The 115343-nt window shown below is 70.6% G+C and carries 95 protein-coding genes, 3 pseudogenes, 2 CRISPR repeat arrays and 2 riboswitches (1 of these 102 only partly in view); of the genes and pseudogenes, 57 read left to right on the plus strand and 41 right to left on the minus strand.

Annotated features, from left to right (window positions below):
- Nucleotides 1-159 precede the first annotated feature (159 nt).
- The 4 genes from fxsA to ACIRD8_RS17885 all read right to left on the minus strand — a co-directional run bounded on the left by fxsA (nt 160) and on the right by ACIRD8_RS17885 (nt 4273).
- Nucleotides 160-753: an FxsA family membrane protein gene (fxsA, locus tag ACIRD8_RS17870; protein ID WP_403991943.1), complete on the minus strand. Its 594-nt coding sequence runs from the start codon at nt 751-753 to the stop codon at nt 160-162.
- Between the two features lie 69 nt (nt 754-822).
- The gene (locus ACIRD8_RS17875; RefSeq protein ID WP_403991946.1) at nt 823-1590 is read right to left on the minus strand and encodes a polyprenol monophosphomannose synthase; all 768 of its coding nucleotides are present in this window, start codon (nt 1588-1590) and stop codon (nt 823-825) included.
- A 534-nt stretch (nt 1591-2124) separates the two neighbouring features.
- Nucleotides 2125-3765: an amidohydrolase gene (locus ACIRD8_RS17880; RefSeq protein ID WP_403991949.1), complete on the minus strand. Its 1641-nt coding sequence runs from the start codon at nt 3763-3765 to the stop codon at nt 2125-2127.
- 67 nt (nt 3766-3832) lie between these two features.
- Nucleotides 3833-4273 (minus strand): Lrp/AsnC family transcriptional regulator, encoded by a 441-nt coding sequence (locus ACIRD8_RS17885; RefSeq protein WP_014157449.1) that lies wholly within the window; start codon nt 4271-4273, stop codon nt 3833-3835.
- 203 nt (nt 4274-4476) lie between these two features.
- On the opposite strand from ACIRD8_RS17885, the gene ACIRD8_RS17890 reads away from it, so the two are divergent.
- Entirely contained in the window at nt 4477-4896 is a 420-nt protein-coding gene (locus ACIRD8_RS17890) for a hypothetical protein (RefSeq protein WP_403991952.1), read from the plus strand.
- A gap of 403 nt (nt 4897-5299) precedes the next feature.
- Here the strand turns inward: ACIRD8_RS17890 and ACIRD8_RS17895 are convergent, their stop codons facing one another.
- Entirely contained in the window at nt 5300-6472 is a 1173-nt protein-coding gene (locus ACIRD8_RS17895; protein ID WP_403991955.1) for an acyl-CoA dehydrogenase family protein, read from the minus strand.
- A 351-nt stretch (nt 6473-6823) separates the two neighbouring features.
- On the opposite strand from ACIRD8_RS17895, the gene ACIRD8_RS17900 reads away from it, so the two are divergent.
- Entirely contained in the window at nt 6824-8098 is a 1275-nt protein-coding gene (locus ACIRD8_RS17900; protein WP_403991958.1) for a glycoside hydrolase family 18 protein, read from the plus strand.
- Between the two features lie 81 nt (nt 8099-8179).
- Here the strand turns inward: ACIRD8_RS17900 and ACIRD8_RS17905 are convergent, their stop codons facing one another.
- The 4 genes from ACIRD8_RS17905 to ACIRD8_RS17920 all read right to left on the minus strand — a co-directional run bounded on the left by ACIRD8_RS17905 (nt 8180) and on the right by ACIRD8_RS17920 (nt 11464).
- Nucleotides 8180-8323 (minus strand): SCO1431 family membrane protein, encoded by a 144-nt coding sequence (locus ACIRD8_RS17905; RefSeq protein WP_403991961.1) that lies wholly within the window; start codon nt 8321-8323, stop codon nt 8180-8182.
- 224 nt (nt 8324-8547) lie between these two features.
- Nucleotides 8548-9570, minus strand: a complete 1023-nt coding sequence (locus ACIRD8_RS17910; protein ID WP_403991964.1) for an ABC transporter substrate-binding protein — start codon at nt 9568-9570, stop codon at nt 8548-8550.
- Nucleotides 9571-9626: 56 nt separating this feature from the next.
- Nucleotides 9627-10400 carry an ABC transporter ATP-binding protein gene (locus tag ACIRD8_RS17915; protein WP_403991967.1) on the minus strand — a complete coding sequence of 258 codons (774 nt, stop codon included), beginning with the start codon at nt 10398-10400 and terminating at the stop codon, nt 9627-9629.
- Nucleotides 10400-11464: a FecCD family ABC transporter permease gene (locus tag ACIRD8_RS17920; RefSeq protein WP_403991970.1), complete on the minus strand. Its 1065-nt coding sequence runs from the start codon at nt 11462-11464 to the stop codon at nt 10400-10402. Before ACIRD8_RS17920 ends, ACIRD8_RS17915 begins: the two co-directional genes overlap by 1 nt.
- Before the next feature lie 119 nt (nt 11465-11583).
- Nucleotides 11584-11663: riboswitch (cobalamin riboswitch) on the minus strand.
- Nucleotides 11664-11851: 188 nt separating this feature from the next.
- Here ACIRD8_RS17920 and ACIRD8_RS17925 point away from each other — a divergent pair.
- The 5 genes from ACIRD8_RS17925 to ACIRD8_RS17945 all read left to right on the plus strand — a co-directional run bounded on the left by ACIRD8_RS17925 (nt 11852) and on the right by ACIRD8_RS17945 (nt 15860).
- A complete protein-coding gene (locus ACIRD8_RS17925; RefSeq protein ID WP_403991973.1) occupies nt 11852-12505 on the plus strand; it encodes a TetR/AcrR family transcriptional regulator in 654 nt (217 codons plus the stop codon).
- A gap of 39 nt (nt 12506-12544) precedes the next feature.
- On the plus strand, nt 12545-12745 hold the full coding sequence (locus tag ACIRD8_RS17930) for a ferredoxin (protein ID WP_403991976.1): 201 nt from the start codon (nt 12545-12547) through the stop codon (nt 12743-12745).
- Nucleotides 12742-13947, plus strand: a complete 1206-nt coding sequence (locus ACIRD8_RS17935) for an NAD(P)/FAD-dependent oxidoreductase (protein WP_403991978.1) — start codon at nt 12742-12744, stop codon at nt 13945-13947. The genes ACIRD8_RS17930 and ACIRD8_RS17935 overlap by 4 nt, the downstream gene beginning before the upstream one ends.
- 29 nt (nt 13948-13976) lie before the next feature.
- Nucleotides 13977-15215 (plus strand): cytochrome P450, encoded by a 1239-nt coding sequence (locus tag ACIRD8_RS17940; RefSeq protein ID WP_403991981.1) that lies wholly within the window; start codon nt 13977-13979, stop codon nt 15213-15215.
- 171 nt (nt 15216-15386) lie between these two features.
- Nucleotides 15387-15860: a molybdopterin-dependent oxidoreductase gene (locus ACIRD8_RS17945; RefSeq protein ID WP_403991984.1), complete on the plus strand. Its 474-nt coding sequence runs from the start codon at nt 15387-15389 to the stop codon at nt 15858-15860.
- Nucleotides 15861-15915: 55 nt separating this feature from the next.
- Here the strand turns inward: ACIRD8_RS17945 and ACIRD8_RS17950 are convergent, their stop codons facing one another.
- The 7 genes from ACIRD8_RS17950 to ACIRD8_RS17980 all read right to left on the minus strand — a co-directional run bounded on the left by ACIRD8_RS17950 (nt 15916) and on the right by ACIRD8_RS17980 (nt 25314).
- Nucleotides 15916-17166 (minus strand): ATP-grasp domain-containing protein, encoded by a 1251-nt coding sequence (locus ACIRD8_RS17950; protein WP_403991987.1) that lies wholly within the window; start codon nt 17164-17166, stop codon nt 15916-15918.
- Entirely contained in the window at nt 17163-17330 is a 168-nt protein-coding gene (locus tag ACIRD8_RS17955) for a hypothetical protein (RefSeq protein WP_403991990.1), read from the minus strand. Before ACIRD8_RS17955 ends, ACIRD8_RS17950 begins: the two co-directional genes overlap by 4 nt.
- A gap of 82 nt (nt 17331-17412) precedes the next feature.
- Nucleotides 17413-19269 carry a carbamoyltransferase gene (locus ACIRD8_RS17960; protein WP_403991993.1) on the minus strand — a complete coding sequence of 619 codons (1857 nt, stop codon included), beginning with the start codon at nt 19267-19269 and terminating at the stop codon, nt 17413-17415.
- Nucleotides 19270-19359: 90 nt separating this feature from the next.
- A complete protein-coding gene (locus tag ACIRD8_RS17965) occupies nt 19360-21600 on the minus strand; it encodes an iron-containing redox enzyme family protein (RefSeq protein WP_403991996.1) in 2241 nt (746 codons plus the stop codon).
- Nucleotides 21601-21745: 145 nt separating this feature from the next.
- Nucleotides 21746-22780 (minus strand): SGNH/GDSL hydrolase family protein, encoded by a 1035-nt coding sequence (locus tag ACIRD8_RS17970; RefSeq protein ID WP_403991999.1) that lies wholly within the window; start codon nt 22778-22780, stop codon nt 21746-21748.
- A 106-nt stretch (nt 22781-22886) separates the two neighbouring features.
- On the minus strand, nt 22887-24113 hold the full coding sequence (locus ACIRD8_RS17975; RefSeq protein ID WP_403992002.1) for an MFS transporter: 1227 nt from the start codon (nt 24111-24113) through the stop codon (nt 22887-22889).
- Between the two features lie 475 nt (nt 24114-24588).
- Nucleotides 24589-25314 carry a 4'-phosphopantetheinyl transferase family protein gene (locus ACIRD8_RS17980; RefSeq protein WP_403992005.1) on the minus strand — a complete coding sequence of 242 codons (726 nt, stop codon included), beginning with the start codon at nt 25312-25314 and terminating at the stop codon, nt 24589-24591.
- A gap of 287 nt (nt 25315-25601) precedes the next feature.
- Between ACIRD8_RS17980 and ACIRD8_RS17985 the strand changes: the two genes are divergently transcribed.
- The 10 genes from ACIRD8_RS17985 to lysA all read left to right on the plus strand — a co-directional run bounded on the left by ACIRD8_RS17985 (nt 25602) and on the right by lysA (nt 42515).
- Nucleotides 25602-26981 carry a hypothetical protein gene (locus tag ACIRD8_RS17985; protein WP_403992008.1) on the plus strand — a complete coding sequence of 460 codons (1380 nt, stop codon included), beginning with the start codon at nt 25602-25604 and terminating at the stop codon, nt 26979-26981.
- Between the two features lie 2 nt (nt 26982-26983).
- Nucleotides 26984-28327: an MFS transporter gene (locus tag ACIRD8_RS17990; protein ID WP_403992011.1), complete on the plus strand. Its 1344-nt coding sequence runs from the start codon at nt 26984-26986 to the stop codon at nt 28325-28327.
- A gap of 90 nt (nt 28328-28417) precedes the next feature.
- On the plus strand, nt 28418-31900 hold the full coding sequence (locus ACIRD8_RS17995) for an amino acid adenylation domain-containing protein (protein ID WP_403992014.1): 3483 nt from the start codon (nt 28418-28420) through the stop codon (nt 31898-31900).
- Between the two features lie 65 nt (nt 31901-31965).
- Nucleotides 31966-36210: an amino acid adenylation domain-containing protein gene (locus ACIRD8_RS18000; protein ID WP_403992017.1), complete on the plus strand. Its 4245-nt coding sequence runs from the start codon at nt 31966-31968 to the stop codon at nt 36208-36210.
- Entirely contained in the window at nt 36207-36614 is a 408-nt protein-coding gene (locus tag ACIRD8_RS18005; RefSeq protein ID WP_403992020.1) for a cupin domain-containing protein, read from the plus strand. Before ACIRD8_RS18000 ends, ACIRD8_RS18005 begins: the two co-directional genes overlap by 4 nt.
- Nucleotides 36615-36632: 18 nt before the next feature.
- The gene (locus tag ACIRD8_RS18010; protein WP_403992022.1) at nt 36633-37988 is read left to right on the plus strand and encodes a lysine N(6)-hydroxylase/L-ornithine N(5)-oxygenase family protein; all 1356 of its coding nucleotides are present in this window, start codon (nt 36633-36635) and stop codon (nt 37986-37988) included.
- The gene (locus ACIRD8_RS18015) at nt 37985-38371 is read left to right on the plus strand and encodes a cupin domain-containing protein (RefSeq protein ID WP_403992025.1); all 387 of its coding nucleotides are present in this window, start codon (nt 37985-37987) and stop codon (nt 38369-38371) included. The genes ACIRD8_RS18010 and ACIRD8_RS18015 overlap by 4 nt, the downstream gene beginning before the upstream one ends.
- The gene (locus tag ACIRD8_RS18020) at nt 38368-39888 is read left to right on the plus strand and encodes a class I tRNA ligase family protein (RefSeq protein ID WP_403992028.1); all 1521 of its coding nucleotides are present in this window, start codon (nt 38368-38370) and stop codon (nt 39886-39888) included. Before ACIRD8_RS18015 ends, ACIRD8_RS18020 begins: the two co-directional genes overlap by 4 nt.
- Nucleotides 39889-39939: 51 nt before the next feature.
- Nucleotides 39940-41214 (plus strand): acetyl-CoA carboxylase biotin carboxylase subunit family protein, encoded by a 1275-nt coding sequence (locus ACIRD8_RS18025; protein ID WP_403992031.1) that lies wholly within the window; start codon nt 39940-39942, stop codon nt 41212-41214.
- 2 nt (nt 41215-41216) lie between these two features.
- On the plus strand, nt 41217-42515 hold the full coding sequence (lysA, locus tag ACIRD8_RS18030; RefSeq protein WP_403992034.1) for a diaminopimelate decarboxylase: 1299 nt from the start codon (nt 41217-41219) through the stop codon (nt 42513-42515).
- A 79-nt stretch (nt 42516-42594) separates the two neighbouring features.
- Here the strand turns inward: lysA and hypB are convergent, their stop codons facing one another.
- Both hypB and ACIRD8_RS18040 read right to left on the minus strand, forming a co-directional pair.
- Complete coding sequence (gene hypB / locus ACIRD8_RS18035) at nt 42595-43323, minus strand: hydrogenase nickel incorporation protein HypB (RefSeq protein WP_403992807.1); 729 nt, start codon at nt 43321-43323, stop codon at nt 42595-42597.
- A gap of 54 nt (nt 43324-43377) precedes the next feature.
- A complete protein-coding gene (locus tag ACIRD8_RS18040; RefSeq protein WP_403992037.1) occupies nt 43378-43707 on the minus strand; it encodes a hydrogenase maturation nickel metallochaperone HypA in 330 nt (109 codons plus the stop codon).
- A gap of 262 nt (nt 43708-43969) precedes the next feature.
- On the opposite strand from ACIRD8_RS18040, the gene ACIRD8_RS18045 reads away from it, so the two are divergent.
- From ACIRD8_RS18045 to ACIRD8_RS18110, 14 genes are read left to right on the plus strand one after another with little or no spacing between them, the layout of a single operon-like run.
- Nucleotides 43970-45025, plus strand: a complete 1056-nt coding sequence (locus ACIRD8_RS18045) for a hydrogenase expression protein HypE (protein ID WP_403992040.1) — start codon at nt 43970-43972, stop codon at nt 45023-45025.
- A gap of 45 nt (nt 45026-45070) precedes the next feature.
- Nucleotides 45071-46864, plus strand: coding sequence for a nickel-dependent hydrogenase large subunit (locus ACIRD8_RS18050; protein ID WP_403992043.1), 1794 nt, complete (start codon nt 45071-45073; stop codon nt 46862-46864).
- Nucleotides 46864-47805: a NifU family protein gene (locus ACIRD8_RS18055; RefSeq protein ID WP_403992046.1), complete on the plus strand. Its 942-nt coding sequence runs from the start codon at nt 46864-46866 to the stop codon at nt 47803-47805. The genes ACIRD8_RS18050 and ACIRD8_RS18055 overlap by 1 nt, the downstream gene beginning before the upstream one ends.
- On the plus strand, nt 47802-48455 hold the full coding sequence (locus ACIRD8_RS18060; RefSeq protein WP_403992048.1) for a DUF5947 family protein: 654 nt from the start codon (nt 47802-47804) through the stop codon (nt 48453-48455). Before ACIRD8_RS18055 ends, ACIRD8_RS18060 begins: the two co-directional genes overlap by 4 nt.
- A complete protein-coding gene (locus ACIRD8_RS18065) occupies nt 48452-49093 on the plus strand; it encodes a DUF6084 family protein (protein ID WP_403992051.1) in 642 nt (213 codons plus the stop codon). The genes ACIRD8_RS18060 and ACIRD8_RS18065 overlap by 4 nt, the downstream gene beginning before the upstream one ends.
- Nucleotides 49090-50493: a hypothetical protein gene (locus tag ACIRD8_RS18070; protein WP_403992054.1), complete on the plus strand. Its 1404-nt coding sequence runs from the start codon at nt 49090-49092 to the stop codon at nt 50491-50493. The genes ACIRD8_RS18065 and ACIRD8_RS18070 overlap by 4 nt, the downstream gene beginning before the upstream one ends.
- The gene (locus ACIRD8_RS18075; protein WP_403992057.1) at nt 50490-50609 is read left to right on the plus strand and encodes a DUF6893 family small protein; all 120 of its coding nucleotides are present in this window, start codon (nt 50490-50492) and stop codon (nt 50607-50609) included. Before ACIRD8_RS18070 ends, ACIRD8_RS18075 begins: the two co-directional genes overlap by 4 nt.
- Before the next feature lie 35 nt (nt 50610-50644).
- The gene (locus ACIRD8_RS18080) at nt 50645-50857 is read left to right on the plus strand and encodes a hypothetical protein (protein ID WP_403992060.1); all 213 of its coding nucleotides are present in this window, start codon (nt 50645-50647) and stop codon (nt 50855-50857) included.
- 7 nt (nt 50858-50864) lie between these two features.
- On the plus strand, nt 50865-51395 hold the full coding sequence (locus tag ACIRD8_RS18085) for a hydrogenase maturation protease (RefSeq protein ID WP_403992063.1): 531 nt from the start codon (nt 50865-50867) through the stop codon (nt 51393-51395).
- A gap of 2 nt (nt 51396-51397) precedes the next feature.
- Nucleotides 51398-53950 (plus strand): carbamoyltransferase HypF, encoded by a 2553-nt coding sequence (gene hypF / locus ACIRD8_RS18090; protein ID WP_403992066.1) that lies wholly within the window; start codon nt 51398-51400, stop codon nt 53948-53950.
- A 44-nt stretch (nt 53951-53994) separates the two neighbouring features.
- Nucleotides 53995-54288 (plus strand): HypC/HybG/HupF family hydrogenase formation chaperone, encoded by a 294-nt coding sequence (locus ACIRD8_RS18095; protein WP_403992069.1) that lies wholly within the window; start codon nt 53995-53997, stop codon nt 54286-54288.
- On the plus strand, nt 54285-55388 hold the full coding sequence (gene hypD, locus ACIRD8_RS18100; RefSeq protein WP_403992072.1) for a hydrogenase formation protein HypD: 1104 nt from the start codon (nt 54285-54287) through the stop codon (nt 55386-55388). Before ACIRD8_RS18095 ends, hypD begins: the two co-directional genes overlap by 4 nt.
- A 32-nt stretch (nt 55389-55420) precedes the next feature.
- Nucleotides 55421-56521: a hydrogenase expression/formation protein HypE gene (gene hypE, locus ACIRD8_RS18105; RefSeq protein ID WP_403992810.1), complete on the plus strand. Its 1101-nt coding sequence runs from the start codon at nt 55421-55423 to the stop codon at nt 56519-56521.
- Entirely contained in the window at nt 56522-57277 is a 756-nt protein-coding gene (locus tag ACIRD8_RS18110) for a DUF6390 family protein (RefSeq protein ID WP_403992075.1), read from the plus strand. It abuts the gene before it with no gap.
- A gap of 87 nt (nt 57278-57364) precedes the next feature.
- Here ACIRD8_RS18110 and ACIRD8_RS18115 read toward each other — a convergent pair whose 3' ends face one another.
- Nucleotides 57365-58726: a peptidase C39 family protein gene (locus tag ACIRD8_RS18115; protein WP_403992078.1), complete on the minus strand. Its 1362-nt coding sequence runs from the start codon at nt 58724-58726 to the stop codon at nt 57365-57367.
- A gap of 173 nt (nt 58727-58899) precedes the next feature.
- Here ACIRD8_RS18115 and ACIRD8_RS18120 point away from each other — a divergent pair, with 173 nt between their 5' ends.
- Nucleotides 58900-59514, plus strand: coding sequence for a uridine kinase (locus ACIRD8_RS18120; RefSeq protein ID WP_403992081.1), 615 nt, complete (start codon nt 58900-58902; stop codon nt 59512-59514).
- A gap of 366 nt (nt 59515-59880) precedes the next feature.
- Nucleotides 59881-61791: an AAA family ATPase gene (locus ACIRD8_RS18125; RefSeq protein WP_403992084.1), complete on the plus strand. Its 1911-nt coding sequence runs from the start codon at nt 59881-59883 to the stop codon at nt 61789-61791.
- Between the two features lie 46 nt (nt 61792-61837).
- Here ACIRD8_RS18125 and ACIRD8_RS18130 read toward each other — a convergent pair whose 3' ends face one another.
- From ACIRD8_RS18130 to ACIRD8_RS18185, 12 genes are all read right to left on the minus strand, one after another.
- Nucleotides 61838-62923 carry a hemolysin family protein gene (locus tag ACIRD8_RS18130; RefSeq protein WP_403992087.1) on the minus strand — a complete coding sequence of 362 codons (1086 nt, stop codon included), beginning with the start codon at nt 62921-62923 and terminating at the stop codon, nt 61838-61840.
- Nucleotides 62920-64305: a hemolysin family protein gene (locus ACIRD8_RS18135; protein ID WP_403992090.1), complete on the minus strand. Its 1386-nt coding sequence runs from the start codon at nt 64303-64305 to the stop codon at nt 62920-62922. The genes ACIRD8_RS18130 and ACIRD8_RS18135 overlap by 4 nt, the downstream gene beginning before the upstream one ends.
- 187 nt (nt 64306-64492) lie before the next feature.
- A complete protein-coding gene (locus tag ACIRD8_RS18140) occupies nt 64493-64972 on the minus strand; it encodes a PH domain-containing protein (RefSeq protein WP_403992093.1) in 480 nt (159 codons plus the stop codon).
- Between the two features lie 41 nt (nt 64973-65013).
- Complete coding sequence (gene hisG, locus ACIRD8_RS18145) at nt 65014-65862, minus strand: ATP phosphoribosyltransferase (RefSeq protein ID WP_403992096.1); 849 nt, start codon at nt 65860-65862, stop codon at nt 65014-65016.
- A 52-nt stretch (nt 65863-65914) separates the two neighbouring features.
- The gene (locus tag ACIRD8_RS18150; protein ID WP_031097852.1) at nt 65915-66187 is read right to left on the minus strand and encodes a phosphoribosyl-ATP diphosphatase; all 273 of its coding nucleotides are present in this window, start codon (nt 66185-66187) and stop codon (nt 65915-65917) included.
- 35 nt (nt 66188-66222) lie between these two features.
- Nucleotides 66223-66708: a 6,7-dimethyl-8-ribityllumazine synthase gene (gene ribH / locus ACIRD8_RS18155; protein WP_099176924.1), complete on the minus strand. Its 486-nt coding sequence runs from the start codon at nt 66706-66708 to the stop codon at nt 66223-66225.
- A 31-nt stretch (nt 66709-66739) separates the two neighbouring features.
- A complete protein-coding gene (locus tag ACIRD8_RS18160; RefSeq protein WP_403992099.1) occupies nt 66740-68026 on the minus strand; it encodes a bifunctional 3,4-dihydroxy-2-butanone-4-phosphate synthase/GTP cyclohydrolase II in 1287 nt (428 codons plus the stop codon).
- Entirely contained in the window at nt 68023-68667 is a 645-nt protein-coding gene (locus tag ACIRD8_RS18165) for a nicotinamide riboside transporter PnuC (protein ID WP_403992102.1), read from the minus strand. The genes ACIRD8_RS18160 and ACIRD8_RS18165 overlap by 4 nt, the downstream gene beginning before the upstream one ends.
- Complete coding sequence (locus tag ACIRD8_RS18170) at nt 68664-69284, minus strand: riboflavin synthase (RefSeq protein ID WP_403992105.1); 621 nt, start codon at nt 69282-69284, stop codon at nt 68664-68666. The genes ACIRD8_RS18165 and ACIRD8_RS18170 overlap by 4 nt, the downstream gene beginning before the upstream one ends.
- Entirely contained in the window at nt 69285-70385 is a 1101-nt protein-coding gene (ribD, locus tag ACIRD8_RS18175) for a bifunctional diaminohydroxyphosphoribosylaminopyrimidine deaminase/5-amino-6-(5-phosphoribosylamino)uracil reductase RibD (protein ID WP_403992108.1), read from the minus strand. It abuts the gene before it with no gap.
- A 166-nt stretch (nt 70386-70551) separates the two neighbouring features.
- A riboswitch (FMN riboswitch) is annotated at nt 70552-70682 on the minus strand.
- Nucleotides 70683-70818: 136 nt separating this feature from the next.
- A complete protein-coding gene (locus ACIRD8_RS18180) occupies nt 70819-71073 on the minus strand; it encodes a DUF397 domain-containing protein (protein WP_403992111.1) in 255 nt (84 codons plus the stop codon).
- Entirely contained in the window at nt 71070-71936 is an 867-nt protein-coding gene (locus ACIRD8_RS18185) for a helix-turn-helix domain-containing protein (protein WP_403992114.1), read from the minus strand. Before ACIRD8_RS18185 ends, ACIRD8_RS18180 begins: the two co-directional genes overlap by 4 nt.
- Nucleotides 71937-72461: 525 nt before the next feature.
- On the opposite strand from ACIRD8_RS18185, the gene ACIRD8_RS18190 reads away from it, so the two are divergent.
- The 6 genes from ACIRD8_RS18190 to ACIRD8_RS18215 all read left to right on the plus strand — a co-directional run bounded on the left by ACIRD8_RS18190 (nt 72462) and on the right by ACIRD8_RS18215 (nt 80654).
- Nucleotides 72462-73442 carry a MarR family transcriptional regulator gene (locus tag ACIRD8_RS18190; RefSeq protein WP_403992117.1) on the plus strand — a complete coding sequence of 327 codons (981 nt, stop codon included), beginning with the start codon at nt 72462-72464 and terminating at the stop codon, nt 73440-73442.
- Nucleotides 73443-73544: 102 nt separating this feature from the next.
- Complete coding sequence (locus tag ACIRD8_RS18195) at nt 73545-74075, plus strand: ATP-binding protein (protein ID WP_403992119.1); 531 nt, start codon at nt 73545-73547, stop codon at nt 74073-74075.
- Nucleotides 74076-74086: 11 nt separating this feature from the next.
- Complete coding sequence (locus ACIRD8_RS18200) at nt 74087-74578, plus strand: SseB family protein (protein ID WP_403992813.1); 492 nt, start codon at nt 74087-74089, stop codon at nt 74576-74578.
- Nucleotides 74575-75222 (plus strand): hypothetical protein, encoded by a 648-nt coding sequence (locus ACIRD8_RS18205; protein ID WP_403992122.1) that lies wholly within the window; start codon nt 74575-74577, stop codon nt 75220-75222. Before ACIRD8_RS18200 ends, ACIRD8_RS18205 begins: the two co-directional genes overlap by 4 nt.
- On the plus strand, nt 75222-79811 hold the full coding sequence (locus ACIRD8_RS18210; protein ID WP_403992816.1) for a putative T7SS-secreted protein: 4590 nt from the start codon (nt 75222-75224) through the stop codon (nt 79809-79811). Before ACIRD8_RS18205 ends, ACIRD8_RS18210 begins: the two co-directional genes overlap by 1 nt.
- A gap of 384 nt (nt 79812-80195) precedes the next feature.
- Nucleotides 80196-80654, plus strand: a complete 459-nt coding sequence (locus ACIRD8_RS18215; RefSeq protein WP_403992124.1) for a hypothetical protein — start codon at nt 80196-80198, stop codon at nt 80652-80654.
- Nucleotides 80655-80710: 56 nt separating this feature from the next.
- Here ACIRD8_RS18215 and ACIRD8_RS18220 read toward each other — a convergent pair whose 3' ends face one another.
- Nucleotides 80711-81907: an ROK family transcriptional regulator gene (locus ACIRD8_RS18220; RefSeq protein WP_403992126.1), complete on the minus strand. Its 1197-nt coding sequence runs from the start codon at nt 81905-81907 to the stop codon at nt 80711-80713.
- Between the two features lie 141 nt (nt 81908-82048).
- On the opposite strand from ACIRD8_RS18220, the gene ACIRD8_RS18225 reads away from it, so the two are divergent.
- The 11 genes and pseudogenes from ACIRD8_RS18225 to cas2e all read left to right on the plus strand — a co-directional run bounded on the left by ACIRD8_RS18225 (nt 82049) and on the right by cas2e (nt 96316).
- Nucleotides 82049-83278: an MFS transporter gene (locus ACIRD8_RS18225; protein WP_403992129.1), complete on the plus strand. Its 1230-nt coding sequence runs from the start codon at nt 82049-82051 to the stop codon at nt 83276-83278.
- A gap of 150 nt (nt 83279-83428) precedes the next feature.
- On the plus strand, nt 83429-83590 hold the full coding sequence (locus ACIRD8_RS18230; protein ID WP_389674320.1) for a hypothetical protein: 162 nt from the start codon (nt 83429-83431) through the stop codon (nt 83588-83590).
- A gap of 181 nt (nt 83591-83771) precedes the next feature.
- Entirely contained in the window at nt 83772-85157 is a 1386-nt protein-coding gene (locus tag ACIRD8_RS18235) for a uracil-xanthine permease family protein (RefSeq protein ID WP_403992132.1), read from the plus strand.
- Between the two features lie 528 nt (nt 85158-85685).
- Nucleotides 85686-86690: a CRISPR direct-repeat array (repeat unit 29 nt; unit sequence CGGTTCACCTCCGCTCGCGCGGAGAGCAC).
- Between the two features lie 171 nt (nt 86691-86861).
- Complete coding sequence (locus ACIRD8_RS18240; protein ID WP_403992135.1) at nt 86862-89726, plus strand: CRISPR-associated endonuclease Cas3''; 2865 nt, start codon at nt 86862-86864, stop codon at nt 89724-89726.
- 160 nt (nt 89727-89886) lie between these two features.
- Nucleotides 89887-91497: a type I-E CRISPR-associated protein Cse1/CasA gene (casA, locus tag ACIRD8_RS18245; RefSeq protein ID WP_403992818.1), complete on the plus strand. Its 1611-nt coding sequence runs from the start codon at nt 89887-89889 to the stop codon at nt 91495-91497.
- Complete coding sequence (gene casB / locus ACIRD8_RS18250; protein ID WP_403992138.1) at nt 91494-92240, plus strand: type I-E CRISPR-associated protein Cse2/CasB; 747 nt, start codon at nt 91494-91496, stop codon at nt 92238-92240. The genes casA and casB overlap by 4 nt, the downstream gene beginning before the upstream one ends.
- A 54-nt stretch (nt 92241-92294) precedes the next feature.
- A pseudogene (gene cas7e / locus ACIRD8_RS18255) lies at nt 92295-93471 on the plus strand (type I-E CRISPR-associated protein Cas7/Cse4/CasC).
- The gene (gene cas5e / locus ACIRD8_RS18260; protein ID WP_403992141.1) at nt 93468-94331 is read left to right on the plus strand and encodes a type I-E CRISPR-associated protein Cas5/CasD; all 864 of its coding nucleotides are present in this window, start codon (nt 93468-93470) and stop codon (nt 94329-94331) included. The pseudogene cas7e and the gene cas5e overlap by 4 nt, the downstream one beginning before the upstream one ends.
- Nucleotides 94328-94990 carry a type I-E CRISPR-associated protein Cas6/Cse3/CasE gene (gene cas6e, locus ACIRD8_RS18265; protein ID WP_403992144.1) on the plus strand — a complete coding sequence of 221 codons (663 nt, stop codon included), beginning with the start codon at nt 94328-94330 and terminating at the stop codon, nt 94988-94990. The genes cas5e and cas6e overlap by 4 nt, the downstream gene beginning before the upstream one ends.
- A gap of 71 nt (nt 94991-95061) precedes the next feature.
- Nucleotides 95062-95979 (plus strand): type I-E CRISPR-associated endonuclease Cas1e, encoded by a 918-nt coding sequence (cas1e, locus tag ACIRD8_RS18270; RefSeq protein WP_403992821.1) that lies wholly within the window; start codon nt 95062-95064, stop codon nt 95977-95979.
- Between the two features lie 25 nt (nt 95980-96004).
- Complete coding sequence (cas2e, locus tag ACIRD8_RS18275) at nt 96005-96316, plus strand: type I-E CRISPR-associated endoribonuclease Cas2e (RefSeq protein WP_403992147.1); 312 nt, start codon at nt 96005-96007, stop codon at nt 96314-96316.
- Between the two features lie 19 nt (nt 96317-96335).
- A CRISPR array of direct repeats spans nt 96336-98129; the repeat unit is 25 nt; unit sequence GTGCTCTCCGCGCGAGCGGAGGTGA.
- A gap of 43 nt (nt 98130-98172) precedes the next feature.
- Here cas2e and ACIRD8_RS18280 read toward each other — a convergent pair.
- A pseudogene (locus ACIRD8_RS18280) lies at nt 98173-98565 on the minus strand (recombinase family protein); the annotation flags it as partial.
- A 28-nt stretch (nt 98566-98593) separates the two neighbouring features.
- Between ACIRD8_RS18280 and ACIRD8_RS18285 the strand changes: the two are divergent.
- Nucleotides 98594-99527 (plus strand): annotated as a pseudogene (locus tag ACIRD8_RS18285) (solute carrier family 23 protein).
- Between the two features lie 40 nt (nt 99528-99567).
- On the opposite strand, the gene ACIRD8_RS18290 reads toward ACIRD8_RS18285, so the two are convergent.
- Nucleotides 99568-100689, minus strand: a complete 1122-nt coding sequence (locus ACIRD8_RS18290) for a glycoside hydrolase family 6 protein (RefSeq protein ID WP_403992150.1) — start codon at nt 100687-100689, stop codon at nt 99568-99570.
- A 165-nt stretch (nt 100690-100854) separates the two neighbouring features.
- On the opposite strand from ACIRD8_RS18290, the gene ACIRD8_RS18295 reads away from it, so the two are divergent.
- The gene (locus ACIRD8_RS18295) at nt 100855-101565 is read left to right on the plus strand and encodes a DUF5995 family protein (RefSeq protein ID WP_403992153.1); all 711 of its coding nucleotides are present in this window, start codon (nt 100855-100857) and stop codon (nt 101563-101565) included.
- A 28-nt stretch (nt 101566-101593) separates the two neighbouring features.
- Here ACIRD8_RS18295 and ACIRD8_RS18300 read toward each other — a convergent pair whose 3' ends face one another.
- The 5 genes from ACIRD8_RS18300 to ACIRD8_RS18320 all read right to left on the minus strand — a co-directional run bounded on the left by ACIRD8_RS18300 (nt 101594) and on the right by ACIRD8_RS18320 (nt 108063).
- On the minus strand, nt 101594-103285 hold the full coding sequence (locus ACIRD8_RS18300) for a flavin monoamine oxidase family protein (RefSeq protein WP_403992155.1): 1692 nt from the start codon (nt 103283-103285) through the stop codon (nt 101594-101596).
- 46 nt (nt 103286-103331) lie between these two features.
- Nucleotides 103332-104129, minus strand: coding sequence for a carbon-nitrogen hydrolase family protein (locus ACIRD8_RS18305; RefSeq protein WP_403992158.1), 798 nt, complete (start codon nt 104127-104129; stop codon nt 103332-103334).
- A 241-nt stretch (nt 104130-104370) separates the two neighbouring features.
- Nucleotides 104371-104829 (minus strand): Lrp/AsnC family transcriptional regulator, encoded by a 459-nt coding sequence (locus tag ACIRD8_RS18310; RefSeq protein WP_403992161.1) that lies wholly within the window; start codon nt 104827-104829, stop codon nt 104371-104373.
- Nucleotides 104830-104940: 111 nt separating this feature from the next.
- A complete protein-coding gene (locus ACIRD8_RS18315) occupies nt 104941-106401 on the minus strand; it encodes an aldehyde dehydrogenase family protein (protein ID WP_403992164.1) in 1461 nt (486 codons plus the stop codon).
- Between the two features lie 195 nt (nt 106402-106596).
- The gene (locus ACIRD8_RS18320; RefSeq protein WP_403992167.1) at nt 106597-108063 is read right to left on the minus strand and encodes a GuaB1 family IMP dehydrogenase-related protein; all 1467 of its coding nucleotides are present in this window, start codon (nt 108061-108063) and stop codon (nt 106597-106599) included.
- A gap of 294 nt (nt 108064-108357) precedes the next feature.
- Here ACIRD8_RS18320 and ACIRD8_RS18325 point away from each other — a divergent pair, with 294 nt between their 5' ends.
- Nucleotides 108358-109410: a terpene cyclase gene (locus ACIRD8_RS18325; RefSeq protein WP_403992170.1), complete on the plus strand. Its 1053-nt coding sequence runs from the start codon at nt 108358-108360 to the stop codon at nt 109408-109410.
- Between the two features lie 51 nt (nt 109411-109461).
- Here the strand turns inward: ACIRD8_RS18325 and ACIRD8_RS18330 are convergent, their stop codons facing one another.
- Nucleotides 109462-110448: a sugar-binding domain-containing protein gene (locus ACIRD8_RS18330; RefSeq protein WP_358685682.1), complete on the minus strand. Its 987-nt coding sequence runs from the start codon at nt 110446-110448 to the stop codon at nt 109462-109464.
- 139 nt (nt 110449-110587) lie between these two features.
- Nucleotides 110588-111271 carry a ribulose-phosphate 3-epimerase gene (rpe, locus tag ACIRD8_RS18335; RefSeq protein ID WP_014157399.1) on the minus strand — a complete coding sequence of 228 codons (684 nt, stop codon included), beginning with the start codon at nt 111269-111271 and terminating at the stop codon, nt 110588-110590.
- 542 nt (nt 111272-111813) lie between these two features.
- Between rpe and ACIRD8_RS18340 the strand changes: the two genes are divergently transcribed.
- The 4 genes from ACIRD8_RS18340 to ACIRD8_RS18355 form a co-directional block, all read left to right on the plus strand.
- Nucleotides 111814-112695: an ABC transporter permease gene (locus ACIRD8_RS18340; protein WP_403992173.1), complete on the plus strand. Its 882-nt coding sequence runs from the start codon at nt 111814-111816 to the stop codon at nt 112693-112695.
- 59 nt (nt 112696-112754) lie between these two features.
- A complete protein-coding gene (locus ACIRD8_RS18345; protein ID WP_403992176.1) occupies nt 112755-113810 on the plus strand; it encodes an ABC transporter substrate-binding protein in 1056 nt (351 codons plus the stop codon).
- A complete protein-coding gene (locus ACIRD8_RS18350; RefSeq protein WP_403992179.1) occupies nt 113794-114642 on the plus strand; it encodes an ABC transporter ATP-binding protein in 849 nt (282 codons plus the stop codon). Before ACIRD8_RS18345 ends, ACIRD8_RS18350 begins: the two co-directional genes overlap by 17 nt.
- Nucleotides 114643-114706: 64 nt before the next feature.
- Nucleotides 114707-115343, plus strand: the 5' portion of a protein-coding gene (locus ACIRD8_RS18355; RefSeq protein ID WP_403992182.1) for a TauD/TfdA dioxygenase family protein. It continues 299 nt past the right edge of the window; the window shows 637 of its 936 coding nt (coding positions 1-637); its start codon is at nt 114707-114709; its stop codon lies beyond the right edge, outside the window.

Genomic DNA, 115343 nt, shown 5'->3' on the forward strand with positions numbered 1-115343 from the left:
CGCGGGCCCGCGCGGGGGGCGGCTCCCGCGCCCGCGCCCCCCCCCCCCCCCCCCGCCCGCGGCCCCCCCCCCCCCCCCCGGCCCCCCCCCCCGCGGCTCTTCGTCTTTTCGTCCGTGCTCGCGTCCGTTCAGCCCGCGGCTCTTCGCCCGTGCTCGCGTTCAGGGGGTCAAGGGCGGGCGGTCCTGGCCGTCGTCGGGGCGGGGCCGTGCGGTCGTGCCGTCCTCGCGGATGACCTCGCCCTGCACCACCCTGCCGTCCGGCCGGTGGATACGGGCCTGCTGGAAGGCGTCGGAGAGGCCTCCCGGGGTCGCCGCCCTCATCCGGCGCTCCAGGGAGCGTTCCGCGTAGCCTCCGAGCACGGAGCGGACCGGGGGCAGCAGGAGCAGGAGCCCCGCGGCGTCGGAGATCACTCCGGGGATCATCAGGAGCAGACCGCCCAGCATCAGGAAGCCGTTGCCCTTGCTGCCGGAAGGCGCCGCGGCAGGCGCGGCGGACGCGCCGGGCTGCCCCGGCATCTGCTGGAGGGTCTCGGTGAGGTTGCGGAAGGCCCGCCGGCCCGCCCGCTTGATCACCGCTCCACCGAGCACGGCGCCGGCGACCAGGATCAGCAGCACGGTGAAGCCGTTCGCCGCGTCGGCCACCACGGTCAGCAGCCAGATCTCCAGCACCAGCCAGGCGGCGACGCCCAGCGGCAGAAGGGTACGGGCGCGTGAGCGCCGTGGACGGTTCGGAGGCGGGGTGCCGGTCGTCATGCTCCCAGTGTGCCTGTACCGGAGTGCGAGCGGCGTAAGGGGGTGATCATGGGGCCGCCGCGGGGGCGGTCAGGGGGCCTTGCGGCCCAGCACCTTGTTGGCCCGGCCGGTGATGCCCCAGCCGGTGACCCGCCACAGGGCCTCGACGAGGATGTCGCGGCTCATCTTGGAGTCGCCGATCTCCCGCTCCATGAAGGTGATCGGCACCTCGACGACGTGATAGCCGGCCTCGACGGCCCGCCGGGCGAGGTCGACCTGGAAGCAGTAGCCCTGCGAGGCGACCTGGTCGAGGCCGAGGCCGTCCAGGGTCTCGGTGCGGAAGGCGCGGTAACCGCCGGTGACGTCCCGCACCGAGAGGCCCAGCAGCATCCGGGAGTAGAGGCTGCCGCCGCGCGAGATCATCTCGCGGTGCCTGGGCCAGTTGACCACCCGGCCGCCCGGGACCCAGCGCGAGCCGAGGACCAGGTCGGCGCCCTTCAGCGCGGTGAGGAGCCGGGGCAGTTCCTCGGGCTGGTGCGAGCCGTCCGCGTCCATCTCGACCAGGACGCCGTAGCCGTGCTCGGAGCCCCAGCGGAAGCCGGCCAGATAGGCGGCGCCGAGCCCCTCCTTGCCCTTGCGGTGCAGGACGTGCAACTGACTGTCCGCGGCCGCGAGCTCGTCGGCGACCTTGCCGGTGCCGTCGGGGCTGTTGTCGTCGGCGACGAGGACGTCCGCTTCCGGGACGGCGGCGCGCACCCGGGCGACGATCAGCTTGATGTTCTCGGCCTCGTTGTAGGTCGGAATGATCACCAAGACTCTGCCGAGCGGGCCGAACTGCCTCTGACCGCCGTCGTTCACTACTGCCCCTTAAAGTCCGTACGCAGGTGCACACCATATCCAGCACGACGCGGCCGGACTCCGACGCGGTCACGGGGCGGCGTGTGACGCACGGACAGAAGCGTGGAACTCCGGGCAGAAGGGCACCACTGCGGATCGGGGCCCGGTGTCCTTCGGGCCGACCTGGGACCCGCTGGCTGCGGGTCGACCGAGAGCCGTTGTCTACTGAACCTCCGGGCCCCACCCGGGTCACACCTGCCGTCCGGACGAAACCTTCCCTCGCCCCCGAGGCGCGGGCGCTGAACCTGGCTGTCAGTGGTGGTGCGCCGGTGCGGCACACCGCCCCATGACCCAGCGGCGTTCGACGACTGCGTGGAGGTTTGACCGGTCGGACGTCCAGTGGTGGACCCGGCCGAACCTACCGGCCCGTGGGCGCTCCCTGTCAACAGTCGTTCGACCTGCTGTTTCTCCCCAAAATGCCAGGTCAGCGCCGAGGACTCGCAGGTCGTGGCAGAGTCTCCGCGCCATCGATCGGCGGTACGGAATGTCCTGACGTCACTCGTTCGGCCGCACGTAGACAGTTTGTCCGAAGACCACCGTCCGCAGGCAGACGGGAAGCTCCGCGCCCGGAGTGAGATCGGGCAGGCCAGGGGTGCCGGAGCGGGGGTCGGTGGACCAGCGCGCCACCCGGTCGTCCGGGGCCTGGACCAGCAGGTCTCCGGTGCGCCAGACGGCGTAGTCGGCCGGGGCGCCCGGGACGAGCACACCGCCGTCGTCCCGTCCCACGGCACGCCAGCCGCCCCGGGTGTGGGCGGTGAAACCGGCCCGTACGGAGACCCGGTGATCCGGTGTGCGGTGATGGGCGGCGGCCCGCACGGTTCCCCAGGGGTCCAGGGGCGTGACCGGGCTGTCCGAGCCGAAGGCGAGGGGCACGCCCGCGCGCAGCAGGGCCGCGTACGGGTTGAGGGTCGCGGCGCGCTCCGGGCCCAGGCGCCGGGCGTACATGCCGTCCGGGCCGCCCCAGGCCGCGTCGAAGGCGGGCTGGACGGAGGCGGTCAGGCCGAGCTCCGCGAAGGCGGCGACGGTCTCGGGGGTGAGCATCTCGGCGTGTTCCACCCGGTGCCTGGCGGCCCGGATCCGGGCGAGCCCGAGGGTCTCGGCAGCGGCCCTGACGCCGGCGACCACGGCGGAGACCGCCGCGTCGCCGATGGCGTGGAAGCCGGCCTGGAGCCCCGCCTCGGTGCACGCCGTGACATGTGCGGCGATCTGCGCGGCGTCGAGCCGGGCCGTGCCGGTGTGCGGGGCGTCGGCGTACGGCTCGTGCAGGAGGGTGGTGTGCGATCCCAGGGAGCCGTCGACGAAGAGGTCACCGGCCGCGCCGACGGCACCGAGTTCACGGATCCGGCGGGCGCCCTTCTCGTCCTCGACGGGCTCGGCCCAGTATCCGAAGACCCGGGGCCCCGGCCGCTCGGAGGCGAGCTTCAGCAGCCCGGTGAAGTCCTCCTCGTCGGAGATCTCGGGGCCCGCGCACTCGTGTACGGTCCCGATCCCGAGCGAGGCGGCGTGCTCCAGGGCGGCGCGCTGGGCCCGCGCCCGCTGCGCCGGGGTGACGGCGCCGTGGGCGGCCGCCCGCACCGCGTGGTGGGCGTCGCCGGTCAGGGGGGCGTCGGGGTGGTAGCCGGCCAGCCCGGTGACGCCGGGGACCAGGTCGAGGAGCGCCGTGGTCACGACGGCGGAGTGGACGTCCACTCGGGGCAGATAGAGGGCCCGGCCCCCGGCCGCCTCGTCGAGTTCACCGCGCGACGGGGGCCGCTGCTCGGGCCAGCGGGCGGCATCCCATCCATGGCCGAGGATCACCCCGGCTCCCGCGTCGCTGTTCGCGAACGCACGCACGAGCCCGAGGGCTTCGGCGAGCGTGCGCGCGCCGGAGAGGTCCAGCCCCGTGAGGGCGAGCCCGGTCGATGTGGTGTGGACGTGGGAGTCGGTGAAGGCCGGGGTGACCAGGGCCCCTTCCAGGTCGACCACCTCGTCGACGCCGCTCGCGAAGGCGTCGGCAGCCCCTTCGGAGCCCACCCAGGCGACATGCCCGCGTTCGACGACCATCGCGGTGGCGAACGGGTCGGCGGGGCTGTGGACGTCTCCACCGCGCAGCAGCACGGTGCGGTGTTCGCTCTGGGGGGCGGCGCTCTCGGTCATGGGACCAGTCTCGCGCCTGCCGGAACCGGTTCCTCCCCCGCCCCCTCCACAACGCCGGGGGCGCCCCTCAGACGCGCGGCGGACGCGCCTCGTAGGGCGTGGAGAGGACGACGGTCGTACGGGTGGAGACTCCGGCCAGCGTACGGATGCGGGTGAGCAGGTGCTCCAGCTCCAGGGGGCTGGAGACCCGCACCTTGAGGATGTAGTTCTCGTCGCCCGCGACGCTGTGGCACGCCTCCAGTTCCGGCACTCCGGCGAGCCGCTCGGCGATGTCGTCGGGCGCGCTCGGATCGAAGGGTTTCACCGAGATGAACGCGGTGAGGGGCAGGCCGACGGCCTCGGGGTCGACGACCGCGGCGTAGCCCCGGATCACCCCCCGCTGCTCCAGCCGGCGGACACGCTGATGAACGGCCGAGGTGGACAGGCCGGTGGCCTTGCCCAGGTCGGTGTAGCTCATCCGCCCGTCCTTGACGAGCAACTCCACAATCTGACGGTCCAGCTCCTCCATGCGGATCAACCTATGGCCCCGGGTCCCTCCAGGCACAGTCGTGGGAGCCCTGGAAGGGCATGTTCGAGGGGCATGTGATGAATGCCACAGGTTTACGCATCGGTAGCCGACGACCTCGCGGTTACGGCCGACTTCCCACGGGAAGTGCTTGCTGTGGCCGAGGCCGTGGCGCCTGGCCGGCCCACCCGAGGGGGGAAAGACCCATGCAGAGCCTGAAGCTCACCGGACGTACCGAACCGGATCCCGATGAGGACGCCTCGTACGCCGCTCCGGACGAGGACGCCGTTCCCGACGCGTACGACACCTTCGAGATGTACCGGGTGATCTGCCCGGACTGCGCCCAGCCGATCGCCCTGCTGGCGGACGAGGACGTACTTCCCGAGCACGCGCTGTGCCCCACGCCGTGGAACCCGTTCGTCCTCACCGTCTGCCCCGGTACGAACCGTGACGCCTCCCGGGCGCGTCCGGCCGACGAGTCGCTCGAGGCCCAGGAGCAGGAGACCGCGCTGCTGTTGACGCTCCCTCAGGGGCTCGACTGGCGGATGCAGCCGTTCTCGCACGCCGGCGGCCCGGGCTCGCGCCCCCTGCGGTACGTGCCGCAGACGCGGCGTCACGCCGCCTGACGGCTCCGCACCTCCGCGCGCACCACGACGGCCGGGCCGGCGTGGTGCGATCGGTCCACCGGCCGGCCGGTGGCCGCGACACCCGAGGAACGGGCGCGCGAATCGGCCGGGCAGTGACCCGTGACCCCGTAGCGGCGTTGGCTCTGTATGACCACGCTGCATCCAACGGCCGGCCCCGTCCGCCGCCGTCTCGCCGCACCGACGTCCGGAGAATCGGTTCCGCAGCCCGGGCCGCCGTCCAGGGAGCCGTCGGCCCAGTCCGCGCCGCACACCACCGACCCGCCCATCTACCGGGCCATGCTGCGTCATTGGGAGGGCACGGGCCGGACCCTGCCGGGCCGTCATGACCAGGAGTGGAACCGGATCATGACGACACCCGTGTGGTCGGACCGGCCCGTCCGGGTCAGCGCGTCTCGGGACCCGCGAGATGACGGGCGATGACCATGCGCTGGATCTGATTGGTGCCCTCGACGATCTGGAGCACCTTGGCCTCGCGCATCAGCCGCTCGACCGGGAAGTCGAGGGTGTAGCCGTAGCCCCCGAGGACCTGGACCGCGTCAGTGGTCACCCGCATGGCCGCGTCGGTGCAGAACAGCTTCGCCATCGCCGCCTGCCGCGAGAACGGCAGGCCCGCGTCGCGGAGCCGTGCCGCCTCCAGGTAGAGCGCCCGGCCGGCCTCGATCCGGGTGGCCATGTCGGCGAGCATGAAGCGCAGCCCCTGGAAGTCCGCGACGGGCCGGCCGAACTGGCGCCGGTCGGTGGCGTACCGGACCGCCTCGTCCAGGGCCGCCTGGGCGACACCGACGGCGCAGGCGGCGATTCCCAGCCGCCCCGAGTCGAGCGCGGACAGGGCGATGGCGAAGCCCTGCCCCTCGTCGCCGATGCGGCGGTCGCCGGAGATCCGTACGCCGTCGAAGTACAGCTGGGCGGTGGGCGAGCCCTTCATGCCCATCTTCTTCTCGGGCAGGGCGGCGTCGAGGCCCTCGGCGTCGCCGGGCACGAGGAAGGCGGTGATCCCGCGGGGGCCGTCCTCCCCGGTGCGGGCCAGCACGGTGTAGAAGTCGGCGATGCCACCGTGCGTGATCCAGGCCTTGGTGCCCGTGATCACCCAGTCCTCACCGTCCCGCACGGCCTTGGTGCGGAGCGAGGCCGCGTCGGAGCCCGAGGCCGGCTCGGAGAGGCAGTAGGCGCCGAGCAGGCCGCCCGCGAGCATGTCGGGGAGGTGGGCGGCCTGTTGCGCCTCGGTGCCGTACCCGGCGAGCGCGTGGCAGGCCAGCGAGTGGACGCTGACGCCGAGGCCGACGGTGAGCCGGGCGGCCGCCAGCTCTTCGAGGACCTGGAGATAGACCTCGTACGGCTGGTCCCCACCGCCGTGCGCGGAGTCGTACGGAAGGCCGAGCAGGCCGGCTTCGGAGAGCAGCGTGAAGACCGGGCGCGGGAAGTAGCCCGCTTCCTCCTCCTCGGCCGCCCGGGGAGCGATCTCCTTCGACACGATGTCGCGTACGAGCTCGACGAGCTGCCGGGACTCCTCGGTGGGCAGACGGCGTTCCACCGGCTGCTGGGCACGGTCGGACATGACGGCGCTCTCCTCCCTGTCGGGCGTGACGACGGTCGCGCGCGGGGTGTGCGCTGCACCGTCGGGTGGTCCCGGGCGATGCCCGGAAATCTACGGCTCCCCAGCCGATCCTGCCTTCCCGGATCACGGGAGGTGCTGGCCAGCGGCTGTGGCGCGTCGAGTATGCCCGATCGGAGCGCACGCGTCACCGGGTAGCGGGAGCCGCGATCAGGGAAATTGGTCCGAACCATTGACCCAACTGGTCTAGTCCTTCTACGGTCTCCCCCAATGCCTTATCGCGTCCATGCCAATTCCGGGTGGACGGGGCAGGCACCCCCCACACTCCCAAGCCCTCCCCCACGAGGAGCCACAATGACCGGACTTCACCGTCCCCGCGCCCGTCTCCGGGCGCTCGCCGCCACCATCTGTACCGCCGCGCTCGGCGCCGCTCTGCTCGGCGTCGCCGGTACGTCGTCCGCGGGTGCCGCCCCGGCCGCCTCCGACGCCTCCGCACCGGCAGCCGCCCATGCCGCACCCACCGCGGCCGGCGGCAAGGTGGTCGGATACTTCACCAACTGGGGTGTCTACGACCGCAATTACCACGTCAAGAACATCGAGACGTCGGGCTCGGCCGACAAGCTCACGCACATCAACTACGCCTTCGGCAACGTCCAGGGCGGCAAGTGCACCATCGGCGACAGCTACGCCGACTACGAGAAGGCCTACACCGCCGACCAGTCGGTCGACGGCGTCGCGGACACCTGGGACCAGGAACTGCGCGGCAACTTCAACCAGTTGCGCAAGCTGAAGAAGCTCCACCCCGACCTGAAGGTCATCTGGTCCTTCGGCGGCTGGAGCTGGTCCGGCGGCTTCGGTGAGGCCGCGAAGAACCCGGCCGCCTTCGCCGATTCCTGCTACGACCTGGTCGAGGATCCGCGTTGGGCCGATGTCTTCGACGGCATCGACATCGACTGGGAGTACCCGAACGCCTGCGGGCTGACCTGCGACACCAGTGGCCGTGACGCGTACGGCGAGCTCCTGTCGGCGCTGCGGTCGAAGTTCGGCGGCGACAACCTGATCACCTCGGCGATCACCGCGGACGGGTCCGACGGCGGCAAGATCGACGCGGTGGACTACGCGGGTGCGGCGAAGTACCTGGACTGGTACAACCCGATGACGTACGACTTCTTCGGCGCGTTCGCGGCGCAGGGGCCGACGGCTCCGCACTCACCGCTGACCTCCTACCCGGGCATCCCGACGGAGGGCTTCAACAGCGACGCGGCGATCTCCAAGCTCAAGGGCCTGGGCATCCCAGCGGAGAAGCTCCTGCTGGGCATCGGCTTCTACGGCCGCGGCTGGACCGGTGTCACCCAGGAGGAGCCGGGCGGTACGGCGACCGGGGCGGCCCCGGGGACGTACGAGGCGGGCATCGAGGACTACAAGGTCCTGAAGAACAGCTGCCCGGCGACGAAGACGGTCGCGGGCACGGCGTACGCCCTCTGCGGCAGCAACTGGTGGAGCTACGACACCCCGGCCACCATCGCCACGAAGATGGACTACAAGAACGAGCAGGGCCTGGGAGGCACCTTCTTCTGGGAGCTCAGCGGCGACACGTCGGACGGTGAGCTGATCCGGGCCATCAACTAGCCCCGACGGGGTACACGACCCGCAGGGCGGGTCAGGGGTGGGGTGCCGGGCGGGCGCCCCACCCCACCCGTCGTCCGTGGGTCACATCAGTCCGGCCTGGGTGACGAACATGGCGAGGACGACGACGAGCGTCCACCCCAGGACGTGCTCCAGGACCTTCGGCCCGTCCTTGGGCCCTCCGGTGCGGGCGCGGGCGCGGCGGTTCTCGGCTGTGGTCGCGGTCATGGCATCTCGCTCGGTCGGTCGGCAGTGGTCGTCCCCCGTGACCCGACCACAGTGCCAGCGGAGGCGGGCGGGGCGGTAGAGACCCGGGTCACAGCGGACGGGCTGCCGGGAGCCGGACAGCCCGCCCCTCCCCCGCTGCCGCACGGGAGCAGCCGGACCGCGGCGGTCCGGAGTGTGGGGGACACCACATGCCACAGCCCGGCCCCGCCCCGGCCCCGCTCCGGTCAGGAGCGGAGCTTCCTCAGCTCCGCGGCGAGTGAGCTGATGGCCGCCGGGTTGCGCGGGCTCTCGACGAGGTCCACGTAGTCGAGGACGACGATCCGGTCGTTCTTTACGGCGGAGACGTTCGCGAGCGGCTTGTAGGACTTCAGGAACGCCCGCTTCCGCTCAGCGGTGGTGTCCCCGTAGTTGTTGATCACGATGACCTCGGGGTCGCGGGCGATGACGGTCTCCCAGCCCACCGTGGTCCAGCTGTCCTCCAGGTCCTTCATGATGTGGTCGCCGCCGGCCTTGGTGATGATGTCGTGGGGACCGGCGAAGGCACCGGAGGTCAGGGGCTTGTCCTGGCCGTCGTCGTAGAGGAAGACCCGCGGCCGGTCGGCGCCCTCCGGGGCCTTGGCCTGCGCCTCCGCCACCTGCTTCCGGAACGAGGCGATGAGCGTGTCGGCCCGGTCCTCGACGTCGAAGATCCGGCCGAGATTCCGCAGGTCCGTGTAGAGCGCGTCGAGCGGTGCCATCACCCCGCGGGCCTTGCCCTGTCCGTTGCGGCACGACTCGCTGAGCAGATACGAGTCGACGCCCACCCGGTCCAGCGCGGCAGGGGTGAAGTCCTCGCCCTCGCTGAAGCCGTAGTTCCAGCCCGCGAAGACGAGATCGGCGCCGGCGTCCAGGACGAGCTCCTTGTTGATCTGCTCCTTCGACAGCCACTTCGCCTTCCGGTAACCGTCCTTCCAGGGGACGGAGGTCAGGTCCCCCTTGTCGTCGGGCATCACGTATCCGGCCATGTGGTCCTCGAGCCCGAGCGAGAACATGATCTCGGTGATGCCGACATCGTTGGTGACCACGCGCTGCGGCGCCTTGTCGTACGTCTTCTTCTCGCCGCAGTTCTCGACGGTCACCGGGTAGTGGCCGTCGGCCGCCCGGGCGCCGGCCTCCTCGCCTCCCCCCGAGGTGACGTCCGCCCCGCAGCCGGCGAGGGCGAGGGAGGCGGCGAGGACGAGCGCGGCAGGGCGTACGAGGTCACGCATGGCGGTGGGAACTCCTTGGGACGAGGACGAGAACGGAGAGGGAAGGGGACGGGGAGTCACGCGGCGGGGAGGCGGTCGAAGAGCAGCTGGACCGCGCCGGACTCGGGGTGCGGCACGCGGTGCGCGCGTACACCGAAGACCTCGGCCAGCAGATCGGGCGTGAGGACGTCGTGGGGCGCGCCGGAGGCGACGATCCGCCCGCCGTCGATGACATGGAGGAGGTCGCAGTGGAGTGCGGCGAGGTTGAGGTCGTGCAGGGCGGTGAGCACGGTCAGCCCACTGCCGCGCACCAGCGCGAGGACCTCCAACTGCTGGGCGATGTCAAGGTGGTTGGTGGGTTCGTCCAGCACCAGGACCTGCGGCTGCTGGGCGAACGCGCGGGCGATGAGGACCCGCTGCTTCTCCCCGCCGGAGAGGGTGAGGAAGCCGCGGTCGGCCAGATGGCCCGCGCCGACGTCCTCCAGCGCGGCCTCGCAGATCCGGCGGTCCTCGTCGGTGGCACGGGCCACCGCGCCCTGGTGCGGCTGGCGGCCCATGGCCACGATCTCGGCGACGGTGAAGTCGAACTCCGCGACCACCTCCTGGGGAAGGGCCGCCAGCCTGCGCGCGCTCTCACGGGCCGTCATGGTCCGCAGGTCGTCGCCGTCGATCCGGACCGAGCCGGCCGAGGGACGAAGCGCGCGGTAGACGCACCGCAACAGGGTCGACTTTCCACTGCCGTTGGGCCCGACGAGGCCGACGAGCTGCCCGCTGCCCGCTCGCAGCGTGACGTCCTCGACCAGGCGCGCACCGGCGGTCTCGACGGTGAGTTGGTCGATTTCGACCTGCATCAGACGCCTCCGAAGGTGTAGGTGCGGCGGCGCATGAGCAGGACGAAGCACGGCACACCGATGGCGGCGGTCAGCACGCCCACCGGGAGTTCGGCGGGCGCGAGCACCACCCGCGACAGGATGTCCACCCAGATCAGCAGGACGGCACCGGCGAGGGGCGCGACGGCCAGCAGGCGGCGGTGGTCCGCGCCGACCAGCATCCGTGCGGCGTGCGGGACCATCAGGCCCACGAAGCCGATCGCCCCGCTGACCGCGACGACCGCCCCGGTGACGGCGGCGGAGACGAGGAAGAGCTCCTTGCGCAGGCGTCCGGCGTCCACCCCCAGCGCGGCGGCGGTCTCGTCGCCCATGGCAAGGGTGTTCAGGCGCCGTGCCGACCAGCCGAGGTGGGCGAGGCCGCCGAGCACGGCACCGGCGGCGATCGGCACGGATGACCAGTTGGCGCCGCCCAGGCTGCCGAGCAGCCACATCATCGCGGACCGTGCCGCCTCGCCCCGCTCGGCTGCGAACACCATGAAGGTGGTCACGGCCGAGAAGCCGTAGTACATCGCGGTGCCGGTCAGCACGAGCCGGAGCGGTGTCAGGCCCCGGGCGGTCCGGGCGATCGTGTACACCAGCACCATGGCGAGGAGCGCGGAGAGGAAGGCCGCCGTGGACAGCGCCCAGACGCCGAGCGCCCCGAAGGCCCCGAAGATGAGCACGGCGTTGGCGCCGACGGCCGCACCCGAGGAGATGCCGAGGACGAACGGGTCGGCGAGCGCGTTGCGCACCATGGCCTGCACGGCGACACCGACGGCCGACAGGCCGGCCCCGACGACCGCGGCGAGCACGGAGCGCGGGAAGCGGAGCTCCCAGACGATGGTGTACGAGGAGACCTCGTCCGGGGCGATGGTCCCACCGGTCAGCCCCGCCCACAGGTGGTGCAGCGCCTCACCCCATGTGAGCCCGGACGCCCCGATCCCCGCCCCGCAGGCGAGGGACACCGGGAGCGCGACGCACAGGCCGGTCACGAGGAGGGGCAGAGGGACGCGCTTGGGCGGTATTCGGTCGGGGGGCGTGGCCACAGGCGGACAACTTTCGCCTCGGGCCGTGCCTACGTCATCCAAGGAGCGGCTCGGGACGCCAGGCGCCGTTCGCAGCGCCTCTCGCAGTCCACGGCGATCAACAGGAGCTTCGCCACCGCGGGTGATCGGGCTTACGGAACCGTGTGCCGGGTTCCGCCTACCGTTGCGGGTCAGCGCCGGATTTCGACCGGACTTCCCCCACGAGGCGTCTGCAGCCTAGCGCGTGCTCCGGGGCTCCCCGTCAGGGGGAAGCTCCGACAGGCGCAGCGCATGTTTCCGGCCACCACGGGCCGCCCATGGCACTCGATTAAGTCAGTCGATTGACTTAAACGGAGGGAGCGATGTCTAGTTGCCCGGGAAGGCGTACCCAGGAAGGCAGTTGAGGACATGGCGAACAGAACCGAGCCTCGCACCGGCCGCGGGGCCGGCACACGCGAGGCCATCATGGCGGCGGCCGAGCGCCTCTACGCCGAGCACGGCCTGTCGAACGTCTCCAACCGGCAGATCGGCGAAGCGGCGGGCCAGGGCAACAACACCGCCGTCAGCTACCACTTCGGCAGCAGGGCGACGCTCGTACGGGCCATCATGAGCAGGCACGGCGCCGAGGTCGACGTGATCCGCACGCGGTACGTGGAGGCCGCGGGCGACAGCACCGACCTGCGGGACTGGGTGCGCTGCTTCATGCGCCCGGTGACCGAACACAACGCCGCGCTCGGCGTCCCGTCCTGGCACGCCCGTTTCGCCGTGCAGGTCATGACCGATCCCCTCATGCGGGTGCTGGTGGCGGACGAGTCCCTCACCCGCGACAGCCTGCGCCGCACGCTCCAGGGTCTGGGCCGTTGCCTGCACGGCATCGTTCCCCCCGAGGCCCGCAAGGCGCGTGCCGACATGGCCCGTCACTTGATCGTCCACACCTGCGCGGAGCGCGAGTACGCCCTGGCCGAGGACCCGGCCGGGGCCGGCCCGTCCTGGGAGCGCACCGCCGACGCGCTGGAGGACGCGCTGGTGGGACTGCTCGCCGCGCCCACCACCCGCCGCTGAAAGACCGCCCGGAACCGACCCATCCCGGAAGGGGACACCATGAAGATCACTGTGGACGAGGAGAAGTGCTGCGGTGCCGGCCAGTGCGTACTGATCGCGCCGGAGGTGTTCGACCAGCGTGACGAGGACGGCATCGTCGTCCTTCTCGACGCCGCGCCCCCGGCGGACCGGCACGAGGGGGTCCGTGAGTCCGCCGACCTCTGCCCCGCCGCCGCCATCCACCTCCACGAGGACGTGTGAGCACGCCGTCGGGGGTGCTCGTCGTCGGGGCGGGCGCCGCGGGCCTGGCCGTCGTGGAGGGCCTGCGCCGCAAGGGCTACCGCGGGCGGATCACGCTGCTCGGCGAGGAGGCCGGCGTACCGTACGACCGGCCGCCCCTGTCCAAGCAGGTGCTCGCCGGGACGTGGGAGGCCGAGCGCACACACCTCCGTAGGCGTGACGTACTCGACGCCCTGGACGCCGAGTTCCTCCTCGGCGAGCGTGCGTCGGCCCTCGACGCCGCCACCCGTACCGTGCGTACGGCGGGTGGGGCGGAGCTGAATGCGGATGCCGTCGTGGTGGCCACCGGACTGCGCGCTCGCCGGCTGCCGGGACTGTCCGGGCCGGCTGGTGTGCACGTGCTGCGGACCCTCGACGACGCCACGCGGCTGCGCGGGGAACTGCTGGAGGCCAGGAGGGTCGTGGTCGTCGGGGACGGGGTACTCGGCGCGGAGATCGCCGCCACGGCCCGGCTCATGGGCCCCGAGGTGACGCTCACCGGTCCGCAAGCCGCGCCGATGCGGGCGCAGTTGGGCCATGAGGCCGCCGGACTGCTCGCCGCGCTGCACACCGGGCACGGGGTGCGCCTGCGCCCGGGCACGCTGGTGGACGGACTGGAGACGGCCGACGGACGTGTCACCGGTGTCCGCCTGGCCGGCGGGGAGACCGTCCCCGCCGACCTCGTCGTCTCCGCGGTCGGCAGCACTCCCGCCACGGACTGGCTGGCCGGCAGCGGGCTGGACCTGGAGGACGGCGTGGTCTGCGACTCCCGGTGCCGCGCCGCCGACGGTGTCCATGCCGCCGGGGACGTGGCCCGCTTCCACCACGAGGCGCTCGGCCGGTCCCTGCGGCTGGAGAACCGCACGAGCGCCACCGAGCAGGCGACGCTGGTCGCGGCGAACATCCTGGGCGAGGACCGCCCCTACCTCCCGGTCCCCTACTTCTGGACCGACCAGCTCGGCGTGAAGATCCAGGTGTACGGGCTGCCCACGGCCACCGCCACGATGCACGTCGTCGAGGGCGACCCGGCACGGGGCCGGTTCGTCGCCCGGTACGACGACGAGGGCCGCCCCGTCGCCGTACTCGGCTGGAACATGCCCAAGCAGGCCCGCCTGCACCGACAGCACCTCCTCGACCGGTACGCCCCCGCGCCCCGGCCCGAATCCGCTGCCGCCCCGCGGTGACCGGAAGCCCCCCACCACCGGAGAAGCCCATGACCAGCACGCCCGCCACCCACCGAGCCGACACCCTCGGCATCCCCGACTTCCCTCCGCCGCGCTCCGCGGAATGCCCCTTCGCGCCCTCCCCCGGGATGCGGGCGCTGTCCGGGTACGGGCCGCTCACCCGGGTCCGCTCCTGGGGCGACAGCACCCCCTGGGCCGTCACCGGGCACGCCGAACAGAAGGCGCTGCTTTCCGACCCGCGCCTGAGCGTGGAATTCACGCGGCCGGGCTTCCCCAGCCCCGTGGACCCTTCGCACGCCCATGCCGGCAGCACCGACCTGAGCTTCGTCGGCATGGACGACCCTGAGCACGCCAGGCTGCGCCGCATGGTCAGCGGTGCCTTCACCATCAAGCGGGTCGAGGCGATGCGCCCCCGCGTCCAGGAGATGGCCGACGACTTCATCGACGCCATGCTCCGGGGCCCCGGCCGGGCCGACCTCGTCCAGGATCTCGCCCTGCCCATCCCCTCCCTGGTCATCTCCGAGATGCTCGGCGTCCCCTACGAGGACCACGGGTTCTTCCAGAGCAACAGCAAGATCATCGTGTCCGCCGTGGCCTCCCCGCAGGAACGTGGGACGGCCCACGGGAACCTGGCCGGTTACCTCGACGAGCTCGTCGGCCGCAAGCTCACCGAGCCCGGCGACGATCTGCTCTCCAGCCTCTGCGCACAGATCCGGAGCGGCGAACTCACGCGCCGTGAGGCCGCGACGATGGGCGTGCTCCTCCTCCTCGGCGGGCACGAGACCACCGCGAACATGATCAGCCTGGGCACGCTGCTGCTCCTGCAGCACCCGGAGCAACTCGCCCTGATCCGCGACACGGAGGACCCCGCCGTCGTCCGTACCGCCGTCGAGGAACTCCTGCGCTACCTCTCCATCGTCCACCTCGGCCGTCGCCGCACCGCCCTGGAGGACATCGAGATCGCCGGTCGTACCATCCGCGCCGGCGAAGGCGTCATCCTCCTCGGCGAACTCGCCAACCGCGACCCCGAGGTCTTCCCCGACCCCGACCGCCTCGACCTCACCCGCAACGCCCGTCACCACCAGGCCTTCGGGGCCGGCAGCCATCACTGCGTCGGCCAGCCCCTGGCCCGCATGGAGCTCCAGGTCATCTATCCCGCCCTCTTCCGCCGCATCCCCACCCTCCGCACCGTCGACGACCTCGACTCCATTCCCTTCAAGTACGACGCCGTCATCTACGGTCTGCACGCCCTGCCCGTCACCTGGTGACCACCCCGGCCGAAGGCGGGTGAGCCGCAGAAACCGGCAGAAGACCGGATTCTGGGCAACAGACGCAAGGTAAAGGCGGGATATCGCCTCGCAGTCACGATTCCTCCTGGGGGCGGCTGGGCATACCCTCTGACAGCCGCCCCGCGGGGGCCGTCCGACTGGGGGAATCCCGTGAACCGACCGAGCGCACACCCCCGTTCCGCTCCCGTCGCGCTGGCCGTCCTCGGAAACGTGGAGCGGCCGGCCACGCTGACCGTGGGCGATCTGCGGAACGGATGGGAGCAGCACCAGGCCGAGGTGGTCTTCGACTGCGCCACGAGCGGTCCGCAGCAACATCGTTTCGAGGGGCCGCTGTTGCGCGAGGTGATCCTCGACGCGCAGCCGCTGTTCGACGCCCGGCGGCGCAAGGACCGCTCCCGCTTCGTACTCGCGGTGTCCGGTGGGGACGGGCACCGCACCGTGCTGGCCTGGGCGGAGATCGACGCCGACTTCGGCGACGCCCCCGTCCTGCTGGCCACCCGGCTGGACGGCCGGGACCTGGACACGGCCGGAAGTCAGCTGGTGGTCCCCCTGGACCGGTGCGGTGCGCGCTACGTCAGCGCCATCACCCGTGTGTGGGTCGGCGAGTGGCCGGTGCCGGCGTAGACCGTGCCGCCGGGCACCGGCGCTCCGTACCCCCGCCGTCGTCAGTACCGGGCGCTCAGTAGCGCGGTGCGAGGTGCCCGAGTGCGGCCTCGGCGTCCGCGGCGGCCTCGGCCGGGGTCTCCGCGCAGGTCATGACGTGCCCGAGGCGCTGATGGCTGTCGGTGGGCCAGGTGGTCGTCCGGCCGGGCTCGGCCTTGAGACGGTGTGCGACGACCGTCGGGAACCGGTCCAGGACCGAGGGGTCGGGGACGTCACGCACCGTGCCGTCCCGGCCGGCGAGGAAGCGGATGGCGGCTCCCTTGCGGTGCGCGGGTTCGAGGTCGGGGCGCTCGCCGCTGTGCGCACGGAGGGACTGCTCCAGGAGCGGTATGCCCAGGGCGTGTTCCACCAGGTCGGGGATGAAGTCTCCACCGGTGCGGGCGTTGATCTCGATGAGGACGGGCCCACGCGCGGTCAGTTTGGCCTCCACATGGGCGGGGCCGAAGTCGAAGCCGATCGCCGCGAGGGCGGAGACCGCGAGCCGCGCGGCGTCCTCGGCCCGGCTCCCCAGCAGGGAGGGGAAGGTGTGGCCGAACTCCACGAAGTGCGGGGTGGGGCCGAGGAGCTTGTCGGTGACGCCCAGCACCCGGGTCTCCCCGTCGTACGTGAAGGTCTCCACGCTGACCTCGGGGCCGAACAGGCACTCCTCGAGCAGCGCGCCCGGGACGCGGGCCTGCCCCTTGGAGTTGACCGCACGGGAGGCGATCCCGGTCACCGCGTCCAGCGCCTCCTGGCGTGTGAGGCAGAGGACGACACCGATGCTGGCGGACTCGTCCGTGGGCTTGACGACACAGGGCAGCCCGGTGTCGGCGAGTGCGGCGTCGACCTCCCACTCGGTGCACACGAAGTGGAACCGAGGCGCGGGGACCCCGGCCTCGGCGCACCGCTGCCGGGTACGCAGCTTGTCGCGGGCGTCGCGGGCCGCGGCCGGGTCCAGGCCGGGCAGCCCAAGCCTGCGTGCGGCCTCGGTGGCCACGGGGACGAAGTACTCCATGACGGTCATGACGCCGGAGACCGGAAGGCGGTGGGCACGCAGCTGCTTCTCCACCGCGTCGGCGTCCTGGGTGTCGCAGAGGACGATGTCGTCGGCGAGTTCGCGTATCGCGGCGGCGGTCGCGGGGTCGGTCTCGTAGCGCTCGAACCCGCTCGCGAGGAAGAGCGGGCTCAGGCCGAGGCCGCGGGCGAGCCGGAGCGCCTGCACCCCGGTGCCGGTCATGTTGGACTCGACGAACGCGAGCACCTTCGGGGGACGTTCGGCCAGGGTCATCGTGTGGCGTCCTTCCGGCCCGTGACGGGGCTGTTGGAGGGGATCCAGTAGCTGGCGGCGCGGGGGTCGGGGCGCCGGGCCATCGGGTCCTTGACCAGGCGGGCGATCAGTCCGGCCGGGACGACCACCAGGAGGAACAGGAGCGAGAGGAAGGGGTGACGCATCTGCGGTCGGTCCTTTCGGGAGCGGCGGGCACGGCACGTACGGTCGCGCCCGCCGGGGAGGGTGACACCGGGGCGGGCCGGGTCAGTCCAGGGGGATGGCTTCGCGCCAGTCGTCCTCCTCCTCCCATGCGGGCTGGTCCTTCTTCTCCAGGACGAAGCGGCCGAGGGCCAGGACGTCGATGCCGGTGCGCATGAAGCAGGTCCAGGCGTCCTCGGGGGTGTGCACGATGGGCTCGCCCCGTACGTTGAAGGACGTGTTGACCAGGACCGGGCAGCCGGTCCGTTCCTTGAACGCGGTGAGCAGCCGGTGGTACGCGGGTGAGGCGCCGGCCTCGACGGTCTGCACCCGGGCCGAGTGGTCCACGTGGGTGACGGCCGGGATGGTGGAGCGCTGGACCTGCAGCAGGTCCAGACCCTGCGGACGCCCGCCCGCGTCGCCCTCGCCGGCCGGGGCGGGCTCGATCCGGCGGGACTGCGCCACGGAGGCGACGATCAGCATGTACGGGCTGTCCTGGTCGAGCTCGAACCAGTCCTTGGCGTCCTCGCGCAGCACCGAAGGGGCGAACGGCCGGAACGACTCGCGGAACTTGATCTTGAGGTTCATGGCCGACTGCATCGCGGGGTCTCGGGGGTCGCCCAGGATGGAACGGGCCCCCAGCGCACGGGGCCCGAACTCCATCCGCCCCTGGAACCAGCCGACCACAGCGCTCTCGGCGAGCCGTCCGGCCACGGTGGTGGCCAGCTCCTCGTCGGAACCGGCCTCGGTCCAGACGGCGCCCGCGCCTTCGAGGAACGTCCGGATCTCGTCATCGGTGAAGGACGGACCGAGCAGCGAGCCCGACATGGCGTCGCGGCCGGTGCCCGTGTGGGTGCGGGTCGCGCCGCGTTCCAGGGCGACGGCGATCGCACTGCCCAGGGCGCCGCCCGCGTCGCCGGCCGCGGGCTGCACCCACACCTCGTCGAAGATGCCCTCCTCGATGACCTTCCCGTTGGCGACGCAGTTCAGCGCCACCCCGCCGGCCAGGCAGAGCTTGTTCTCGCCGGTGCGCTCGCGAGCGGTACGGGCCAGGAGGAGCATCACCTCTTCGGTGACCGCCTGCACGGAGGCGGCGAGGTCGAACTCGCGCTCGGTGAGCGGGGATTCCGGAGTGCGACGAGGACCGCCGAAGAGCTTTTCAAAGGCCCGGCCGGTCATGACCTGGCCCGCCAGGTACTCGAAGTACCGCATGTCGAGGCGGAACGAGCCGTCGTCCTTGACGTCGATCAGGGTGGAGCGGATCAGGTCGGCGTAGCGGGGGGTGCCGTACGGGGCGAGGCCCATCAGCTTGTACTCACCGGAGTCGACCTTGAAGCCGCAGAAATAGGTGAAGGCCGAGTAGAGCAGGCCGAGCGAGTGCGGGAAGCGCAGTTCCTGGAGCGGTTCCAGGGCGTCCCCACGGCCGTGCCAGAGGGTGGTGGTGGCCCACTCCCCGACCCCGTCGACGCAGAGCACCGCCGCGGACTCGTACGGGCTGGGGAAGAAGGCCGAGGCCGCGTGTGACTCGTGGTGCCGGCGCGGGTGGATCTCCGGCACCCGGCCGAGCCCGAGGTCCGCCAGCTCTCGGCGGAGGGTCGTCGTGACGTCCCGCTTCCAGGTCAGCCACTGCGGCAGCGACTCCCGGAAGGAGGCGTGCCCTCGCGGGGCCGCACCGAGATAGGTGGCGAGAACGCGGCGGAACTTCAGGGCCGGGTCCTCGTAATAGGCGACCGCCGAGACGTCGTCCAGGGTGACACCCGCCTGTTCGAGGCAGGACCGGACGGAAAGGGAGGGGAAGCCGGGGTCGTGGCGCTTACGGCTGAATCGTTCCTCCTGCGCCGCGGCGACGGGGACCCCGTCGGCGACGAGTGCGGCTGAGCTGTCGTGATAGTAGGCCGAGAGGCCCAGCACCAGGTCCGACATGGTAAATCGGTTCCTCTCTGTCCTGCGGCGCCGCGGAACAGCGGAGCCGCTGTCCTGCGTACGCGCGGATACGGGCTTCGGTGAAGCGGGTCAGCGTGGCCTGTGGGTCATGCGGGCGCGGCGGTCGGCCAGCCAGGCGGGGAAGGAGCGGGGCGGGTTGAGCGAGCGGTACCCCTCGCGGATGCGCCGCCAGGCGTCGGCCCGGTGCGGGCCGTGGGAAGGCAGTGCGGACAGATGGCTGTCGATCGCGTCGGCCGCCCAGGCCGAGTGGCCGGTGGCCACGTTGTCGATGGTGTTGTGGATGTCCACGAACCGGGTGCTGAAGCCGTGCTTGCGCAGGCCCAGCCTGGCCCTGCGGTAGGTCCCGCCGACACCGGAGAGCTCCATGGCCAGGTTGAGGCCGAGGATCTCGGGTTCGAAGGTGACCGGGAACCGGCCGATGGAGAGCCAGTGCACGGGCAGTTCGAAGGAGCTGTCCTCGAAGCCGGACCAGCGGGCGAAGTCCTCCGTGCCGGTGGGCGGCAGCTCCACCCCCATGCCGGCCACCAGCTCCCGGTAGATCAGCGGGTGGTTGAGGGAGGTCTGTCCGTTGCCGAGCTCGTCCCAGTACGTCTCGAAGAGGGAGAAGCCGACCTGGGAGGAGGCCAGCCGGTAGTCGGTGAACCCCTGCAGCCAGCCCCCGTCGATCATGGTGAGCGGGGCGAGCTGGACCGTGGACTCGATCAGCTGCTCGCGGGTGGGCAGCCCGGGCTCCTCGGACTCCTGGCTCCGGGTGAACTCCGCCGCGTGGCGGTCGTGCTGAGCGCCCAGCCAGGGACGCAGCCCTTCGGCCGGCCACGCCCCCGGGAGCGGCAGCCCGCTCCGGTCGATCCGGTGCCGGGCCCGCCCGAGCCAGCCGTGGACGTAGGCCAGCGCCCACTCCCGCACGGCGGGGGTCTGCGCTCGCCGCTGCAGCAGGACGTACGCCTCACGCAGGTCGGCGGGCGGGCGGTCCCCCGCCGGGCCCACCGCCCCCTTCCCCGGCACCGGGAACCCGAGGCCGCCGGTCTCCGGACGGCCGGTCTCCGGACGGCCGGGGGTGTCGGTGGCCGTACGGGTGGGGGCCGGGGCGGAGCCGGGTCCTTCCGGCGCCTCCGCCGTGTCCGCCGCACGCTCCGGCAGTCCGGCGATCCACTGGCGCAGCACCGCCAGGTCGTGCTCGGCGAACACCCGGAACATCGCCCCGCGTTCGCCGACCAGGCCGGTGACCAGAGGACTCCGGTCCGGCCGCCCCGGGCGCACGAGACGGCTCGCCGCCAGCGCACCGAGCAACGGCATCGGGTCCGTACGGGCGTCCTCCAGCCAGTCGGCCAGTGAGCGCCCGGCCAGCTGGAAGGACTGGTGGTACACGGCTCCTTCCCGGGCGCGCAGCCGGATCACCTCGGCGGCCTGCCAGGCGGGGTCGGCCATGGCCCCGGCGGTCTGCCGGACCTCCTCGGACCAGGCACGCAGCCGGGCGTACGCCCAGCGGAAGCCCGCCCGTACCCGTCCGGCGGTCGCCTCTGCGCCCGCGCCGGCCCCGGCGAGCGCCGCCACGGCCGACTCCGCGCCGGACAGTCCGCCTGCCGGATCCAGTGCACGCTCCGCCCCGGGGTCCAACGCCGCCCAGTCGGCGGCCTGTTCCCCGGCCACGGCCCGCACCAGTGCGAGCGGTGGCAGCAGCCCCGCCTCGCGCAGGCACAGGTCCGCACCGAGCGTCTCCGCGCGGAAGTCCTCCGGCAGCCGCCCCATCAGCAGCAGCACCGAGGGCAGCGCGAAGGCGGAGTCCCCGATCCGCCGGTCCAGCGCGGTCCTGGCCGGCGGCTGGGCGTACTCGGCGGCGTCCTGGGCCCGGAGCAGCGCGGCGAAGGCGTCGCCCCGCGAGCGGTGCGGGCGGCCCACGCCGACGTCCGAGGCGTACAGGGAGAGCGCGGCGAGCGCGGCCGGCTCGTCCGCCGTGGCCATGCTGGTGGCACCCGCGAGCCATGCCCCGGACATCAGGGCGAGCGGCGCGCACTGCAGCAGCGTCCGGTCGGTGAGGCGCCGCAGGGTGCCGGGGTCGGGGGCTCCGCCGGCCAGCTCCGTGAAGCGGTCGCGTTCGGCGTCCGCCCAGGCGCGTACCTGCGCGCGCAGCGACTCCAGGGAATCCGGACCCGTCTCCGTCCCCGGAAGGCCTGTGGTTCCCGCGCGGAGATCTGTGACCGGCACGGTGTCGGCCACGGAGCACTCGGGGTCGCACGCCAGCGGGTAGAGCTCGCGGGCGCTGTGCCCGGGCGGCGGATTCGCCTGTGCGTGTGAGGTGTTCTCTCTCATGGGTGGCGTGTCGCCCATCAGAACATGGGGTAGATGGAGGCACTGTTGTCCGGCTTCTTCCGCCTGAGCCGCAGTGCTTCGAGGATCTTCCGGATGATGCGCATGTGTGTCCCCTTCGGGTGACGATTCGTGGGTGGCGGGCGGTTCAGTGCAGATCCAGCGCACCGGCCAGCAGGCCGGCGACGGTGTCGTGTCCTGAGTCGGTGAAGTGGATCCGGTCGACGAAGGCCCACTCGTCGGCGGCGAGCGCCTCGTCGAGCAGTGGATTGAGGTCGAGGAAGTCCACACCGATGCGGGCGCAGCCCTCACGGAGCATCGCCGCGTAGCGGCGTCCGGCCTCGATGGTGCAGATGTCCCCGTACGCCTGGCTGAAGTTGGCGAGCGTGTCGAGTTCGTCGAAGAGCAGCTGCTCCTGCGGTGCGGGGCGCTCCCGCACCCAGGGGGCGAGCGGCTGGAGCACATAGGTGAGTTTCACGCCGTTCCCGCCGGCCAGGAGGCGCCAGTTGTCGAGGTGGCGGACGGTCAGGTCGACGGCGTGGGCGAGTTGTTCGTCGAGTCCGGGAACGGTTCCGTCCCGGAGTTCGGGGGAAGGCGCCGGGGCGCGGCGGGAGAGCAGCCGGCGCCCCGCTCCGGCCCTCCGCTGCCGCTCCCGCGCCGCGTCGACCTGCTCGTAGTAGTCGTGCTCGTTGAAGAAGGCACCGTTGTCGCCCTGCATCCAGCGTGGCAGCCGGGACAGACCGAGGTTGTTGAAGCCGCTGAGCAGGACGATCTCGTCGACCTGGGGCAGGAGGTGGCGGTAGAGGGTGAAGAGCAGGAGTTCCTGTGTCGAATTGAAGCTGCGGCCGCCGAAATTGAGCCACGGGGTGGCCGGGGCGTGCTTGCTCCAGAGACGGGAGGCGAGGGTGTGGGCGTCGGCGGAGGCGCCGATGCCGAAGACGGTGGAGCTCCCGGCGATCAGCCTGACCGGTCCGTCGGCGGGCAGGTCCCCTGCCGAGGCACGCTGCCCGTCCGGGCCTTCGGCGTATCTGAAGCCCAGGTGGTCGGTGCTGACCGTGTCCGAGACATGGCCGGCGGCGTGGAAGTACATCAGGTACGGCAGCCAGCGGATCTCGCCGCGGTCGTCGAACTTCTCGGCGTACTGGAGCATCTGGGGAGTGAGCTGTTCTCGGTGGGAGAGCATGGGTGACTCCTTCGTCTCGGGGCACAGGGGTGCAGAGATGGCGGGGCTCGCGCACGGCATCGGCAGGGCCCCGGATCGGTGGCGTCCGGTGGAGGAGCGTGGGTGGTCAGGCGGGCTGCGGCTCGGCGTGGGCAGCGGGCCGGGTCCGGCCGGCCCACCGGACGACCGGACCGGCGGACGCCCCGGCGGCCAGGAACACCGCCCCCATCAGGCACCAGCCGGGCCAGCCCCAGCCGATGCAGAGCCAGGTCAGCAGAGCCGGGCCGAAGGACTCGGCGAATCCCATGCCCATTCCGAAGACGCCCAGGTACTGGCCGAGGGCGTGCGGCGGGGCGAGCGTGTTGGAGAGTTCGAAACCACCGGCTGCCTGTTGCAGTTCGCCCAGGCTGTGCACGATGACCGCGACGGCGAGCAGGGCGATGGCGGCGCTGCCCGAGGTCCCCGCCGTGGCGGCGACCGCCAGGCAGGACAGCATCAGGAACAGGCCGGCGGTCAGCATGGCACGCGCGGCTCGTGGCGGGCTGTCGATCCCGCGGCTGACCCGCACCTGGAAGAGGATGACCAGCACGGTGTTGAAGACCACGGCGGCGGAGACCGTCCACCGGGGGGCTTCGGTGGCGGTGACGATCCACAGCGGCAGGGCCACGGTCAGCACCCGGTACTGGATCGACAGCACTCCGTCGATGAGTGAGAGGACCACATAGGGGCGGTCACGCAGGGCGGCCCAGCGCGACGCACGTTCCGCCGGCAGCGGAGCGAGCCGCGGCAGCCGGAGGGCCACCAGCAGCGCCGCCGCGAAGCAGAGCCCGCAGACGACGACCAGGACCCGGTAGGCCTGTGCCGTGTCCTGGGCGGTGGCCCACCCCGCGACGGCCGCGCCGAGCGCGATTCCCGCGTTGGTCACCGAGCGGACGTAGGCCCGTAGCTCCTGCGGTTTTCCGGTGGCGATCCGGTTGATCACCGGGCCGCGCGCCACCAGGAGTGCCGCCTGTGCGGAGGTCGCCACGACCACGACGGCCAGCGAATCGGCGTAGCCCCGGCAGAGCAGAAAGGCGAACGCCGAGACAGAACTGGTCGCAAGACTGCACCAGAAGACCAGTCGCGGTCCGAACCGGTCAGCTGTCCGCCCCAGTGGCACCCCCGCGAGCACCGACACCAGGCCGGCCACGCTGAAGAGCACTCCGGTCTCCACCGCGGGCAGGGACACCGCACGGGTCAGGTAGAGCACACCTGCCGTGAGGAATATCCCCTTGCCGATCGAACTCAGCAGTGTGGTGCCTGCAAGCGTCCGCTCCGCCCCCGAAGAGGGAAGGAACTTTCCCGAAAAAAACATGGCTCCCCCCTCGAAACATCAGGCAGTGGATTACGTCCGGTCCCAGAGGTGGTGCATCGGTGCGCAGAATATGTCGACGCGGCCGCGTAGCACCTGCAATTCCATCGGTCGAAGGCTCCGCCGATACGAAGCTCGGCGCGACCCGACATGGAGGCGCGAATTCGGCGAGCCTCAAGTTAGCAAGACAAGAAATCCCGGTCCAGGGGGAACCAGCATGCGAGACGGTAACTCGGCGTACACGCGCAATACTTGACGGTTGATCACATCTGCCGCCAGATCGGACCAATGCAACGCGCGCTTCGCATACGACAGGAGGCGGAATGGATTCCTCCGTCGCCGCCGAAACACGGCCGCGAACAAGAGGGAAGCGGGAAAGCGGACAAAATGAACCGGAAGGATTCCGGCCACGGGCGGGACCGATTCCTTCGGGGGTCGCCCTTCGGGGACCTTCGAGGGGTGCCCCTCCCCAGGGGGGTCAGACCGCCACGGCGACAGCGGCGGCGTATCCGTCGTCCACGGCGACATCGCCGATCGTCCAGCCGGGCGGCCCCGCCACCACGTCCGGAGCCGCCCCCAGGTAGTCCAGGGAGGGCGAGCGCCCCAGGCCGGTGCCCAGCCCCTTCAGATAGGCCTCCTTGCGCGCCCAGGTCCGGGCGAACGCGGCCGGCCGGCCCGCGTCGTCACAAGTGCCCAACTCGGCCGCCTCCCGCGGGTGGAGGGACGGCCCGACCTCGTCGGCGACGTGGAGGGCGGGAACGGCCTCGATGTCCACGCCCACCCGGGTGGCGGCGAAGGCCAGCAGACAGAGCCCCCCGGTGTGGGAGAGGGAGAAGTGGAGGGGATTGCCCCGCACCACGGGGCGGCCGTGGAGCTGCCCGCACGAGAAGCAGGGTTCGCGCTCCAACGGGACGTCGCGGGGCGGGACTTCCAGGTAGGCGCCGAGCAGCATCCGCAGCCCCACATGGCCTGCCAGATAGGTGTCCCTGTCGTCGTCCCTCCGGAACTCCGCCGCCCGCCCTTGTTCGTCGGCGTCGAGCACGGAGGCGGCCGACCGGGCCGCGACGGCGCGGAAGCGGTCGGACCGTACGAGCCACAGCGAGGGCGGACCGCCCTGACCCGGCAGCGGCGGCAGCTCGCCCCGGAGGCCGTCCCCCAGCTCCATGGGCCGACGCGTCGCACTGGTCATCACCCGGGTCGTCACCCGCGCAGCATACAACCGCCCCCAAAATGCGGCCTGTTCAGGACAACCCATGACAAGCACACCGGTGTCCACTCAGTGATATTTCTCGGTTGAGTGCGACTGTCCTGCAAATATTCACGAGCGCTCCCACACATCGCGAATTTCCTCTGCTCCTGCCCCAGGTCGGCCCGGCACATGTTCCGAGGCTCAAGATCACCACCGCCATTGTGGCGATAGTGTTTCGTCCAGCGGCTGGGGGGACGCGAACCCTCCATCTGTGGTAATGCGTTCGGGGAGACGTGGGGGGCATGGAAAGCAGAAATATCGGTTCGCTCGGCCATTCACTGGACCTCTGGAGCGAACTCCCCCAATCCTTCAGGGACGGCGTCCTGAGCGGTTCCACCACCGCGGTGCGGCGCGTCCACAAAGGAATCAGTGGCTCCAAAGGGGCATGGCGCCCCCTGCGGCCGGCCTTTGTCGACCGGGCCCATTACGACGAACTGGGACGCGTTTCCGCGCGTCTGATGAAACTGATCCTCGATTCCTGCCGCCGTAGGGCCACCACCGCCGGCGAGCTCCAGGACGTCCTGGGAGTGAACGGGGCCGACACTCCGCTGCTGTCCCGTACGGAGCCCCTCGACGAACACCTGCTCGTCGCGGCGCGCCCCGATATCGTCTACCGGTCCGGGGTCCCGTGGTTCGTCGAATTCAATATCGACGGGGCGCTCGGCGGCACGCTCCAGGCGGATCTGCTCGCCTCGCGATTCCGTGACCTCTTTCGCCCGCTTCCCCGCGGGGACCGTATCGACGCACCGCCTTCCGCGGTGGATTCCCGTTTCGCCCGGATCCGTAGAACACTGGAGCTTCCCGAGGGGGCCCGCGTCGCCATTCCCGTGTTCCGCAAGGGCGCGGCACCGGGCCTCGAGGATCCCGACGCCTTTCTCGCCTGGCTGGCCCCGATGTGCGAGAGCGGCCGGCGGCACGGAATGAACACGGTCGCCTGCCTGATGGACCAGCTGGAGACCGGCGAGCACGACGTCCTGCTGCTCGACGGGGAGCGGGTGGACGCGGTGTTCCGGCTCTTCCTCAGCTTCGACCAGCCACCGGGCGAGGGCCTCGACGCCCTGATCCGTGCCGTGCGCGCCAGGCAGGTGCGCATGCACACTCCCGAGGCGACCTGGCTGCTCAGCGACAAGACCACGATGGCCTGGCTCTGGGAGGACAAGGAGTCGCTCCCGGAGGCCGACCAGCTGCTCATCGGACGCCATCTGCCCTGGACGGCTCTCTTCCCCGCTCCCGGCCCGGAGGGCGACGAGCTGCTGCGGCACGCCCTGGGCCACCGTGCGGAACTGGTCCTCAAGCCCGCCGGCGGATACGGCGGCGGGGGCGTGGTCCTCGGTCCCGACGTCTCCGACGAGGAGTGGCGGGACGCGCTGGAGCGCGCGGCGCGGGAGGGACGCCACATCCTTCAGCGCCATGTGACGCCCGACCGGCTCGCCCTGGACTTCTACGACCAGGAGACCGGCGCGGTCGAGCACGCGGAAGTGCCCTTCGTGCTGGGCCCGTTCATGTTCGGCGGCGCCCCCTCGGGGGTGCTGGTCAGGCACGGTGTCCCCGGCGGGGGCCCTGTCCTCAACGCGCACCACGGCGCCCTGATGAGCTCCGTCCTGCTCGTGGACCGATGTTGAGCGTGCTCCGGAGGGGACGTGACACCCCGGACAAGGAGCGGCTCGGCCGGCCGTTCAGGCTCTTCCAGTCCGCCGTGGTCTCCTCGGACCTCGCGGACGGCATCTACAAGATCGCGGTCCCGCTGCTGGCCCTCGGGATCAGCCGCTCCGCCCTCGCGGTGACGGTGGTGGGCCTCGCCGTCCGGCTGCCCTGGCTGATCGCCACCCTCCCGGCCGGGGTGATCGCGGACCGGTACGCACCGCGGACCGTGATGCGCTGGGCGTCCGCGGTCCGGCTGCCGCTGGTGGCCGTGATGTGTGCCCTGGCGGCGGCCGACCGGCTGTCCCTCTGGGCCCTCGTGGTCACGGCCTTCCTCATCGGCTGCGCGGGAAACGTCGTCGACGTGGCCGCCCAGTCCCAGCTGCCCCGGCTGGTCCCGGTCGGCCGGCTCCCCCGGGCCAACGCGTCCCTGCAGTCCACCCAGATGTTCCTGGCGCAGCTGATCGGCCCCGCTCTCGGCGGCTATGTGGCGGCGCTCGGATCGGGCGGCGGGCTCGCCGTCGTGGTGGCGCTGTACGTGATCACCGTCTGGGCGCTCGGGCTGCTGCCCGCGGCCGTCCTGGAGGCGAGCCACGAGCAGCCGGTGCCCGCCGCCGCCCCTGAGGGAAAGCGGCGTACGTCGCTCCGCTCGCTCGTCGGCGAACTCGGCGAAGGCCTCCGCTACTTCCGCGGCCGCAGGGACCTCGCACGGCTCGCCACCGCGGCCGCCGTCAACAACCTCTCGTACGCGATGTGCCTGACGATGCTGCCGCTGTGGGCCGTGGCACCCGGACGGCTCGGCCTCTCCGGGACCGGGTACGGGCTGCTGCTCACCTGCCTCGCGGTCGGCAGCATCCTTGCCGGGGCGGTGACCGGCCGCGTCCTGAAGAAGCTCGGGGACGGGCCGGTCATGCGCTTCGGGGCGCCGCTGCTCGGCGTCTGCTTCCTCTCCCTTGCCGTGCCCAGCGTGCCGGTCGTCGCTGTCGGGCTCTTCGCCTACGGGCTGGTGTCCATGGTCTGGAACGTGGCGGTGGTCTCCTACCGCCAGGCGACCATCCCGCTGCCCCTCTTCGGCCGGGTCAACGCCGCCTACCGGTGGCTGACCTGGGGCGTCATCCCGTTCGGCTCGCTGATCGGCGGGGTGCTCGCCTCGACCACCGGCACCGCCTGGGTCTTCCTGACAGCCGGCGCCCTGCCGCTGATCGCGGCGGCCCTGCTACCACCGCCCCGGCCTTCGGCCGTGGCCGCACGGACCGGCGAGTGCGCGGACGCACCCGCCGAGGCACCCACCGGCCGGTCCGGCGCGTCCCGCACGGCACAGAACTGATCCGTCTGCGTCACGCCGGCCGCCCGCCACGCAACTCCTGTCCTTCCCTTACCCGTTCCGCACCGACCATACGGAAAGTGGTGTCCACGCATGTCGTTCCTGCATGACCTGCTCACGGCGCAGGCCACGTCGGCCCCCACCGCCATCGCCGCCCTCTACGGGGACTCGTCGGCCTCCTACGCCCAGGTGGAGGCGGAGGCGGACCGGATCGCGGCTGCTCTCGTCGCCGAGGGCGTCCGTCCCGGCAGCCGTGTCGGTCTGCACATGTCCCGCTCCCAGGGCCTGCTCCCCGCCCTCTTCGGCGTGCTGCGCGCCGGTGGCGTCTGCGTCCCGGTCGACCCGGAGGACCCGGCCGAGCGCCGCTCCACCATCCTGGAGTACTCGGGTGCCGGACTCGTCCTCACCGAGCGTGCCCTGCTCGACGGACCCGCGCCCGACGGCGTCCGCCTGCTCGCCTTCGAGGACCTGCTCGACGGCGAGGCCTCCCCGCTCCCCGGAGCGGTCGAACTCGCCCCGGACGCACTGGCGTTCATCTTCTACACCTCCGGCTCCACCGGCACGCCCAAGGGTGTGATGCTCACCCACCGCGCCCTGCTCAGCGGCCAGCGGTGGCTCCAGCAGACCTTCCCGCTCCAGCCGGGCGACCGCCAGCTGCTGCGCACCACCCTGAGCATCACCAACCTGGTCCGCGAGGTCTTCTGGCCCGTGCTCTCGGGCGGCACCGTCGTCATCGTGCCGCCCGGCGACCACAAGGACCCCGACCGCCTGGTGGAGCTGATCAACAGCGGCTCCGTGACGACACTGATGGTCGTGCCGGCGCTGCTGTCCGGCATCCTGGAGAACCCGGCGTTCGCCGCCAACACGTCGCTGAAGTACGTCTTCTGCAGCAGTGACGTGATGCCCGGCGCACTGCCCGAGAGGTACTTCGCGGCCGGCCTCCCCGCCAGGCTGTTCAACGTCTACGGCCTGACCGAGGCCCTCTACAGCACGTACTGGGAGTGCCTGCCCGGCGCCGTGTACGACGGCTTCGTCCCGGTCGGCCACCCTGCCGAACTGACCCCCCAGGTGCTCGACGAGAGCCTCTCCCCGGTCGCGCCGGGCGGTACGGGCGAGCTGTGCCTGGCCGGCGTCGGCATCGCCGAGGGCTACGACCGGCTGCCCGAGCTCACCGCGGCGAAGTTCGCCGAGACCGCCCGGGGCCGGGTCTTCCGGACCGGCGACCTGGCGCGCCGGACCGAGGACGGCTGCCTCGAACTCCTCGGCCGGATGGACGACCAGGTCAAGATCGCCGGTTACCGGGTGGAGCTCGGCGAGGTCGAGGCCCGGCTCCTGGAGGTCCCCGGTGTCACCGGAGCCGTCGCCTCCGGTCTGCGCGGGGCCGGTGGACACCAGCGCCTGGTCGCCCACCTCACCTGTACGGACGAACCGCCGACCGCCGCCGCGATCCGCGCCCGGCTGGCCGACCGGCTGCCGTACTACATGGTCCCCGCGGCCTTCACGGTCATCGACGCGATCCCGCTGACCCACAACGGCAAGGTGGACCGCCGCTCCCTGCACGAGCTGCAGGGCGCCCACCTGGAGCTGGCCGAGGAGTACACGGCCGCGCGCAGTGAGCTCGAGAGCTACCTGTGCACGCTGTGGTCCGAGACCCTGGAGCTGCCGGCCGTCGGCATCCACGACAACTTCTTCGCACTGGGCGGGGACTCCATCCAGGGCTTCCTGATCAGCGCCAAGGCGAACCGCGAGGGCATCAGCCTCAGCGCCACCCAGGTCTTCGCGACCCCCACCGTCGCCGAGACGGCCGCCTTCATCGAGGAGCAGCGCCGGACGCGCCCCGCGCTGACCGGGGCCTTCGACCCGGAGGGCTTCACCCTCGCGGACGAGGACCTGGCCGCGGTGCGCGCCTCAGCCGCCGACCCGGACGGCATCGAGACGGTGTACCCGCTGACCGAGATGCAGAAGGGCATGCTCTTCCACTCGCTGCTCGACCCGGACTCCGGCGTGTACTTCGAGCAGTTCCTGTACGCCGTCGACGGCGAGGTCGACCTCGACGCCTACCACCAGGCCTGGCAGCAGGTCGTCGACCGGCACGAGATCCTGCGGGTCTGGATCGCCACCAAGGGCCTGTCCGAGCCGCTCCAGGCCGTGCAGAACACGGCCGAGCTGGGCTGGACGGTGCTGGACTGGTCCGGCCGTACGGACGCGGAGCAGGCCGAGCTCCTGGAGCAGTACCTCGACGAGGACCGACGCCGGGGGTTCGCGTACGACCGGGCGCCGCTGTTCCGGCTGACGCTGGTCCGGCTCGGCTCCACCTCGTACAAGCTGGTGATGAGCTACCACCACCTGATCCTCGACGCGTGGTCGCTCTTCGTCCTACTGCGCGACTCGCTGGAGATCTACCACTCGAAGCTGGAGGGGCGGCTTCCCGAGCTGCGGCCCACGCGCTCCTTCGGTGACTACGTGGCCTTCCTGGAGCAGGAGGACATCGCGGGCGCCCGCGGCTACTGGCTGGACCGGCTGGCCGGCTTCCGTCGTCCGACCGTGATCGGCCGGTCGGCCCAGCTCGGCCTCTCCGCCAGCTCGCAGGAGATGCACGCCGAGGCGCGCCTCGACCTCGGCGAGGAGCTGACCGAGCGGCTCCTCGCCTTCGGCCGCGCCAACCAGCTGACCCTCAACTCCCTGGTGCAGGGCGCCTGGGCCGTGGTCGTCGGCGGGTGCAGCGCCCAGGACGACGTCTGCTTCGGCATCACCATCACCCACCGTCCGGTGGCTCTGGCCGGTGTCGAGGACATCGTCGGCATCTTCATCAACAGCCTCCCGATGCGGGTGGGTCTGGAGCCGGAGCAGCCGATCGGCCGCTGGCTGCAGCGGATACAGCGCACCCAGGTCGCGGCGCGCTCGCACGACCACTACCCGCTGCCGCTGATCCAGCAGCGCACCGACCTGCCGAGCGGCCAGCCGCTCTTCGAGTCGCTGCTGATCTTCGAGAACTTCCCCCGGGGCACCGGCTGGTCCGGGCGCGGCGGTGTGCACGTGCGTCAGGAACGCTACGTGGGCTGGACGAACTACCCGTTCGCCATCGAGGCGATGCCCGAGGAGCAGCTGTTCTTCCAGGTCAAGTACGACCTGGCGTTCTTCGACGCGGAGTCGGTGGACCGCATCCTGGGAGCGTTCCGCGGGGTCCTGGAGTCGATCGCCGACGGCGGTACGGAGTCGGTGGGCAAGCTCGCGGAGCACATCGCGGCCAACCGGCCCGGGCCGGCGGCCGAGCCGCTGCCCGAGGGCGCGGCCGCGCGGGCGCTGTTCCCCGCGCGCGGCACCGCCGCGACGGCCGGGGCCGGCACGGCGCCGGGCAGCGAGGACGAGATCGCGCTGGCCCGGATCTGGGCCGAGGTGCTCCAGGTCGAGCAGGTCGACATCCACGCGCCGTTCCTGGCGCTCGGCGGCAGTTCGCTGGCGGCCATGCGGCTCGTGGCGCTCGCCCAGGCGGAGGGCTTCGACTTCGAGCTGAGCGAGCTCTTCACGGAGGACGGCACCGTCCACCGGCTCGCCGCGGACGGGGCCGAGGGGTAGCCGCACCGCGGCAGGCACGGGACCACAGGGGCGACGACGGACACAGGTCGGAAGGGGACGGCACGGTGGAGTACACACGGAGGGGCACGGAGGAGCGGGGCACGCTCGCGCTCCTTCGCGAACTGGCCGAACACGGCGTCATGGTGCGGTCCCGCCGTGGCCGGCTGTCCGTCGACGCCCCGCCGGGCACCCCGGCGGAGCTCCTTCGCCGTCTCACGGACGGCGAAGGGCCCGTGCTGGAGGCGATCGCCGCCCACCCCGGCCTTCCGGGCCCCCGTGTGCCCGTTGCGGACGCGGGGGCCAGGGAGGACACGGGGGCCGGGGAGGGCGCGGGGGCCGGGGAGGCTGCGGGGGCCGGGGAGGCTGCGGCTTCGCGCCCCTTCCCGGTGACCGACCTCCAGAGCGCCTACCAGGTCGGTGAGTCGGACTTCCCGCAGCTGGCCACCCCCGCCTACATCGCGCACGGCTTCGAGGTCGCCGACCTCGACGCCGGACGCTGGCGTACGGCGCTGCGCGCGGTCCTGGACCGGCACGAGATGCTGCGCTGCGCGGTCGACGGGGACGGGCTCCAGCGGGTCGTCCCGCTCGACGGCTCCTGGGGCCCGGCCCGGGTGGACTGGAGCCACCTGGACGCCGTGGAGGCCCGGGCGGCGTTCCACCGGGAGCGGGAGTCGGCAGCCGCGCTGCTGCCCGCCCTCACCGAGGGGCCCCAGCTGGGCTGCGCGGTCTACTCGGCCCGGGGCACGACGTTCGTACTGCTGTGCCTGCGGCTGTTCGTCCTCGACGCCCGTTCGATCGGACTGGTCTGCCGGGACCTGGCCGACGCCTACGAGGGCCGGGCGTTCGAGGACCCGCCCGTGCCGGCCGGCTGGTTCGCCCGGTACGTGGACTCCCTCGGCCGGCACCGGGACAGCCAGGCGTACCGCAACGCGGTCGCGCACTGGCAGCGGCGGTCGCCCGTCCTGCCCGGCCCGCCGGAGCTGCCGGCCCTCTCCCTCCCCGCCGAGGCCCGGTTCGCCCGGGTCCGGCACCGGCTGCCCGCGGCCACCTGGGAGCGGCTGCGCGAGCGGGCCCGCGGGGCGAACCTCTCCGCGAACAGCCTGCTCTGCGCCTCCTACGCCGAGGTGTTGCGCCGCTGGTCGGGCCAGGATGCCTTCTCCCTCACCGTTCTCGTCGCCACCCGCGGCATGCTGGCGGCGGACCCGCGGGGTGCCGATGCCGCGCCGGCCGCCTGCGTGGGCAACTTCGGCAGCACGCTGCTGCTGGAGTGCGACGGCACGGGCGGCTCCTTCACCGAGCGGGCCGCGACGCTCCAGCGGCGGCTGATGGCGGACCTTCCGCACGCCTGGCTGTCCGGGGTCGAGCTGGCACGCCGCGCCCGCCGTCACCGTCCCGGCGCCGCGGTGGGCAGCCCGTACGTTTTCGCCTCGGGCCTGGAGGACGCGACGGCCGGCGCGCTGCCCCCGCATCTGCGGGCCGGGGGCTGGGACCTGGTGTTCAAGTCGATGCACACCCCGCAGGTCCTCCTCGACCACCAGGTCTCGGAGGAGGACGGCGAGCTCGTCTGCACCTTCGACCATGTGGCCGAGGCGTTCCCCGAGGGCCTGGTCGAGGAGCTGGCGGCGGCCCACGCCGATCTGCTGCACCGGCTGGCACAGGAGGAAGGGCCCTGGTCGGCGCCGCACGTGCTCCCGCTGCCCGACGCCCTGTCGGCGGCCCGCAGGTCCGCCAACGGCACCGCGCGCGGGTTCTCCGGCGGCGGGGTCCTGGACGGGCTGCGCGAGGGAGCGTCCCGTACGCCGGAGCGGATCGCGTTCCACGGCGTGGACGGGGAGGTCACCTACCGGGAGGCGGCGGACCGGGTGACGCGCACGGCACGAGCGCTCACCGCGTCCGGGGCCGCTCCCGGTGAACTGATCGGCGTACTGGCACGCAAGAGCCCCGCCCAGTACCTCGCCGCCCTGTCGGTGACCGCCGCCGGAGGGGCCTATGTGCCGCTGGGTGTGGACTGGCCGCCGGCCCGCGTCGACGCGCTGCTCGGCCGGCACGGCATCGGCCGGGTCCTGGCCGACGCGGAGGGCACCCGGCTCCTCGCGGAGCTGGACCGGCCCCTCACCACGCTCGCCGTCGAGGCCCCCGGGCCGTCCGGTGAACCGGGGCCGCTGCCGGTGCCCGCGCCCGACGACCTGGCGTACGTCATCTTCACGTCGGGTTCGACCGGCGTCCCCAAGGGCGTCGCCATCCCGCACAGCGGTCTGCTCAACACCGTCCAGGACATGGTCGAACGCTTCGGCGTCGGACCTGAGGACCGGCTGCTGTCCCTCTCCGAGCTGCACTTCGACCTGTCGGCGTTCGACCTGTTCGGCGGGCTGTGCGCCGGTGGCACCGTCGTGGTCCCGCCCTGCGGTTCCCGCCCCGACCCCGATCTGTGGGCGGACTGGGTGCGGCGGAGCGGCGCCACGGTCTGGAACACCGTTCCGGCGCTGCTGGAGATGCTGCTCGACCACCTCGGGGAGCGCGCCGCCGATGTGCTCGGCGGGCTGCGGCTGGTGCTGCTCAGCGGCGACTGGATCCCGCTGGGCCTGCCCGACCGCGTCCGGCGGGCCGCCCCCAAGGCCGAGGTGGTCGCCCTGGGCGGGGCGACCGAGGCGTCGATCTGGTCCAACTACCACGTGGTGGACGGGATCGACCCGTCCTGGAAGTCCGTCCCGTACGGTCTGCCGCTCGCCAACCAGCGCTACCACGTCCTCGACGCGGCCTTCGCGGACGTGCCGCACTGGGTGCCCGGAGAGCTGTTCATCGCCGGCGACGGCCTCGCCACGGAGTACTACGGGCAGCCCGAGCTCACCGCGGCCCGCTTCCCCCGCCACCCCCGAACCGGCGAACGCCTGTACCGGACCGGCGACCACGCCCGCTACCGGCCGGACGGCACCCTGGAGTTCCTCGGCCGGGTGGACAGCCAGGTCAAGGTGCGCGGCTACCGGGTGGACCTCCTGGAGGTCGAGCAGCAGCTGGCGGCGCAGCCCGGCGTCCGGGCGGCGGCCTGCGTCGTCACCGGCACCGGGGCCGCGAGCCGCCTGATCGCCTTCCTCGTCGGTGCGGACGCCAGGGTCCTCGACCCGGCGGCGCTGCGGGCCGGGCTCGGCGCGGCCCTGCCCTCGTACGCGGTGCCCAGCGCCTTCCACACCGTCCCCGCACTGCCGTTGACGGCGAACGGCAAGCGGGACGCGCGGGCGCTGCTCGCCCTCGCCGAGGAGCAGACGGAGCGGGACGTGGACACCGGGGGGCCGGCCGGTCGTGCGCCGCGCACCGAGAGGGAGGCGGCACTCGCCCGGCTGTGGCAGGAGGTCTGCGGGACGGCCGTCCGCTCGGTCGACGACGACTTCTTCGCCGTCGGCGGCAGTTCGGTCTCCGCCGTGCGCCTCGTCCGCCGGATCGGGGAGGAGTTCGGCGTACGGCTGCCGCTGTCCAGTCTCTTCGAGGCGAGCACGATCGCCGGTCAGTGCGCGCTCCTCGACCAGCGCGTCGACGGGCTGCTCGTCCCGGTCAGGCCGGCGGGCGGGACGGCCGTGGTGCTCGTCCATCCGGTGGGCGGACACCTCCTCGGCTACCGTGCCGTGATCGACGCGCTGCCCGACTCGTACGCGGTGTACGGCCTGCAGGCACCACCCACGAACGAACTCCCGTCGAGCGTGAGCGAGTTGGCGGCCGAGTACGCGACCGCGCTCGCGGCCCTGGGCCGTCCCGTGCATCTGCTGGGCTGGTCGATGGGCGGCGTCCTCGCCGCGGAGACCGCACGCCGTACGGACCTCGTCCAGGCGCTCTCACTGACCCTGGTGGACAGCTTCGTGGCCGCCGGTGACGCCGTGGAGGACTTCGACGAATCCGCCGCCGCCGTCGGCTTCTTCACCGACCACCTCGGGCAGGGGGACGGCGCCGAGGTGGACATCACGGTGCCCGCCGGCCACCCGGACCCGTTCGGCCACCTCGCCGCCACCCATCTCCCGGACGAGGCACCGGAGACCCTGCGCGACCTCTACGGCCAGTACCGCGCCCTGTACCGGCTGCTGCTCGGCCACCGGCCGCGGCCGCTCCCGCAGGACTGCCCGCTCCTCGTCGTACCGGCCGAGCGGGAACGCCCGGACTCCTTCCGCGGTCTGACGCCGCTGCACCTGCACCCGGGCGGCCTCGTCCCGTCCGGCGCGGCCGTCCGGCCGCTGCCCGGGACGCACTACTCGGTGGTCCGGGGGACCGCCGCCCGGCTCCTCGCGGAACTCCTCCGCACCCAGATATCGAAGGGATCGGCATGACCAGCAGAACGATCAAGGACATCGTGGTCTTCGGCGAGTCCGAGCCGGAGAACGTACGGAACGTCAAGAAGGGCCCTGACCGCTGGATCTCCGGCGAGCTGGCCATCACCAACACCCTGCACTTCACCAGTGCCGACGGCGCCTTCACCTCGGGCATCTGGGAGAGCACCCCCGGCAAGTTCCGGGCGGTGTACGAGGAGGACGAGTTCTACCACATGCTCCACGGCCGGGTGATCATCGCCGACGAGGAGGGCAACGCCCGCACGTTCGTCCCCGGCGACACCATCGTCGTCCCCGCCGGATTCACCGGCACCTGGGAGGTCCTGGAGCAGACCAAGAAGTTCTACGCCCACTACCGGCCGGCCGACGGCGTCCGGACCGGCCCCGCCGTCCAGGCCGGCTGACCCGTGGAGGCAGACCCCATGACCAGTGCCTCCCCCGGGGGACACCCGCACCACCAGCTCCTGGGCATCGGCTTCGGCCCCTCGCACCTGTCCCTGAGCGCACTGCACGCGTCCGCCGGAGCGGCGGCCGCCGGGACCGGGCTGCACTTCCTGGAGTCCAGGGACACCTTCTCCTGGCACCCGGACATGCTGCTGCCCGGTGCCCGGATGCAGGTCGCCTTCCTGAAGGACTTGGTGACGCCCCGGGACCCGACCAGTCCGTACAGCTTCGTCAACTACCTGGTGTCCAAGGGCAGGCTGGAGCCATTCCTCAACCTCGGCACGCTCAACCCGACCCGCCGGGAGTACGTGGACTACTTCCGCTGGGCGGCCGGGCGGCTCGCCCCGTACGTCACCTACGGCGCCACCGCCGAGCGGATCCGCCCGGTGACCGGTCCCGACGGGGAGGTCACCCGGCTGGAGGTGGACCACCGCGGCCCGGACGGCGGCCGGCACACCGTCTCGGCCGGCCATGTCTCCCTGGCCCCCGGCGGTACACCGGTCGTCCCGCCCGGCGTCGACCCGCGCACTCTGGAGAACGGCACCGTCTTCCACAGCAGTTCCTTCCTCGGCCGTGTCCGGTCCTTCCACGACCGTGGCCGTGAACTCCCGTACCGCTTCCTGGTGGTGGGCGCCGGGCAGAGTGCCGCGGAGATCTTCCAGTACCTGGCGGGCGAGTTCCCGGCGGCCGAGGTGACCCTGGCGCACCGCGGTTTCGCCCTGATGCCGGCCAACAGCAGTGCGCTGGCCAACGCCATCTTCGACCCTGCGTCGGTCGATCTGTTCCACGGCGCCGATTCCGCGCGCCGCCGCGCCATCCTCACCGACCTCAAGGCCACCAACTACGCGGCCGTCGACGACGAGGACATCAGCGCCGTCGCCGAACTGCTCTACGACCAGCGGGTGCACGGCGGGGAGCGGCTCCGGCTCCACCGGTTCACCGAGCTGGCCGGGGCGGACGCCGAGGGCGACCTGGCCGCCGCCACCGTGCGCGACCTCCTCTCCGGCACGGCCCGCACCGAGCGGTACGACGCGGTCGTGCTGGCCACCGGTTACGACTTCCGGGAGGCGCGCGGCCTGCTGGCCGGTGTCGACCCGTATCTGCTCAAGGGCGCGGACGGCGAGCTGCTCGTCGACCGTGACTACGCGGTAAGGACCGCCGAGGGGTTCGCCCCGCGGATCTTCCTGCACGGCGCCGCCGAGCACACCCACGGCCTGACAAGTACGCTGCTCTCCCTTCTCGCCCACCGCGCCGGGGACATCCTCGACGCGGTGCTGGACACCCCGGCCCTTCCCACCCCTTCCGCCCCTCTTCTCGAAGGAGTCCACGCGTGAGCGGCATCCAGATCCAGCGACGGCGGGAAGCCGTCACCCAGGACGAGTACGGCTGCGCGTTCCGGCGCATCCTGCCCTGGCAGTCCAGCGGGCCCTCGGACACCGGCATGGGCGTCTGTACGGTCGCGCCCGGCGCGGCGACCACCCCGCACTCCCACGAGGACCACGAGCAGTTCTACGTGGTGCGCGGCAGCGGCCGGGTCGAGGTCGACGGGGAGCGTACGGACATCGCGGCCGGTGACGCCCTGGTGGTGGGCTCGTACCGGACGCACCACTTCGAGAACGGCTCGGACACCGAGGAGCTGGAGCTCGTGTCGGTCTGGTCCCTCGGGCCGCTCGGCGGGAAGCCCGAGACCGCCGGGTCCCCAGAGGAGAACCGATGACGACGACACCGCGCCGTTTCCTGGTCACCGCCACTCCCCCGACCACCAACGGCGACCTGCACGTGGGCCACCTCTCCGGCCCGTACCTGGGCGCCGACGTCTTCAGCCGCGCGCAGCGGATGCTGGGCCACACCGCGCTGTACGCGTCCGGGGGCGACGACCACCAGACGTACGTGGTCACCACGGCGCAGCGCCTGGGCCTCGACCCGGCCGAGCTCGCCGCCCGGTGCAACGACGAGATCACCGGGACGCTGGAGCTCGCCGACATCGCCATCGACGCGTTCACCCGCCCGGACGACGCCTACCGCGACGGGATACGGGAGTTCTTCGCCGGGCTGTACCGCGCGGGCAGGCTCGTGCCCCGCACCTGGACGTTCCCGTACTGCGCGGAGACCGGGCGCTACCTCCTGGAGGCGTTCGCCACCGGGTACTGCCCCGAGTGCCTGGTCGGCACCTGCGGCGCGATCTGCGAGAACTGCGGGCATCCCAACGACGCGGGCTCACTGCTCTTCGCCGGGAGCACCGGTGCCGGGAAGGACTCCGCCACGGAGCCGCGCCAGGTGGAGATCCTGGTCCTTCCGCTGGAGGAGTACCGCGAGCAGTTCACGGATTTCTACAGCAGACGGCGCGCGACGATGCGCCCGCACGTGCTGCGCTTCGTCGACGAGATGCTGTCCCGCCCGCTGCCCGACTTCCCGGTCAGCTACCCGGCGGAGTGGGGCATCCCGGTCGGGATCGACGGCTTCGAGGGCCAGGTGATCAACGTCTGGGCCGAGATGCTGCCGGGGCTGCGGCACATGGCGGAGGCCGCGAGGGCCAACAGCAGCCCGGAGACGCCCGCGGGTGTGTGGGACAGGGAATCGGGCTTCGAGCTCGTGCAGTTCCTCGGCTACGACAACACGTTCTACTTCTCGTTCGCCCATCTCGGGCTGGCCCTCGCGCACGGCGGACTGATCGAGCCGACGGCGATCGTGACCAACGAGTTCTACCACCTGGACGGGTCCAAGTTCTCCACCAGCCGGCGCCATCTGATCTGGGCCCGGGACCTGGTGGGCAAGTACGGTCCGGACAACGTGCGGTTCCACCTCGCGCTGGGCAACCCGGAGCACCAGCCGGCCGACTTCACCGAGGCCGGCTTCCTGGAGACCGTACGCGCCCGGCTGCACGAGCCGCTCCTGGAGGTCGCCACGGCGCTGGCCCCGCACACCGGACGGCCCGTCACCGTCCGGCCCGGGACCGAGGCGCTCCTGGACCGCTACCGGGACCGGATGCGGCGGGCGTACACGCTGGAGACGTTCTCGATGCGCCAGGCCGCGGAGACGACGGCGAACCTGCTCGCGCTGCTCGCCGCCAGGGCGGCCGAGGATCCCGGGCTCGCCGTCTCCGGCCTGCGTGTCCTCGCCTCCGAGGCCGCGCCGCTGGTGCCCGGCCTGGCGTCCGTGATCGAGGCCCGGTACGCCGATGCCGGTCCGGGCACCGTCCCGGTACTGTCCGGCCTCCTCCCCGTTCCCCTCTGAGCGGCCTCCCCGCCGCCCAGTCCCCCCCGCAACCGACCGCAAGGCAGAACCATGCACATCGCGTTCGTCGACTCGAACCCCGCCGCACTCGAAGCGATCCGGCTGGCCAAGGAGGCCGGCCACCGGGTCACCTACCTCCAGTCCGCCGAGCCCTTCTACCCGCCCACCGAGAGGAACCTGCGGATCGTCGGGTCCGTGGACCACCTGGTCGACGGCTTGGTGACCACCGACGCCGGGACCGTCACCCGGGTGCTCGCGGCCCGTCACGCCGTGGACCCCATCGACGTCGTCACCGGGCAACTGGAGCTGAGCGCCGAGGCCGTGGCGCTCGCCTGCCGGGAGCTCGGTCTGCGGGGCACGGCGACCGACGCCGTACTCACCGCCCGCCGCAAGGACCGGTGCCGGGCGGCCCTGGAGAAGGCGGGACTGGCCTCCGCGCGGTACGCCCTGGCCGGGACCGAGGAGGAGGTGCTGGCCGCGGCCGAGGAGATCGGCTACCCGGTGATCCTCAAGCCGCCGTCGGGCGCGGACAGTCTGCTCTCCTGCGTGGCCACGAACGCCGCCGAGGCGGCAGCCGGCTGCCGGGCCGTGCTGACCGGCCTGGACGCCGTGCCCGCGCAGTGGCACGAACAGTTCACCCGTGGCGTCCTCGTCGAGGAGTATCTGGTCGGCACCCTGGTCTCGGTCGAACTGGGCGCGAGGGACGGGGAGTTCTACCCGTTCGCGGTCTCCGGACGGTTCCGCTGGGCGGAGGACGAGGTGGTGGAGCTGGGTTCGTACATCCCCGCGCACCTCCCCGACGACGGGTCCGCCGCCTGCGTCGCGTACGCGATCGACGTCTGCCGGGCGATCGGCCTGGACCTGGGCGTGTTCCACATGGAGATCATGGTCACCGAGCGCGGACCGGTCCTGGTGGAGGTCAACCCACGGGTGATGGGCGGCGCGCTGCCCACCATCTACCGGCACGCCACCGGCACGGACATCTTCTCCGGCCTGCTGAGCATTCTGGAGCCGGGCGCCGAGGTGGCACTGCCCGGCGCGCTCGACGGCTGTGTCGGCGGGCGCAAGGTGATGGCCCGCGACGGCGGCACCCTCGCGGCCGGGGCGTCGCTGGAGTGGATCGCCGACGAACCCGGGGTCCTGGAGGTCGTCGGCTTCGACAGCTACGGCACGGGGCCGGGCGGGCAGGTCTCCGCGGGGCAGATCGTGGCCCGTTTCATGCTGCGCGGCCCGGACCATCCGTCCGTGGTACGGACGGCCGAGCGGATCCTGCGCCGTTTGGAAGAGGATCTCGGCGTTGCCCTGATGATCGGTGAGAAGGACTGACCATGACCTCCGTATCCTCCTCTTCCCCCGCCGCTCCGCCCCGTACGGGCGCGTTGCCCGGCCCCCTCGACGGGCCCCGGCTCGCGGGCGCGGTCGCGGAGCACGGCACCCCGCTGTGGGCGTACGACGCCGGGACGATCCGCGCGCAGATCGACCGGCTGCGCCGCTTCGACGTCATCCGCTTCGCCCAGAAGGCCTGCTCGAACGTGCACATCCTGCGCCTGATGCGCGAGGAGGGCGTACTGGTCGACGCCGTGTCGGAGGGTGAGATCGAGCGGGCGCTCGCGGCCGGCTACCGGGTCGAGGGAGCCGACGAGCCGATCGTCTTCACCGCGGACCTGCTGAACCGCTCCACACTGCGCCGGGTCGTCGAGCTGGGGATCCCGGTCAACGCCGGCTCCCCGCAGATGCTCGACCAGGTGGGTGCCGCTTCCCCCGGCCACCCGGTGTGGATCCGGGTCAACCCGGGCTTCGGGCACGGGCACAGCCGCAAGACCAACACCGGTGGGGAGCACAGCAAGCACGGCATCTGGCACGAGCACCTGGAGGAGAGCCTCGCGCTGGTCGACCGGCACGGGCTCGACCTCGTCGGCCTGCACATGCACATCGGCTCCGGGGTGGACTACAGCCATCTGGAGTCGGTCTGCGAGACCATGGTCAAGCAGGTCAGGATGGCCGGGCGTGACATCCGGGCCATCTCGGCCGGCGGGGGACTCTCCGTGCCGTACGCGCCGGGCGACCCGGAGATCGACACCGACCGCTACTTCGAGCTCTGGGACGCGGCCCGCCAGGAGCTCGTCTCCGAGCTCGGCCACCCGGTCCGTCTGGAGATCGAGCCCGGCCGCTTCCTGGTGGCGGGCTCGGGTGTGCTGGCCGCCGAGGTCCGCGCCCAGAAGCCCGTGGGCAGCAACTACTTCGTCCTGGTGGACGCCGGGTTCAACGACCTGATGCGGCCCGCGATGTACGGCAGCAACCACCGCGTCTCGATCCTGGGCGCCGACGGCACCCTCTGCGACCGGGACGCCCGCGACACGGTCCTGGCCGGTCCCCTCTGCGAGTCGGGGGACGTCTTCACCCAGGTCGAGGGCGGCGACGTGGAGCCGGTGCCGCTGCCCCGCACCGAGGTCGGCGACCTGGTCGTGTTCCACGACACCGGGGCGTACGGCGCGAGCATGTCGTCGAACTACAACTCCCGGCCGCTCATCCCCGAGGTCCTGGTGGACGGCGACGAGACCAGGCTGATCCGCCGCCGCCAGACGATCACGGAACTGCTGGCCCCGGAACTCGACCCCGCGCTCTGACGTGAGGGCTGGAGGCCGCCGCGGAAGCCGGTGGCCTCCAGCGGTCGTACGGTCGCGAGGGGGGGCACCGGGTGACCGGCTACCGCTGTTCCGTCAGCCAGTCGTACCACTGGGCCATGTTCTCCCCGGTGGTCGCGGAGACCGTCAGCACGCGCACGTCCGGATTCACCGAGCGCGCGTGCCGCGCGCACTGTTCGACGTCGAAGTCCACGTAGGGCAGCAGATCGGCCTTGTTGATCAGGATCAGGTCGGCGGCGGCGAACATGTACGGGTACTTGAGTGGCTTGTCCGTACCCTCGGTGACCGAGATGATCACCACCTTGGCGCGTTCCCCCAGGTCGAACAGGGCGGGGCACACCAGGTTGCCGACGTTCTCGACCATGAGCAGTGAGTCCTCGGCCGGGGACAGCGCAGTGAGGGCGTCCCGCATCATCTCCGCGTCCAGATGGCATCCCGCCCCGGTGTTCACCTGCACCACGGCGCAGCCCGTGCGCCTGATCCGGTCGGCGTCGAGCCCGGTCTCCTGATCCCCCTCGACGACGGCCACGGGCCGGCGGCCGTCGAGGTCGCCGATGGTGCGTTCGAGCAGGGTGGTCTTGCCGGCGCCCGGTGAGCTCATCATGTTCACGGCCACCACACCGCGGCCGGACATCCACGTCCGGTTGCGCTCCGCGAGGAGGTCGTTCTTGGCGAGCACCTTCTGCTCGATGGTGACGGTCTCGCCGGCGTCGTCCGACGGAGGAGTCCCGTGCGGATGGGTGTGCGGATGCGGATGGGTGTGAACGGGTGCATCGTCCGGCCGCAGCATCACGACCCTGGTCCCGCCGGACTCCCCGGAACAGCCGCAGGTACCACACATGGGTCAGCCCACTTTCATGGAAACGATCTGCAGTTCCTGTCCCGATGTGATCTCCACATCCGCGCTGCCGCAGGGACACAGCAGAATCAGGTCGGTCAGGGTGAACTCGATGGCACAGGTGCGGCAGCGGCCGGACCCGGGCGGCTGGTCGATCTCCAGCCGCGCCCCCGCGGCGACCGTTCCCTCGGCGACCAGGCCGAAGCAGAACTGCATCGAGTCGGGCACCACGGCGGTGAGCACGCCGACACGGACACGGACCGAGTGGACCGGACGCCCCGCGGCTCGTTCGCACACCGAGTCGACGACGCTCTGTGTGATTGCCAGCTCGTGCACCGGTGCCTCGTTCTCCCGCGGGTGCCTCCGACCGTAGGGCCACGGCAGGCGCGTAACGCCTTCCGACCGGACCGATGTCCCGGCCGGATCACCCGACCGGCTCATCGTGTGCGGCCGTTCGGCACCCGAATACCAGAGGCAGAGCGATGAATCATCCGTGTTGCCGGAGCACGTGATCCGAGGCCTGATGGTACCAATGTGCGCGAACCCATCTGTGGGGGCCGATGGCCGGTAGGCCGTCATCCCGAAAGGCGGCACCGCCATGCCGACGAAGGAAGCAGTAAAGGCCGAGGACACACTGATCCATGTTCTGTGGATCAACGCAGGACTCAGCTGTGACGGCGATTCCGTCTCTCTGACTGCTGCCACTCAGCCGAGCATCGAGGAGATCGCGCTCGGCGCACTGCCGGGCCTCCCCAAGGTCGCTGTCCATTGGCCTCTCATCGATTTCGAGTGCGGCCCGAACGGCGGTGCCGACGATTTCCTCGAATGGTTCTTCAAGGCCGATCGCGGGGAGCTGGAGCCGTTCGTCCTGGTAGTCGAGGGATCCATTCCGAACGAGCGGTTGCACGACGAGGGGTACTGGTGCGGGTTCGGCAACGATCCCGCCACCGGGCAGCCGATGACCACCAGCGAATGGCTCGACCGTCTGGCCCCGAAGGCCACGGCGATCGTCGCGGTGGGTACGTGTGCGACGTACGGCGGCATCCATGCCATGGCGGGCAACCCGACCGGTGCGATGGGCGTCCCCGACTACCTCGGCTGGGACTGGAAGTCCAAGGCCGGCATCCCGATCGTGTGCGTCCCCGGGTGCCCGATCCAGCCGGACAACCTGTCGGAGACGCTCACCTACCTGCTCTACATGGCCACCGAGCAGGCACCGATGATTCCGCTGGACGACGCGCTGCGGCCGACCTGGCTCTTCGGGTCGACGGTCCACGAGGGCTGTGACCGGGCCGGGTACTACGAGCAGGCCGACTTCGCGACGGAGTACGGCTCGCCGAAGTGCATCGTCAAGCTCGGCTGCTGGGGTCCCGCGGTCAAGTGCAACGTGCCCAAGCGCGGCTGGATGAACGGCATCGGCGGCTGCCCCAATGTCGGCGGCATCTGCATCGGCTGCACCATGCCGGGGTTCCCGGACAAGTTCATGCCGTTCATGGACGAGCCCCCCGGCGGAAAGCTCTCGACCAACACGGTCGGGCTGTACGGGTCGACGATGCGGCGCCTGCGTCACATCACCACCCACACCCTGGACCGCGAACCGAAATGGCGTAGGCCCGGCAAGGAACTCAAGACCGGCGCCACACGCACCTGGTAAGTGACCGCTGAACACCGCGACGGACAGAAAGATGAGGCGGCACACATGACCGCGACGCAGCACAAGGGCGCCGGAGGAGGCCGGGGCACGAACGACCTGGTCGAAATGGCGTGGGATCCCATTACCCGGATCGTCGGCAGCCTGGGCATCTACACGAAGATCGACTTCAAGCAGAAAGTGGTGGCCGAGTGTCATAGCACCAGCTCCATCTTCCGCGGCTATTCGGTCTTCATGAAGGGAAAGGATCCGCGGGACGCGCACTTCATCACGAGTCGCATCTGCGGAATCTGCGGTGACAACCACGCCACGTGTTCCTGCTACGCGCAGAACATGGCGTACGGGGTGAAGCCTCCGCACCTCGGCGAATGGATCGTGAATCTCGGCGAGGCCGCGGAGTACATGTTCGACCACAACATCTTCCAGGAGAACCTGGTCGGGGTCGACTACTGCGAGAAGATGGTCGCGGAGACCAACCCAGGGGTGCTGGAGCAGGCCAACCGCACCCCCTCCCCGCACGCCGAGGCACACGGCTACAGGACCATCGGCGACATCATGCGGTCGCTGAACCCGTTCACCGGCGAGTTCTACCGCGAGGCGCTCCAGGTCAGCCGGATGACCCGGGAGATGTTCTGCCTGATGGAGGGCCGGCACGTCCACCCCTCCACGCTCTATCCGGGCGGCGTCGGAACCGTGGCGACCATCCAGCTGATGACGGACTACATCACCAGGCTCCAGCGGTACGTCGAGTTCATGAAGAAGGTCGTGCCGATGCACGACGACCTCTTCGACTTCTTCTACGAAGCCCTGCCGGGATACGAGCAGGTCGGAAACCGGCGGATCCTGCTGGGCTGCTGGGGCTCCTTCCAGGACCCGGAGCACTGCAACTTCGAGTACAAGGACATGACGGACTGGGGACGGAAGATGTACGTCACCCCCGGTGTGGTCGTGGACGGGAAGCTGGTCACCACCGACCTGGTGAAGATCAACCTCGGCATCCGGATCCTGCTCGGTTCGTCGTACTACAACGACTGGGACGAGCAGGAGACGTTCGTCTCCCACGACCCGCTCGGCAACCCGGTCGACCGCCGCCACCCGTGGAACCAGCACACCAACCCGCAGCCGCAGAAGCGGGACCTGGACGACAAGTACAGCTGGGTGATGTCACCGAGGTGGTTCGACGGCAAGGACTACCTCGCCCTCGACACCGGCGGCGGGCCGCTGGCCCGGCTGTGGACCACCGCGCTGGCCGGGCTGGTCGACATCGGCTACATCCAGGCCACCGGCCACAGCGTCAGGATCAACCTCCCCAAGACCGCCCTCAAGGGGCCGGTGGAGCTGGAGTGGCACGTCCCGAAGTGGAGCAACACCATCGAGCGCAACCGCGCGCGCACCTACTTCCAGGCCTACGCGGCCGCCTGCGCACTGCACTTCGCGGAGAAGGCGCTCGTGGAGATCCGGTCCGGGAACACCAAGACCTGGGAGAAGTTCGAGGTCCCCGAGGAGGCTGTGGGCTGCGGGTTCACCGAGGCGGTGCGCGGTGTCCTCTCCCACCACATGGTGATCCGGGACGGCAAGATCGCCAACTACCACCCGTATCCGCCGACCCCGTGGAACGCGAGCCCCCGTGACACGTACGGCACCCCCGGTCCGTACGAGGACGCCGTGCAGGGCCAGCCGATCTTCGAGGAGAACGACCGGGAGAACTTCAAGGGCATCGACATCATGCGTACGGTGCGCAGCTTCGACCCCTGTCTGCCGTGCGGTGTGCACATGTATCTCGGCGAGGGCAAGAAGCTGGAACTCCTGCACTCCCCCACCCAGTCCGCGGGCAGTGAGTGATGGCGCAGGAGGAGCGGCCGGCCGCGCCCGACTGGCGGGCGACCGGTGAACGGATCGACACCCTGATCGCGGCCAGCGGCGCGGGCGGCGCGGTCGCCCGTGAGCGCAGCGAGGAACTGGTCCGGCTCGTCGTCGACTTCTACGGCGCGGGGCTCGAACGGCTGCTGGACCTGGTGCACGAGCAGGGGCGGCTGGACGACGACGTCCTGGCCGCGCTGGCCGGCGACGAGCTGGTGGCCAGCGTGCTGCTGGTGCACGGGCTGCATCCGTACGGCGTGGAGACCCGCGTCGAACAGGCGCTGGAGAGTGTGCGGCCGTATCTGGGGTCGCACGGCGGCGATGTGGAGCTGCTCGACGTCACCGGCGAGGGCACCGTCAGACTGCGGCTGCTGGGCAGCTGCGACGGCTGCCCGTCCTCCTCGGTCACGCTCAAGCTGGCCGTGCAGGGCGCGGTGGAGGCGGCGGCGCCGGAGATCACCTCGATCGAGGTCGAGACGGCGGAGGACGAGGACGCCGGGGCGGCGGGGCCGCTGGTGCCGGTGGACTCGCTGTTCGCCCGGCTGCACACGGATGCCGCGCCGGTCACCGACGGCGCGTCGTGGGAGGCCGTGCCGGAGCTGTCCGGGCTGGAGTCCGGATCCGTGGCCCGGGTCGAGGTCGGCAGGATGCCGGTGGTGGCCTGCCGGGTGGGTGCGGATCTCTTCGCCTTCGAGGACCGGTGCGCGCGCTGCGAGCGGCCGTTCGAGGGGGCCACGCTGGCGCGGCGGCTCGGCGGGGGTTCCGGTGACGCGGTCCTGCGCTGCGCCGGCTGCCGTGCGCACTACAACGTACGGGGGGCCGGGGTCTGCCTCGACGAGGACGGCGGGCATCTGGCCCCGCTGCCCCTGCTGGTGGACGGTGGCTCGGTCTCCGTCTCGGTGCCCGCGGCAGTGGCGCGGTGATCGCGGCCGGACGCTCCGCCTCCCCGGCGGCCGCCCTGCTGCGCCTCACCCGCAACCGGCCGCGGCCGGCCGCCGGTGAGCGCTGCGAGATGTGCGCGGAGCCGATCGGTGAGAGCCACCCCCATGTGGTGAACCTCGACAGCCGTGCGCTGATGTGCGGCTGCCGGGCCTGCTATCTGCTGTTCACGGACGAAAGCGCGGAGTTGCGCTACCGGGCGGTCCCCGAGCGCTATCTGCACTTCGCCGGGCTGACCGTGGACGGGCGGGCCTGGGACGAGTTGCAGATTCCCGTGGGGCTCGCCTTCCTGTTCCGCAATTCCGTCCAGGACCGCATGGTGGCGTTCTATCCGGGCCCCGCCGGGGCCACCGAGTCGGAACTGCCGCTGGACGCCTGGGCGGCCGTCGTCGAGGCGAGCCCGGAGCTCGCCGTGCTGCGCCCCGATGTCGAGGCCCTGCTGATCCGGCGCACCACGGACGGCGGCGGCTCGTGCCATCTGGTGCCGATCGACGCCTGTTACGAGCTGGTGGGCCGACTGCGCACGCTGTGGCGCGGGTTCGACGGAGGGTCGGAGGCGCGGGCCGCGATGGACGCCTTCTTCGCACAGGTGGCGGACCGCAGCCGGCCCGCCGCCGGGATCGGGGCGCCGTGAGCGACTTCGCGTTCTCCGTGCTCGACATCGCCGCCGACCCGTACGCGGCCGCGCCGCAGTTGACGGCACGGCTGCGGATCGAGGAACGGACGGGGCTGCGGGTCCACGCCGTCGCCCTGCACTGCCAGGTGCGCATCGAGCCGCAGCGGCGCCACTACGACGATGCCGAACAGAGCGGTCTTCAGGCCCTGTTCGGCGGGCGGGAGCGCTGGACGGACACCTTGAAGCCGTTCCGGTGGATGAGCTGCGACACGACGGTGCAGGGGTTCACGGACGCCACCGAGGTCGACCTCGCCCTGCCCTGCACGTACGACTTCGATGTGGTCGGCTCCCGCTATCTGCACGCCCTGGGCGAGGGTTCGGTGCCGCTCGCCCTGATGTTCTCGGGCACGGTCTTCACCCGGGGCAGCAAGGGCTTCGGGGTCGAGCAGGTGCCGTGGGACTGCGAGGCCCGGTATCCGATGCCGGTCGCGGTGTGGCGGCACATGATGGCGTCGCACTTCCCGAACGCCGGCTGGATCAGGCTGGACCACGACGTGCTCGCGCGCTTCGCGGACTTCCGGGCCCGGCGCGGGCTGATCAGCTGGGACGAGACGGTCCAGGCCCTCCTGGCCGAGCACGACGGGGTGGCCTTGTGAGTCTTGACCAGGTGCGCACGATCGCCGACGCCGTGCTGTACGAGGGGTACCTCCTCTACCCGTACCGCGCGAGCTCGCACAAGAACCGCTCGCGCTGGCAGTTCGGCGTCCTCGGGCCCCCGCACGCCGCGGCGGCGAGTTTCGGCGAGGAGCCCGGGATGGAGACGCAGTGCCTGCTGGCACCGGGGGACGGCCCGGCGGCCGTCACCGTCCATCTGCGCTTCCTCCAGCTCCAGGTCCGCGAGGTACGGAGCATCGGCGAGGACGGCATCGAGGTGCCGGTGGACCAACTCACCGTCGACGGTGCGTCGGTGATGTCCTGGGACGAGGCGGTGGAGCAGGAAGTCGTGCTGGCCGCACTGCCGTTGGACGAACCCGCCGACTCCGTGTACGAGGTGGCGGGCGGCGAGGAGTCCGAGCCGGTGACCGACGCGCGGGGCACGGTGGTGGGCAGGATCGTCCGCCGGCGGCTGCCGCTGGCGGTCCGCATCCGTACGCATGCCGTCATGGACGACGGCTACGTACGCCTGACAGTGGGCGTCACCAACGAGCACCCGGAACCGGCGGACACCAAGGACTCCGCGATCCGGGCGTCCCTGATCGGGGCGCATCTGCTCCTCAGCGCCCACGACGCCGAGTTCGTCTCGCTGCTCGAACCGCCCGCCGAAGCGGCGGCGGCAGCCGGACGGTGCCGGCAGCACAGGTGCTGGCCCGTGCTGGCCGGCCCGAGGGGCACGACGGACACCCTGCTCGGCGCCCCGATCATCCTGTACGACTACCCGGAGGTCGCCGAGCAGAGCCCGGGCGCCCTGTTCGACTCGACCGAGATCGACGAGATCCTGACCCTCCGTGTGATGACCATGACGGAGGAGGAGAAGGCGGAGGCCCGCGCCACCGACCCCCGGGCCAGGGAGATCATCGACCGGTGCGACGGGATGTCGCCCGCCGAACTCCAGCAGTTGCACGGCCTCTTGCGCGATCCTCACGCCCCGCAGCCGTCGGCTCCCGTGGGTCCGCCCGGCGATGTGCGGGACGTGGAGCCCGCCGCCTTCGACACCGCGGGCGCGCCCTGGTGGGATCCGGCGGCCGACGCATCGGTCCGGCCGGAGACCGACGCCGTGGTCATCGACGGGGTGCGGGTGGCCAAGGGCAGCCTGGTCCGCGTCCATCCCTCCCGGCGGGCGGACGCACAGGACCTGTTCTTCGCCGGCCAGGTGGCCCGGGTGACCGCGGTGCTCGCGGACGTGGACGGCGGTACGCACATCGCGCTGGTCCTCGTCGACGACCCGGCGTCCGACCTGCACGACTGGTACGGCCGCTACTTCTACTTCGCGCCCGACGAGCTGACACCCCTGAGCGTCGAGGAGTCGGCGCCGTACCGAGAGGAGAACCGATCGTGAAGAACCTGGGCTTCGTCACCGCCGTCCTGGGGGCGGCCGTGGCAGCCGTCGCCGTGGGCGTCGGGATCAGGTCGATCCCCGACATCCGCCGCTACCTGCGCATCCGTTCCATGTGAATCCCGGCCCGAGAGATGTGAGTGAGGAGCACCCCATGGCGGACACACCGGAGAAGAACAGCGCGGTCCAGGAGGAGCCGCAGGAGGAACGGGGCCCGATGGGCTCTCGCGACACCGGCTCGGACCAGCCCGAAGCCGGGCCTGCCGACCGGCCGTCGGGCACCTCGGACGAGCGGTCCGACACCTCCGTACAGCCGAAGAAGGCCAAGCACCCGAAGGCGCCCGGCCTCCAGTCCGGTGGCGGCTGAGCCGAGGATGACGGACGAACCACCGACGGCGGCCCGGGTCCTGGTCGCGGGCATCGGCAATCTCTTCCTGAGCGACGACGGCTTCGGCCCGGAGGCCGTACGCCGGCTGGCCGCCGAGGGCGGACTGCCCGGGCAGGTCCGGGTGGTGGACTACGGGATCCGCGGCATGCATCTCGCGTACGACCTGCTCGACGGGTACGACGCGCTGGTGCTGGTCGACGCGTACCCGGGCGGCGGCGCGCCCGGGGAGGTGACGGTCCTGCGCATCGGCCCGGAGGACCTCGGTACGGGTGAATTCGACGCCCATGGCATGAATCCGGTCGCGGTGCTGGCAAATCTGGATCAATTGGGCGGTACTCTTCCGCTCACCTTCCTCGTCGGCTGTACGCCCGCCGGGGTCGAGGAGGGCATCGGGCTCAGCGAAGCCGTCGGCCGTGCGGTGCCCGAGGCGGTCCAGGCGGTGCACACCCTGGTCCGGCAGCTTGTCCCCGCCGTACCGACCGCGTCCGTGAAGAGCGCCGAACTCCGGAGATCCTGATCATGTGCCTAGGCATTCCTGGCCGCGTCGTGGAGATCGTGGACGGCTATGCGGGCCAGCTGGCCCTGGTGGATGTCGAGGGTGCCCGGCGGCGCGTCAACATCGGCATGCTCGATGATCCGCCCGGCTGCGACGACTGGGTGCTCCTGCACATGGGCTTCGCCGTCGAGCTCATCGACCGGGAGAAGGCACGGGAGGCCATGTCGGGCCTGGAGATGATGGGGCGCGGCCGGGAGGAGCGGATCCGCCGCAGGTTCGAGGTGCGCGGCGTCGTGCAGGGCGTGGGCTTCCGGCCCTTCGTCTATGTCACCGCCTCCGAGCTGATGCTCGGAGGCGCTGTGACGAACACCGGCGACGGGGTGCTCGCCGAGGTCGAGGGACCGGCCGACGCCGTGGCGGAGTTCGGCCGCCGGCTGCGGTCCGACTGCCCGCCGCTCGCGATCGTCGAGGACGTACGGACCAGCGATCTGCCGACGCGCGGCGGGACTGGCTTCACCATCGAGCACTCCCGTACGGCCGGCCGGGCCAGGACGCTCGTCCCGCCCGACATCGCCACCTGCCGCGACTGTCTGGACGAGCTGGCCGACCCGTCGGACCGGCGCTACCGCCACCCCTTCATCACCTGTACGCACTGCGGTCCCCGGTTCACGATCGTCACCGGCCTGCCCTACGACCGGGCAGCGACCACGATGGCCGACTTCGAGATGTGCGCGGCCTGCCGGTCCGAGTACGAGGATCCGGGCGACCGGCGCTTCCACGCCCAGCCGGTCGCCTGCCCCGACTGCGGGCCCCGGCTCGAACTGACCGTCGGCGAAGGGGTGTCCCCGTCCCGCGACGAGGACGCGCTGCGCACGGCCCGCAAGCTCCTGGCCGACGGCGGGATCATCGCGGTCAAGGGCCTCGGCGGGTACCACCTGGTGTGCGACGCCCGCAACGCGGCGGCCGTGACCGAGCTGCGCCGGCGCAAGCGGCGCGGCGGCAAGCCGTTCGCGGTGATGGTCCGGGACCTCGACGTGGCCCGGGAGCTGGTGACCGTCACGGCGGACGAGGAGGCACTCCTGACCGGTGGCCGCCGCCCGATCGTGCTCCTGCCCCGGCGTCCCGCCGGGCCCGGTGCCGGGGTGTCCGACGCCGTGGCGCCCGGCTGCCCCGACCTCGGGCTGCTGCTTCCGTACACGCCGTTGCACGTCCTGCTCTTCGGGATCGGCGACGACGATCCGGGCCCGGACGCGCTGGTGATGACGTCGGCCAATCTGTCGGGCGAGCCGATCGTCACCGACGACGGCGACGCGCTGACGGTGCTCGCGCCGCTGGTCGACGCCTGGCTGCGGCACGACCGGCGGATCCATGTGCCGTGCGACGACTCGGTGAGCCGCTGGGTGGCGGGTGCCGAGCTGCCGCTGCGCCGCTCACGCGGGTACGCCCCGCTGCCGCTCGCGCTGCCCTTCGACGTGCCCCCCACGCTCGCGGTGGGCGCCGATCTGAAGAACACCTGCGCGCTGGGCGAGGGCCGCTACGCCTGGCTGAGCCAGCACATCGGCGACATGGACGACCTGTCCACGGTCGACGCGCTGACCCGCACCGAGAAGCACCTCGAAGAACTCACCGGGGTGGAGCCGGCCCTGTTGGTCGCGGACCGTCATCCCGGCTACCACTCCGGCGCCTGGGCCCGGGACCGTGCGGCCGGGCGGCCCGTGCGTACCGTGCAGCACCACCACGCGCACATCGCGTCCGTCATGGCCGAACACGGCCTGGGCCGGGACGCGCGGGTCATCGGCATCGCCTTCGACGGCACCGGCCACGGCGACGACGGCGCGGCCTGGGGCGGCGAGGTCCTGGTGGCGGGCTACGCGTCGTTCCGCCGGGCCGCCCACCTGGGTTACGTACCGCTGGCCGGGGGTGACGCGAGCGTGCTGCGGCCCTACCGGATGGCGCTGGCGCATCTGCACGCGGCGGGCGTTCCCTGGAACGCGGACCTGCCGGCCGTCCTGGCCTGCCCGGCAGCCGAACGCGAGGTGCTGGCGCACCAGTTCACCACCGGCTTCGGCTGTGTGCCGACGTCGGGGATGGGCCGGCTCTTCGACGCGATCGCGTCCCTCGCGGGCGTACGGCACGAGGTGGCGTTCGAGGCGGAGGCGGCCATGGAGCTGGAGGGGCTGGCCCGGGGCGCGACGGCTGATCCCCTGGTCGCGGAGTGCGGCTACGGCTTCGCGATCCGGCCCGGTGCGGACGGGGAGCCCGCCGTCGCGGACCCGGGACCGGTCGTGCGTGCCGTGGTGTCCGACGTACGGGCCGGGGTCTCCGCCGGAGTGATCGCCGCCCGCTTCCACGCGGCCGTCGCCACCCTGGTCGTCGATCTCGCCGACCTCTGCCGCGCGGGCACCGGGCTCGACACCGTGGCCCTCGGCGGTGGCGTCTTCCAGAACGCCCTGCTGCTCGAATCGACCCGACACGGCCTGGCGGAGCGCGGATTCACCGTTCTCCGGCCACGGCTGCTCCCGCCCAACGACGGCGGGATCGCCCTCGGCCAGCTCATGATCGCCGCAGCGGGCTGACACCGCCGCTCCCGTACCCGAGAGATCCACAGAGAAGAGGGACCATGTGTCTGGCTGTTCCGGGGTGCGTCCTCAGTACCGCCGAAGTCGACGGCACCGTGATGGCCGAGGTGGACTTCGGCGGGGTGCGCAAGGAGGTCTGTCTCCAGTACATCCCCGATGTGACGGTCGGTGAATACGTCATCGTGCACGTCGGTTTCGCCATCCAGCGCCTGGACGAACGGTCGGCCAAGGAGACCCTGGCCAACTTCGACCGGCTCGGCATCCTCGCCGAGGAGTTCGGCGACCCCCTCTCAGTCACAGCCCAGAGCACGTCCCCCGAAGGAGCCGGCCGGTGAAGTACCTCGACGAGTTCAGCGACCCCGATCTCGCGAAGAAGATCATCGATCAGATCCACGCGGTCACCACGCGGAACTGGGCGATGATGGAAGTCTGCGGCGGGCAGACCCACTCGATCATCCGCCACGGCATCGACCAACTGCTGCCGGACGGCGTGGAGATGATCCACGGACCGGGCTGTCCCGTCTGCGTCACCCCGCTGGAGACCATCGACCGGGCGCTGGCCATCGCGGCCCGCCCCGGCGTCATCTTCTGCTCGTTCGGTGACATGCTGCGGGTGCCCGGCAGCAGCCAGGACCTGTTCTCCATCAAGAGCGCCGGGGGCGACGTACGGGTGGTGTACTCACCGCTCGACGCGCTGAAGCTGGCCCGCGAGAACCCGGACCGCGAGGTCGTCTTCTTCGGCATCGGCTTCGAGACCACCGCGCCCGCCAACGCCATGACGGTGTATCAGGCGGCGAAGCTCGGAGTCCGTAACTTCTCGCTGCTGGTCTCCCATGTCCTGGTGCCCCCGGCGATCGCCGCGATCATGGAGTCGTCGACCTGCCGGGTCCAGGCGTTCCTCGCCGCGGGCCATGTGTGCAGTGTGATGGGGACATCCGAGTACCCGCCGCTGGCCCGGAAGTACAAGGTGCCGATCGTGGTCACCGGCTTCGAGCCGCTCGACATCCTGGAGGGTGTCCGACGGACCATCGTGCAGCTGGAGTCGGGGCGGTACGAGGTGGAGAACGCCTACCCCCGGGCGGTGCGCGACGACGGCAACGCGCCGGCCATGAAGATGCTCGCGGATGTCTTCGAGGTGACGGACCGGACCTGGCGCGGGATCGGGGAGATTCCCCGCAGTGGCTGGCGACTCGCGGAGAAGTACCGGGAGTTCGACGCCGAGCAGCGGTTCGACGTGACGGGCATCCACACCGCCGAGTCGTCGCTCTGCCGCTCGGGCGAGGTGCTCCAGGGGCTGATCAAGCCGCATCTGTGCGAGGCGTTCGGCAAGGAGTGCACGCCGAGGAACCCGCTGGGCGCGACGATGGTGTCCACCGAGGGCGCGTGTGCCGCGTACTACACCCACCGCCGGCTGGAACTGGTCGATGCGAAGTGACCGACGTGACTGATGTGACCGACGTGACCGACATGACGGCTGTTGCCCACGGCGTGACCGCGACGCTCGACGGCGTGCCGGACCTCGACTTCGAGGGGTGGACCTGCCCCGTACCGCTGCGTGACATCCCTTCCGTCGTGATGGGTCACGGGGGCGGGGGTGCGATGTCCGGCGAGCTCATCGAGCACCTGTTCCTGCCCGCGTACGGTGCCGCGGCCGCCGCCGACCTCGGGGACTCGGCCGTGCTCACGGTCGGGTCCGGCACCCGGCTCGCCTTCTCCACCGACTCGTTCGTCGTGAAGCCGATGTTCTTCCCCGGCGGGTCGATCGGTGACCTGGCGGTGAACGGGACGGTCAACGACCTGGCCATGTCGGGAGCGACACCCCTGTTCCTGTCGACCGCCTTCATCCTCGCGGAGGGCACCGCGCTGAGCGACCTCGGCCGGATCGCCCAGGACGTGGGCCGGGCGGCGGAGGCCGCCGGTGTCCGGCTGGTCACCGGGGACACCAAGGTCGTCGAGCGCGCCAGTGGTGACGGCGTCTACCTGAACACCTCGGGCATCGGCCTGGTCCCCGACGGCGTGGACATCCACGCACGCCGGGCCCGCCCCGGCGATGCGGTGCTCGTCAGTGGCGACATCGGCGTGCACGGCGTGGCCGTGATGAGCTGCCGGGAAGGCCTGGAGTTCGGTACGACGGTCGAGAGCGACACCGCTCCGCTGCACGGTCTGGTCGCCGCCGTGCTCGCGACCGGCACCGACGTCCATGTGCTCCGGGACCCCACGCGCGGGGGTGTCTCGGCTTCGCTGAACGAGATCGCCCGCGCGTCGGACGTCGGCATCGAACTGGTCGAGCGGCTGCTGCCCGTGCCGCCCACGGTGCGGGACGCGTGCAGCCTGCTCGGGCTCGACCCGCTCCAGGTCGCGAACGAGGGCAAGCTGATCGCGATCGTCCCGGCCGAGGACGCGGACCGGGTGCTGGAGGCGATGCGGGCCCACCCCCTCGGCAGGTCGGCGTGCAGGATCGGCAGCTGCGTACCGGATCACGCCGGGATGGTGGTCGCCAGAACAGGGCTGGGCGGAAATCGAGTCATCGGCCTGCCGATCGGCGAACAGCTGCCGAGGATCTGCTGAGTGAGTGCCGAGGGCGCGCTGCTGTTCGCGCGATACGCCTACCCGCCCAATGAGCTCGGCTACTGCGGCCCGGCCGACGCGGCGGCCCTCCTGCGCCGCGACGCGACCGCCGACATCGAGCGGCGGGCCAGACAGTTCGAGGGCGCCTGGTGCTATCTCCAGTTCCTCGCGGAGACGGCCGGGGTGCGCGACCCGCTCGACGAGCGGGTGGTCGAGGCCTACTGGATCGGCAACGAGCTGCTGGACCTGGCCGATCCCGCCGCCCTCGTGGAGCGCATGACCGACCGGTTCCGGGGACAGCTCGGCGGCACCTGGCGCGAGGCCGGGCGGCGCGCTCTGGCCCATCACAGTTTCCAGGTGTTCGAGGTGTATCCCTGGGCGCCGATACTGCGATCGAGCGGGCACCCGACGGCCCTCACCGTGCTCGACCGGTGCCGCATCCGTACGGGAGTGGTCATCGGTGCCGACAGCGACGTGGCGACCGTACGCTCACGCCCGCTGCGCTGGGACGGTGACGGACTGACCGACGGCGCGTGGCGGGAGGAGACCGTACGCTGCTCGGCCGACGGGCTGACGCTGATCGACCGGCTCTTCCCCGGCGACCGGGTGGCACTGCACTGGGACTGGGTGTGCGATGTGCTCACCGACGAGCAGGCGCAGCGCATCGAGTTCCTCGATGAGCACCGGCGCACCGAGCTGGGCCTGCTCGCCCGGTGCACATCGTCCGCCGCCGGCGGGCCCCAAGGATCCCCGTAAAAGATCTCCCCAGTCGCTCCCCAGCCTTCGGGCGAGATGCGAAAGGGCGCCCTCTCCGAGGTTCTGGAGGGGGCGCCTCTCTCGCTACTACTGGAGTCCGGTGCGACGGAGAACTAGCCTCTGAGCTGGGGTTACTTGGTTCGGCCAGTAGACGTAGCAGACCCCTCCCGTGCCGCTCCTGACCGCGCCGTTCGCGTCGTAGCGCTTGGTGCGGAGCCAGATGTTCTCCCATTCCCGCCGCTTGTACACACGGCGCACCGCGTCGTTGGACGGGGACGCGGGGTCGTTGGCGATGACGTCGCCTGCGGCCGTGAAGCCGATGACGGTCATCAGGTGGCCCGAGGTCCCGTAACCCGCCCCCGTCAGCTCGTCCTTGAGGAACGACTGGGACGTTATGACGGGGATACCGGCGGCGACCAGGTTCTCCAGGTCGGTCAGCGACCCGAGCCGGGTGACCGCGGCGTTCATGTCCCTGTACGTCGCGGCGTAGGCGGCGTTGAAGGGCCAGTTGCCGCACCCGTCGTACTGGTAGTCGAAGGTGTAGCGGGCCGCGTGGCAGACCTGGGGGTCGGCGAGGCCCGGCTTGACCCAGGCCAGGTCCTCGGGGGTGGGCCTGCGGCCCCAGTACTCGATGATCATCTGCGAGGAGGTGGGGCTGCACCAGGCCTCGCCGCCGTTGTCGTACTCCGGGTACTCCCCCACATGGACGTTCTGCGAGTAGCGGGGCACCGCCAGCTCACGGGAGACACCCGGCGCGGTGGCGGGGACGGTGAAGCGGTCCGGGACGTCCGAGGCCATGGCGCCGACCCGGTGGACCGTGGGCGTGAGGCGGGTGCCGGGGGTGCGGTGGAGGGTGAGGCGCAGCCGGTAGGACGCCAGCCGGAGCCCGCTCGCCGCGTCGTCGAGCGAGAAGGTGTCGGTCCAGACGGTGCTCCTGCCGTCCGTCTGGTCGTCGACCGAGGTGCGCCGGATGTCCGTGTCGGCCGAGGCCCAGCGGCCCATCACGTACCAGGGCGTGTCCGTGCCGTCCGAGTAGCTGCCGCGCAGCTCGATCTGGATCCAGGTGCCCGGCGGGGTGTGGGCGTTCCAGGACGCGATCACCTCGGTGGCGGGGACGGCCGAGCGGTGGACCGGGGAGGTCCAGGTCGCGTACTCCCAGGTGCTGGTCGTACCGGTGTGCGGGTCGGTGTAGTCGGTACGTCCGGCGGGGGCGGAGATCACCAGGCCGGGCCGGCGCCCCGCGACGGCCCGGGTCCCGGCGGACGAGCCGCAGCGCCAGTCGGTGTACGTACTCCAGAAACGGTTCTCCACGAGCGGGTCCGCCGCCGGTGACGAGGGGGTCCGGGAGGGGGCGGCGCCCGCCGGGCCGGCGGAGGCCACGGTGCCCGCCCCGGCCGCTGCCGCGAGCGCGGCGGTGAGCACGGTTCTGCGTGAAGTCGGTCCGGTCATGGGCGAGACCTCCGGTCGTCGGCGGATGGGGGCTGCGTGTTCCGATCGGTGCGCCAACTATCGCGGGTCGGGTGCGGATCCGGCCAGTGATTCGCCCCGTGCCGCACCATCAATATTGGTCTGGTCCACTGACGTGACCTGGGCGGCCCCGCCGGAATCGTAGGGTGGGGGACATGAACGACCTGGCGGACCACGCGCACCGGCTGCGCTCCCTGCCCCCGTCCTGCGGGCCGGTCCGGCTGGTCGCGGTCGACGGTCACGCGGGGTCCGGCAAGAGCACGTTCGCCGGCCGGCTGGCGGCGGCACTCGGCGACGCGCCCGTGCTGCGCCTGGACGACCTCGCCACCCACGAGGAGCTCTTCGCCTGGACGGACCGGCTGCGGGCGCAGGTCCTGGATCCGCTCGCGCGGGGCGAGTCCGCGCGGTACGCCCCGTACGACTGGACGGCCCGCCGCTTCGGGCCGCCGAGGACGCTGGACCCGGCCCCCGTGATGCTGGTCGAGGGGGTGGGCGCGGGCCGCACCGCGGTACGGCCGTTCCTCGCGGGACTGCTGTGGATGGAGGGGGACCGCGAGGCCTCCTGGGAGCAGGGCCGGCGCCGCGACGGCCCCGGGCTCTCGGAGTTCTGGGACGGCTGGACGGTCGCGGAGCACCGGCATTTCGCCGACGATCCCTCGTACCCCTTCGCCGATGCGGTGATACGGCGGATGCCCACGGGATATATGTGGCTGGAAGGTCCTCACCCGACAGCGGTGACGAGTCGGATCGTCACGGACAGTGAAGCCTGAGGGACGCCATACCGGTCGGTAGGAAAAAGCGCCGAAGCCGCCCCAACTCGGCTTGACCGAGGGGCCGTACAGGTCTTACGTTCTCAATGTGCGGCTTTTCGGAGCCCTCGCGGACGCGAAGCCCCCGGTTGTTCCCCCGTGATCGGGGGCTTCGTTCTGCCCTCGCACCCCGCCGGACCGGCCCTCCACTCACCCTCGGTCACCGCGGCCGAAGCGCCGGTTACGTACTTAACCGCTCACTCCCTGTGCAGGTACGATGCGTCCCGGGTGTGGGCAATTCCCGTCCCCGGCACGGTGATTAGGTGCGCCGAGCTGGGCATGCTGTGCGGGCGGGACATTCTGGGGGCACGGTTTGTGGGGGACCTGATGGACATCGGCACGCCGGGCACACAGGCCCCGGCCGACCTTGCCTGGCTGCGTGGGGTGGACGCCTACACCATGGGGGCGTACCCGCAGGCCGAGGAGGAGTTCAGAACGGCGGTGCGCTTCGATCCCGGCATGGCGGACGGCTGGCTGGGCCTGCACGCGCTGCGGATCGACACCACCACGGCGCTGTTACGCATGTACCGCCATCGCGACCGCTTCGGAGAGCAGCGTGCCCGCCATCGCCGCACGCTCAACTCGTGGTACTGGCTGGGCTGGTGGGTCCAGCCGGTGCTGGAGAGCCCGCGCGATCTGCTCCTCGCGCACGCCTCGCACTGGCTGGACGGCCGCCATGTGCCGGAGCTGGACCGCGCGTTGGCGGGTCTGCCGCCGGTCGACGCGGATCCCCAGGTCCGTTTCCTGCATGCCTGCCGCTCCTATCTGGTGAAGGACTGGGACCAGCTCGTACGCACCACGGAGCAGCTCATCGATGATCCGCTGCTCGGCATCGAGGCGGGGCTCTTCGGCGGCATGGCGCGGGTGCGCCTGGAGATGTACGGGCAGGCGGAGCCCCTCCTGTCCGCCGCGCTGATGCGCTGTCGCAGCGAGCAGCCGCAGCGCAAGGAGCTGCGCTACTGGCTGGCGCGTGCCCACGAGGGCACCGGCCGGAGCGCGGCGGCCCTGCCGCTGTACCGGGCCGTGCACCGGGTGGACCCGGCCTTCATGGACACCTCGGCCAGGCTGGCGGCGATCTCCGAGGGCGACGGTTACGACGAGGCCTCCGATCTCGCCGCGGTCTCACTGGCCGGCTTCGGCGCGGACAGCGCGGGCATGGAGGACCGGACGGACGGCGACACGGCACTCACCACCGACCTGGTGGACGGCCGTGAGCCCTGGCTCGGCGGCGGCGACCCCCAGGCGCTCCCCGGGGTCGTGGTCCCGCAGTCCGGGCCCGGCGGTGGCGGAGCGCGGGAGAAGCCGGGAGCGCCCCGGGCCGCCGCCTTCCCTTCGGGGCCGAGCGACCCGGCAATGCTCGCGGAAGCCCTTGCGGAGCTGGAGCGCATGGTCGGACTCGAACCCGTGAAACGCCAGGTCAAGGCCCTGTCCGCGCAGCTGAACATGGCGCGTCTGCGGGCGGAGCAGGGGCTGCCGGTGCAGCCGCCGAAGCGGCACTTCGTCTTCTCCGGCCCGTCCGGCACGGGCAAGACGACGGTCGCCCGGATCCTGGGCCGGGTCTTCTACGCCCTCGGCCTCCTCGGCGGCGACCATCTCGTGGAGGCCCAACGGTCGGACCTGGTGGGCGAGTTCCTCGGGCAGACGGCGGTGAAGGCGAACGAGCTGATCGATTCGGCGCTCGGCGGGGTGCTGTTCGTGGACGAGGCGTACAGCCTCTCCAACTCCGGTTACAGCAAGGGCGACGCGTACGGCGACGAGGCCCTGCAGGTCCTCCTCAAGCGGGCCGAGGACAACAGGGACCACCTCGTCGTCATCCTCGCCGGCTATCCGGAGGGCATGGACCGGCTGCTCTCCACCAACCCGGGGCTCTCCTCACGCTTCACCACGCGGGTCGACTTCCCTAGCTACCGCCCCCTCGAACTCACCGCGATCGGCGGGGTGCTGGCCGCCGACAACGGCGATGTGTGGGACGAGGAGTCCCTCGACGAGCTGCGCAGCATCAGCGGGCACGTGGTCGACCAGGGCTGGATCGACGAGCTGGGCAACGGCCGTTTCCTGCGCACCCTGTACGAGAAGAGCTGCGCCTACCGTGATCTGCGGCTGTCCGGTTACACCGCCGCGCCGACCCGGGACGATCTGGCCACGCTGCGGCTGCCGGACCTGATGCAGGCGTACGGCGAGGTGCTGTCGGGGCGGGGCCCGGTGGACCGGGGGAAGCAGGAGCCCGGCGCCCTGTGAGAGCGCGCCGCCGGACGGCCCCCGGAGGGACCGCCCGGCGACGGGATCAGCCCAGCGGGGCCATGGCCTTCGGCGCCTCCACCGTGCGGCGGGGCACCGAGACACGGTGGGCCGGGTCGCGGACCTCGCCCACGAGCATCTCCAGTACGTCCTCCATGGCGACCAGGCCGAGCACCTTGCCCGACGCGTCGGCGACCTGGGCGAGGTGCGTGGCCGCGCGGCGCATGACCGTCAGGGCGTCGTCCAGGGGGAGTTCGGCCCGTACGGTGGCCATCGGGCGCCAGATCTGCTGGGGGACGGCCCGCTCGCCGTCCTCCAGCTCCAGGACGTCCTTGACGTGCAGATAGCCCATGAACGGGCCGCCGCCCTCCGCGCAGACGGGAAAGCGTGAGTAGCCGGTCCGTACGGTCAGTTCCTCGATGCGGCGCGGGGTGACGGAGGGGTCCACCGTCACCAGGGACGCACGGTCGAGCAGTACGTCGGTGACGGGCCTGCTGCCCAGTTCGAGGGCGTCCCCGAGGCGTTCCTGCGCCTCCGGTTCCAGCAGACCTGCCATGCCGGCGTCCTCCACCAGCCGGTTGAGCTGCTCACTGGTGAAGACGGCCTCGACCTCGTCCTTCGGCTCGACCTTGAAGATCCGCAGGACGAGCCTGGCGCAGGCGCCGAGCGCGGAGGTGACGGGCCGGCAGAGCCGGGCGAAGCCGACGAGGCCGGGGCTGAGCCACATCGCGGTCTTCTCGGGGGCGGCCATCGCCAGGTTCTTCGGGACCATCTCGCCGATGACGAGGTGGAGGAAGACCACCGAGACCAGGGCGACCGCGAAGCCGAGCGGGTGGACGAGCCCGTCGGGCACGTGCGCCGCGTGGAAGACGGGCTCCAGCAGATGGGCGACGGTCGGCTCGGCGACGGCACCCAGGGTGAGGGAGCAGACGGTGATGCCGAACTGTGCGGCGGCCATCATCTGCGGCAGGTTCTCCAGGCCGTACAGGACCTGTCTGGCCCGGCTCGAACCGGCTGCCGCGAGGGGTTCGACCTGACTGCGGCGTACGGAGACGAGCGCGAACTCGGCGCCGACGAAGAAGCCGTTCGCCAGGACGAGGAGACCTGCGAAGAGCAGCTGTACGAGGCTCATCGCACGGCCTCCAGCAGGTCCTGGGTGAGGTGCTCCGGCCGGTCCGGCCGTTCCGCCGGGGTGGCCGGTATGTCCGTCAGCCGGACGAAGCGGACCTTCTCGGCCCGGTAGTGGCCGACCTGGCGGACGGAGATCCGCCAGCCGGGAAGCTCGGCCCGGTCACCGGGGGCGGGGATCCGCCCCAGCAGATCGGCGACCAGCCCCGCCACGGTCTCGTACGGGCCCTCGGGTACGTCGAGGCCTATCCTCCGCAGGGTCAGGACCCTGGTGCTGCCCTCCACGTCCCAGCCGGCCCGGCCGTCGTCGGCGACGACGGGTGTCAGCTCGGGACGGTCGGCGCCCTCCGCGTCGTGCTCGTCCCTGACCTCGCCGACGAGCTCCTCGATGATGTCCTCGAGGGTGACGACCCCGGCGGTGCCGCCGTACTCGTCGACCACGACGGCTATCGGCTGCTCGCTGCGCAGCCGCTTGAGCAGCTGTTCGACGGGCAGGGTCTCGGGCACCAGGAGCGGCGCCACGGCGATCCGGCTCACGGGGGTGCGCAGCCGGTCCTGGGAGGGGACGGCCAGGGCGTTCTTGAGGTGGACCATGCCGACGACCTCGTCGATGCGGTCCCGGTAGACGGGGAAGCGGGACAGACCCGTGGCCCGCGTGAGGTTGAGGACGTCCGCCGCGGTGGCGGAGGACTGCAGGGCGCTGACCTTCACGCGCGGGGTCATGACGTGCTGGGCGGTGAGCCCGGCGAGCGACAGGGTCCGTACGAAGAGATCGGCGGTGTCCTGTTCGAGGGTGCCGGCCTCGGCGGAGTGCCGGGCCAGGGAGACCAGCTCGCCCGGGGTCCTCGCGGAGGCGAGTTCCTCGGTGGGTTCGACTCCCAGCAGCCTGACCAGCCGGTTGGCGACGGTGTTCAGGGCGGTGATCACCGGCCGCAGGAGGGTGGAGAAGCGGTGCTGCGGACCGGCGACGAACCGCGCGACCTGGAGCGGCCGGGAGACCGCCCAGTTCTTCGGCACGAGCTCGCCGATCACCATCTGGACGGCGGCGGCGAACAGCATGCCGGTCACGACGCTCACCCCGGGGACGGCCCCTTCGGGCATTCCGGTGGCGGTGAGCGGTCCGGCGAGCAGCTGTGCGAGCGCCGGTTCGGCGAGCATGCCGACGACCAGCGAGGTGATGGTGATGCCCAGCTGGGTGCCGGAGAGCTGGAAGGAGAGTTCGCGCAGGGCGGCGACGACGGTACGGGCCCGGCGGTCGCCTTCGGCGGCGGCGCGTTCGGCGTCCGGCCGTTCCACCGTGACGAGACCGAATTCGGCTGCCACGAAGAAGCCGTTGGCGAGGATGAGAAGGAATGCCGCGAGGAGCAGCAACAGGGGGGTGGTCATGCCGCCGCCTCCGGGGAGAGGGCGGCGCAGGTACTACCGGACGATCCGTCCATTGCTGGAGGGAGTCACTCCTTGGGTCGCAGGAAAGTGCCCCGCGGGCGCGAAGGCCTTCTGGTGCGGGGCGGGGCGCACCCGGTGCGCCACCGGTCCCAGAATAATCGGGATCGGGCCGTACGGGGCAGTGGACTCAGCCGTTCTCAGTGGCGTCCTTCACTCCGCTGCCGTGGAACTCGACGAGCGCGCGGAGCGTTCTGGCGTCGCTGATGGCCCTTGCCCTGGCGATTCCGGGCTGGATGCCGAGCGCGGGCATGCTGGTGCCGTCGCTGAGGTCGAGGAAGACCCAGGGGTCCCCGGCGCGCAGATTGACGCGGAGGATCTCCGCCCAGGCGAGTCGTCGGGTACGGGTGATGTTGACGACCGTGACCCCTGCCTCGTCGGCGGTGATGCGGGGGCGGCTCAGCAGGGCGAGGACCCCGAAGAAGAGCAGGGCGACGAAGACGAAGCTGGTCCGCTCCCCCGCGCTGAGATTCTCCAGGATCACCGCGACGGCGGTGATGACGGCGAACATCGCCGCCCCCACGGCCAGCAGGACCACCCGGGTGAGGGTGGGCCTGAAGGTGGCCGGGAGAGCGGGGAGTCCGGACGGCCGTGGTGCGGGGGCGGACATGGCGGCGCTGTCGTCCTTCGGTGTGCGGTGGGGTCCGGCCGTCAGAGGCGGCAGGCGTGGATGGCCGTCGTGAGGATGGCGCGGGCACCCAGCTCGTACAGGTCGTCCATGATCCGCTGGGCCTCCTTGGAGGCGACCATGGAGCGGACGGCAACCCAGCCCTCGTGGTGCAGGGGGGAGATGGTCGGCGACTCCAGGCCCGGTGTGAGGGCGACGGCGCGCTCCAGGTGCTCGACGCGGCAGTCGTAGTCCATCATCACGTAGGAGCGGGCGACCAGGACGCCCTGGAGGCGGCGCAGGAACTGCTGCACCTTGGGGTCCTCGGCGTCGGCGCCGGTGCGGCGGATCACGACGGCTTCCGACGTCATGATCGGCTCGCCGATGACCTCCAGGCCCGCGTTGCGCAGGCTGGTGCCGGTCTCGACGACGTCGGCGATGATCTGCGCGACCCCGAGCTCGATGGCCGTCTCGACGGCGCCGTCGAGGTGGACGACGGAGGCGTTGACGCCCTCCTCGGCGAGGTGCTTCGCCACGATGCCCTCGTAGGACGTGGCGATCGTCATGCCGTCGAAGTCCTTGGGGCCGTTGGCCGTGCCGGGCTTGGTGGCGTAACGGAAGGTGGAGCGTGCGAAGCCGAGCTGGAGGATCTCCTCGGCCTCGGCCCCGGAGTCCAGCAGCAGGTCACGTCCGGTGATGCCGATGTCCAGCCGGCCGGAGCTGACGTAGATCGCGATGTCGCGCGGCCTCAGGTAGAAGAACTCGACCTCGTTCGTGGGGTCGACGAGGACCAGTTCCTTCGACTCCTTGCGCTGCCGGTAGCCCGCCTCATGGAGCATCGCCATCGCAGGCCCGGAGATTGCACCCTTGTTGGGGACGGCGATGCGCAGCATGAGGTCAGGTTTCCTTTGTGCGGAGGGAGTTCCGGGACGTGCGGGGGTGTGCTCAGAGGTGGGCGTAGACGTCGTCGAGGGAGATCCCGCGGGCGACCATCATCACCTGGACGTGGTAGAGCAGCTGCGAGATCTCCTCGGCGGCGGCTTCCTTGCCCTCGTATTCGGCGGCCATCCAGACCTCGGCGGCCTCCTCGACGACCTTCTTGCCGATGGCATGAACACCCTTGTCCACCAGCTCGGCGGTGCGGGAGGTGGAGGGGTCGCCGTCGGCGGCCTTGAGCTGCAGCTCGGCGAAGAGCTCTTCGAAGGTTTTGTTGGCCATGATGGTCCTAAGAATACGGGGTCCGGGAGCGCTGCTCAGCGCCAGGGTTCGCTGACGGTGCGCAGTGTGGCGGCCGTGGCCACGGCGGCGGTGACCGCTTCGTGCCCCTTGTCCTCGTTGGAGCCTTCGAGTCCGGCCCGGTCCAGGGCCTGGGCCTCGTCGTCACAGGTGAGCACGCCGAATCCGACGGGGACGCCGGTGTCGACCGTGACCTGGGTGAGGCCGTTGGTCACGCCCTGGGACACGTATTCGAAGTGCGGGGTGCCGCCGCGGATGATCACCCCGAGGGCGACGATCGCGTCGTAGCCACGGCCGGCGAGCACCTTGGCCACCACCGGGAGCTCGAAGCTGCCGGGGACCCGGAGCAGGGTCGGCTCGTCGATGCCCAGGTCGTGCAGGGCGCGCAGGGCCCCGTCGACGAGCCCGTCCATGACCTTCTCGTGCCACTGGGCCGCGATCACCGCCACCCGCAGGTCTCCGCAGTTGCGTACGGACAGTTCGGGTGCGCCCTTGCCGCTCATGTCTCTCCTGTGTGTTCGGTGCTGGTCGGTCTTACTGGTTGCCGCAGGCGGACGCCGTGGCGTCGAGCCAGGGCAGGTCGTGTCCCATCCGGTCCCGCTTGGTGCGCAGGTACCGCAGGTTGTGCTCACCGGCCTGGACGGGCATGGGCTCGCGCCCGGTGACCTTGAGGCCGTGCCGTACGAGCGCGGCGGTCTTGTCCGGGTTGTTGGTCATCAGACGGAGGGTGTGGACGCCGAGGTCGCGCAGGATCTGGGCGCCCGCCGCGTAGTCCCGGGCGTCGGCGGGCAGGCCGAGTTCGAGATTGGCGTCCAGGGTGTCGGAGCCGCGCTCCTGGAGTTCGTAGGCGCGCAGCTTGGACAGCAGGCCGATGCCCCGGCCCTCGTGGCCGCGCAGGTAGACGACGACCCCGCGGCCCTCGGCGGTGACGCGCTCCATGGAGGTGTGCAGCTGGGGGCCGCAGTCGCAGCGCTGGGACTGGAAGATGTCGCCGGTCAGGCATTCGGAGTGGACCCGGACGAGGACGTCCTGGCCGTCACCGATGTCGCCGTGGACGAGTGCGACGTGCTCGACCCCGTCGACGACGGAGCGGTAGCCGTAGGCGGTGAACGGGCCGAAGGTGGTCGGCAGCCGGACCTCGGCCTCGCGGCGCACGGTGGGCTCGGAGCTGCGGCGGTAGGCGATCAGGTCCTCGATGGAGATGATCGTGAGGCCGTGCTTACGGGCGAACGGGACGAGCTCGGGGAGCCGCAGCATCACACCGTCCTCGCCCGCGATCTCGACGATGGCACCGGCGGGGCGCAGCCCGGCGAGCCTGGCCAGGTCGACGGCCGCCTCGGTGTGGCCGTTGCGGACGAGGACACCGCCGGAGCGTGCGCGGAGCGGGAAGACGTGGCCGGGGCGCACGAAGTCGCCGGGTCCCGCCGTGCCGCCCGCCAGCATCCGGAGGGTGGTGGCGCGGTCGGCGGCGGAGATCCCGGTGGTCACTCCGTGGGCCGCGGAGGCGTCCACGGAGACGGTGAAGGCCGTCTGCATGGATTCGGTGTTGTGCGCGACCATCTGCGGGAGTTCGAGGCGGTCGAGCTCGTCGTTCTCCATGGGCGCGCAGATCAGACCGCGGCACTCGCTCATCATGAAGGCGATGATCTCGGGGGTCGCCTTCTCGGCGGCGATGACGAGGTCGCCCTCGTTCTCCCGGTCCTCGTCGTCGACGACCACGACGGGCCGTCCGGCGGCGATGTCGCGGATCGCCTGCTCGACGGGGTCGAGCGAGAGGTCCTCGAGGGTGCGGTCGTGCAACCAGGTGGGCTGGGCAGTCATGCCGTGGCTCCTTCCAGAGCGGGTGTCCGCGTACGCAGCCACCAGTCGCGCATGCCCCACAGGACGAGGGCGCCGTAGACGACGTAGATGAGACCGGAGAAGGCGAGTCCGCTGTGGAAGTTGAGCGGTACGCCGACGAGGTCGACGAGCAGCCAGGCGAACCAGAACTCGACCATGCCGCGGGCCTGGGCCAGCATCGCGACGAGCGTGCCGGCGAAGATGTACGCGTCCGCCCACGGGCTCCAGGAGAGCGAGGGGAAGGCGGTGAAGAGTCCGCCGACCGCGAGGGTGCCGACGACCGCGCCACCCAGCAGGTACGCGCGCTCGCGCCAGGTGGCGAAGCGTACGGCGATGGAGCCGTCCTGGGCCTGCTGCCTGCCGCGGGTCCACTGCTGCCAGCCCCAGACGGCGACGGCGATGACGATCAGCTGCTTGCCGACGCTGCCCGCCTGCTGCACGGAGACGTTCGCGGCGACCAGGACGACGCCGGACAGGAGCTGGGCGGGCCAGGTCCAGACCGAGCGGAGCCAGCCGAGGGCCAGGGCTATCAGGCCGATCGTGTTGCCGAGCATGTCCGACCAGATGATGTGCTGCCCGAAGGCGGTGAACGCCTCCGAGTTCAGCCAGTCCAGGGTGCTCATGCGACCGGCTCCCCTGATTCCGGCGCGGCGCCGTGGCCGAGCAGCCGTTCGACGTACTTCGCGAGGACGTCCACCTCGAGGTTGACCGGGTCGCCGGGCTCCTTGATGCCGAGCGTGGTCAGCGCGAGGGTGGTGGGGATGAGGCTGATGGTGAAGTGGTCGGAGGCGGCGTCGACGACGGTCAGGCTCACTCCGTCGACCGTGATCGAGCCCTTCTCCACGACGTAGCGGGCCAGCCCGTCGGGGAGGGAGATCTTGACGATCTCCCAGTTCTCGGAGACCCGGCGCTCGACGATGCGGCCCGTGCCGTCGACGTGTCCCTGGACGATGTGCCCGCCGAGGCGGCCGCCGAGCGCCATGGGGCGCTCCAGGTTGACCCGGGAGCCCTCGGTCAGGGCGCCGAGGCTGGAGCGGTCCAGCGTCTCGGCCATGACGTCGGCGGTGAACTCGTTCTCCCCGAGGTCCACGACGGTGAGGCAGACGCCGTTGACGGCGATGGAGTCGCCGTGTTTGGCGCCCTCGGTCACGACGGGGCCGCGCAGTCGGAAGCGGGAGGCGTCGTCGAGCTTCTCGACGGCTGTGACCTCACCCAGTTCTTCGACAATTCCGGTGAACACTCAGTTTCCCTTCCGAGCAGGAACGGGGACGGCGGTGATGCGCAGATCGGGGCCGATACGGACGGTCTCGGTCACATCGAGGCGCAACGCCTGGGAGATGGTGGAGATTCCGGCGTCGGCGAGGGCCGCCGGGCCCGCGCCGAGGAGAACCGGGGCGAGATAGCCGACGACGGTGTCGACCGCTCCCGCGGCGACGAAGGCGCCGGCCAGGACCGGCCCGCCTTCGAGGAGTACGGAACGGACGCCGCGGCCGTGCAGGGCGGCGAGCAGCGCGTCGATGTCCAGGCCGGGCCCGGTGGCGGCGCGCGGCAGGCGCAGCACGGCCTCCTCGGGGAGGTGACCGGCCGCGGCGTCGTCGGCGACCGCGATCAGGGTGGGCGCGGACCCGTCGAGGACCCGGGCCCCGGGCCGGACGGCGGTGGCGCCGGTGTCGACGACCACCCGGAGGGGCTGCGTGGCGCCCTCGATGCCGCGTACGCCCAGCTGGGGGTCGTCGGCGCGGGCGGTGCCGGAGCCGACCACCACGGCGTCGGCCTCGGCGCGCAGCCGGTGGACGTCGGCGCGGGCCTCGGGCGAGGTGATCCAGCGGCTGGTGGCGTCGGCGGCGGCGATCCGCCCGTCCAGGGTCGCGGCGTACTTCCACAGGACGTACGGGCGGCCGAGGCGGACCGAGGTGAGCCATACGGCGTTCCCGGCCTCCGCCTCGTCGGCGAGGAGGCCCTGTTCCACCTGGACGCCCGCGGCGCGCAGGGTGTCGGCACCGCCGGTGGCCTGCGGGTTCGGGTCGCTCACCGCGTACACGACCCGGCGGACGCCGGCCTCGACGAGCGCCTGGGCGCAGGGTCCGGTGCGGCCGGTGTGATTACAGGGTTCGAGGGTGACGAGGGCGGTGCCGCCCCGGGCCCGCTCGCCGGCCGCGCGCAGGGCGTGGACCTCGGCGTGCGGCCCGCCGGCGCGCTGGTGGAAGCCTTCGCCGGCCTGTTCCCCGGCGGCGTCGAGGATGACGCATCCGACGACCGGATTCGGGCTGGTGGCGCCGAGTCCGCGGGCTGCGAGCGTGATCGCCCGCCGCATGGCGGTTCTTTCGGCTGCGGTGGCCACCGGGTCCTCCTGCCTCTTCGGGCACGGACTCCGGGGCTGTCGATGACGACAGATGAAGCGGAACGCAACAGGGGAACGCCGAAAACCGAATCCGTCGACACGGATGTGGGCGTCCCGGGACTTCCCGGAACACATCCGCCGACAGCGGCGTACCTGTAACGGCCCGCCGCGCACTGCCTCCCATCCGGACTTTCACCGTCGGTCCAGGAATCTCACCTGGTCAACCGGCCGCTGGATGCGGACGGGTCGCGGACTATAACCGCCGGTTCGGAATTACACCGACCCCGGAGTGCGCTGCTGCTGGTACACGGTCATTGTGCCACGGCGGTCAACGGTCCATCCGGGTGACTTCTGTGGGACGGGTCACAGAGCGTGGGTGAGGCCGCGGGAACAGTGACCAGGGCCGGGCCTGACGTCTCCCTCGCGGGGCGCCTCAGCTCGCGGCCAGCCCCAGGAATCCCGCCCAGGCCCGAACCCCGACGGTGAGCACCGGGCCGTCGGGCTGCTTCGAGTCCCGGATGTGCACGTGTGTGGCCAGGGAGGCGACCTCGATGCACTCGCCGCCTTCGGCCCCGCTGTGGCTGCTCTTGCGCCAGGCGACCTCAATGCAGTCGCCACCTTCAGCCCCGCTGTAGCTGCTCTTGTACCAAGCAAGCTCCTGCGAGGCAGAGACTTCGGCGGTGTTCATAGCTCTCCCAGCAACTTCTCGATGAACCCCAAGGACTCTCGCGGAGTGAGAGCCTGGCTCCGGATGATCCCATAGCGGGCTGCGGCGAGCCGCGTCTCGTCCCGATCGCTCAGCCAGTTACTGCGCCCTTGCGCCTCGGTATACACGAGCTGTTCCCCGCCCCTACGCGTCACCACTGTGAAGGCGCCGTCCACCCCGGCGTTGTCGTCGCGATCGAGCGGCATCACTTGGATTTCGACGTTACGGAACCTACCGAACTTCAGCAGCTGCGCCAGTTGCCCATGCAGAACAGCTCGGCCACCCAACGGACGTCGCAGAACGGGCTCCTCCACGACAAAGCTCATGAGTGGCGCGGGCCAGCGGCTGAAAATCTCCTGCCGCGCCAAGCGTGCAGATACTCGTTGCTCGATGGTGTCCTCGTCGAGCAACGGTCTCCGCATGGCGAGAACAGCCCGCGTGTACTCCTCGGTTTGCAATAGGCCCTTGACCATGTGCGTGTCGTACGCGCACAGCTCGACAGCCTCACCCTCCAAGCGCGCCATATCCCGAAAGAACGCCGGGTACTGGGACCGCGCCAGCTCCTCCTTCAGGGCCATCAGCAGCCCACCGGCCTCCAGCAACCGGTCCGCCTTGTCGACGAACTCCGGCTGGGGGATGCGCCGTCCCTGCTCGAAGGAGGCCACCGACTGTGCCGCGTACCCCAGCCGCTTCCCGAACTCCACCCGGTCCAGCCCCGACCGCATTCGCAGCAGTTTCAACTGCCTTCCGAAGGCGACCGCCACGCCGTTCTCCGACTTGCCCTCAGACTGCGTCCCCGGCGAGGCCTCCGCCTCCGCGTCCATGCCCACCTCGTCCCGCGTCATCGCCACCGCCTGTCCCCACGTACGTACACGCCTCGGCCCATCGCGTACAACCAGCTTGCGAAGGACGGCTCTTCGCGGCCCCGCAGGAAGCGCCCGCCCCAGCTCGTCCCACTCGGGCACCGTAACCACCCGCCCTGCCTCACGCACACGATTCCCGCCGCGTTCCATCGAAGGAGTGGCCCGACGCTCGACATCCGAGAGCCGAGCTTCGAGCGTCGGAAACGGACCGTTCACTCGTTGGGAGGACACGATCACGGGCGCGGGCCCGACGCTTGAGTTTCGGGATTCGGAGGCCGGGATCCGAGGGTCGAGGCCCGAGCGATGTTGTTCACCCGGTAGGGAAAGAAGGGTTTTGGGAAAACCTCCCACCCTCCCTACCCCGCCACGGCCAGCCAGTATGACTAAAGGTGATCGGCTTGCAGCTCGCCGTCACGACTGCTTACGGTGCCCCCAACGAATCGACCCCGACGCGGTGCGCAAACACCAGGCCGGGGTCTCACCCCAAGATCGACAGGACCCGATCTCGTGGCTACCGAGCACCCTAGCCCTGCCCTTCGCACACCCGCATCCTCGCGCCCGTACGCGAAAGCCCGCCCCGGCTACGGCAAGCGCACCGCGACAGACCAACGCGCGCCCCGAGCAGACGACTTCGCGCTGATGCCAGAGCGCGAACGGCACATCGCCGGATACGTCGACCGACTCCCCGACGGTGCGGCCATGGACATCAAGTCGCTCGCCAAGAGCCTCCCGCTGTACGGACAGATGGCCGTCTCCAGCGCGTTGAAGGCCCTCGGGGTGGCCGGTCACCTGCGCCGCGTGCGCTGCCTGGCCGGCGAGGGCGAGCAGGTCCGCTGGGTCTCCCGTACCTACTGGTCCCGTACGGCCCACGACAACGAGTGGTGGGACACGTTCCTGGCCGCCGAGGGCAGTAACTCCCCGCCGGAAGCGACGCCCGCTCCCCCGGCTGCCGACGCCGATGCAGAGGCCCCGACCCCGACAGCCCCCGCGTCCGCACCATCCGTCGTGCCCGAGCAGCGCACACAGGCGACACCCGCGACCGCCGCCTCCCCCGCGTACCTCGCCCTGGCCCAACTCGGCCGCCGGGACACGCGTCTGGCGCTCTCCGCAGCGGACTGCCGCACCCTGGAGCCACTGGCCGCCGCCTGGTTCGCACGCGGTGTGGATGCCGACTACCTCACCCAGGCGCTCACCGCAGGTCTCCCCGCGCAGGTCGGCTCCCCCGTGGGCCTCGTACGCCGCCGCCTCACCGACAAACTGCCGCCGCTCGCGGCCAGCAGCCCGGCGCCTGCCACGGCCGTCACGCCGAAGCGCCGCCTCCTCGCGGAGTGCACCGAATGCGGCCGCCCTGGCGCTCCCGAAGCGCTCCCCGACGGCCTCTGCCGCCCCTGCCGCACCACACATCCGGAGGCGCCCGCTGCTCCCCCTGCGGACCGCGACGTTCACGCACTGGTGGGACAGCTGCGCGACCTGACCCGCCTGCCGTGACCGGCCGCGATCGCGTACAGGCTGTTCCCGCTCACGTACACCAGGATGATGACGGTGCGTAAACCCTGGTGACGTGCAGTCATGGTTCGTCAGTGTGGAGGAATGACTGACAAGCAGCCGCTCCTCCCCGTACGACCGACGCGCGCCCCACACGCCCGATTCCCCTGGCATCACTTCACGATGCGTTTCAGCTCCACCCCGCGCGGCGCCCGGCTCGCCCGACGGCTGGCCGGTGAACGCCTCGACGCCTGGGGCGTTCCGTACGGGAGCGAGGCGCACGATGCGCTGCTGCTGACCGTCGCCGAGCTCAGCAGCAACGCGGTACGCCACGGTCACGTGTCCGGCCGCGACTTCCGCCTCCGCCTCTCCGCCGAGGGCACGGCCATCCGCATCGAGGTCACCGACACCCGGGGCGAGCGCCTCCCCGCCCCCGCGGAACCGGCCTCACCCGATCAGGACGGAGGCCGGGGCCTCCTGGTGGTCGCGGCCCTGGCCGACCGCTGGGGCTGGTATCCCTGCGCGGACGGGCCGGGCAAGACGGTATGGGCGGTCCTGGACGTGTCCCCGTCGTCGATGCAGCAGGATCCAGCCAGTAGGCGAAGTCACGTTGCACTCGAAAATCCGTGCGTGTGATGATCCTGCGCATGACCACGGGTGGGGACGGGATACCGGAGCAGCAGTACAGGCGTTCGCGGTTGGCGGACCTGGATGATCTTTCAGGCCCGCCTCCCGAGCGGGCACCCGCTGCCACGTCGGTGGAGGCCGAACAGGACCAGTTGCGTACGGCCCGCCGCGAGTTTGCTGTGTTGCTGGGTGAGTTCCGGCGTACGGCGGTGCTGGTGCCGTTGGACGAGGCCGGTGACCTGTGGTCGGCGGAGCAGAACGGCGTGCGCTGGATCTGTGCCTTCTCGGACGAGGAGGCGTTGGCCCGGTTCGCGTTGGCCCGTGGGGATGCCGGGCGGGAGTGGACGTATCAGGCCGTTCTGGGCGCCAGGTTGCTGGATGTGATGGTGCCGTTGCTGCCGGGACCGGCGGGAGTGGCACTGGATGCGGGAAGTACGGACGGCATGTTGTTCCCGCCGGTGGCGGGCATCGTGCCGGACGCGGTTGCAGTGGATCTCGGGGGGATGCAGTGAGCGGGGAGAACGCGGATCTTCAGGTGCCGCCGGAGGCGTTGGCGGAGATCGCGAAGGGGATCGACCTGGCGCATGCGGAGTTGAAGGAGCTCGGCTTCATCGGTGAGGCGTCGGTGGGCCGGGGGTTCTCGGATCTCGCACTGTCGGGGCTGGAGCTGGGGCACGGCGGGCTGACGTCGGAGTTCGAGACGTTCTGCAACCGCTGGGAGTGGGGTGTCCGGGCCCTGACGCAGAAGGGCAACGGCTTCGCTCTCGGAGTGGGTCTGTCAGCGGGTTCGTACGCGGAGCAGGAGCAGTACGTCAAGGACTCGATCAAGATCGGCGTGAACTCCCTCAACGGGAACCCGCATGCCTCAGAGGACGAGGTCAAGGGGATGAGCTGGGACTCGGTCAGCCGGCAGTCGCCGTACGACGGGGCGGTCTGGAGCTGGGACTCGATGGCCGAGGCGAACGACGAGGTCGGCCAGACCTGGCGGGACACGATGTACGACGGCGAGGACGCGCTCCTCGACTCCTGGGAGAATTCCGGGCTCATCTCCCCGGAGCGGCGCGCAGAGATGGACGAGACGCTGAAGGAGAAGCTCGATCCATCTAAGGAGATTCTCGATCAGGCTGAGCAGCCGCGATGGGGGCAGAGCAACTGATGGTGGACTGGGGGAAGTGGGGCGGGGCCCTCTACGACGGGGCGGGCAATCTTGTCGACAAGGGCAAGGAGATCGTCGGCACAGGGATCGACAAGGGCACCGATGTGCTCGGCGCCGGGTTGGAGAGGGTCGGCGCCGACGAGTGGGCGGACAAGGTCGAGGACTGGGGCGATGAGACCGCGTCCTCGCTGGGCGCGGAGGTCAGGGAACAGCAGCTCGGTCAGACCGAGGAAGCAGATGAGCTGATCCATGGCAGGCCGGAGAAGATCAGCCAGGCGGTGAAGAACCTCCGCGACTTCCAGAAGGCGTTCGATCTCGTCGGCAGCGGGATGAAGAAGCTCGACTCTGGTCATTGGAAGGGCGAGGCCGCCGACGCCTTCCGCGCCAAGTTCCAGACGCTGCCGACCGACTGGGTCCGCGCGGCGGACGCGTTCGAGGACGCGGCCAAGGCTCTGGAGACGTTCGCGGGGACGGTCACCAGCGCGCAGGCCAAGGCCGCTGAGGCGATCGCCCTCTTCAAGGAGGGCAAGCAGGACTACGAAACTGCGGCGGCTGCTTTCAAGGAGAAGGCGGAGGCGTACAACGCGGTCCGGAACACCGACCATCCGCTTCCGCACCCGGGCACGTTCTCCGACCCGGGGGCGACCAAGCGCCGGCACGCGCAGGAGATTCTTCAGCGTGCCCGGCGCGCGCGTAACGAGGCTGCCGAGACGGCCAAGGGTGCGATCACGGCAGCGATGGCGCACGCTCCGAAGGAACCGACCGGCATGGACCGGGCGAAGCAGGATCTCATCGACTACGGGGTCGGCCAGGGCATGGAATTGGCCCATGTCGCCGGTGGTGCCATCAAGGGCACTGCGGGACTGCTCAACTTCGTCCGCTCGGTCGATCCGTTGGACCCCTACAACCTGACGCACCCGGCCGAGTACTACAAGGGCGTCAACATGACGCTGGCCGGGCTCGTGACCACCGTCACCAACCCCGACCGCGCGCTGAAGAACGCCTGGGACGCGGCCAAGGGCGACCCCTCGGAATTCGTCGGCCGGCTCATTCCCGAACTCATCGGCACCAAGGGCGGCGGCCTGATCAAGGGCGGCCTACGAGCTGGGATGAAGCACCTCCCTGAACGCCCCAAGGGCCCTCACCGCCAAGGCCACGAGCACAACCCCGACTCCAACGGGCAGCAGTGCAGCAAGGTCAAGTGCGCCGGAGACCCCGTCGATGTCGCGACCGGGCGCATGCTGCTCCCGCAGACGGACATCGTGCTGCCGGGCTCACTTCCTCTGGTCTTCGAGCGCGTCTTCGACTCCTCGCACCGGGCCGGCCGCTGGTTCGGCTCCGGCTGGTCGAGCACGGTCGATCAGCGCCTGGAGATCGACGCGGAAGGCGTGGTCTTCAGCTGCAACGAGGGCAGTCTGCTCGCGTACCCGCACCCGGCCCCGGGCGTCCCCGTCATGCCCACCCACGGCCGGCGCTGGCCTCTGGATCGGGTTGCCGACGGCTACACCATCACCGACCCCGAGACCGGCCAGGTCAGGCACTTCGTCGACCAGCCCACCGGGGAGCTGGCGCTCCTGGCCCAGATCGACGACCGTAACGGCCGCTGGATCGCCTTCGAATACGACAAGGCGGGCACTCCGACGTCGATCGTGCACCACGGCGGCTACCACCTGAAGCTCACGACTGGCGAAGGCCGGATCACTGCTCTGCACCTGGCAGGCGCCGCCCCCGACGGCACCGATCAGGAGATCCTCCGCTACGGCTACACCGACGGCCACCTCACCACTGTCACCAACTCCTCGGGCAAGCCCCTGCGCTTCGACTGCGACGAACTGGGCCGCATCACTGCGTGGACGGACACCAACGGCAGCCGGTACGAGTACGTCTACGACGAACACGACCGCTGCGTGTACCAGAGCGGCACCAACGGCCACCTCGAAGCCCACTTCACCTGGGACGACACCGACCCTGAGACCGGTCTGCGCATGACGTCGATGACGGACGGCATGGGCCACACCACGCGATATGTGATCAACGACCGCTCCCAGGTCGTCGCCGAGACCGACCCCCTGGGCGCGGTCACCCGCTACGAGCACGACCGCTACCACCGGCTGCTCTCCACCACCGACCCACTCGGGCACACCACCCGCTCCACCTATGACGAGCACGGCCGCCTGACGTCGGTGATCCGCCCGGACGGGCGAGAGATGACTGCCGAGTACACCGCCCTGGGCCTACCGATGCGGGTCAAGGGTGTGGACGGGAGGGTCACCCGACAGACCTATGACGAGCGCGGCAACCGTACGTCGGTCATCGATGCCTCGGGCACATCGACGACATACACGTACGACGAAGCAGGTAACCCGGTTTTCGTGACCGACGCACTCGGTCATCGCACAGTAGTACGGTGCGACGCGGCCGGACTGCCTGTCGAGATCACTGACCCTCTAGGCGCGACTACACGATACGAGCGCGATGCCTACGGCCGCCTGACGTCACTGGCTAACGCACTGGGGGCTGTCACGCGGTTCACCTGGACCACGGAGGGAAGGCTTGCTCGCCGTATCGATGCCGGCGGCAGCGAAGAGTCCTGGACGTACGACGCTGAAGGCAACTGCACCACCCACACCGACGCCATGGGTGCCGTCTCTCGTTTCGAGTACACCCACTTCGACCTCATGACCGCCCGCACCGGGCCAGACGGGGTGCGCTACGAATTCGCCCACGATGCCGCACTCCGCCTCACTCAGGTCCTCAATTCGCACAGGCAATGCTGGGAATACGGATACGACGCCGCTGGCCGTCTAAAATCAGAGACCGATTTCGACAACCGCACACTCACCTACGAACGCGATGCCGCAGGCTCTCTCGTCACCCGAACTGATTCCCTCGGGCAAATTACCCGCTACCGACGGGACAAGCTCGACCGTGTAATTCACAAGGACGTTGCAGGGGCGGTGACCACGTTCGAATACGACGTCTTCGACCAACTCGCCCAAGCAGTTGGACCGAATGGTACCCTCACCCGCCTCCGCGATCGGTACGGGCGCCTCAGATCTGAGACAGTCAACGGTCGCACCATGTCATACGAGTACGACACTCTCGGTCGGCGAACCGGTCGCCGTACGCCAAATGGTGTAACCAGTTCCTGGGTCTACGACTCGACAGGGCGACGCATATCCCTAACCACCTCCGGCCGCATTCTCGCCTTCGAGCACGATGCAGCGGGCCAAGAGACCACCCGTCACATCGGAGACGGCATCACTCTGGCCAACCAATACGACCCCATGGGGCGCCTCACCACTCAGAACATAACCGGCCCGGAAAATCGCAGCATCCAACGCCGCGAATTCACCTACCGCACGGATGGCCACCTCATAGGTCTAGCTGACCAACTGTCCGGCCACAAGGCGTTCGATCTCGACCCGATTGGTCGCGTTACTGCCGTTCACGCCGCCAACTGGACCGAGCGCTATAGCTATGACGCACTCGGTAACCAGACTGAAGCCTTCTGGCCGACATCACAGTCAAGCCAAGAATCTGTCGGCCCGCGCGTCTATACCGGCACTGTCATCACTCATGCTGGCAGCATTCACTACGAACACGACCAACTCGGTCGCATCACTCTCCGCCAGAAAACCCGCCTGTCCCGTAAATCAGACACGTGGCGCTACGAATGGGATGCCGAAAGCAGGCTCAGCGCCGTAACAACCCCTGACGGCAGAAAATGGAAATACTCGCACGACCCTCTGGGACGCCGAACCGAAAAGGAACATCTAGACTCCGGCGGAAATCCACTAGAAAAAATCTTGTTCACGTGGGATGGAAATGTACTGTGCGAACAGACCAGCATCGCCGAAAATCAACCACGTCAGGTAACCTTGACCTGGGACTACGATGGCTACAGGCCTCTGACTCAAACAGAGCGCATTAATTCAGCAGACGCCGCTCAAGATGCTATCGACGAGCGCTTCTTCGCCATTGTCACCGATCTGGTTGGCACGCCGACTGAACTTATTGACGAGTCGGGAACAATTTCCTGGCGCACTCGCAGCACACTGTGGGGTATAACCGCCTGGCCCACGGACAGCACAGCGTATATTCCACTCAGATTTCCCGGTCAGTACTTCGATCCGGAAACAGAGCTGCACTACAACTTGCACCGCTACTACGATCCTGGCACTTCCCGATATGTTACCGCCGATCCGCTCAGCTTGGGGCCAGCACCAAACGTCCACTCATACGTTACAACCCCTCTCACATGGAGTGATCCACTCGGCCTCTCGCCATGCCCGCATAGAGCCCTGGCTGAGACCATGGAAAGCAAGGGGAGCATTGTCAGCAAATACCCCATGAGCGCCGAAGAGGCTTTGAAAGCGGGTGAAGATTTTCTCGGCGATGGGTACCGAGAGCTAGGAAGGAATCGAGGTGTTTTCCGAAGCGCTGACGGACTCCGCCAATTCCGCATGGATCAGGACTCACTCGACGGAAACCACTGGCCCGACGTACCTCACGTTCATTTCGAAATGTTCCAGAACGCGGGAGATAAGCGACCGTACGTGAACAACCACGTACCGCTAATCGAATAGATAGTAAGGTAGGCCTCAATGATTAAAATCAATTCAATTGGCCGGATCGTCTCTGGAGAAGAAAATGGGAGGTTCGTAAGAGTCCAAGAACTCCCCGACGACCCGCCCAGCTATCTAATTCACACCGCCACAGATCGCGAATTCCATAAAGAAGGTGGCGATTCTTGGGTAGAAGACAAAGATTCGCTACAGCAATATTTCACTGAATCCCGCTGGGTCGTAAACTGGGAAGAATAATTGATGCCGAAGTGCTGCGCGAGGCGGCGGCCGACCTAATCTCCCTCGGGCCCGACTGGGACGGAGTGGCGAAGATTTGAGAGATCGGGCAACCCAGCTGGAAAGCTGAAACAGGGTGCACGAAAGATTAGAAAAGAGCTTCATTCCGTGTTCGAGGTAGAATTTTCGATTCGCTCGGGGCAGGGCGAGCCCAGCGGTTTCGACCTCGGGGACATGGTCATCGAGGGTGAATATGGTGCAGCGAGTTCGGGTGACCATGTTCCAGATCAAGGAATGATGATCTATCCTTCGGTGACCCTCCTTCTCGACTCCCTCAAGACGCTTCTCGCTGGCGAGAAGAAGCGAATTTCGTTCACGGGTACCGATACGTCGTTCCGTCTCGATTTTAAAGTTGACAAGGGCCTCGTGTCGGTGTCAACAGCCGGGGTACTGCTTGGCCGATCAAGACCCGAGGACCTTTCATACGCAGTCCTCCGGTCAGCCACAAGCTTTGCTGATGACAGTCTTTCGCGCCTTCCCGCAGGGGATGCAGCACAGAGCGACCTTCTTGCCTCTCTAAGAGATCTCCACACGGCCATGACGCGAGAAGGGCAGAGGCGTGATTGACCAACGGTCGCCCAGCCGTAGCCAGAAACCTGCCCGCAGAGCTAACGCTCGGACGCCTACCCTCCCGGGGTGAAGAGCGCCTCCTGCGCCGCCTCCCGTGCCGCGAACAGCGCGCCGCTCAGGACCGCGCCGCCGCCCAGCGTCCCCGCCCTGACCTCCGTACGCAGCGGTGACATTCGGGCCAACCGCTCCTCCACCCTGGCTGCGAGCGCGTCGCCGCCGGCGCGGCCGACCTCGCCCGCCAGGACCAGGCAGCCGGGGTCGAGGACGGAGACGACGGAGGCGGCTCCCAGGGCCAGGCGGTCGGCCAGTTCGGAAAGGAACGCCTCCCCACCCTCGCCGGCCCGCAGTGCGGCCCGGACGGCGAACGCGGCGGCGGGGTCCTGTTCCTGCTCCGGTTCCACCGCGGAGTCCCCCGCCCTGATGCCGTGCTCCGCAGCCAGCTCGCAGACCGCGGCCGAGCCCACCAGGGAGTGAAAGCCCCCGTCACAGTTGACCGCCGACGGGACGCCCGGGGTGCCGGGCACCGGCATGAAGCCGATCTCCCCGGCTCCGCCCGAGGCGCCGCGCCGCAGCTTTCCGTCGAGCATCACGGCGGCGCCGATGCCGTGGCCGAGCCAGAGCAGCACGAAGGTGTCCCGGTCCTGGGCGGCTCCGACGCGGTGTTCCGCGACGGCGGCGAGGTTGGTCTCGTTCTCGACCAGGACGGTGGCAGAGAGGCGCTGCTGGAGCTCCAGGACCAGGCCCCGGTGCCAGGCGGGGAGCCCGGCGGTGTTCCTGAGCTCGCCGGTGGCCGGGTCGATCAGGCCGGGGGCGCCGATGCCGACACTGTGCAGCGGGGCCGTGCCTGCCGTGCGGGCGGTGCGCTCCAGCAGCGCGACGGCGCGCTCGACGGCGGGCCGCGTCCCGGTGTCGCTGCCGATCGGCAGGGTGGCCTCGGCGAGCGTGACGCCGAGCAGGTCCGCGACGACCACGGCGACGCTGTCCGTCCGTACGTCCAGGGCGGCGAGGTGCGCGCGGTCGGCGATGATCCCGTACAGCCGGGCGTTGGGGCCCCGGCGGTCCGAGCCGCTCTCCCCTACCACCCGGACCAGGCCGGCGTCCTGGAGGCGTTCCACGAGGTCGGCGACCGTGGGGCGGGACAGGCCGGTCATCGTCTTCAGCTGAGTGGCCGTCAGCGGGCCGTCCTGCTGGAGGAGTCGCAGGGCGAGCCGGTCGTTGATGGCCCGGGCGGTGCTCGGGGATGCGGGCATGCCGGGATCCTTCCAGATGGATGAGGGGCCGGGCGCCATAAGGGTTATTCATCAGGCAGGGTTCCTGATAGTTTACAGCCCGCACCGCGCGGCCCGCCGGGGGCACCGGCGGGCCGGAATTCTCAGGGGAGGGCACGGCGTATGACACAGGATCCAGCGGTCCCGGTCTTTGGCATGGAGCAGGTCAGGCGGGCCAGATACGCGGTCGCCGCGGTCTTCGCCGTGCACGGGGCGGTGACCGGCAGCTTCGCGACCCGGGTCCCGTGGATCCAGGACCACGCCTCGGTGAGCGCGGGCCAGCTCGGGCTCGCGCTCGCCTTCCCCGCCATCGGCGCCTCGCTGGCCATGCCGCTGGCTGGCAGCGTCAGCCACCGCTTCGGGGCCCGGACGGCCCTGCGCGGCCTGCTGGCCCTGTGGACGCTGGCCCTGATCCTCCCGGCGCTGGCCCCGAATCTGCTCACGCTCTGTCTGGCGCTGTTCGTCTACGGGGCGAGCGCGGGCATGTCGGACGTGGCGATGAACGCGCTCGGCGTCGAGGTGGAGAACCGGCTCGACCGGTCGATCATGTCCGGGCTGCACGGCATGTGGAGCGTGGGCGCCCTGATCGGTTCGGCGGCGGGCACGGTCGCGGCGCACATCGGGGCCGACGCCCGGCTGCACCACACGCTGGCCGCCCTGGTGCTGACGGCGCTCGGCCTCGTCGCCTGTCAGGGCGTGCTGGACCTGCGCAGCCTCCCCGACGAGGAGGCGCCGCCGCGCTTCACGCTGCCGCCGAAGTCGGCGCTGGTCATCGGCGCGGTGGGCTTCTGCGCGGTGTTCGCGGAGGGGGCGAGTCTCGACTGGTCGGCCGTCTATCTCAAGGACATCATGGGCAGTTCCGCCGGGCTCGCGGCGGCCTCGACCACCGCGTTCGCGCTGACCATGGCCGTCGCCCGGATCGCCGGGGACAAGGTCGTCGACCGGTTCGGTGCGGTGCGGACCGTACGGGTCGGAGGCGTCCTGGCCACGGTCGGTGGGCTGCTCGTGGTCCTGGCCGGCGGGCCGGCCCTGGCGCTCTGCGGCTTCGGACTGCTCGGCCTCGGCGTGGCGGTCGTCGTTCCGCTGGCGTTCGCCGCGGCGGGACGGAGCGGGACGAACCCGAGCCGGGCCATCGCGGGCGTCGCCACCATCACGTACACCTCCGGGCTCATCGCCCCGTCCGCGATCGGCTCGCTGGCGGAGGCGACCTCGCTGCTCGCGTCGTTCGGCCTGGTCACGGTGCTGGCGTTCGGGCTGGTCCTGGGCGCCGGGGTGCTGCGGGCGGGCGACCGCAGGGTCGCGGAGGGCGGGGTCCCGCAGACGGCGCCGGACAGGACCCCGACGGGCGGCTGACGGCGGCGCTCTCCGGGGGCACGGAATGACTGGTTCCGCCGACGGCGGGGCCGAGCGCGGGGCCGGTCCGGCGCGGCACTACCATGGCTCTGATCTTTTCCGCGGGTGGGACCCCCAGGGCGCACCGCACACACCAATCAGGGAGCGACCATGGGCGGCCTCGGCGTGCGCTGGACCTTGCACGGCGACGGGAAGACCCCCGCACCGGGGGCTGTCGTGCGCCCCGACGAGCGGCTCTCCTGGCCCCGTACGTTCGGGCTCGGTGCCCAGCACGTGGTGGCGATGTTCGGCGCGTCCTTCGTCGCGCCGTAGCGCCCATGATGAGCGCGGAGACCAGCGCTCGCCCGCAGGATACGACGACGCAGGTGGAATCCCCACCCTCACGGCCCATCCTGTCGGCATGCGCCTGAACCGCGTGTTCCGCTAGTCGTCGAACCCCGGTCAGGCCGACGGACCTCAGCACCACCCCAGCAACACATCAAGGAGCAAGACCATGGCGGGCTTCGGCTGGAAGCTGCACGGCGACGGCAAGAGCCTCGCACCGGGCGAAGTCGTAAGACCGGACGAGCGGCTCACCTGGGGGCGCACCGCCGGCCTCGGTGCGCAGCATGTGGTCTCGATGATCGGGGCCTGTTTCGTCGCCCCGATCTTGATGGGTCTGGACGCCAATCTCGCCGTCATGGCATCCGGTGCGGCCACCATCCTCTTCCTGCTCATCACTCGTGGTCGCATCCCCAGCTACCTCGGCAGCAGTCTGTCGTTCATCGGCGTGGCCGCCGTCATCAAGACCCAGGGCGGCGACGCGGCAACCCTCACCGGCGCACTGCTGGTCGTCGGCGCGGTCCTCTTCCTCTGTGGGGCAGTCGTCCGTGCTCTGGGCGCACGCATCATCCACGCCGCCCTGCCGCCGGTGGTCACCGGCGCTGTGGTCATGCTGATCGGGTTCAACCTGGCTCCGGTGACCGCCGGCACCTACTGGCCGCAGGATCAGTGGACCGCGTTGCTGACCATGCTCTTCACGGGCTTCGCCCTTGTCGTACTGCGTGGCTTCTGGTCCCGGATCGCGATCTTCCTCGGCCTCGCCTTCGGATACCTGATCTCCTGGGTATTCGACCGCGTCTTCGGCAAGATCCACTCCCCCGCCGGAGGCACCGACGCGGTCGACCACTGGCGCCTCGACCTCTCCGGGGTGGCCAAGGCCGACTGGATCGGCTTTCCCACCTTTCACGCCCCGAGCTTCTCCCTTTCTGCAGTTCTCGTGGCCCTGCCCGTCGTCATCGCGCTCATCGCCGAGAACGCCGGGCACGTGAAGGCTGTTGGCGAGATGACCGGCGACCCGCTGGACGACAAGCTCGGCACGGCGATCATGGCCGACGGTGCGGCCACTGTGATGGCGACGTCGGTCGGTGGCCCCGCCACGACCACGTACGCCGAGAACATCGGCGTCATGGCCGCCACCCGCGTCTACTCGACCGCCGCCTACTGGTGCGCTGCCGGCTTCGCGATCCTGTTCGGGCTCTGCCCCAAGTTCGGTGCCGTCGTGGCTGCCATCCCCGGCGGGGTGCTCGGCGGGATCACCGTCATCCTCTACGGCATGATCGGCTTGCTAGGCGCCCAGATCTGGGTCCGCTCCCGCGTCGACCTGTCCAACCCACTCCACCTCGTGCCCGTAGCCGCGGGGCTCATCGTGGGAATCGGCAACGTCAGCCTGACGCTCACCGACAACTTCGAGCTCAGCGGCATTGCGCTGGGGACCTTGATCGTGGTCGTCGGCTACCACGCCCTTCGGGCCCTGGCGCCCACGCACATGAAGGACGAGCCGCCGCTCACCGAATCGGACAACCCGGGGTACGACCGAGGGCTGCCGGGCGGTTCGTAAGCCCGAACGTTCCGGCAAGGCACGCATGTCGAGCTCAGGAATGGCTGAGGAGGACCCCTGCACCTCAGCCTCGACAGCGACAGGACGCGGCGTGACCTCGGTCGTGTCGCTCTTCGTCGTGCGGATCAGCTTCAGACCCGACGCTTCCCCTTTCCCTCAGGAGATCGTCAAGGTCTGACGCACACACCTTCGTTTCCTCACCGAACAACTACGAAGACGCGAGCAAACCGTGAAGGCGCGGGTCAGCCGTCCCGACCAGGTCAAGAGAGACCGGGCAGTGTCGATCCGCTTCGGTGGTGCGCCGCCTAGACCGCCCTTCATGCGCCCTTTTCAGCCAAGGTTCACCCCGCTCGGGCCTTGGCTCGGCGGATCATCTCGTCGGCCACCGAGTCGCTGCCTCTCAGCCGCTATCCGCTGATCGTGATCGACTAGGTCGGCTACATCCCCTTCGAAGCCGAGGCCGCGAACCTGTTCTTCCAGCTGTGCTCTCCGCGCGAGCGGAGGTGAACCGTTTACGAGGGTGGTCTTCGGTTCACCTCCGCTCGCGCGGAGAGCACCCCCCGGCCGGCTTCCTCGCGGGCGCCTTCGGCGGTTCACCTCCGCTCGCGCGGAGAGCACCCCGGAGAGCTGGAGTGCGACTGACGCTTCTCCGGTTCACCTCCGCTCGCGCGGAGAGCACGGCCCTGATGGGGCTGAGCGGCTCTACGTGGACGGTTCACCTCCGCTCGCGCGAAGAGCACGACGCCGACCGGTGGGCCCGGTGGATGACCGCCGGTTCACCTCCGCTCGCGCGGAGAGCACACCGAGTTGGGGATGTAGACCGCGGCGAGGCGCGGTTCACCTCCGCTCGCGCGGAGAGCACCGGCGCATCAGCTCGGCGGTCTCGGCCAAGGACGGTTCACCTCCGCTCGCGCGGAGAGCACATGTCCCGGTACGCCGACGCCGACCCCGAGATCGGTTCACCTCCGCTCGCGCGGAGAGCACAGCAGCCCGATACCCGTCCCCGCGAGCGCCAGCGGTTCACCTCCGCTCGCGCGGAGAGCACGCAGGGCTCTCTGGCGCCTTCGACCTGTTCTCCGGTTCACCTCCGCTCGCGCGGAGAGCACTCGGCGAGCACCTCCACCTCAGGGGCCCCACGCGGTTCACCTCCGCTCGCGCGGAGAGCACACCGACGACGAGGTCAACCAGGCCCGAGCCCACGGTTCACCTCCGCTCGCGCGGAGAGCACCTGGTCGCCCATCACGGCCAGCGCCCCGCCGGCGGTTCACCTCCGCTCGCGCGGAGAGCACCGGAGGGTCCGCTCTGCCCGTCCTCGTCGCCGCGGTTCACCTCCGCTCGCGCGGAGAGCACGGGCCCGGTCATCACCCGGGCCCCAAATGTCCAGGTTCACCTCCGCTCGCGCGGAGAGCACCGAGACGGAGACCTACGTGCCTTTCCAGGACTCGGTTCACCTCCGCTCGCGCGGAGAGCACGTGGCCTCGTCCAAGGCCATGAGGAGAGTGGACGGTTCACCTCCGCTCGCGCGGAGAGCACCCTTCGCGACCTGGCCTTATCTGACCGGTTTGCCATTTCTTTGCCAAGCTTCGTCGCGCATGCATCTCGATTCACAGTGGCTGCGCAGCGAGTGTAAGGCCCACCTCACGCATCAGCGCCAAGTTGGGCTATTCGGGACGGTTGTCAGTGAGGGGTGCTATCTCTGTGCTCATGCTGAAGTGCGACCATGCGGGCCCGTCAGGGAACTGTGTTCTAGATGTTCGGCTGTGGGGGAAGGAGAGCGGGCTGCCCCGGCCGTATCCGGTGATATGCCACCTCCTTGATACCGGAGCGGTGTTCCAGGAGTTGTGGGATGTCGTTCTAAGCGACGAGACCAGGACTGCTGTTGCGGAGGCGCTCGGATTAAGTCTGCTGGAGGCGCGCACCCTGGTCTCGTTCTGGGCCGGGTTGCACGACTTAGGCAAGATCACCCCTCCGTTCCAGGCCCAGGTCCCCGCCTGCTACAAACCGATCAGCGATGACCCGACCTACGTCAACGCACAAGGCGCTGAGGGCGAGAAGAGTTTCCGCCACGAGATCGCCTCCCATTGGGCCCTCTATCCCCTCTTCGCGGAGGCCGGGTATCCCGACAGCGAGCGCCTGCTGCACAGATCGGTCAGTCATCAGATCGCACAGTTGCTGGGCGGCCATCACGGCCTCTTCGGTGAGGTCTTGAACCCCAAGAGGGCGGCGCGCGCCGAGGACTACAACCCTGGTCTCGGAAGGCAGGGTTGGGCTGCGCAGCGACGTGGGCACTTCATGGAGCTGCGGCGGGCCATGGGTGCGTTCGCGGTTCCTCGTGGTGGGTTGCCGGCCGGGTTGGCCGTGATGGTGTCCGGACTGGTCGTGGTGGCTGACTGGTTGGCCAGTCAGACGTCAGCCATCGAACAGCGGATCCCCGATGCGGGCTGGTCGGGGACGCCGGATCAGATCGATGCCCATTGGCGGGCTGCGGTGCAGGCAGCCCCGGACCTGGTGCGAGCGGCCCGGCTGGGCCGAACCCGGTTTGCTGCCGTGGAATTCGGCGAGATGTTCTCGTTTGCTCCCAACAGCTTGCAGCAGGATCTCCTGGAGCATCTTCCCGCGATGGTCGGTGGGCATGGGCCTGGGCTGGTTCTGGTGACGGCTCCGACAGGGGACGGCAAGACGGAGGCGGCGTTGTTCGCGGCCTCGGTGCTGGGCCGTGCGGCAGGTGCGCGGGGGCTGTACTTCGCGCTGCCGACAATGGGGACGGCGGACGCGATGCTGCCGCGGGTGGAGACGTTCGCCGACAGGGCACTGTCCGGAGAGCGGGCATTGATGCTGCTGCACTCGATGGCGTGGCTGAGCTCCGCGGTAAGCGGGGAGCGGGCTGCCGAGTCCGGCGCACCGGCCGGTGCGGAGTCGGTGAGTGCGGAGAAGGAAACCGCAGTCGAGGCGGACGGATGGCTGCGGGGGCCGAAGCGTGGACTGCTCGCCCCACTGGGCGTGGGGACGATCGATCAGGCTTTGAGCGCGGTACTGCCGTTGCGGTACAACGCTCTGCGGCTGTTTGGGTTGTCGGACAAGGTGTTCGTGGTCGATGAGGCGCACGCGTACGGGCCGTGGATGCACCAGCTTCTGCTGCGGTTACTGGAGTGGCTGGGCGCGATGGGCGCCCCGGTGGTGTTGTTGTCGGCCACGCTGACGGGGCGTTCGGCAGGGTCGTTGGTGGACGCCTACAGGCGTGGTGCGGGGTTCCGCGGGCCGTCGGGGGTCGTTCCGCGGTATCCGGGCTGGCTGTTCGTGAACGGCATCTCGGGTGAGGTGTCGGCTGCGAGGAGTACCGCGAGCAGTCGCGCCCGGACCTTGAAGGTGACTCACCGGCCGGTGGCCTGGGATGCCTCAGAGCCGGCGGGTGTACCGGTGCGGGATGGCGGTCGGCGTGCGGCACTGCGGGAAGTGCTGGCGCCCGTAGCCGAGAGCGGGGGTACGGCGCTGGTCTGCTGCACGACAGTGGCCGAGGCCCAGCAGACCTACCGGGATGTATGTGCGGCGTTCCCCGAGCTTGCATCTCGTCCCGGCGGGGTACGGCTGCTGCACTCCCGCTACCCGGCGAACGTACGTGCAGAGATCACGGCGCAGTGCGAAGCCGCGTACGGGAAGCCCGGCGCAGGGGCGGTCTCGGTGCGGCCGGGGTCGGTTCTGGTGGCGACGCAAGTGGTGGAGCAGTCTCTGGACTTCGACTTCGATCTAGTGGTGAGCGATCTGGCACCGCTGGCCCAGCTGCTGCAGCGGGCCGGGCGCGGACGGCGGCACCAGCGTGGTCCTCTCGGCCGGCCGGAATGGGCTGCCGCCGAGGATGAACCGGAGCTGGTGGTGCTCGACCCGTTGGCTGCCCCCGACGGTTCCGTGCCCCGCTCGTGGGGCACGGTCTACGACGCAGGACTGCTGGTACGCACGTCACAGACTCTGCAGAAGTGCGCCCCGCACGGCATAGCGGTCCCTGATGACGTCCAGCGGTTGGTCGACGAGGTGTACGAGGAAGAGTTCGTCGACCAGCTGGAGGGCGCCGCCCGCGAGGAGTTGGCACGGCTGGACGAGGAGCGGCTTGCGCGTGAGGCGGCCGAGCGGCACCTGGCGACCTGGACCAGCATTTGCGCGCCGGCGGATGTGAGGGGCGATCTCAGCAAGCTGTCCGCGCGGGAGGCTGGGGTGAGCGAGGAGTTGCTGACGACTCGCCTCGGCGCCGACACCGGTCGCGTGCTCTGCCTCTATGAGCAGGCTGGCGGGACCGCGACGCTTGATCCCGAAGGCAAGGCCCTGGTTCCCGCTGGAGGCCGGCTCGGGCTCCGGGCGGCGGAGCTGGCTGGCGTCGCGCGGCGGGTGGCGCCTGTGCCGGGGCGGTGGCTGCGCAGCGATGAAGCCGGTGCAGCGGTGCCGGAGAGTTGGGGAACGCATCCCTCGCTCCGCGATCTGGTAGTGCTTCACATGAGCCCCGCCGAGAAGGGTAGTTGGGTCTGTCGCCACGGGCGTTACACGATCTCGATATCTGACGTCGGCCTGGAAGCCGAGTGATCTTCACGTTTTATGCACTTCTCTCACATGTTTCCGCTACTTTTCGAGTGGGGTCTTCCGTAGCCGGCTGGCACGCAGTCAGCGGCCCCGCTGCTCCGTGAAGGGGCACCTGTTTCCCTCTCGCCCTCCAGCGCTGCCTGAACGACGACAGGACACCCTCATGCCTACCGGCACGTACAACTTGATCGACCAACCCTGTGTCCCCGTGCGGTGGAAACCCGGCAGCACCGTCTCCGGCACCGGCACGTTGCCTGATCTGGTGGGGCTGCGTGAGTTGTTGCTGCGCAGCCACGAGATCACATCCCTTGCCGTCGCCGACGCGCCCGCGCACGCGGCCCTGCTCCGCATCCTGTACGCGCTCACAGCCAGGGTGGCGAATCTGACCGAGCAGGGTCCCGAGGGCGACTGGGACGAGCGCCGTCTGAAGATCCTGGACACCGGCCGGTTTCCGCCCGAGCAGATCGATGCGTACTTCGAGGAGTTCGAGTCCCGATTCTTCCTGTTCGCGCCGGACGGGCGTCCCTGGATGCAAGATCCACGGCTGGCAGAACAGTGCGACGCAACGAACACCGCCGGGGTCAACAAGCTCATCGTCACCCGTCCCTCGGGCAACAACCACTCCTGGTTCCGGCACGACACAGACACCGCCCCCGTACTGCCAACGGCCCCCGAAGCCTTCCTCAACCTGCTCGTCTGGCACTACTACGGGCCCTCGGGCCGGTGTTCGTCCCGTGAGGTGAACGGAGTGAAGAGCGCAAGCGCGACCGCCGGTCCGCTGCGCACGGCGCTGTCCTATCACCCTGAGGGCGATTCCCTCTTCGAGACGCTGCTCGCCGGCCTCGTGCCGCCGGAGGAGAGCGTGAACGGACAGGAAGACCTCTGCCCATGGGAGCAGGAGGACCTGCCCGATCCGGACCGTCCACAGAGGGAGTCCCGGGGGCCGCGCTCACGGCACACCGGCCGCTCACAGCACGCGCTGCTCCTGCTGCCTGACAAGGACAGCACCCATGTGCGGGACGCGTTCATCACTTGGGCCTACCGGGGTGAGCGGATGCCGCGGGAGGACGATTACCTGATCTGGCAGACCAGCCAGCAGGGCAACCGCTACCCGCGTCCCGCAGACTCCGGACGCGCTCTGTGGCGGGACCTGGACGCGTTGCTGCTGCAGCACCCGCCGACGGGCAGTGCGCACCCCGAACAGCCCCGCGTGTTCCGGACGGCCGTCGAGGTCTGCGAAGGCAGGGTGCGGGCACTCGGCTTCGACCAGGAGGGGCAGGCCAAGGACACCCAGTTCATTGATGCGAGCACCCCCTCCGTCCTCGGCTACGCCGAGGACAACGACCCGCGCACCGTCCCTGCCGTCGGCCGGCTGCGGCAATTCGGCGAAATGTACGGGCGCCGTCTGGACCGTGCCGTCAAGCGCGCCTGGGCCGCCTACGTCCGGGATACAAAAGCGGACGGTGCCACCTGGGCCGCCGAGGCCGCAGCCCGCTACTGGCCCCGCGCAGAAGCCGAATTCTGGGAACTTTTCCGTCTGTTGGACCGCACCGGTCAATCGGACGACGGCGGTTTCGACCCGGCAGCCACCCGCCGGGCATTCCTGCGTCTGGCCCAGGAGGCATACGACACGGTGACAGAGCCCGTCACTCGCACCGTACGCGGTGCAAAGGCCGTCTCACAGGCACGCCTCGACCTCTATGGCGGCATCCCGAAAAGCCGGGCGACCGTGCCCACTCCCAGCGCGAGGAAGACCAAGGAGACCACCGCATGACCACCACTCCCCCGCCAACCCTCGAGGGTACCGCCGAGCCATTCATCTCCCCGACCGGCAGGGTCCCGCAGCAGAGCGGCAAGCCGCGGGCGGGCCGCTCGCGCGCGTTCACCAACTGGATCATGCAGGTCAGCGCCGAAGACCCGGGTGCCCGCAGTGCGCTGCGCAGCGGGCTGCGAAAGGATCTCGACTCGGTGCGGCGCATGCACCGCCTGGTCGCCCCGTGGCTGCCCGAGCCCCGCTCCGAAGATGTGGAACGGGCCTACTACACGGTCGCCGCGATGATCGCCGCCCAGCCCCGTAGCGCACTGGTCGTCCCGCAGAACACAACGGACGGTCAGGAAGAGCCCGGCGAACCGACTGCTGCCCCCACCTCGCGGCGGCGGCGCATCAGCCTTGGCACAGCCTTCGCGACCGCGGTCGCCGAAGGGCCGGGCCGGGAAAAGGAGATGCGGGCGGGAACAGCGGAGAGCCGCCTCAACCTCCTCACCCGCCAGAGCATCAACGGCATGCACCGACACCTGCCCGCCTCCGTCGGTTACCTGCGCTCGCTGGGCGTGGACGTCGACTGGGCGCAGCTCCTCGACGATCTCGGCAACTGGCGCAAGCAGTCCGGGCTGATCTCCCGTACCTGGCTCCAGGACTTCTACCGGGTTCGGAACAAGGCCGTGGCCCGGCAGGCGGACGAAGCCGACGAGAAGGAGTTGGCAGCTGAGGCGACAGTCGCCCCCTCCGCACCCTGACAGAACCGAACGACCTCATACATATCGCACACCTCCGCACGAAGGAGTCACAGCATGGCCATGGCCGCCCGTTTCATCGACATCCACATCATCCAGAGCGTTCCGTTCGCCAACCTGAACCGTGACGACACCAACTCCGTCAAGACAGTGCAGTACGGCAACGTGCTGCGCACCCGGGTGAGCAGCCAGTCCTGGAAGCGAGCCGTGCGCGGCGTGTTCGAGGACCGCATCGGCCAGGAGGCCCTGCGTACCCGCCGCATCGGTGAACGCGTCGCCCTCCATCTCATCGAGGACCGCGGATGGCCGCTCGACCTCGCGCAGAAGGCGGGGGGCGCACGCGGCAGCTGCCAGCAGTATCAAGTTCGAACTCGCGAAGGACCCGAAGGACACAAAGCAGTCCATCACGAACAAGGTCCTCACCAACGCGATGGTCTACGTCCCCGACACCGCCGTAGCCGAACTCGCCGACCTGGCCGAGGAACACCGCGAGACGCTGCAAGGGGCGAAGGACATCAAGAAGCCCGCCGACAAGAGCGTCCTGCCCACCGACCGCGTCGAGGCGGTGCTGCGCACCCGCAACGGCATCATCAATCTGTTCGGCCGCATGCTTGCCGAAGTTGACAACGCAGGTGTCGACGGCGCCGTCCAGGTCGCCCACGCCCTCACCACCCACGAGACCGACGTCGAGCTCGACTACTTCTCCGCCGTCGACGACGTCACCGCCACCTGGGGCGACCAGAGCGGCAGCGGCCACATGGGCCACACCGAGTTCAGCGCCGGCACCTTCTACCGGTACGCCACCATCGACCTCCGCGACCTCGCCCACAATATCGGTGAGAACCCCGACGAGCTCCGCGAACTCACCGCCGCCTTCCTCGGCTCGTTCATCCTGTCCCTGCCCCAGGCGAAGAAGAACTCCACCGCGCCCCACACCATCCCCGACCTCGCCCACATCTGCGTACGCACCGACCGGCCCCTCTCCTACGCCGCCGCGTTCGAAAGCCCCGTCACTGCCGCGGGCCAAGGCGGCTACGCAGCCCCCTCCCGTACCGTCCTGTCCGCGTACGCCGAGGCGGCCAACCGCCTCCTGGGCACCGGCGGCATCCTCACCTCCGGCTGGGCCGGCCTCGACGACAAGGGCCTCGACGGCCTCGGAACCCGCCACACCAGCTTCGACGCCCTCATCAACGCAACCCTCGACAGCGCCCTCGCAAACGGCGGCACAGCGTGACCACTCCTCACCCCGCTGCCGAGCCGGGCCTCCTGCTACGTCTGACCGGGCCCCTGCAGTCCTGGGGGCTGCACAGCCACTTCAACGAGCGTGACACCGCCGCCTTCCCGACCCGCTCCGGCGTCATCGGCATGCTCGCCTCCGCGCTCGGGCGGCACCGCGACCAGCCCATCGACGACCTCGCCGCACTGCAGCTGACCGTGCGCACGGACCGGCCCGGTGTACTGCTGCGAGACCTGCACACGGTCGGCGGCGGCCTCCCCGGCAAAGCGACCGTGACCACAGCCGAGGGCAAAAAGCGCCCCGGCGACACCGGCACCCTCCTTACCCACCGCTACTACCTCGCCGACGCCGCCTTCACCGTCAGCCTCACCGCCCCGCAGGCAACCACCGCAAGCCACGCTCTCCTGGACCGCTGCGTGAAAGCCCTGCGCTCTCCCCGGTGGTCCCTACACCTCGGACGCCGATCGTGCCCACCCGAAGGCCCCGTCCTGATCGGACAGAGCGACGACGCCCTGCACCACCTCATCCACCTACCCCTCGCCGCAGCACCCGGCCGAAACCATGGGGCAGAAGGCCACCCTGTCGAATTTCTGGCAGACCGCCCGCTGACCCACCTGCCCGCGCCGGCACACATGATCAGCGAGACCAACGAGGACGGCACCCACTCCTCGGGCGAAGTCAATGATCAGCCAGTCAGCTACCACCCCAGCCGACGCGCCTACCGCGCCCGGCCCCTGTACCGGCGCACCCTGATCCTGCCCAACTCCCAGTTCGCCGGGCTCGGAACAGCACAGCTGACCGCTCTGGGGCACTACCTCGACACCCGGCTGGAAACCCCCGAAGGGAGCCGACCTTGACGCTCTGGCTCACCCGCATCGTTCTCGACGCCCGCTCCCGGGAAAGCCGCCGCGACCTCGCAGGCGCCATCGGCATGCACCGCCGCATCATGAGCCTCTTCCCGTCCGATGCCGGCCCCGATCCGCGCGCCCGCTTCGGGGTCCTCTTCCGCACAGAAGACACCCCCACCGGGCCGAATCTGCTCATCCAGTCCACCCACAAACCCGACACCAATCTGCTCCCCGACGGCTACGGCACCGTTCTCACCCGCCCCCTCGACGCGCTCATCGACGCCATCCGGCCCGGGCTCACCGTCCGCTACCGGTGCGTCGCCAGCCCCGTCCGCAAACCCGGCACCACCACCCGAGCCCTTTACAACCTCCCGCCCGTCGTCCCTCTCACCGGCGCGGCAGCAGACGAATGGTGGCTCCGGCAAGCTGACCAAGGCGGACTCAAACCCCTCACCCACCACTCCCACCCCCTGGACGCCGTACGCGGCGAACGCCGCCCCACCGACGCCCCACCCCAGCGCATCCGCCACGCCCGGACCCAGTTCGACGGCACCGCCGCCATCATCGACCCCGACCTGCTGAGAGCAGCCATCCTCAACGGCATCGGCCGCGGAAAAGCCTACGGATGCGGCCTCCTCAGCATCGCCCCCGCGAGGCAGCCACAGTGACCCCACGCCCTGCCACCAGACCCCTCACCACCACCAACGCCCGACGCAAGCTCGCAGCGCCCACCGTCGCCATGCTCCCCCGCATAGCCGACTCCCTGTCCTTCCTCTACCTCGACATCGTCCGCATCCACCAGGACGACACCGGGGTCTGCGCCGAAGTCACCAGCGAGCAACGAGGACCAGAAACCGTCTACCTGCCAACCGCAGCCCTCAGCTGCGTCCTTCTCGGCCCCGGCACCTCTATCACCGCCCGCGCACTCACCACCTTCGCCCGAAACGGCACCACCGTCATCACCGCCGGATCCGGAGGCGTCCGCTGCTACTCCGCGGCCGTCCCCGAGTCACTCACCACCCTCTGGCTCGAACGCCAAACCCGCGCCTGGGCCGACGACACCCACCGCCTCGCCATCGCCCAAGCCATGTACGAGCTCCGCTTCGGAGACGGCACCGCCACCAGCGGAACCAACCTCGACAAACTCCGCGGCATGGAAGGCCAACGCGTCAAAGCCCACTACCAACTCCTGGCCCGCCAGTACAAGATCGGCCGCTTCCGCCGCGCCTATGACCCCGCCTCCTGGGACAGCCAGGACCCGGTCAATCTCGCTCTCTCGTCGGCCAACACCTGCCTCTACGGCATCGTGCACGCCGCGATCACCGCACTGGGCTGTTCACCAGCACTCGGCTTCGTCCACAGCGGAAACCAACAAGCCTTCGTCTACGACGTCGCAGACCTCTACAAGGCCGAACTCACGATCCCACTCGCCTTTTCCCTCCACGCGTCACCCAACCCCGAAGGGGAAGCACGCCGCTCCTTCCGCCACGAACTGCGCCTCTTCCAACTGCTCCCCCGCATCGTCACCGACATCCAGCAGCTCCTCGACCCGAACCACACCTACGAACAACCCGACCCCGAAGAACAACTCGTCGACCTCTGGGACCCGGTCTCGGGCTCCGTGCCCGCCGGCGTCAACCACGGGAACCAACTGTGACCCGCCCACCGGAAGGACACGGCCCATGGCCTCGATGATCGTCATCTCAGCCACCGCTGTGCCTGACCATCTGCGTGGTGCCCTCACCCGCTGGCTACTCGAAGTCACACCCGAGCTCTACGTCGGCACCGTCTCGGCGAAGGTCCGCGACGAACTCTGGTCAGCCGTCACCGCCTGTACCAACGACGGGATCGCGGTCCTCGCCCACCCCGCCGACAACGAGCAAGGCTTCCAACTACGCACAGCGGGCACCCGCCGCCGAGAACCCCTCGACTTCGACGGCCTCACGCTGATCGCATTTCAGCGAGAGAGTCAAGGAATGGCAAACTTGCTCTAACGTGCCAGGTCAAAAAGGGGTGCTCTCCGCGCGAGCGGAGGTGAACCGTCGGCCTGGTCCTGCTCGATCTTCTTGACCTGGTGCTCTCCGCGCGAGCGGAGGTGAACCGCCCTTGTAGGCGCCGCCGTCGACGACGAGGAAGTGCTCTCCGCGCGAGCGGAGGTGAACCGATCGTCTCCCAGCTGTTTCCCACTTCCCCCATGTGCTCTCCGCGCGAGCGGAGGTGAACCGCTGGACTGGTCAGCGTCGCAGCGCTTCACGTAGTGCTCTCCGCGCGAGCGGAGGTGAACCGCAGATCAACGACAAGATGGGGCAGCCGCTCGTGTGCTCTCCGCGCGAGCGGAGGTGAACCGGATGTGGCTGACCACGAGGCGCGGCTCCGGACGTGCTCTCCGCGCGAGCGGAGGTGAACCGACCATGGCGCCCTGCTGCTGTGCCGGGCCGCAGTGCTCTCCGCGCGAGCGGAGGTGAACCGCATGTGGCCAGGGTTTCGCGGTACGGGTAGCCGTGCTCTCCGCGCGAGCGGAGGTGAACCGCGCGGCGGCCCGTCGCCGACGACTCGGCCGCTGTGCTCTCCGCGCGAGCGGAGGTGAACCGCCGCGTACGGGAAGTACGTGGCGGTGAAACTGGTGCTCTCCGCGCGAGCGGAGGTGAACCGGAGGCCTTCACCGGCTGGTCGCGGGCGTTGCAGTGCTCTCCGCGCGAGCGGAGGTGAACCGGCGTCATGAGCGACGACGAGAAGAGCCTCCGGGTGCTCTCCGCGCGAGCGGAGGTGAACCGGCCTTCGGCCCGGTCCGGATGTTCCTCAACCAGTGCTCTCCGCGCGAGCGGAGGTGAACCGACCGAGTGGGAACAGGGTGTACGCCGGCCCAAGTGCTCTCCGCGCGAGCGGAGGTGAACCGTACGCGAGCGGTGGTCTGGTCGGTTACCCGGGGTGCTCTCCGCGCGAGCGGAGGTGAGCCGAGCCTGGTCATCGACGCGTGGTCGTGGCTGAAGTGCTCTCCGCGCGAGCGGAGGTGAGCCGCCCAGCGCAACTGGCCCGAGGACGTCTTCATCGTGCTCTCCGCGCGAGCGGAGGTGAGCCGCACCAGGGGCAGGGGCGGAGGAAGATCTCCGTGTGCTCTCCGCGCGAGCGGAGGTGAGCCGTCCCCGTCGCGCGTGATGGCGCAGCTCGGCCGGTGCTCTCCGCGCGAGCGGAGGTGAGCCGCGCCTGATCATCCTCAACCGGTGTCAGGGGCGGTGCTCTCCGCGCGAGCGGAGGTGAGCCGTTGGTCGTCTGCTACGACCCGGACACCACGACGTGCTCTCCGCGCGAGCGGAGGTGAGCCGGCCCCCACCTCGTTCAACCTCGGCGCCTACCAGTGCGCTCCGCGCGAGCGGAGGCGAGCCGGTGTCGTACTGGGGGACGAAGGAGCGCCTCACGTGCTCTCCGCGCGAGCGGAGGTGAGCCGTCGGTACGGCGTACCGATAAGACCACCGGGGAGTGCTCTCCGCGCGAGCGGAGGTGAGCCGGTCAACGACGGCCTGGTCAACCTGATGCGTACGTGCTCTCCGCGCGAGCGGAGGTGAGCCGTCCCGGGGAGGGGCTCACGGCGACCGACTGTGGTGCTCTCCGCGCGAGCGGAGGTGAGCCGGCGCCCGGCTGATGGTGGCCGGGCGCCGCACCGTGCGCTCCGCGCGAGCGGAGGTGAGCCGGTGTGTAGCCGCTCCAGCAGTCCTTCGTCGAAGTACTCTCCGCGCGAGCGGAGGTGAGCCGCCGACGCTCAACTTCACCGGGCTGTACGACGGGTGCTCTCCGCGCGAGCGGAGGTGAGCACGTCTGCCTGCTGGTCGCTGAACAGCTCAGCGATGTTGAGCATCTGCCGGATCGCGAAGCGGCCGATGTTCGTCCGCCCATCGAAGTCCTCCTTGACCGCACGGACTTCGATACCCAGCTCGGTGAGCCGGTCGAGGTTGGTCAGGGAGTCCTTCATGTTCCGGCCGAAGCGCGACCAGACCCACAGGATGAGGACGTCGAACTCCTCGCGCTCAGCCATCCCAATGATCTTGGAAATCTGGCGTTCCCCGAAGGAGCGTCCCGTCTTGCCCAAGTCCATGATGGGCTTCCCCACCAACTGCATGCCCTCCTTGGCAGCAAGCGTCTCGCCCTGGAACTGCTGCAGCTCCGGGCTGATCATGTCGTCCCTGGCCGTGCTGACCCGGAGGTAGATCAGCGCTCGTCGCGAGCGCCCCGTCCCGCTGCCTGCCATCGTCGTTCCTTGCCACGTTCCCGGCCCTGTGACCGCGCCGGCGACGGCATCTCATCATGGAAAGTCCGGCACGACATTCGTGGCGCCCGTCCTGATGGGCCTCGACCCGAACCTCGCCATCATGATGTCCGGTGTCGCCACCGCCATCTTCCTGCTGGCGACCAAGGGCCGGGTGCCCAGCTATCTGCGGTGCTCGCTCTCCTTCGTGGGCGTGGCCGCCACGACCCGGGCAAGCGGCGGCAGCAGTGCCACCGTCACCGGCGCGGTCCTGGTGGTCGGCGCCGTGCTGTTCCTGGTGGGGCTCGTGGTGCAGCGGTTCGGCGCGCGGATCATTCACGCGGCGATGCCGCCGGTGGTGACCGGTGCCGTCGTGATGCTGATCGGCTTCAACCTGGCGCCCGTCAACGCGTCGACGTACTGGCCCCAGGACCAGTGGACGGCCCTGCTGGTGATGCTGTTCACCAGGCTGGCGGTCGTCTGCCTGCGCGGGTTCTTCTCCCGTATCGCGATCTTCCTCGGCCTCGTCTTCGGCTATGTCCTGTCCTGGGTGCTCGACCTGGTCTTCGGGAAGATCCACTCCCGCGCTGCTGTTCGGCCTCTGCCCCAAGTTCGGTGCGGTCGTCGCAGCGATCCCCGGCGGGGTGCTGGGCGGCATCACGGTCATCCTCTACGGCATGATCGGCCTGCTGGGCGCCCAGATCTGGCTGAACGCCAAGGTCGATTTGCGCAATCCGCTCAACCTCGTGCCGGCCGCCGCGGGCATCATCATCGGCGTCGGCGGGGTCAGCCTGAAGATCACCGACAACTTCGAGCTGAGCGGCATCGCCCTCGGCACGCTCGTCGTGATCACCGGCTACCACGCGCTCCGGGCGTTCGCCCCCGCGCACCTCAAGACTCAGGAGCCCCTGCTGGACTCGGGCACCTCGCAGTACGACGAGGAGCCCCCGGCCGGGAAGGACTGACGGGGTCCCCGCCGGGGGCCACGATCCCCTGCGGCACCGCTCAGCCGGTGGCCAGCTCGTAGGCGTAGTCCGGGGTGAACGAACCGGCCGATCCCTTGCAGCCGTCGGACTCCCCGGGCAGCTTCACCCAGAGGTACGCGTCGATCCCGGCCAGCCCGGTTTCCGTCGTAGGGGCCCTGCCGAGCGCCCGGCCCGCCGGGTCGCACCACTCCCCCGCCGCCGGTGCCCCGTTGCCGTTGCGGCTGGTGTCGATGACGGCGCCCAGGCCGGGCGGCCCGCCGAGCGCGGCGAGCACCCGCCGGGCGTACGCGGTCTCGTCGGCCGTGCTGTGGAAGTTGGACACGTTGGTGAAGATGCCGTCGCCGCTGGTCGCGGCGCCCGCCTCGCGGAGCGCCGCGGCCTGTTTCGCGGCGCTGTGCCAGCCGGAGTGCCCCCCGTCGAAGTAGACCTTGGCCTGGGGGTTCGCGGCGTGCAGGGTACGGCCGGCGCGGGCCAGGGACGCGAAGCGCTCGGCCCGCTGCCCGGCCGACAGGCAGTCCGACAGGGCGACGGCGTCCGGTTCCAGGATCACGATGACCGGACCGCTGCCGAGGCCCGCGGCGAAGTCCGCCATCCACGCGTCGTACGCGTCGAGGCCCGGCGCCCCTCCCTCGGAGGCCCCGCCGCAGTCCCGGTCGGGGATGGCGTACGGCACGAGGACGGGCGTACGGCCCGCGGCCGCCGCGGCCGCCGTCACGCCCCTGACCTGGCCGGTCACGGCGCCCGGGTTGTAGGCGGGGAACCACACCGCGGCGGGCTGCGCCGCGATCCTGGACTCGATCAGCGGGCGGCGCGGGTCGTCCCGGTGCGCGCCGACCCAGTCCAGGACCTGGGACTGCGGGTGTCGGTAGAGCCCGGCGGACACGGCGGGGGGCGAGGACCGCTTCGGCGACGCGGACGGGGCCGGGGTCCTGCGCGCCGTCCGGCTGGGGCTCGGGGACGGCGTGACCGTCGCGGAGGCCGTGGGGGACGCGGACGGGGTGGGCACGGCGGGCAGCGGTTCGAGGACCGGGGACGCGGTCGTGTCCGGGAGCGCGGTCGTGCGCCCGTCGTCATCCGCTCCGGCGGCTATCACCCCCGTCGCCGCACCGGCCGCCACGACGGCCGACGCCAGCGCGGCCATGGTGTGACGGCGTGCGGCGCGCCTCCGGCGCCTCGCCTCGGTCCTGCCCCCTGCGCGTACGCCCGACACTCCTGGTCCCTCCCCCGGCGCCCGGTGTTCGTCCGTTCCGATGAAGTCTCCGGCCCGTCGGCGCCGTGGCGAGCCTATGGCTGGGACGCTGCCCGCATGGACCGGATCGAGCAGTTCGCAAGTCCGGCCGGCGCGGCCGGCACGGTGACCGATGTCGGCGCGGTGATCGAGCGGATGCGCGCGTTCCGTTCCGACTGGCCGCCCGGGGACGGCGTGGCGGTGTTCAACCAGGTCTATCTGACGGTCACGGAGGCCATCGGCCGGCACATCTCGGACGGCGCGTTCCCGGACCGGGAGGCCGTGTCAGCACTGGACGTGCGGTTCGCCGAGCGCTATCTGACGGCGGTGGACACGGCCGTCTCGGGCGGCAGTCCGCCCGCGTGCTGGCGCCCGCTGTTCCAGTACCGGCGCCATCCGGGCGTACGTCCGCTGCAGTTCGCACTGGCCGGTGTCAACGCGCACATCGGGCACGATCTCGCGCTGGCCGTCGTGGACACCTGCCGTACGCTCGGCTGCGCTCCGGCGGACCTCAAGGAGGAGTTCGACCGGGTGGGCGATCTCCTCGTGATGCTGGAGGAGCAGATCCGCGAAGATCTGATGCCCGGCCCCGATCTGCTGGAGGTCGCCGACCCCCTCGTCCACCTCGCGGGGTCCTGGAGCCTGGAGCGGGCCCGTGAGGCGTCGTGGTCGGCGGCCCGGATGCTGTGGCAGCTGCGCGGAGTGCCGCCGCTGGCCGAGGAGTTCAGGGCACGGATGGATGCCGGAGCGGGGTTGGTGGGGCGCTTCCTGCTCACTCCGTGCCGCTGAGACGGTGCGCCGGCCCCGGCGTCCCCGCTCAGCCCTCCGGGAGCTCGACCGGCGCGATCTCGTCGAAGACGTCGCCCGGGCCGGGGTTCGCCGGGTCGGTGGCGCCGCCGAACTGCGCCATCACACCCCAGACGGCGTTCAGCGCGGTCTGCACGGCCCCCTCGGCCCAGCCCGCCGTCCACGAGATGTCGTCGCCCGCGAGGAACAGGCCGCGCTTGTCGGCGGGCAGCCGGTCCTGCATGAAGTGGGTGAACAGCCGTCGCTGGTAGCGGTAGTGGCCCGGCAGGTTGGCCTTGAACGCGCCCATGAAGTAGGGCTCGTTCTCCCAGGAGACGGTGACCGGGTTGCCGATGACGTGCTTGCGGATGTCGACGCCCGGATAGATCTCGCCGAGCGACTTCAGCATGACGTCCATGCGCTCGTTCGGGGAGAGCGGCAGCCACTTCAGGCTGTCGTCGCACCAGGTGTAGGAGAGGCAGATGACGGCCGGCTTGTCGGGCCCGTCGTCCAGGAGGTACGTCCCCCGGGTCATCCGGTCCGTGAGCGTCATGGACATCGTGTCCCGGCCGGTGGTCTCGTCGGTGTCCAGCCAGAACGGCCGGTCGACGGGCACGAACAGCTTGGACGACTCCATGTAGTGGGTGCGCTCCATCGCCGTCCAGTGGTCGATCGGGAAGAGCGCGTCGTCGCAGGCGATCTTGGAGAGCAGCAGCCAGGACTGCCCGGTGAAGACCGCCGCCCGGTAGGTGCGGATGTCACCGGTGGCGTCGGTGACGGTGATCCGGTTGCCCGCGGTGCGGTCGAGCCGGGTCACGGCGGGGCGCGGCTGCCCGTCGTGCAGCGAGGACAGCGACGTGCCGGACGGCCAGTGCACGGTCTTCTGCGGTTCGCGGTCCCACAGGCGCAGCGGCAGCTGCTGGCTGCCGCCGACGATCCCCCGGTGGTGGTCGTCGGCCTCGGTGTAGACGACGCGGAGGATCTCCAGGATCGAGTTGGGGAAGTCGGTGTCCCAGCCGCCGGTGCCGAAGCCGACCTGCCCGAAGATCTCGCGGTGCCGGAAGGAGGCGAAGGCCTCGGAGCCGCAGAGGAAGCCGTAGAAGGTCTGGTCGTCGAGCTTCTCGACGAGCTTCGCCCAGATCTCCCGGATGCGGGGTACGTCGCGCTCGCGCATCGCGCGGTTCATGTCCGAGAAGTCGGCGCCCTCCTCCAGGCACGTGTTCCAGGCGTCCATCACCTCGCGGTACACCGGGGGCAGGTCGTCGATGGTGCGCGCGTAGTGGGACTCGCCCTTGAGGTCGACGACGGTCGAGGGGGTGGCCGGTGAGAGGGGGTTGGGGAACGGCTTGGTCTCGAGCCCCACCAGGTCGATGTAGTGCTGGAGCGCCGTGGAGGAGGGCGGGAAGCGCATGGCGCCCATCTCGGCGGTGAGCGAGGGGTCGCAGCCGTCGAAGCCGACGGTGCGCAGCCGGCCGCCGATCCGGTCCGCCTCGTAGACCACGGGCTTCAGGCCCATCTTCATGAGTTCGTACGCGGCGATGATGCCGGAGAGCCCGCCGCCGATGACGGCGACCTCGGTGCCGTGCTCGGTGGCCGGTATCTGCCCGATGCCTGCCGGGTGGGCGAGGAAGTCGTCGTAGGCGTAAGGGAAGTCCGGCCCGAACATGGTGATCGGCGGCTGCGCGTCGGTGTGCTGGACGGCGTTGGGCACCGTGGACGTCATGGGGTACGGACTCCTTGCGGGGGAAGCGCGGATCGGGGGCGGGTGCTCAGACCAGGGAGCCGTACAGGCCCGGGAGGCGGTCCTCGAGGTACGGGTTGGCGGCGCGTGAGGCGGCGAGCAGAGCGGTGTCGACCTCGCCGACGAGCAGTTCCTCGCCGCGGCCTGCCCGGGCGCGGACCGTGCCGTCGGGTCCGGCCAGGCAGCTCAGCCCGGTGAATTCGAACTCGCCTTCCTGACCGGCCCTGTTGACGTACGCGATGTAGAGCTGGCTCTCGAAGGCGCGGACCGGCACGACGGCTTCGGCGACGAACGGGAAGGGGTGCATCAGCGCGGTCGGCACGAGCAGCAGCTCGGTCCCGGCCAGGGCGTGCGCGCGTACGTTCTCCGGGAACTCGACGTCGTAGCAGATCAGCAGCCCGACCCGTACGCCGTCCAGCTCGGCCTGGACCACGGGCCGGTCGCCGGGGGTGAACCACTTCTCCTCGAAGCCGCCGAAGAGGTGGGTCTTGCGGTAGCCGGCGAGCGGCGTCCCGTCGGGGCCGATGAGCTGCGCCGCGTTGAAGACCGCCTCGCCGGCCCGCTCCGGGTAGCCGTAGTGCACGGCGAGTCCGTGGCGTACGCAGATGTCGGCGACCGCCCGCGCGGCGGGTCCGTCCGCGGGCTCGGCCAGCTCCGGGACGGCGTCCCCGACGGCGTACCCGGTGAGGAACAGCTCGGGGCAGACCAGCAGCCGGGCGCCCGCGGCGGCGGCCCGGGCGGCGGCCTCGTCGAGCGTGGCGAGGTTGTCCTCCACGGAGCCGGGTCGTCCGGAGCTCTGGAGCAGGGCGGTACGCAACGACGGCATGGCTGACCTCGGGCGGGACGGGCGGGGTGGGGAGACGTATCGAAGGTACGGCGCGGGGATCACGGCCGACAAGGCGCGATTGTTGCGCGTGCACCGTCGATCCGTTGCGCGGAAAGCCGCTGTGGCGGTGATTCGTTGCGCGCGGCGTCTTCGCAGGTCGGCGCAGTGATTTCGGTCTCGTCCCGCAGCCGCGCGGGGGCCGGTCCCGGACTCCGGAACTGCCCGGGCCGTCCGTACGCCGTCAGGCCGGCGGGCCGGCGGAGGAGTAGCGCCGCAGCAGCGGGGAGAGCACGAGGACGGACTTGGTGCGCTCGACGTAGGGCTCGCCGGCGATCCGCTCCAGCACCTGCTCGAAGTGGCGCATGTCGGCGGCGAAGACCTGCACGACCGCGTCGGCCTCGCCCGTCACCGTGGACGCGGACGCGACCTCCGGGTACGCGGCCAGGCCTCGCTTGATCGCCTCGGGGGCGGTGTTGCGGCTGCAGTAGATCTCGATGAACCCCTCGGTCTGCCAGCCGAGCGCCGCCGGGTCGACCCGCACGGTGAAGCCCGTGATGGCGCCTTCTGCGCGCAGCCGGTCCACCCGGCGTTTCACCGCGGGTGCGGAGAGGCCGATGAGGGCGCCGATGTCCGCGTAGGAGCGGCGGGCGTCTTCGGCGAGGGCGTGGACGATGCGTTCGTCGAGGTCGTTCAGGCGCACTTCGGGTGGATCACTTCTCTGCGGCGGAAGGGTTCGGGGGCGGCCCGGGCCGCCCCCGAAGTAGACCACGCGCGCCCCCCGCGGGGCGCGCTCACCGCGAGGCAGCGCCGGTCAGAAGGGGAACTCGGAGCGGCCGTGCTGGACCGAGATCCACTTCTGCGTGGTGAACGCCTCCAGCATCGACTCGCCGTTCAGCCGCCCGAGGCCCGAGCTCTTCTCGCCGCCGAAGGGGACGATGGGCTCGTCGTGGACCGTGCCGTCGTTGATGTGGATCATTCCGGTGCGGATCCGCTGCCCCACCCGTACGCCGCGCTCGATGTTGCCGGTGTGGACCGCGCCGCTCAGCCCGTACGGGGTGTCGTTGGCGATCCGTACGGCCTCGTCCTCACCGTCGAAGGGGACGAGCAGGGCCACCGGCCCGAATATCTCCTGCTGGAGGACGGGGGAATCGGCGGCGAGGCCGGTCAGCACGGACGGGCTCACCACATTGCCGTCGGCCCGGCCGTGCAGCAGTGCCGTGGCGCCCGCCTCCACGGTCTCGTCGACGAGCCTGGACACGGCGTCGGCCTGCGAGGAGCTGATCAGCGGGCCGATGTGGGTCGTGGGGTCGGCCGGGTCGCCGACGCGGAGGGAGGCGACCTTGGCGACGAACTTCTCGGTGAACTCCTGCTCCACCGAGCGGTCCACCAGGATGCGGTTGGCCGCCATGCAGACCTGGCCCTGGTGGACGTAACGGCTGAAGACGGCCGCGTCGACGGCGTAGTCCACGTCGGCGTCGTCCAGGACGATCAGCGCGCTGTTCCCGCCCAGTTCGAGCACCGCGCGCTTGAGGTTGGCCGCGCAGACCGTCGCCACGTGGCGGCCGATCCGGTCCGATCCGGTGAAGGAGATGACCTGCGGGACGGGGTGCTCCAGCAGGGCGTCCCCGATCTCCGCGATGTCGGTGACCACGACGTTCAGCAGGCCGGCGGGCAGCCCCGCCTCCTCGAACACCTTGGCGATCAGCGTGCCGCCGCAGACCGGGGTGTTCTGGTGCGGCTTGAGGACCACGGCGTTGCCGAGGGCCAGCGCGGGCGCGACCGACTTGAGCGACAGCAGGAAGGGGAAGTTGAAGGGGCTGATGACCCCCACGACGCCGACGGGCAGCCGGTAGACGCGGTTCTCCTTGCCCTCGGTCGGCGAGGGCAGGATCTGCCCGGTGGACCGCAGCGTGAGCTGGACCGCCTCGCGCAGGAACTCCTTGGCCAGGTGCAGCTCGAAGCCCGCCTTCAGCCGGGTGCCCCCGAGCTCCGCGACGATCGCCTCGCCGATCTCGGCCTCGCGCTCCTCGACGACGCGCAGCGCCTTCTCCAGCACCGCCCGCCGGACGTACGGGTTCGTGTCGGCCCATTCCGGCTGGGCGCGCTCGGCGGCCCGGTACGCCTGGTCGACCTCGCCGGCCGTCGCGACGGTGACCGAGGCGAGCTTCTCCCCGCTGTACGGGTTGAAGTCGATGATGTCCCAGGACCCCTTCCCCGGCCTCCACTCGCCGTCGATGTACTGCTGGGCCAGGTCGGTGAAGAAGGAGGTCATGAGATCCCTTACCGCAGAGGGGGGGCAGCTGATTGCGGCTCATATTACTTATCCTTCAACCAAGTTGAAGGGGATACAGGCGGGCTCACCGGTGACGGTGTCCATGGCCTCGGGTGCACACGCGAAAGGTGCCCCTGCCCGGCGCGAACGCCGGGGAGAGGCACCCGTGAAACGGGGCCGCACGGCCCCGTGGCATCAACTCCAGCTGGCGTGGAGCGGCTTGCCCTCCGCGTAACCGGCGGCGCTCTGCACGCCGACGATCGCCTTCTCCGCGAACTCCTCCAGCGAGGAGGCGCCCGCGTAGGTGCAGGAGGAACGGACACCGGCGATGATCGAGTCGATCAGGTCCTCCACACCGGGGCGGGTGGGGTCGAGGAACATCCGCGAGGTGGAGATGCCCTCCTCGAACAGCGCCTTGCGGGCCCGGTCGTAGGCGGACTCCTCCGAGGTGCGGTTCTTGACCGCGCGCGCCGAGGCCATCCCGAACGACTCCTTGTAGTACCGCCCGTCGGCGGACTGCTGGAGGTCGCCGGGCGACTCGTACGTACCGGCGAACCAGGAGCCGATCATGACGTTGGACGCGCCGGCGGCGAGCGCCATCGCCACGTCGCGCGGGTGCCGGACGCCGCCGTCGGCCCAGACGTGCTTGCCGTGCTTCTTCGCCTCGGCGGCGCATTCCAGCACGGCGGAGAACTGCGGCCGGCCGACGCCGGTCATCATGCGGGTGGTGCACATGGCGCCGGGGCCCACACCGACCTTGATGATGTCGGCGCCCGCCTCGATCAGGTCGCGCACGCCCTCGGCCGCCACGACGTTGCCCGCGACGATCGGCACGCCCGGGTCGAGCGCCCGGACGGCGGCGACCGCACTGATCATGGACTCCTGGTGGCCGTGCGCGGTGTCCACGACGAGCGTGTCGACGCCGGCGTCGAGGAGCTGCTTGGCCTTGCCCGCCACATCGCCGTTGATGCCGACGGCGGCCGCGATCCGCAGCTTGCCGTCCGCGTCCGTCGCGGGGGTGTAGAGCGTCGCGCGCAGCGCGGCCTTGCGGGTGAGGATGCCGACGAGCCGGCCGTCGGCGTCGACCGCCGGGGCGAGCTTGCGGTTGGCGCCGTCGAGGGTGTTGAACGCCTCGCGCGGATCGATGTCCGCGTCGAGCACGACCAGGTCCTTGGACATGACCTCGGACAGCTGGGTGAAGCGGTCCACACCGGTCAGGTCGTGGTCGGTGACGACCCCGACCGGCCGGTGCTCGGCGTCGACGACGACCCCGGCCCCGTGGGCCCGCTTGTGCAGGAGGGACAGCGCGTCCGCGACGGTCTGCCCGGGGGCCAGCACGATGGGCGTGTCGAGCACGAGGTGACGCTTCTTGACCCAGCCGATGACCTCGGTGACGACCTCGATCGGGATGTCCTGCGGGATCACGACCAGACCGCCGCGGCGGGCGATGGTTTCGGCCATCCGGCGGCCCGCGATGGCGGTCATGTTGGCGACGACGAGCGGAATGGTGGTGCCGCTGCCGTCGGGCGAGGAGAGATCCACGGCCTGACGGGATCCGACCGCGGAACGGCCGGGGACCATGAAGACATCGTCGTACGTGAGGTCGTAGGGGACCGAGGGGGAGGTCGTGTAGCGACCCGTGCCGGGCTCAAGAAAACGCATAACACCCATTTTTTCATACGAAACGGTGCAGGTCGTTTCCACGAAGACACAGCAATGGACCCCCGCGTTCGTCAGTTCCTCCAAGGAGGCTGCTCGGGGGCCGGGCAAGTGGAAACCTGCCTTACCCATGGACCCTACCCGAACAGGATTCGCTCCTTCGTGATCACTATCCCTGGACCGGGTGACGAGGGGTCAGGTAGCTTCAAATCCGCAGGTCCCCCGCGTGGGCGCGACGCCGCCCACGAGCCCGGAACACCTGTCACGCGTTTGGCCGGAGAGGATGGGGATCCGCCTGTGGAGAGCGAACTGCCCGACATCTACTGCCCTTTCCCCCAGCGGAGCAATCCGCACGTGGGTCACACCCGTGAGCACCTCGACGCCTGGACGCGGCGCACCGGTCTCGTACACCGGGAATCAGCCAGGCGGCGTTTCGAGCAGGCCGACTTCGGCGCGTTCGTGGGCATGGTCCACCCGACGGCCGACAGTGAGCACCTCGACCTGGTCGCCGACTGGTTCGTCTGGCTCTTCCTCGTCGACGACCAGCTGGACGACGGGCACCTGGGCCGGAGCCCCGACCGCGTACGCGACGTGGTGGAGCGGATGCGCGCCGTGGTCGAGGGCTCGGCCCCCGGCCCCGGGCCGGACGAGGGGGCGCCCGCCGCGCTCGTCGCCCTGGCCGACCTGTGGGAACGTACGGTTCCGCGCGCGGCCCCGCACTGGCGCACCCGCTTCACCTGGCACCTCATGACGTATCTGACGACCGCCACCACCTGGGAGGCGGGAAACCGCGCCGACGGGGTCGTGCCGTCGGAGGCGACGTACATCGCCCGGCGCAGGCACACCGGGGCGATCCATGTGTGCATGGACCTGATAGAGATCGTGGCCGGTGTCACCGCACCCGAGTCGCTGCACAACGACGCCGGGTTCATCACGGCGCTGGAGGCGTCCTGCAACGTCGTGTGCTGGGCGAACGACGTGTACTCCTACGAGAAGGAACAGGTGCTGGGCGAGATCCACAATCTCGTCCATCTGGTCCGGTACCACCGCGGCTACGGGGAACGCCAGGCGCTCGAGCACGTGTGCCTGGAGATAGCCACCGAGACGGAGCGGTTCCTCGCGGCGGAGGCCGAGCTGCTCGACCTGTACCCGGAGCTGGCGGGCACGCTCGTGCCCTATCTCGACGGGATGCGGAGCTGGATGCGCGGGAATCTGGACTGGTCGCGGCAGACCCCCCGCTACAACCCCGCGGACGTCAGCCAGTACGCGGAGCCCGGGGCGTATCTGGAGGAGTCGGTCCTCGGCGTGAGCCCGGACCACGTACGGCTGGGCTCGGGCGGCAGCGACTGATCCGGAGCCGCACGGGTGGGGCCGGGTGCCGGCCCCACTCACGCCCGGGGGTCAGTCGTCGGGGTCGGCCCGCTCCAGCGCGGGACGCTGTCCGGCGGCCGATTCCGTCAGGAGGTAGTCGGCGGCGGCCGTGTCCGTGACGAGGCTGGTGACCAGTCCCGAGCGGAGCACCGCGCCGATCGCGGCAGCCTTCCGCTGCCCTCCGGCGATGGCCACCACCTCGGGGATCCGGCGCAGCCGGTCGGCCTCCACGGTGATGCACCGCTCGCCGAGGTCCCGGCCGACCCGGCGTCCGTCGGAGTCGAAGAGGTGGGCGGACATCTCCGCCGCCACACCGAGCGAGGCGTAGTGCGCCCGCTCCTCGTCCGAGAGCATGTCGTGGACGGTGGAGATGCCGGGCTCCCAGGAACCGATGGAGACCGCGGCGACCGTGACCTTGTCGAAGTACTCGAAGGCGCGGGCGATGCCCGTCTGGTGGCGCAGCGCGGCCGCCGTCGCCGGGTCGGGCAGCAGCATCGGGGCGTAGATCGGGTGCGCCTCGCCGCCGGAGACCTGCGCGGCGCGGCGGACCGCCTCGACCGAGCCGCGCTCGGCCGTGCCCGCGTCGTACACGCCGGTCAGCTGCACGACCGTGCACGGGGGCAGCCGGTCGAGGGCCGCCGCCATGTGGATGGTGGACCGGCCCCAGGCCAGCCCCAGCACATCGCCCTCGTTCACCAGCTCGCCGAGCAGCTCGGCCGCCACCTCACCCAGGTTCTCCGGATCGGCCGCGTCGTCCTGCTCCTCCGCCGGGGACTCGACCACGACGGCATGCCGCAGGCCGTAGCGGGCCCGGAGCGCGTCGGAGCGCTCCGCGTCCAGCTCCGCCGGTACCCGGATCTCGATCCGTACGAGATCACGCTCCAGGGCCGTCTCCAGGACCCGGGCCACCTTGAAGCGGCTGACGCCGAACTCCTCGGCGATCTGGATCTTCGACTTCCCCTCCAGGTAGAACCGGCGGGCCATGGCCGCCGCCTGCACCAGCTCCGCGGGTCCCATCCGCATGGCTGACCGACCCGCCGAGATGCCAGACACCGCGATCTCCTCACTGCTGTTCACACGCTCGATACGCCGTCCATCCTGTCAGATCCGGCGATCCTTGATCAGGCCCGTCGGGCCGCGTTCATCCCGGCTTTGTTCAGTGGCCGCATGCCCAGGGTGCGGAGGCCGTGACGGTGTCCGCCTGGGCACGCAGTGCCCGCACCGCCTCGGCGGGGTCCTCGGCCCCGTACACCGCGGAGCCGGCGACGAACACGTCCGCGCCGGCCTCGGCGCACCGTTCGATGGTGGTGGCGGAGACGCCGCCGTCGACCTGGAGCCACAGCTCCAGGCCGTGCTTGGAGATCAGCTCACGGGTACGGCGGATCTTCGGCAGCATGATGTCGAGGAACGCCTGGCCGCCGAAACCCGGCTCCACCGTCATGATCAGCAGCATGTCGAGCTCGGGCAGCAGGTCCTCGTACGGCTCGATGGGCGTCGCGGGCTTGAGCGCCATGGAGGCGCGGGCACCCTTGGCCCTGATCTCCCGCGCCAGCCGTACGGGCGCCGCCGCGGCCTCCGCGTGGAAGGTGACCGAGCCCGCGCCGGCCTCGACGTACTGGGGCGCCCAGCGGTCCGCGTCCTCGATCATGAGGTGGCAGTCCAGCGGGGTGTCCGTCGCCTTGCTCAGCGCCTCCACGATGGGTACGCCGAGCGTCAGGTTGGGCACGAAGTGGTTGTCCATGACATCGACATGGAGCCAGTCGGCGCCCTCCACGGCCTTCGCCTCCTCGGCGAGGCGGGCGAAATCGGCGGACAGGATGCTGGGGTTGATCTGGGCCATGCACCCAAGCCTGCCATGCCCGGCGCCACTTCCCCGCCTCGGTGAGCCTCAAAGCCTCACGGGATCATTACGGTTCGCACATTCCCGGCTTTTCCGCCCACGATCCCGTCCCGGACCCGTCGGGCCGGCCCGGTCCGTACCAGGGCGCGGACAACCCCTGGTGCCCACCTTGCGGCTGTGTTAGAAAAACCCCGTGATCAGCGACCAGTTCCTGAAGGAGCGCCTCACCATCGATCTCTGCCGTGTGACCAGCTGCTCCTGTTGAGCCTGGCCCGGCAGCGCTGAGCGCTTCCAGAACTGTGCGGCGTCGTCCGCCCGCCTTCCGGCCGCCCCTCGGGTGAGCCGGCGGTCTCCCCAGAACCCTGTCCGTGATCCGGACCGGACGCTCTCCGTCCGTGTACGGCACACCGGCCGCACCCGTTCTGCGTGACCCTCCCCTCCCCGCTGCTCGCGGACGCTCGTCCGCGCCCCCTCCTGCCCTGCCCGGCCCTGTCCGCCCTGCCGGCGGCCCGGTGTCCGCGCACCTCTCGACGGAGTCCGCCATGACCACATCCATCACGGAGAAGCAGCCGCCCGGCCCGGCGCTCTCCGGTGAGCCCGCTCCCCCGCCCCCTCCGCCCCGCCGCTCGCCGGAGCGGGCCGCACGGCTGCGCAGGGTGGGGCTGCGGCTGCTCGCGCTGGTCGTGCTGCTCGCCCTCTGGCAGCTCGTCACCGCCCTGCGGCTGTGGTCGCCGGTGCTGGTGCCGCCGCCGTCGGCCGTCTGGGACGCGCTCGTCCAGACGTCCGGCACCCATGACGGGGTGCGCGGCTACCAGGGCCACACCCTGATCGAGCATCTGGGCATCAGCCTGCGCCGGATCGCGATCGGTGCGGGCGCCGGTGTCCTCGCCGGGCTCGTGGCCGGGGTGCTGATGGGCACGCTGCCGTGGGTGCGAGTGGTGTTCGAACCTGCGGTGGCCTTCCTGCGCACCCTGCCGCCGCTCGCCTACTTCAGTCTGCTGATCATCTGGTTCGGCATCGACGAGGCGCCCAAGCTGTGGCTGCTGGCGATCGCCGCCATGCCGCCCGTCGCCGTGGCCACCGCGTCCGCCGTCGCCTCCGCGCCCGCCTCGCTGGTGGAGGCCGCACGGGCCATCGGTGCGCGCCGCTCGCAGGTGGTGGCCTCGGTGGTGCTGCCGTCCGCGCTGCCGGAGATCCTCGTCGGCGTACGGCTGGCGTTCGGGATCGCGTACTCCTCGGTGGTCGCCGCGGAGACCGTCAACGGGCTGCCCGGCATCGGCGGGATGATCCGCGACGCGCAGCGCTACAACCAGTCCGACGTGGTCGTCCTCGGGCTCTTCGCGATCGGCGTCTCCGGTCTGCTGATCGACGCCCTGCTGCGGGGCGCCGAGAACCGGCTCGCGCCCTGGCGCCGCCTCTCATGACCCCTCCTGGCCCCGTGCCCGCTCTCCCCTCCCCGACTCAACGAACGAAGGACCACCCCATGCCCGGAACCCGCGGTCTGCGCCGCACCTCCACGCTCGTCGCGGCTCTGGGAGCGCTCGTCGTCGTCACCGCCTGCGGAACCGGCGGTGGCTCCGGCGGTGACGACCAGGGCGGCGGCAAGACGATCCGGATCGGCTACCAGGCCTTCCCCAGCGGCGACCTGATCGTGAAGGAGAAGGGCTGGCTGGAGAAGGCCCTGCCGGACTACACGATCAAGTGGATCAAGTTCGACTCCGGCGCGACCGTCAACACCGCCTTCGTCGCGGGTTCGGTCGATCTGGCCGCGATCGGCTCCAGTCCGGTGGCGCGCGGTCTGTCCGAGCCGCTGAACATCCCGTACAAGGTCACCTGGGTGCTGGATGTCGCCGGTGACAACGAGGCGCTGGTGGCCCGTAACGGCTCCGGCATCAAGGACGTCAAGGATCTCGCGGGCCACAAGGTCGCCACGCCCTTCAGCTCCACCTCGCACTACAGCCTCCTCGCCGCGCTCGACAAGGCGGGCGTGGACGCGTCGAAGGTCGATCTGCTCGACCTCGAACCGCAGGACATCGTCGCGGCCTGGTCGCGCGGGGACATCGACGCGGCCTACCTCTGGCTGCCCACCCTCGACGAGCTCGGGAAGACGGGCAAGACCCTGGTCTCCAGCCGGGAACTGGCGGCGGGGGGCAAGCCCACGCTCGACCTGGGGGTGGCCTCCACCGCCTTCATCGAGAAGCAGCCCGAGGTCATCACCGCCTGGCGCAAGGCGCAGGCACAGGCGCTGGACCTGATCCATGACGACCCGTCGGCCGCCGCCGAGGCCGTCGGCAAGCAGCTCGGGACCAGCCCCGAGGACGCCGCCGCCCAGCTGAAGCAGGGCATCTTCCTCAAGCCGGCCGAACAGGCCGACGACAAGTGGCTCGGCCGCCCGGGCAAGGTCGGCGGCCTGGCTCAGAACCTGCGGAGCGCCGCGGAGTTCCTGGCCGGGCAGAAGCAGATCCCGGCCGCACCGGAACTCTCCGAGCTGGAGAAGGCCGTGTACGTGGAAGGACTCAGCGATGCCGTCTCCAAGTGACACCGGGGCCGACGCCACGGTAGACGCCCCGGTCGGTGGCGGGGAGGCCGCCACGGCGACCGTGACACCCGCCGTGTCCGTGCGTGAGGTGACCCACCGCTACGGTCGCGGAGCGGACGCCGTGACGGCCCTCGGCCCGCTGTCCCTCGACATCCCGGCCGGCGAGTTCCTGGTGCTCGTCGGCCCGTCCGGGAGCGGGAAGAGCACGCTGCTGCGGCTGATCGCCGGCTTCGAGCACGCCTCCTCAGGTGATGTCACCGTGCACGGCGGGACGCCGGAGCCCGGACGTCAGGCAGGGGTCGTCTTCCAGCAGCCACGGCTGTTCCCCTGGCGCACGGTCGGCGAGAACATCTCCCTTGCGCTGCGTTACGCCGGAGTCCCCCGGGCCGAACGCCCCGCGCGCGTCGAGGAGTTGCTGGAGCGGGTCGGGCTGGCAGGCACTGCCCGGCGCCGGACCTGGCAGATCTCGGGAGGCCAGCAGCAGCGGGTGGCCATCGCCAGGGCCCTGGCCGGAGGCAAGGACCTGCTGCTGCTGGACGAGCCGTTCGCCGCTCTGGACGCGCTCACCCGGGAGCGGCTCCAGGAGGATCTGCGGACGGTGAGCTCCCTGACGGGGATCACCTCGGTCTTCGTCACGCACAGCGTGGACGAGGCCGTCTTCCTCGGTACCCGCGCGGTCGTCCTGAGCGCAGGCCCGGGCACCGTCGCGCTGGACGTGCCCATCGATCTGCCCCGGACCGGGAACGACGACCCGGACGGGCTGCGAGGGCTGCCCGAGTACGCCGCGCTGCGCGCCCAGATCGGCGCGGCGGTACGCGACGCGGCCCGCTGAGCCGACGGGGGCCGCCCGTCCCGGCGGGCGGCCCCGCACACCCCCACGCAGAACAGGAGCCCCCATGTCCCTCACCGCGTCCGTCGAGTCCCGCCCCGCGCTGCGCGCCCACCGGCTGCCCCCGGACGGTCTGCACGAAGGGCCTCGTGAGCTGCGCAGGCTGGCGCCCGGGCAGCCCGACCGGCCCTACACGCTGTTCGACGTCACACCGCTCGGCCCGCTGATCGGGGCCGAGATCGGCGGTGTCGACCTGACCCGTCCGCTCACGCCCGCCGTGCGCGAGGAGCTCGACCGGGCGCTGCTGGAGTGGAAGGTGCTCTTCTTCCGCGGGCAGCACCCCGGTTCGGCCGAGCAGCGGGCCTTCGCCCGCAACTGGGGTGAGCTGGAGACCAACCCGCTGCTGGCCGCCGGGGACGATCCGGAGGTGGCGCGCTTCGACCGCTCGGCGGCGCCGAGCTTCGAGAACGTCTGGCACACCGATGTGACGTTCCGGGAGCGGCCCGCGCTCGGCGCGGTCCTGCACCTGCGCGAGGTCCCTCCGTACGGCGGCGACACGATGTGGGCCGACATGGCCGCCGCGTACGACAACCTTCCGCCGGAGGTGAAGGCGCGCCTGGAGGGGGCCCGCGCGGTGCACGACTTCGTGCCGGGTTTCGCGCGGTTCACCCCCGAGGAGCGGCTGATCGCGTTCCAGGACCGCT

Origin of the sequence: Streptomyces sp. NPDC102451, from assembly GCF_044765485.1 — a bacterium.
Taxonomy (GTDB): domain Bacteria; phylum Actinomycetota; class Actinomycetes; order Streptomycetales; family Streptomycetaceae; genus Streptomyces.

Coding starts and splice junctions, on each gene's coding strand:
- ACIRD8_RS18345 (WP_403992176.1), top strand. CDS start 112,755: ATGCCCGGAACCCGCGGTCTGCGCCGCACCTCCACGCTCGTCGCGGCT.
- ACIRD8_RS18005 (WP_403992020.1), top strand. CDS start 36,207: ATGACCAGCAGAACGATCAAGGACATCGTGGTCTTCGGCGAGTCCGAG.
- casB (WP_403992138.1), top strand. CDS start 91,494: ATGACCACCACTCCCCCGCCAACCCTCGAGGGTACCGCCGAGCCATTC.
- cas1e (WP_403992821.1), top strand. CDS start 95,062: ATGCTCCCCCGCATAGCCGACTCCCTGTCCTTCCTCTACCTCGACATC.
- hypE (WP_403992810.1), top strand. CDS start 55,421: ATGACGGCTGTTGCCCACGGCGTGACCGCGACGCTCGACGGCGTGCCG.
- ACIRD8_RS18150 (WP_031097852.1), bottom strand. CDS start 66,187: ATGGCCAACAAAACCTTCGAAGAGCTCTTCGCCGAGCTGCAGCTCAAG.
- hisG (WP_403992096.1), bottom strand. CDS start 65,862: ATGCTGCGCATCGCCGTCCCCAACAAGGGTGCAATCTCCGGGCCTGCG.
- hypF (WP_403992066.1), top strand. CDS start 51,398: ATGTGCCTAGGCATTCCTGGCCGCGTCGTGGAGATCGTGGACGGCTAT.
- ACIRD8_RS18315 (WP_403992164.1), bottom strand. CDS start 106,401: ATGACCTCCTTCTTCACCGACCTGGCCCAGCAGTACATCGACGGCGAG.
- ACIRD8_RS18180 (WP_403992111.1), bottom strand. CDS start 71,073: ATGAACACCGCCGAAGTCTCTGCCTCGCAGGAGCTTGCTTGGTACAAG.
- ACIRD8_RS17965 (WP_403991996.1), bottom strand. CDS start 21,600: ATGAGAGAGAACACCTCACACGCACAGGCGAATCCGCCGCCCGGGCAC.
- ACIRD8_RS18340 (WP_403992173.1), top strand. CDS start 111,814: ATGACCACATCCATCACGGAGAAGCAGCCGCCCGGCCCGGCGCTCTCC.
- ACIRD8_RS18230 (WP_389674320.1), top strand. CDS start 83,429: ATGGGCGGCCTCGGCGTGCGCTGGACCTTGCACGGCGACGGGAAGACC.
- ACIRD8_RS18055 (WP_403992046.1), top strand. CDS start 46,864: ATGGCGCAGGAGGAGCGGCCGGCCGCGCCCGACTGGCGGGCGACCGGT.
- ACIRD8_RS18130 (WP_403992087.1), bottom strand. CDS start 62,923: ATGAGCCTCGTACAGCTGCTCTTCGCAGGTCTCCTCGTCCTGGCGAAC.
- ACIRD8_RS18300 (WP_403992155.1), bottom strand. CDS start 103,285: ATGACGTCCACGGTGCCCAACGCCGTCCAGCACACCGACGCGCAGCCG.
- ACIRD8_RS17905 (WP_403991961.1), bottom strand. CDS start 8,323: ATGACCGCGACCACAGCCGAGAACCGCCGCGCCCGCGCCCGCACCGGA.
- ACIRD8_RS18010 (WP_403992022.1), top strand. CDS start 36,633: ATGACCAGTGCCTCCCCCGGGGGACACCCGCACCACCAGCTCCTGGGC.
- ACIRD8_RS18115 (WP_403992078.1), bottom strand. CDS start 58,726: ATGACCGGACCGACTTCACGCAGAACCGTGCTCACCGCCGCGCTCGCG.
- ACIRD8_RS17930 (WP_403991976.1), top strand. CDS start 12,545: ATGAAGATCACTGTGGACGAGGAGAAGTGCTGCGGTGCCGGCCAGTGC.
- ACIRD8_RS18020 (WP_403992028.1), top strand. CDS start 38,368: ATGACGACGACACCGCGCCGTTTCCTGGTCACCGCCACTCCCCCGACC.
- ACIRD8_RS18330 (WP_358685682.1), bottom strand. CDS start 110,448: ATGGGACCCGCGGAGCTGGTGCAGGCGGCGGCCATGGCCCGCCGGTTC.
- ACIRD8_RS17885 (WP_014157449.1), bottom strand. CDS start 4,273: ATGGAGGAGCTGGACCGTCAGATTGTGGAGTTGCTCGTCAAGGACGGG.
- ACIRD8_RS17880 (WP_403991949.1), bottom strand. CDS start 3,765: ATGACCGAGAGCGCCGCCCCCCAGAGCGAACACCGCACCGTGCTGCTG.
- ACIRD8_RS18160 (WP_403992099.1), bottom strand. CDS start 68,026: ATGACTGCCCAGCCCACCTGGTTGCACGACCGCACCCTCGAGGACCTC.
- cas2e (WP_403992147.1), top strand. CDS start 96,005: ATGGCCTCGATGATCGTCATCTCAGCCACCGCTGTGCCTGACCATCTG.
- ACIRD8_RS18320 (WP_403992167.1), bottom strand. CDS start 108,063: ATGCGTTTTCTTGAGCCCGGCACGGGTCGCTACACGACCTCCCCCTCG.
- ACIRD8_RS18210 (WP_403992816.1), top strand. CDS start 75,222: ATGGTGGACTGGGGGAAGTGGGGCGGGGCCCTCTACGACGGGGCGGGC.
- ACIRD8_RS18195 (WP_403992119.1), top strand. CDS start 73,545: ATGACTGACAAGCAGCCGCTCCTCCCCGTACGACCGACGCGCGCCCCA.
- ACIRD8_RS18080 (WP_403992060.1), top strand. CDS start 50,645: ATGGCGGACACACCGGAGAAGAACAGCGCGGTCCAGGAGGAGCCGCAG.
- ACIRD8_RS17985 (WP_403992008.1), top strand. CDS start 25,602: ATGGAAAGCAGAAATATCGGTTCGCTCGGCCATTCACTGGACCTCTGG.
- ACIRD8_RS18165 (WP_403992102.1), bottom strand. CDS start 68,667: ATGAGCACCCTGGACTGGCTGAACTCGGAGGCGTTCACCGCCTTCGGG.
- ACIRD8_RS17960 (WP_403991993.1), bottom strand. CDS start 19,269: ATGTCGGACCTGGTGCTGGGCCTCTCGGCCTACTATCACGACAGCTCA.
- ACIRD8_RS18125 (WP_403992084.1), top strand. CDS start 59,881: ATGGACATCGGCACGCCGGGCACACAGGCCCCGGCCGACCTTGCCTGG.
- hypB (WP_403992807.1), bottom strand. CDS start 43,323: ATGCTGCGGCCGGACGATGCACCCGTTCACACCCATCCGCATCCGCAC.
- ribH (WP_099176924.1), bottom strand. CDS start 66,708: ATGAGCGGCAAGGGCGCACCCGAACTGTCCGTACGCAACTGCGGAGAC.
- ACIRD8_RS18290 (WP_403992150.1), bottom strand. CDS start 100,689: ATGGCCGCGCTGGCGTCGGCCGTCGTGGCGGCCGGTGCGGCGACGGGG.
- ACIRD8_RS17900 (WP_403991958.1), top strand. CDS start 6,824: ATGACCGGACTTCACCGTCCCCGCGCCCGTCTCCGGGCGCTCGCCGCC.
- ACIRD8_RS17970 (WP_403991999.1), bottom strand. CDS start 22,780: ATGCTCTCCCACCGAGAACAGCTCACTCCCCAGATGCTCCAGTACGCC.
- ACIRD8_RS18295 (WP_403992153.1), top strand. CDS start 100,855: ATGGACCGGATCGAGCAGTTCGCAAGTCCGGCCGGCGCGGCCGGCACG.
- ACIRD8_RS17995 (WP_403992014.1), top strand. CDS start 28,418: ATGTCGTTCCTGCATGACCTGCTCACGGCGCAGGCCACGTCGGCCCCC.
- ACIRD8_RS17950 (WP_403991987.1), bottom strand. CDS start 17,166: ATGACCCTGGCCGAACGTCCCCCGAAGGTGCTCGCGTTCGTCGAGTCC.
- ACIRD8_RS17895 (WP_403991955.1), bottom strand. CDS start 6,472: ATGTCCGACCGTGCCCAGCAGCCGGTGGAACGCCGTCTGCCCACCGAG.
- ACIRD8_RS18225 (WP_403992129.1), top strand. CDS start 82,049: ATGACACAGGATCCAGCGGTCCCGGTCTTTGGCATGGAGCAGGTCAGG.
- ACIRD8_RS18050 (WP_403992043.1), top strand. CDS start 45,071: ATGACCGCGACGCAGCACAAGGGCGCCGGAGGAGGCCGGGGCACGAAC.
- ACIRD8_RS18220 (WP_403992126.1), bottom strand. CDS start 81,907: ATGCCCGCATCCCCGAGCACCGCCCGGGCCATCAACGACCGGCTCGCC.
- fxsA (WP_403991943.1), bottom strand. CDS start 753: ATGACGACCGGCACCCCGCCTCCGAACCGTCCACGGCGCTCACGCGCC.
- ACIRD8_RS17975 (WP_403992002.1), bottom strand. CDS start 24,113: ATGTTTTTTTCGGGAAAGTTCCTTCCCTCTTCGGGGGCGGAGCGGACG.
- rpe (WP_014157399.1), bottom strand. CDS start 111,271: ATGGCCCAGATCAACCCCAGCATCCTGTCCGCCGATTTCGCCCGCCTC.
- ACIRD8_RS18025 (WP_403992031.1), top strand. CDS start 39,940: ATGCACATCGCGTTCGTCGACTCGAACCCCGCCGCACTCGAAGCGATC.
- ACIRD8_RS18200 (WP_403992813.1), top strand. CDS start 74,087: ATGACCACGGGTGGGGACGGGATACCGGAGCAGCAGTACAGGCGTTCG.
- ACIRD8_RS17910 (WP_403991964.1), bottom strand. CDS start 9,570: ATGCGTGACCTCGTACGCCCTGCCGCGCTCGTCCTCGCCGCCTCCCTC.
- casA (WP_403992818.1), top strand. CDS start 89,887: ATGCCTACCGGCACGTACAACTTGATCGACCAACCCTGTGTCCCCGTG.
- ACIRD8_RS18095 (WP_403992069.1), top strand. CDS start 53,995: ATGTGTCTGGCTGTTCCGGGGTGCGTCCTCAGTACCGCCGAAGTCGAC.
- ACIRD8_RS18135 (WP_403992090.1), bottom strand. CDS start 64,305: ATGACCACCCCCCTGTTGCTGCTCCTCGCGGCATTCCTTCTCATCCTC.
- ACIRD8_RS17955 (WP_403991990.1), bottom strand. CDS start 17,330: ATGCGTCACCCCTTCCTCTCGCTCCTGTTCCTCCTGGTGGTCGTCCCG.
- ACIRD8_RS18185 (WP_403992114.1), bottom strand. CDS start 71,936: ATGACGCGGGACGAGGTGGGCATGGACGCGGAGGCGGAGGCCTCGCCG.
- lysA (WP_403992034.1), top strand. CDS start 41,217: ATGACCTCCGTATCCTCCTCTTCCCCCGCCGCTCCGCCCCGTACGGGC.
- ACIRD8_RS18140 (WP_403992093.1), bottom strand. CDS start 64,972: ATGTCCGCCCCCGCACCACGGCCGTCCGGACTCCCCGCTCTCCCGGCC.
- ACIRD8_RS18235 (WP_403992132.1), top strand. CDS start 83,772: ATGGCGGGCTTCGGCTGGAAGCTGCACGGCGACGGCAAGAGCCTCGCA.
- ACIRD8_RS18240 (WP_403992135.1), top strand. CDS start 86,862: ATGCTGAAGTGCGACCATGCGGGCCCGTCAGGGAACTGTGTTCTAGAT.
- ACIRD8_RS18120 (WP_403992081.1), top strand. CDS start 58,900: ATGAACGACCTGGCGGACCACGCGCACCGGCTGCGCTCCCTGCCCCCG.
- ACIRD8_RS18085 (WP_403992063.1), top strand. CDS start 50,865: ATGACGGACGAACCACCGACGGCGGCCCGGGTCCTGGTCGCGGGCATC.
- ACIRD8_RS18045 (WP_403992040.1), top strand. CDS start 43,970: ATGCCGACGAAGGAAGCAGTAAAGGCCGAGGACACACTGATCCATGTT.
- ACIRD8_RS17890 (WP_403991952.1), top strand. CDS start 4,477: ATGCAGAGCCTGAAGCTCACCGGACGTACCGAACCGGATCCCGATGAG.
- ACIRD8_RS17915 (WP_403991967.1), bottom strand. CDS start 10,400: ATGCAGGTCGAAATCGACCAACTCACCGTCGAGACCGCCGGTGCGCGC.
- ACIRD8_RS17940 (WP_403991981.1), top strand. CDS start 13,977: ATGACCAGCACGCCCGCCACCCACCGAGCCGACACCCTCGGCATCCCC.
- ACIRD8_RS18305 (WP_403992158.1), bottom strand. CDS start 104,129: ATGCCGTCGTTGCGTACCGCCCTGCTCCAGAGCTCCGGACGACCCGGC.
- ACIRD8_RS17925 (WP_403991973.1), top strand. CDS start 11,852: ATGGCGAACAGAACCGAGCCTCGCACCGGCCGCGGGGCCGGCACACGC.
- ACIRD8_RS18350 (WP_403992179.1), top strand. CDS start 113,794: ATGCCGTCTCCAAGTGACACCGGGGCCGACGCCACGGTAGACGCCCCG.